Below are 112,847 nucleotides of genomic sequence, written 5' to 3'. Positions count from 1 at the left end.
AGGTTGCCTTCACTTCGGGAATTTCTTCCCGCATCCGCCACAGCGATTTGATCGTATGGACCATCGCCGCATTGTTGGAAGCTTCGGCAATGGTCAGGTGGAATTTCTCATCGGCTTCGTTGGCGGCATCTTCCCCGCCCGATGCCATCTGGTCGATCAGAGCGCCCAGCTTTTCAATATCCTCGTCGGTGATGTTGCGCGCGGCCAATGCCGCCGCTTCAGCCTCGACCAGCAGGCGCGCCTCGGTCACTTCGAAAGCGCTTGCGGCGGGAAGCCGCTCGTCACGCATCGGAGCGCTTTCGCTCACATACACGCCCGAACCGGTTTTGATTTCCAAGCGGCCGACCGCCTGCAAGGCAATTTCCGCTTCGCGTATCGTCACCCGGCTGACCCCCAGCTTTTCGGCCAGCTCGCGCTCGCCCGGCAGACGGGTTCCGGCAGGATAGGCACCGCTATCGATCAGCGCTGCGATCTGCTCGGCTACGGATTGGAAAAGTCGCTTCGCGGCCATGAATTCTCAAGCTCCGGATCAATTGCGTGTGTGTATACCAATTTTCCTAGACACGTTTTCGGGAAAAACCAATTCGGCAGTCCCGCCGTCTTCTCCTAGAGAGGGTGAGAGACGGCGGGACGCCTTGGGAGAGGAAGGCTGCGACCCGGTATCCGGCGCCTTCCTGTCGCTTACAGTTTCAGCGTCGCTCCGAAGGTGATCCGGCGATCAGGCAGACCCTGGAAGCACAGCAATGCACCGTTGTTGACGCAATACTGGTTGATCTTCGACTTGGTCAGATTGACGCCCTCGACCCCGACACTCAGATTGTCGCTGATGTCATAGTTGATGCTGGCGTTCAGCTGACCACGGGCATCGGTGACAACCGGATAGCCCAGCGTCGAGTTGAGGCTTGCGCCGCCAGCTGTATCCAGAGTCCGGAACTCGTCGCGCCATGTATAACGGGCGCGGGCCGAGAGGCCGTACTTCTCGTAATACAACGTGACGTTGTAGGCGTGGGGCGAGAAGTCCAGCAGACCTTGCACCGCCTCGACCGGCAAGGTCAGGTTCGGATTGATCGCCTGGAAAATCTGGCCGCCGCGCGACGAGTTCGCGTTGGTTGCTTCGCCGCCGCCAAAGTCCTGATAGGTGTAGTTGGCGATGATACCGAAGCCCGATGCGAAGCCCAGCGTATCTTCGAACTGCGACAGATCGTACTGGAAAGCCACTTCGATACCGGTCTGGGTCGTCGTGCCGGGATCGTTGATGGTTGTTTCAAGCGGGACACAAAGGCCGTTGCCGGGCACGTTGGACAGCACGTTGCGGTCGGGCAGCGGGTTGAACACGCCGCCGCCTTCACAGGGCGCGGTGATGTCGCGGAAGCCGTTTGCATCCAGCGCGACGTCTTCCACCTGCGTAACGAACAGGTTGGTGCGTTCCTTGTGGAATACGCCCACGCTCAGCACCGATGCCGGCGCAAAGTACCACGAAACCGACGCGTCGAACGACTGAACCGTTTCCGGAGCGAGGCCAGGATTGCCCTGCACAACCGTGTTGTTGGGGCCGGTCGGGAATTCGGTCGAAAGCGACAGGCGGTCGAAATCGGGACGGTTGATGTCCTCGGTGTAGCTGGCCCGGATCACGATGTCGGGCGTCACGTCTGCGACCAGGTTGATACGAGGCAGCAATTCGACATAGCTGCCACCCGAACTCACCGGCACGGCTACGCCGTTCAGGATCGAGTTACCGCGCGACGAGATGTCGGTGCTCACCCAGCGCAGACCCGCATTGCCGCGCACGACGCCGAATTCGAAATTGGCCTGACCGTAAACGGTGTGTGTCGTCTCGGAGATGTCGAACGAACCCTCCAGATTGCCCAGCGAAGTGGGATCGAGATCGGCCAGCAGCGGAGAATCGCCATTGGCCGCGCGCTCTATGCCGACAGGAGTCGCCGCAAGGGCAGCCTGCAGAGTGGCGAAGACCGCTTCACGGTCCGAGAATGCGCGATTGGGATCGATCAGCACGAAGTTGCGGAACGCCAGTTCCCGCCCGTCGAAATCACCGAAATTGTCCGGCCCCGGCACGATCAGATCGGCAATGGCAGAGCCCAGAACCGAACGACGCGGATCACCGGTGCCGAAGGTCGAACGGACGAGATCGAAATCGGTCGATTTCTTGCTGTAACGATAGCCTGCATCGAACGAGGTGAAGAAGCCCGTCAGGTCTTCCAGATCAAGCGATCCGTCCAGACGGAAGGCATCTTCCTTGTTCTCGGTCCGGTTGTTGCCAGCCGAAACCGCATCCAGAACCGTGTTGTTCGGGTTCAGCAAGTCGGCAACCGTGGGAGCAAACGGGGAGTCGAAATTCACCCCGAATGTCAGCGAATTCCCCGACAGATCGTAGATGAACGGCACCGGGTTGTCGTTGCTCGACAGATCATAGAGCGCGTTCGGGTTGATGAAGTTCAGCGTGGTGCTGAGGTTCGGATTGGTCGTATCGGAACGCGAAGTCGACGCCTCCACCCGGCCGGAGAACCGTCCGCGCTCGAAATCCGCGCCCAGACGGAAGATCTTGCTGTCGGTCAGACGCGCACCCGTATCGCTGGAGAAGCGCAGGTTGGGATCGTTGCTGTCATACTCCGGATCGGCAGGATCGAAGTTGAGATTGGGCTCGATCGTGCCGGCCAGCGCCGCTTCGATGCTGCCCAGCTCGGTCCCGCCGAGCGAACCGAAATTGATCGTTTCGAAAGCGGTCGGGACGTTGGTCAGGATAACGGCGCTCACGCCCGAACCCTGAACGCGCGAGCTGTCCTGACGGCGCTCCTGATCGTTGATGATCGTATCGAAGAAGATCTTCACATTGTTGCTGGGCGCCCACTCCAGGGTCCCGGCAAAGTTGATCGTCTCGTATTCGAAATTCTCCAGCTCCTGATTGAGGAACTGAATGCCGAGATACGGGAAGTCCGGCCCCGGAGCACCGGCCGATGTGCGAGCCGTGTTCGCCAGAACGCGGTTGTCGCGGTCGACACGCGGACGGAACGATGTCGCTTCCTGCTCCGAATAGCTGCCGGCGAGAACAATGCCGATCTCGCCCATCTCGGTATCCCAGGCCTTGCCGAAGCTGCCTGCAATACGCGGGGTCACGCTTTCCGAGAGCTCGCTGTATTCCCCCTGCGCACGCAGAACGAGAAGCGTCTCGGTCAGGTCGAGCGGGCGAATCGTCCGCAGATTGATCGTACCACCGACAGAGCCTTCGATCGTTTTCGCTTCGGGAGCCTTGATGACCTCGACCGAAGAAATGATCGCGGCGTTCACGTCTTCGAAATTGATGCCGCCGCGGCCCGTGCCCGAACCGACCGTCGACACGCCGTTGATTTCCGTGCGGTTGTCATTGGTACCGCGAATCTGGACCCCGGTGCCCACGCCGGCTGTACGGGTGATCTGGATGCCGGTGACGTTTTCGAGAACTTCTGCGAGGTTCTGGTCAGGCAGTTTGCCGATATCTTCAGCCTGGATGACTTCGACCAGGCTGTCTGCATTGCGCTTTTCAGAGAGAGCGCTCTGCAGCGAGCTGCGAATGCCGGTAACAACGATGACATCGCCATTATCGGTGGCCACGCCTTCATCGGCCTCCTGAGCATGCGCAACGCCCGGCAGCGCCAGCGCGGTCAGGGCCGTGCCGGTGAGAATCTTTGCAACAAAACGAGAATTGAACGCGGCCCCACGGCCGCCAAAAGCGGTCTTCGACATCTGAATTTCCCTCCCAGACTTTTATCTGTGGAAGGTGGGATACTGTCTAGACCACGCTTGTCAACCGGTTGTTGATACCTGTTGCTAAATTTCTGTCATACCAATTTGGGCTAGGGCTTTGCCAAGGTGCCGGGCGGCGTGGGCGAGGATTGGAATGCGTGACCCCGCTGAAGCGTTGGGGCGCAAAGCCGTTCAGTCCAGCGCACGGGCGCGCCAGATGCGGGTCCGGTGTTTATGAACTGATAGCGCTTGTGACTTTCGGCACTGCGCGGCGCAGCGAGTCGCATCCGATTCCCGAATAGGGTGGCTTCGTAGCCATGAATTGATGGCCAACCGGACGCCAACCAACGCATTGCGTCAGGACAATCGGAACAGCATCACCAATGACAATGCGCTGCCGCCGTCACGAGTGATTTTCGAGATGCTATGGAGTGTAAGAGTGGTGCCCAGAAGAGGACTCGAACCTCCACATCCTTGCGAATACATGCACCTGAAGCATGCGCGTCTACCAATTCCGCCATCTGGGCATACGGGCGAGGGCGGGTGCTCTTGCGCATCCGGTCGCCGGTAAGTGGGGGCCACTAGCCAACGGGCTGGCGGGATGTCAACAACACTTCTTGCATCGAAGGCGATTTGCCAGCGGTCCCATGCAAATGGCTGCCGCCCGCCTCGCGCTCCGCCCCCGGCCTACCCATCTCACGCCGCCCGAAACGCCCGCCTTTGGGAACGGTTGCCCGCGCGCGCCGGTTCGGGCAAAGCGCCCCACAGCACACAGACCCCTTTTCAAGGACCCTACCCATGCCCGCTCGCTCCTCTCTTCACGGCAAGCTTGTCACCGTTTTCGGTGGCAGCGGTTTCTTCGGGACGCATGTCGCGCAGGCCTTGCTGGAGCGCGGCGCGCGGCTGCGGATTGCCAGCCGCAATCCGGAAACCGCCTTCACGCTGAAGCCGCTCGCCAATCTGGGGCAGCTGCAATTTGCCCGCTGCGATATCCTGAACGAGGCCAGCGTGCAGGCCTGCGTGCAGGGGTCCGACGTGGTGATCAATCTGGTCGGATCCTTCGAAGGCAATCTACTGAAGCTGATGGGCGATGCGGCGGGCACGATTGCCGAGGCGGCGGCTTCCGAGGGTTGCTCTGCCATGGTGCAGGTGAGCGCGATCGGGGCGGATGAAGACAGCCCGACCGGCTATGCGCAAGGCAAGGCGCGCGGTGAACGGCTGGTGCTGGAAGCCTTCCCCAAGGCGACCGTGCTGCGCCCGTCGATCATCTTCGGGCAGGACGACAATTTCCTGAATATGTTCGCCGGGCTGATCCAGATGATGCCCGTGCTGCCGGTGTTCGGGCCGGATGCGAAGCTGCAACTGGTCCATGTCGATGACTGCGCCGAGGCGGTTGCGCTGGCGGCGGAGAACCCGGGCAAGCATGGCGGCAAGACCTACGAACTGGGCGGGCCGGAAGTGCTGACCATGATGGAGATCAACCAACGGATCGCCGATGGCCAGCGCCGCAGCCGCGCTTTCATCCCCATGCCCGATGCCATTTCAGGCGTGTTTGCCGCGCTGCCCGGCACGCCAATGGGGACCGACCAGTGGGCCCTGCTGAAGCAAGGCAGCACTGTCTCGGGCGATTTGCCGGGGTTCAAGGAGTTCGGGATCGAGCCTGCGCCGCTCGACCTGTTTCTCGATCGCTGGATGACCCATTACCGCAAGCATGGCCGGTTTTCCGACAAGCTGGCGAATGCGGGGAAGATGTAAGGAAGCGGCTGGCTACCCTTCGATAACCTGCTGAGCGGCCTGCAGCGGCTCTACCAGCAGGACAGAGCCGTCATTGCCGGTAATCCGCACCCGCTCGCCCACCGAGAGGTCCGGCCCGCGCGCGCTCCAGTCGCTATCACCGACATGGATGCGGCCTGACCCGTGGCTGATCGCGACGGTCACGGTGGCGGTTTCGCCCACCAGCCGCCCCATCCGGTTGTTCAGCAGCGGATCGGAGCTGACAATGGGCCGGTCGCGCAGGATGCGTTTGGCGCTGAACACGGTGATCAGCGCCACCGTCACGAACTGGACGACCTGCATCACCGGGCCGAGATCGAACATGAAGGTCAGGAGGCCTGTGGCCAGCGCGGCCATGGCCAGCCAGATCAGGAACACGCCGGGCACCAGCATTTCCGCCGCCGCCAGAATCAGCCCCAGCGCAACCCAGATCCAGTGCGGTTCGATACCGTCGAGCATCGCCAGCGCGCCCTAGCTCTTGTCGCCGGCGCGCGGAACGCTGGCCCGGGCGCGCCCCTTGGGCAGCGGCGTGCCATTGGTGTCGAGCGTGGTGTTGACCAGCCCTTCGCCCACAGCGTCTTTTACCAATTCGCCGATCCCGCCGAGCGATCCGATCAGCTGGGTCGCCTCGACCGGGAACAGGATGGTCTTGGCATTCGGGCTGTCGGCAAACTTGCCCACGGCCTTCGTATATTCCTGCGCGATGAAGTAATTGATCGCCTGACTGCCGGAACTGGCGATGGCGTCGGACACCAACTGCGTCGCTTTCGCTTCGGCTTCGGCTTCCCGTTCGCGCGCTTCAGCGTCACGGAAGGCGGCTTCGCGCTTGCCCTCTGCTGTCAGAATGGCGGACTGCTTGTCGCCCTCTGCGCGCAGGATGTTGGAAGCGCGGTCGCCCTCGGCCTCGAGGATTTCGGCACGCTTCAGGCGCTCGGCCTTCATCTGGCGCGCCATGGCCTCGCTGATGTCGAGCGGCGGGCGGATGTCCTTGATCTCCACGCGGGTGATCTTGATCCCCCAGGGCGAGGTCGCATGGTCGACCACGCTCAGCAGCCGGGCATTGATCTCGTCGCGCTTGGACAGCGTTTCATCCAGATCCATGCTGCCCATGACGGTGCGCAGATTGGTGGTGGTGAGCGCCATGATCGCATTTTGCAGTCCGCTGACTTCATAGGCCGCCTTGGCCGCATCCAGCACCTGAAAGAACACCACAGCATCCACGCCGACCATGGCGTTATCGGCGGTGATGATTTCCTGCCCGGGTATATCGAGCACCTGCTCCATCATGTTGATCTTGTGCCCGACGCGGTCGATGAACGGGATGATGAGATGCAGCCCCGGCTCGGCAGCGAGGGTGAATTTCCCCAAGCGCTCGATCGTATAGACGAAGCCCTGCCGCACGACCCGCACACCCAGCAGGATGAACACGATCAGGACGAAAATGACGAGGCCGAGCAGAAATTCCATTGCGTTTATCTCCTTGCGCGCAAGCTAGCCCAACAGGTCCGACGCGCCAAGGCTTTGACGCTTCTTGGTCCGCGCGGTGTGATTACAGATTGGCAGAATACAGCGCGAGCAACCGGCCCCATGCGCGCTCTGCCGCGTCCCTGTCGTAGGCCGGGCTGTCGAGCACGCACCAGCCGTGATCGCCGGCATAGACTTCCACTTCGGCGGCCACGCCCGCTGCATCGGCGGCTTCGCGCAGAGCGCCCTTGTCGCCCGGCGCCTTCTCGTCATCGTTTTTTGCGATGGCGAAGAGGTATCCTGTATCCGGCGTATCGGCGAGCAGGCGGTGCGGGCTCTGGTCGTCCTCGCGCACCAGCCCCCCGCCGTGGAAGCTGGCCGCAGCCTTGATCCGCGCAGGCACGGCGTGGGCGCTGTAGACGGTGAACGGCCCGCCCATGCAATAGCCCTGATTGCCGATCCCGCGCGCCGTATCGACCGCCTCCTGCCCGTCGAGCCAGCCGACCAATGCAGTGGCATCGCGCATCACCGCATAGCTGGAGAGATTGTCGCGCCACGGGCCGACTTTCTGGAAACCGCCCGCAGCGCGGAAGGCGGGGAAATCCTCGAACTGCTCGCCCGTCACGTCGCGGTAATAGGGGTTCACCACCAGCACGGCATAGCCCTCGCCCGCCAGCCGCCGGGCCATCATCCGCTTGGCCTCGCGCAGGCCGGCAATGTCGGGCCACAGGATCACCGCCGGGTGTTTGCCGCTGGCAGGGTGGACGAAGAATGCGTCCGCATCGCCATCGGGCGTATCGATCACCACGGTGTTTTCAACGAGGCCGCTGGCGGTGGGTGCATCCTCACCCTCGCTGACCATGCCGGTGCAGCCAGCCAGCGCCAGCGCGCCGGTGCCCGCCCCCAGCCCCGCGCCAAACTGCCGCCGTGTCAGTTGCCAACCGGTGTTGCCGTCTTCGGGCAGAGTGGTTTCATCGCACATGGTCGCTTGGTCCTTTTCATTTGCGGCGCAGCCTAGTCCCTCCCCGTCCTTGCACAAGGCCGATCAAATCCCGTGATGGACATGCGCGCCGGTTCGCGGCAGGAAGGGTTGCATATGGCGACCTAACAAGGCGCTAGCTCTACTTTAAGTGGAGCGGGGAGAGGGAAAACACATGAAGAAATTTGCCACCGCTGCGCTTGCCGCGTGTCTGCTGCCGCTGGCTCTGGGATCGTGCGAGGAAGCCTTCGACCCGGCGGCCAATGGCGGGATCGACGGCGCGCGCCTGCTGAATGCGCAGGCCGATGGCGCGAACTGGATCAGCTACGGCCGCAATTACGAGGAGCAGCGCTTCAGCCCGCTGGCCCAGATCAGCACCGAAAATGTCGGCGAACTGGGTCTGGAATGGTCCGCCGACATGGACACCGCGCGCGGTCAGGAAACCACGCCGCTGGTGATGGACGGCAAAATGTACATCACCACCGCGTGGAGCAAGGTGAAGGCCTATGACGCCGCCACCGGCGAACCGCTGTGGAGCTACGACCCCGAAGTGCCCGGCGAAACCGCCGTCAAAGCCTGCTGCGATGTGGTGAACCGGGGCCTCGCCGCATGGGGCGACCGGCTGTTCCTTGGCACGCTTGATGGCCGCCTGATCGCACTGGACCGCGATACGGGCGAGGTGGAATGGGAAACGGTCACAGTCGACCAGTCCAAGAGCTACACCGTCACGGGTGCGCCCCGCGTGATCGACGGCAAGGTCATCATCGGCAATGGCGGCGCGGAGTTCGGCGTGCGCGGCTACGTCGCGGCCTATGACGCGGCGAATGGCGAGGAAGTCTGGCGCTTCTACACCGTGCCCGATGGCACGGAGGACGAAAACTCCGACGCTTACTTGCAAGACGCGGCCAAGACGTGGAGCGGCGATACGTTGACCGGCGAGGACGGCATTGGCGGCGGCGGCACCGTGTGGGACGCGATGGCCTACGACGCAGAGCTCGACATGATGTATATCGGCGTCGGCAATGGTAGCCCATGGAACCGCGCCTATCGCAGCCCCGGCGAAGACGGCACCGGCGAAGGCGACAATCTGTATCTCTCCAGCATCGTCGCCATCCGGCCCTCCACCGGCGAATATGTCTGGCATTACCAGACCACGCCGGGCGAGACATGGGACTTCACCGCCACGCAGCACATCATGCTGGCGGACATGGAAATCGACGGGCGCGAACGTCAGGTGCTGATGCAGGCACCCAAGAACGGCTTCTTCTACGTGATCGACCGCGCGACTGGAGAATTCATCAGCGGCAATCCCTATGTCACCGTCAATTGGGCGACCGGTATCGATGAAAACGGCCGCCCGATCGAGAACCCCGAAACCCGCATCGACAAGACCGGCCAGCCCGCCATGGTCACGCCGGGCGCGCTGGGCGGGCACAACTGGCACCCGATGGCCTATCACCCGGGCGAAAACCTCGTCTACATCCCGGCTTTCGAGGCAGGCATGGTCTATGCGCCCGAAGCCGACTGGAAGCCCGACCGGGCGCGCGGTTTCAATGTAGGCTTCAATCTCGGCGCGGGCGATCTGCCGCCCGATCTGGGCTTCCGCAAGGAAGTGGCAGGCACGCTGCGCGGCATGCTGGTCGCATGGGATCCGGTGGCGAAGAAACCCCGCTGGACCGTCGAGCATCCCGGCCCGTGGAATGGCGGATTGCTGGCCACCGCGGGCGGCCTCGTGTTCCAGGGCACCGCCGGCAGCGACTTCAAGGCCTTCAACGCGGCCGACGGCAGCGAGCTGTGGAGCTTTGCCGCCCAGACCGGCATCGTCGCTCCGCCCGTCACCTACACCGTGGATGGCGAGCAATATGTCGCCGTGCTGGCCGGTTGGGGCGGCGCCTATGCGCTGAGCGTGGATGGCAGCCTGATCAAGGACAAGGCACCCGTGCGCAATGTATCGCGCCTGCTGGTGTTCAAACTGGGCGCAGAGGGCGAACTGCCCCCGCCGCCCGCGCTCGCCGACATCCCGCTCGACCCGCCGCCAAGCCGGGCCACTCCCGAAGTGATCGCGCTGGGCGCAGAGAAATACGCGCGCTACTGCGCCGTATGCCACGCCCCGGGCGCGGTGGGCAGCACCGTCCTGCCCGACCTGCGCCGCAGCGGCACGCTGGGCAACAAGGCCAGCTGGATGGCCGTGGTCCATGACGGCCTGCTGAAAGACAACGGCATGGCGAGCTTTGCGGAGTCGCTCAGCAAGGACGAAATGGACGCGATCCGCGAATATGTGATCAAGCGTGCCAATGAGGACAAGGCGATGGAGAATGACGGGAGTTGATGGCCCACTCCCCAGCGGTGGGAACGCCGAACCGTCCGACATCCGCGCATGGCAACGCTTGTCGGACGACGTAACGACATCGGGCAAGCTGGAAGCGGGCGACCCCGCCCGGCTTGCAGCCATCGGTGTGCGGAACGTCATCAACCTCGCGCTCGACAATCATCCGGAAGCCCTTGCGGACGAGGCGGCGCTGCTGGCCGAGCAAGGCATTGGATACACGCATATCCCTGTGCCCTTCGACGCCCCGTCGCCAGACGATTATGCCGCATTCTGTCAGGCAATCGAGACGGCAGAGGGTCCGGTCCACGTGCACTGCATTATGAATTACCGCGTATCGGCGTTCTTCTATCTGCTGCACCTAGAGCAAGGGATGGATGAAGCCGCTGCACACGCACTGATGGCAGAGCAATGGGACCCGGCGAGCGCTGATCACCCCGCTGCCAAACCTTGGGGCGATTTGATTGTGGCTTGCGCTAACCCGCCTCGAAAAAGTTCAGCTCCAGCAAAACGTTGTTCGGGTCGGCGGTAAATATCTGCTTCAGCCCCGCAGCGGGCACTTCGTTGACGGTGTAGTCCGCGCCGCGCTGGTCCAGCCGTCCCTTCACCGTGTCGAACTCGCCGCAGCGCAGGGCGACGTGGTGGATCGCTCCTGTGGCGCCGCCCTGCACCACTTCGCGGTCATAGGCGCGCGGGCAGTCGACCGAATTGAGATGCAGCACCGCGATGCCGTTCGCATCGAACATCCAGCGCACCTGTTCGGGCTTCAGCGGCGGCGGGCCGTCGCGCTCTTCCAGATCGAGCAGCTCGGCATAGAACCGCGCGGTCTCGGCCAGCCGGTCGGTGATGATGTTTACATGGTCCAGCCGCTCGACAATCATTCCCGCTCTCCCAAACGACGCGCATTCACCCCAGAAGCGACATTCCGAACACGCCCAGACCGGCGACGAAGAACCCCGGAGCAATCGGGATGTCCGTGCGGCCCGCAACCTTGCCATACAGCACGGTCGCAAGAAAACCGACGGTGAAAAAGATCAGGAAGGCAGACGGGTCGAAAAACCACGGCAGGAAGGCAATCAGAAACTTCACCACCCCGGCAGGCACCACCCGTGTCACGAACAGCGCCAGACCAACCACAACACCGGCGATCCAGAAGAGCCAGGGCACTTCGCCGCCCTGGACAAAGGCGAGGACAATCCCGGCGACCAGAATAAGACCCATGCTCCAGTTCGGCAGCTGCCCCGTCCGGATATTGTCAACCAGAGCCGGCACCATGACGCCAAGAAACGCGGCCAGCCGGACAAGCTCGAAATTGCCGTCAAACATCGCAGATTACCCCCTTCGTAACAGGAGGCTTGGTTAAACGGATTTGATAACCAAGGGGTAAAACTCTTCTATTTCAGTGCCATCCGCGCGCTTTGTCCGTCATCGACCTTGATCACTGCGCCGGTCACGCATTCGCTGGCGGGATCGACCAGATAGAGCAGGCTAGTGTCCAGCCCCTCCGGCTCGGGCACGCGCTGGCGGGCGAGGCCGGGGCGCGGGTCGCCGATGCGTTCAAACATTCCGTCGGTCATCTCGGTGACGAACATGCCGGGGGCAATCGCGTTGACGTTGATGTTCGCATAGGCCCACTCGACGCTCAGCGCCTCGGTCATGCGGGCAATGGCGGTCTTGGTCACTGCATACAGCGCCGCACCGCCGCCATCATAGCGGTAATGCGCAGTGCTGGAGATGTTGACGATGCGGCCCGGTTTCTTCGCCGCGATCAGTCGCCGGGCGACTTCGCAGCTAAGCACCCATGGCGCGCGCAGGTTTACGCCCAGCACGCGGTCGGTCAGCTCAAGGCTCATCTTGTGCGCCCGTTGGGCATCGGGAATGCCGGCATTGTTGACGAGGATGTCAATCGTGCCAAACGCCTGTTCGCCCGCCTCGACAGCCGCCACCAGCGCTTCTGCATCGGTGGCATCCATCGCCACGGGCAGCGCCTTATCGCGGCCTAATTCGTCTGCCAGCGCCTCCAGCCGGTCCAGCCGCCGCGCGGCCAGCACCACCTTCGCGCCATGCGCCGCCAACACGCGGGCGAACCGCTCGCCAAAGCCCGACGATGCGCCAGTTACCAGCGCCACGCGCCCGCTCAGATCAATCCCGCTCATACCGTCCCCTTAGAAAACTACTGTACGCCCGCCGCTCAGCACCACGCGCTCCTCGACATGCAGCCGCACCGCCTCGGCCAGCACGCGGCGTTCGATATCGCGGCCCTTGCGGACCAGCGCTTCGGGCGTGTCGGCATGGGTGATCGCCTCCACATCCTGATGGATGATCGGCCCTTCATCGAGATCGGTCGTCACGTAATGCGCCGTCGCGCCGATCATCTTTACCCCGCGCGCGTGGGCCTGATGATAAGGTTTCGCGCCCTTGAAGCCGGGCAGGAAAGAGTGGTGGATATTGATGCAGCGGCCTGCAAAATGCGCCGCCTGCTCGTCCGAGAGGATCTGCATATAGCGCGCCAGCACCACCAGTTCTGCGCCGGTTTCCTCCGCAATCCGGCGCACCTCCGCCTCCTGAGCGGGCTTGGTCTCGCGGGTCACGAGCAGGTGGTGGAAGGGGATGTCGCCGATCTGCGTATCGGTCACCGCCTCGCGCGGGTGGTTGGAGATGACCGCGACGGGTTCGATCCCCAGCTCCCCGATCCGCCAGCGATAGAGCAGGTCGGCGAGGCAGTGGTCGAACTTGCTGACCATCAGCAGTACGCGGCGCGGGCGGTCGCGGCTGACCAGCTTCCACTCCATCGCGAATTCATCTGCCAGCGGGGTGAAGTTTCGGCGCAGGGTTTCGGCCGCCGCGCCCCCCGGATCGAATTCCACCCGCATGAAAAAGCGGTCGCTCTCGCGGTCATTGAATTGCTGCGCTTCCAGCACATTGCCGCCGCGCTCATACAGGAAGGACGTCACCCGCGCCGTGATGCCGGGGCGATCCGCGCAGGCCAGCCGCAGGACGAGCGGCTCGCTCACCGCTTTGCGTGTCTCTGGCCCAGCGCCGCTTCGCACTGGTCCATCAGCGAAGCCATGATGTCGGCCACCGGCTCCTCGGCCTTGACCATGCCGACGCTCTGCCCGGCCATCAGGCTGCCATTTTCCACATCGCCATCGACCACCGCGCGGCGCAGCGCGCCTGCCCAGTAATGCTCGATCTGCAGCTGGGCTTCCATCATCTCCAGCCCTTCATTGTCCACCAGAGCGGCGACTTCGCGCTGCTTGGCGGTGAAGTCCTCGGTGCCCTTGTTCTTCAAGGCCCGCACCGGAATCACCGGCAGGCGCGGATCGACCTGCACGCTGGCCACCGCATCGCGGGCGTTGGCGCGGAAGAACGCCTTCTTGAAGTCGGGATGGGCGATGCTCTCGCTGGCGCAGGCAAAGCGCGTGCCCAGCTGCACGCCGACCGCGCCCATCTCCAGATAGCCGGCAATCGCCTCGCCCCGCCCGATGCCTCCGGCGACGAAGACCAGATGGTCCTGCGCCAAGGCAGGCAGGAATTCCTGCGCCAGCACGCTGGTGGAAACAGGCCCGATATGGCCGCCCGCCTCCATCCCCTCGATCACCAGCGCATCGCCGCCTGATCGCAGCAGCTTCTTCGCCAAAGCCAGCGTGGGGGCAAAGACGATGACCTTCGCCCCGCCTTCCTTGATCTTCTCCACACTGCCCTTGGGAGGGATACCGCCCGCCAGCACCACATGGGTGACGCCGTGCTTCGCGCACACATCGATCAGCTCCATCAGCTGCGGGTGCATGGTGATGAGGTTCACGCCAAAGGGCCTGTCCGTCAGCGCGCGGGTCGCGGCGATCTCGGTATCGAGCAGCTCCGGCGTCATCGCCCCGCAGGCAATCACGCCAAAGCCGCCCGCATTGGAAATGGCCGAGACGAGATTGCGCTCGCTCACCCAGGACATAGCGCCGCACAGCACCGCATGCTCGCAGCCAAGAAACTCAGCGCCACGCTGCATAAGAGCGTGGCTTTTGGGGTAAGTGGTCATGGGGGTGCGGTTAGGGGAGCGGGGAAGGAGGGGCAAGCGTCAGGCAGCTAGCAGCGTTTCAATCCGGTCTAGTTCCGCAGCGAACGCGAAACACAGCTGATCGGCTTCTGCACGGTCGATCAGGTGGTTCGACATCTGGGGATAAACCTTGCGCCAGTATCGCTGACGCCGCGTATCCCATGGCGCAGTATCGCGCGCCGCCCGCGCCCGATCGAGCAGCGCGATCATCTGGTCACGGATTTCTTCCGGATCGACGCGCTCCTGCCGGCGCTCTGCTGGAAACATGTTCAGTTGGTCAGCCATTGCACACAGGTGATGCAACACACCGGCGATGCCACGCAATATGTTTGAAGGAGGCGGCAGGGGAAAAGCTGTTGACGATGCAAAAGTGTCCGGGCTTGAACATCGGACCGAGCCACTACAGCGTCGGCGGCGGCTTGCGCTCCTCATCCGCAGGGTGTGGCAGATCCTCGGCAGGAATCAGCTCTCCGTCGCAGATGCGGGCGAGCAAATCGGCCAGCAAATCCTCCCGGTCCAGCGTAATGGTGAGGATGCGCAGCAGATCGAGCAATTCGTCATTCCATTCATCGGCCCATTGCGACGGGCGGATATAGTCGAGCGCACTGGTTGAGCTGGTCGCCCTGCCCGTCCCCTTGCGGGTGCGATACCCCAGCCATTTGGGCACGACCTGCATTCCGCTGACCGAAAATTTCCACACCTCCTCGCGCACACCGCCGACCTGGCCGTCGCCGATGGTGATCGTGCCTTCTTCCGTATCATAGGCGATATCGCCGTTATCGTGCGGCATACGTGTAACGGCGCGAGTCCAGCCTAGCCCTTCGACGGACGGCACATGCGCGCCGCGTCCTGCCGACGGATCGACGAAACGTTCGGCATAGGTGTGAAGCCACAAAAGCTCGCGCCCCGCTGCCACCGCCTCCGCCCACAGACCGGCGTCGGCTGTCAACGGCACCCGAAGGCCGGGAGTCTGCAGGGCTTCCGCGAATCGCTGCTGGTATGCGTGATTGGCAAGCAGGGCGTAGGTGTAGGCCGCAATGTCCTCCGGGTAAGGCGGTTCAAGTCCGAGAACTACAGCAAGCGTCGCAGGGAGGCCGGAGGTGATATTGGGTTCGCTGGCAGCGGCGTCGCGGTAGAGCGGGATGATGTCTTTCGCTCCATAAGAGCCGCGGAAGAAATGTTTGTCCGGAACGCCGGTCGTTGAGGTGAGAGCGGGACCTTGCCCGATTTTTCCGGTGAGAAGTGATGCAAAGAAAATTTGACGATTGGAAAGGCTTTGCCAAAGCGAAGGGCTATCTGTTTTTGCAAGTCGAGGATCATTGAATGACCATTGACGGTCAAAACTCCGCATGCCGAATTGCACCGTTGGCTCCGGATCGTCTGAAGGTTTGAGATCAATAAGCTTTTTCCGATCACCAACTTTGGTCTCGATGTTCCTACCATGTGTGGGCGTTACATAAAGCTCAGGACGTTCATCAATCGATGCATTGCGAAATTTTTCCCAACGCTCATTGAGGATTGAAACGCTCGGTGAAACTGGCCAAGTGCGGCTGTGCATGCATCCAGGCTGCTGCCAAGGAAACATGTCGGTAATCAGCGGCATCTCGGTCCATGCCGCATCACCGGTGGGCGGCACCATGGGCGCAAGCCAGCCGTCCGGGGCACGGTCCCATTCGCCATCGAACGGACTGTCGGCGTCAGCCACCGCGCGCAGCGCCGCCAGCTTGGCCTCGCTTGTCCCGCGAATGCGTCTGTAATTCACCGGTGCAGGAGTGTTCTTGTCTGTCGCATCGTCACGCACCAGCGTTACGATGGCAACGGGCGTTTCAATGGCAAAGATGTTGTCTTCCGGGTTGGCGCCCTTGTTATCGCCGCCCAGATCCAGCACCCAGATTTCGTCCGCCAGCTCGCGCGCATATTGCCGCAAGCCGACAAAGCCGGGCCCCGTGAGCCAGGAACTGCCGGTGATGAAAGTGACGATGCCAGGCCCGTCCTCGTGCGCTTCGAAAGCCTTCCACAGCGCCCAGCGCCAAAAATAGACGTAGAGGTTATACAGGCTGGCATGGTGGCTGAAGATCGTGTGCGCCTTCGCCACATCGAGAATGTCGTCGAACAGGCTGTTTTCACTATTGCGTCCTTCGACCTGCCCTTCCAGGACCCAGCCACCGGAGCCGCGCCCTCTCAGATCGCCTGACACACGGCGATAAGGCGGGTTGCCGATCACAACCGTCACCTTCTTCTCGCGCTTGATACGGTTCGCGCGCTCCTGCTCTTCCGCCAGTACCTGCTGGTCGCCGAAGAAATCGGCAGGCGAGACCGCGCTTTCGTCGGGTGCTTCCAACGTGTCGGTCAGCACGACATTGGCAAAGGTCGGTTCGCCAGCCAGTTCGGACAGCAGCTGCGACAGACGCAGATGTGCGACCGCGTAGGGTCCGGGCAGCAATTCGAACGCGTACATATTGGCCGCGAGGTTGCGCGCCGCCTGCTGCTCTCCGCCTGGTCCACGCACGTCCGGCGCGCGGAGCACCGCCCGCTCGATAGCGGCCAACGGGAAAGTGCCGGTGCCGGTCGCCGGATCAAGCGTGACCACGCTCGCATCGCCGAACCCCATACGCTTGCCAAACCGCTCGACCAGCAGGTGTCCGGTAATCGCCGTCATTGCGGCAACGGCGTCCACCGGGGTATAATAAACACCCGCCTCCTTGCGCTCCTGCGGGTCATAGACTGACAGGAAATCCTCGTAGAACCGCAGCCATGCGTCGCCGCGCCGGTCAGGCGTTGCGATCCTGTCAGGCTCGATGGCGCTTACCAGCGTCTCAAGCGCGCCGACCTCTACCGTCGTAGCGTCGCGCAGGACCGGCTTGTCCAGCAAGGGGGCAAAGGCCGCTGCCAGTACCGGGCTGATTGCGCGTATGGCATCGCGCGCTTCGCCGACTGTCAGGTGCCCGTCACCATCCGCATCCGCGTTTCCCGGAGTGAGTGCGGCGAGCACCATGCCGTAAGCGATAGTCTGCGCCACCCCGTCTGCAAAGTCTCGCTGCGACGCATCGGGAAACACATGACGGCGCCAAGCCGCATAGCTTCCCTGCGCCTCGCTGTTTGCCGGTCCGTCGGCCTCGTCCAGCAACCATTCGATCCGGTCGCGCAGGTCGCGTGTGCGGACGGCAAGCCGCTTTGTGAGATCGCCGATTGCCCGGATCGGAGATGGATTGAGTTCGAAGAAACGATTGAGCAGATCGATCAGAGGTTGTGCGTCCCACCCGTCAGCATGGTCGTAAGGCAGGCTCGCGGGCGGTCCTTGCTCCAATACACCGCGGTAAAGCTGCGCCTCGCGTCCATTGCAGACAATGAGGATTTCCGCCTCTTCGCTCATGCGCGTCCACTGCGTTGCGTTGCGTCCGCTCCAGGTCGCTGTATCGACGGAAATGGAGGGGGCTTTCAGTTCGACGAAGCCCTTCTGCATCGTTTTGCGATTGCGGGTAAGAAGGGCTGCGAAATCAGGCCGTGTCCTGCCGGTGCGCGTCTCACGAATAAGCTGCAGAGTGCCAAGATCGGCCTGCTCGCAAAGGCCCGTAAACAGCTTCTCGACAGGAGTAGTGAGCTGTGCCTCTTCTTCTGCATCGACCGAACCTCGTGCGGCAGCATGCACAGCTTCGAAGTAATCTTTGGCTAGCGACATCTGCCCCCCTGTTCGTCCGACTTTAACATCTCGAATAGACAAACCAACCAAACAATTTTCCTACACGCCCGCCTCCCGCTAGCGTTGCTTTGAACCCGTCCGACTCGTGGGGACAGCCCGCTGGCGCCTACGCACGCGCGGGGGCGGTTCTCGAAAAAACGCCAAGCAATGTGTCAAGCTGGAGATTTCCCGCAAGCGCCTGATTTACCCATATTTTCCCTGATTGGTTTGCTTGACACCCTGTCAAAAGCGTCAAGCCAATCCAACATCATTCTTCGGCTGCATCCAGCCCGTAGGCGGTGTGCAGGACGCGGACGGCGAGTTCGGTTTCGTCCTCGTCGATCATCACGCTGACCTTGATCTCGGAGGTGCTGATCGCCTGGATGTTGATGCCGCGGTCGGACAGGCTGCGGAACATCGTGCTGGCGACGCCGGCGTGGCTTTTCATGCCCACGCCCACAACGCTGATCTTGGCGATGTGGCTGTCGGTGATGATGCGGTTGAAGCCGATGGCGCCGCGCCGGTCCTCCAGCAGGGCCTGCGCACGGGGCAGGTCGGTCTGGGGGATGGTGAAGGTGACGTCCGTCTCGCCCTTGTCGCGGCCCACGTTCTGAATGATCATGTCGACATTGATCGACGCGGCGGCCAGCGGTTCGAAAATCTCGGCCACGGCGCCCGGTTCGTCGGGCACGCGGGTGAGGATGATCTTGGCCTCGTTCTTGTCATGCGCGATGCCGGTGACGTGCTGGCGTTCCATGTCGTTCCTTTCAAGGATGGCGTCCATTTCGCTGTCGGATACGATCAGCGTGCCGGGCAGATCGTCGGCGGCGGGGGAGTCTTCATCGGTGAAGCTGGAGAGGACCTGGACGCGGACCTGTTCCTTCATGGCGAGGCCGACGGAGCGGGTCTGGAGGACCTTCGCGCCGACGCTGGCGAGCTCCAGCATCTCCTCGTAGGTCACCGCCTTCAGCTTGCGGGCGCGGGCCACGATGCGGGGGTCGGTGGTGTAGACCCCGTCGACATCGGTGTAGATGTCGCAGCGGTCGGCCTTCACCGCGGCGGCGACGGCGACGGCGCTGGTGTCCGATCCACCGCGGCCCATGGTGGTGATGCGGCCCTCGTGGCTAAGGCCCTGAAAGCCGGGGATCACGGCGATGGAGCCTTCGGCAAGGGAGGCGAGCAGGGCGTCAGCGTCGATCGTCTCGACCCGGGCCTTGGCGTGCGCCTCCACCGTGCGGACCGGCAGCTGCCAGCCGAGCCAGCTGCGCGCCTTGCAGCCCATGGATTGCAGGGTCATGGCGAGCAGGCCGGACGTGACCTGCTCCCCGCTGGCGACCACCACGTCATACTCGGCGGGGTCATACAGCGCGTGGGCCTCGCGGGCGAAATTGACCAGCCGGTCGGTCTCCCCCGCCATGGCAGAGACGACGACGACGACCTCGTCGCGGGTGCCATCGGGTTTGGGGGCGGCCTGCCGGCGCACGATCTGCGCGACGCGGCGAATGCGCTCGGTCCCGGCCATCGACGTGCCGCCAAATTTCATCACGATGCGCGCCATGTGCCCGCCACTCTCCCGCTGGTCGGCTTACCCGCGTGCTGTTACGAAGGGCGCATGACTGATGCAACAATTGAAGCCCCAAGCAATTCTAAGGGCAGCCCAACAATCCGCCCCGACGAAGCGGCGCATTTCGGAGCGCTGGCGGCAGACTGGTGGGACCCACGCGGATCCTCGGCCATGCTGCACAAGCTCAATCCGGTGCGGCTGGGCTTTGTGCGCAAGGCGGTGGACACGCATTGGGGCGGCGATGTGCGCGAGCCGCAGCCGCTGGTGGGCAAGTCGGCGCTGGATGTCGGCTGCGGCGCCGGGCTGCTGTGCGAACCGTTGGCTAGATTGGGCGCGGCAGTGAGGGGGCTGGACGCCGCGCCGGAGAATATCGCCGCGGCCAAGGCGCATGCCGAAGGGGCTGGCCTCAGCATTGATTACCGGGCGGGCGAGTTGGGCGAAGCCAAGCTAGGGCAGTTCGATCTGGTAACTTCGCTCGAAGTGCTGGAGCATGTGGCCGACAAGCCAGCGTTTCTGGAGCAGCTGGCAGGCAGTCTGGCCGATGGCGGGCTGATGATCCTCTCCACCCCCAACCGCACCGCCGCCAGCCGCCTGCTGCTGGTCGGGGCTGCCGAGATGAGCGGAGCGATACCCCGCGGCACGCACCATTGGGACGATTTCGTGACGCCCGACGAGCTGGAGCCGATGCTGGCCGTTCTCGGGCTGCAAGTGTGCGAGACGCAAGGGATAGCGTGGCGCCCGGACAAGGGCCTGCATCTGTCGGACGATGTTTCGCTCAACTACATTATGAGCGTGCGCAAAATTTAGACCGCGCTAGCCGCCGCCCATGCAGACCGTGTTGTTCGTCGGATCGGGCGCGGCCATGCGGCCCGGATCGTCGGTAAACACCCCGTCGATGCCAGTGCTGGCAATGGTTGCGTAGAGCGACTCGTCGCAGCCGGTCTGCGCAGGGCCGCCGCTCCCCCGCAATTGCTCGGGCAGAAAGGCATTTTCCTTGCGGACCGTCCAGACATGGACCTGCAATCCGGCCTGCTTCGCCTGATCGATCAGAGGCAATGCGGTGCCAGCGGGACCAAGCAAAAGCGGAACGGGTGCCCCGATCCCGTCCGCATAGGCAGCGATGTCGGCCAGTCCGCTCGGCGACAGCATATTCGCATAAGTGACCCCGGGCAGATCCGCCGGACCGCCTGTGTCCTTCACCAGCTGGACCAGTTTCACATCCAGCATCCGGTCGAGCCGTTTGAGCACCTCCACTTCGAAGCTCTGGACGAAAATCGCATCGTCAGCGCCATCGAAGCCCGACCGGCGCAGTTCCGCAACCAGCAGATCGACCATGTCGATGCCCGCATCCTGCAGCAGGAAGGTCGGGTGTTTCAGCTCGGGATAGATGCCGATGGTCCGGCCCGTCTCGGCCTCTTTGGCACGGACCAGCGTCACGATATCTGCGAAGGTCGGCACGGAATACAGCCCGTCAAAGCGGGTGTTGGCCGGGCGAATACCGGGCAGGCGTTCTTTGGCCCGCAAAATGCGCAATTCGGCCAGCGTGAAATCCTCGGCAAACCAGCCCGATATCAGTTCGCCGTCCACCATCTTGCTGCGCCGCCGGTCGCGGAATTCGTCGCGGGTGGCCACATCGGTGGTGCCGCCGATTTCGTTCTCGTGCCGGGCAACCAGCACCAGGTCCTTCGTCACCACCAGATCAGGCTCGATATAGTCGGCCCCCTGATCGATGGCACGCTCATAGGCAGCAAGTGTGTGTTCGGGCCGCTCGCCGCTCGCGCCGCGATGTGCGATGATGAGCGGGCCGTCCTGCGCCGCTGCCACGACCGGCGAAAGCGCCAGCGCCAGAACTCCGATCAATTTCAGCAAAACGCATTCTCCCACTCGCTTGGCGTAAAGCCGACCAGTACCCGTGCGCCATCTTCGTGCTCGGCGACGGGGCGCTTGATCATGCTGGGGTGCCGAGCCATCAGCGCGATAGCTTTCTCGCGGGTCATGTCGGCCTTCTCCGCCTCGTCCAGCTTGCGGAACGTGGTGCCGCGCCGGTTAAGCAGAACTTCCCAGCCCACCGTGTCGGCCCAGCGCTCCAGATTGTCCGGGTCTGCGCCCTCCTTTTTGTAGTCGTGGAAGACGTATTCGATGTCGTTAGCATCGCACCATTTGCGGGCCTTCTTGACCGTGTCGCAATTGGGAATGCCGTAGAACTGAATGGTCATTGGGGAACCCTGAAAATGGAAGGTTTGGAAAGACTGATCACACATCAAGACAAGCAGCCGCTCATGACAGGGTCATTGCAAACCGGCAGATGAAGGAAGGCCGAACAGAGTGCTTTTGCGTGCACTCAGGGGAAGCTGTGGGTCCATGGATTGTCGCAAGTGATAACCGTGTAGCTCTCGTAATATTCCGCCCGCCCCCGCGCCTGAATTTCCGCGTGATGCGCCTCCGCCCGCCATGCCTTGGCCGCAGCGCGTGTTTCCCACTCCGAGATTGCGACGACCTCGCCGTCGTCGGCTACATAGGATTTGAAGGAGAGATAGCCGGGGCGCTGCGTTGCCATAGCCTCCATCCGCGCTGCGTCCTGCGCATAGGCATCCGCATCGATGTCGGCGCGTTTGCGATTGCGGAACACGACCAGATACATGGAGCGCGCTCAGCCCCTCACCAGATGGGCATCTGCAATGGCCACGGCGAGCGCGTCGGCAGCGTCGGCTCCGGCAATCTGCGCTCCGGGCAAAAGCACCTTCAGCATCGCCTGAACCTGATTTTTATCTGCCGCCCCGGTGCCGACAACCGCCTTCTTGACCAGCCGCGCAGCATGCTCGTTCACGGAGAGGCCTCGCGCCCCGCACGCTGCCAGCACAGCGCCGCGCGCCTGCGCCAGTTTCAGGGTCGACTGCGCGTTCTTGTTGGCGAAGACTTCCTCAGCTGCCGCACGGTCAGGGGCATGTGCAGCGATCACCGCCGCGATCCCGGCATAGATATGGTCCAGCCGCTCGGCCATCGGCGCTTTAGGCTTGGTCGGAACCTGGCCGTTGGCAATGTGCGCCAGGCGGCTGCCCTCGACCCGGATCACGCCCCAGCCCGTACAGCTAAGCGAGGGATCAAGGCCGAGGATCAGCACTCAGACACATGCACAGGCGTTTGAGATCGGAGCGAGAATGGTGCTGTTTGAGAACCGGCGCGCAGCGGACCTATGGTCCGTGAGCACCGGAAGCGCAAAAGAGTGCCATTCGCAGCCCGATATCAAGCGTCTGCGTCCAGCTTGGCCATCACCTCGTCGGAAATGTCGTAATTGCCCCACACGGTCTGGACATCGTCGTCATCGTCCAGTGCGTCGATCAGCTTCAGCAGCGTGCTCGCGCCCTTTTCGTCCATGTCGACCGTGATGTTCGGCTTCCAGGCAAGCTTCACCTCTTTGGCCTCGCCGAGCGACTTTTCCAGATCGCTGGACACCTGGTGCAGGTCTTCTGCGGCGGTCCAGATTTCGTGGCCGTCCGCGCTGGAGGAAATGTCCTCCGCGCCCGCTTCCATCGCTGCTTCGAGGACCTTGTCTTCGCTGCCCGCATCGGCGCCATATTCGATATAGCCCAGCCGTTCAAAGCCATGCGCCACGCTGCCTTCGGTGCCGAGATTGCCGCCGTTCTTGCTGAAGGCGGTGCGAACGGCGGTGGCGGTGCGGTTGCGGTTGTCGGTCAGCGCCTCGACGATGATCGCGCTGCCGCCGGGGCCATAGCCTTCGTAGCGGACTTCTTCGTAATTCTCGTCATCGCCTGCGCTCGCCTTGTCGATCGCGCGCTGGATATTGTCCTTCGGCATCGACTGCGCCTTGGCCGTGTTGACGGCCAGCCGCAGGCGCGGGTTCATGTCGGGATCGGGCGTGCCCATCTTGGCCGCAACGGTGATTTCGCGCGAAAGCTTGGAAAACAGGTTGGAGCGTTTCTTGTCCTGCGCACCCTTGCGGTGCATGATGTTCTTGAATTTGGAATGGCCTGCCATGGGTCACGTACACCAGTTCGTAAGAGGAAAACGTTTAGGCGACCGCCAATAGCCGCATGACCCCGTCTCCCTCAACCCTTGCCGCGCATGATGATCGCATGGCCGCCCCGGTGGACGCCCTGTCTGATGCGGGCCGCCAGCCGCTGCGCGCTTTCCTGCGGCGGCCGGTAGCTCCCGACCGCGCCACCGGCTTCGGGATGGACGGGCTGCGCGGCGTGCTGCGGTTATACGCAGTCGATTTCGCGGCGATGAGCGTGCTGGGAATCATCGCGCTGGCCGTGGTTGCGACGGGCTTTGAGTTTCCGACCAACACTCTGAACGAGATCGAGCTGACGCCCGGTTTCATCGCCATCATCGTTCTGGGTGCTCCGCTGGCTGAGGAGCTGGTTTTCCGCGGCTGGCTATCGGGCAGGCCTGGTCATGTGGCGGCGTGTCTGCTCGGCGCAGTCGCTTTCTATCTTCAGCCAGAAAACATTTTTGACGAGGCTGCGTTTGAATCCGCCATCGTTGTCGTCATGGTAATCTTGCTGCCGGCAGCCATCGGCGCATTGTGGCATTGGCGGAAGCGCAGTCCGATGCGCTGGTTCGCGCGGGGGTTTCCGGGCATTTTCTGGCTGGTGACACTGGCCTTCGCGCTCGTCCATCTGACCAATTATCAGGAGGGCGCGCTGTATGTCCTGCTTCCGCTGGTCCTCCCGCAGTTCATCGCAGGCACGCTGTTCGGCTATGCCCGCGTCCAATACGGGCTGTGGGCCGCGATTCTGCTCCATGCCATGCACAATGGCACCGCGGTTCTACTGGTGTTGATGATGGGTGAGGCGCTGCCCGCAGCGGGTTAGTCCGGCAGCTTGACTGCTGTGCCGCTGGCGCTGACCATCAGCATGGAACCGGTACCGCCGATCACTTCGTAATCCAGATCGACAGCAACCACAGCATTGCCGCCCAGCGCACCGCATTCCGCCTGCAGCTCCTCGATGGCTTGCTTGCGCGCATCGCTCAGGATCCGCTCGTAGCTCCCCGAACGCCCACCGACGATATCGCGGATATTGGCGAACATATCGCGCACCACATTGGCGCCCACGATTACTTCCCCTGTAACTATTCCGAGATAACCTTCGATTGGGCGCCCCTCGATAGTCGGGGTTGTCGTTACGATAATGCCGCGCGCGTCTTTCCAGGGTCCTGCCATGTTATTCTCCAATAGTGTGTCATCTGCCTAACACACCAATCGGGGTCAGACCATACCGAGCGCGTTCTTGTATGTATCGAGCACCATTTCCTGCTCGCTGCGATCATCCGGCTTCATTTTGCGCAAGCGCACGATCTGCCGCATGATCTTCGGATCATAACCCACGGCCTTTGCCTCGGCATAGACATCGCGGATATCGTCGGCGATGCCCTTCTTTTCTTCTTCCAGCCTCTCGATCCGCTCGATCAGCAGGCGCAGGCGGTCATCGGTGGAATTGGCGTCAGTATCGGCCATCATAGTGCTCCGGAAATGGGATTAAGAGAATCAGTTGCCTGCGCTTTAGCGAGGCAGCCGGAGCGGGTGAACCGACCCCCAAAATTAATCCTGTTGGTTCTTCGCCACGCTGGCTTTCATCCGCGCCAATTGCTCTTCGGTAGCCGGGGTCTGCCGGGTCGCTTTCCATTCATCCATCGGCATTCCGTGGATCACTTCGCGCGCCTGCGCCTTGTCGCCCGCGAACCCGGCATCCCTGATCCAGTCCGCCAGGCAATTGCGGCAAAAGCCCGACAGCCCCATCAGATCGATATTCTGCGCATCATGGCGATGCTGCAAATGGCGCACCAGCCGGCGGAATGCAGCGGCCGCCACTGCGTCATCGAGCTGGTCCAGCGGGTCGTTCGTATTCGTATCCATGCGCATTGGTCCTTGAGTTGAAATATGGCGGTGCCATAGCGTTTCCCCATGGAAAATCGCCAAGCGCCCGACAAAAGCCCTGTCAAACTCGACCCGCGTGGCCGCAAGGTCAAGATACTCGCGACCACCGGCCCGGCCAGCAACAGCCCGGAAATGCTCCGCCGCCTTTTCAGGGCGGGCGTCGATGCCTTCCGCGTCAATATGAGCCACGGCGAACACGCCCAGCATGCGAAGACCATTGCCGCGATCCGCAAGCTGGAAAAAGAGTTTCACCGCCCCATCGCGATTTTCTGCGATTTGCAGGGTCCCAAGCTGCGGGTCGGCAAGTTCAAGGATGGCAAGGCGGTGATCCGGCACTCCGGCCATTTCACGCTCGACCGCAAAGAAGAGCCGGGTGACGAAACCCGTGTCTGCCTGCCCCATCCCGAACTGTTCGGCCTGATGGAAAAGGGCCAGCGCCTGCTGATCAATGACGGCAAAATCCGTCTGCGGGTGATCGAGGCAAGCGACGATGCTATCCTGTGCTCGGCCGAAGTCGGCGGCGTGATTTCCGACCGCAAGGGCGTGAACGTGCCCGATGCGGAAATCCCGATCCCTGCGCTGACGGCAAAGGACCGCAAGGACCTTGCTTTCGCTGTCGAACAAGGGGCGGACTGGATCGGGCTATCCTTCGTCCAACGCCCGGAAGACCTGGCCGAGGCACGCCGCCTGATGGGCGGATACGGCGCGCTGTGTGCCAAGATCGAGAAGCCGATGGCGGTCCGGCGGCTGGATGAAATTATCGAACTGTCCGACGGGATCATGGTCGCACGCGGCGATCTGGGGGTTGAGTTGGACCCGGAAGACGTGCCCCCGCTGCAGAAGACGATCGTCAACAAGACGCGCACTGCGGGCAAGCCGGTGATTGTCGCCACCCAGATGCTGGAAAGCATGATTGAAAGCCCCAGCCCCACGCGGGCCGAAGTCAGCGACGTTGCCAATGCTGTCTATGACGGCGCGGACGCCGTGATGCTTAGCGCGGAGACGGCAGCGGGCGAATGGCCGGAAGAAGCCGTCACCATCATGCACCGGATCGCAACCAAGGTGGAAAACGACCCCGATTATATGGGCCGCGTACGCTTCCTTGATACGCCGCCCGACCCGACGACCGCCGACGCGCTGAGCCATGCCTGCATGACCATCGCCGATACGGTGAAGATCGGCGCGGTCACCGTCTTCACCGGCTCGGGCAGCACAGCCCGCCGTGTGGCCCGCGAACGGCCCAGCGTACCTATGCTGGTCCTCACCCCGTCGATGCGCACGGCCCGGCGGCTTGCCCTGCTATGGGGCGCGCACGCCGTGGCAACCAAGGATATCGGCAGCTTTGAAGAGATGATCGCCAAGGGCAAACGCATGGCCCTGCGCCACGGCTTCGGCGAGGCGGGGAGTAAGCTGATCGCACTGGCGGGTGTTCCTTTCGGCACACCGGGCAGCACCAATCTGCTGCATATCGTGACGCTGAGCGGCAATGAATTGGAGAAGCATCGGGGCTAGGAGCGACCGACCTCTTCCCAGACCTTCACACCTAAACTATTTCGTAATGGAACAAGTGATGTGGGCAGTTTCCCGCCGAGGACCAACTGAGCACTAACTTCTATCCCATTTTGTCGAAAAGTTTCTTGGGCTTCAGCCACGGCAGCATATTTTACGCATTGAAAAAGGCCTCGAACCACGTCGAGATCTGAAGCACCGATTGGTTTCACTTCAAAGCAGTCAAGCGAACCGTTTCTGACAAACACGACATCAACGCGGTCACCTGATGGGAGGAGATACTCAGCGTTCCCCTCTCCGCACTCAGACGGCAACCCAACCATGAGAGGGTGGGTGCGCACAAATTCCTTTAGAGCTTTGTGTTCCGGTCCTTCTCCGCCTCTTTGTGTGTTGCCAACCGCCTCCAACTTTTCATCAATATTAGAGACGACGCGGCCTATATTTAGCTCGGAAAGTACCCATCCCCAATGTGGGTAATTCCTAATCCTGTCCCAGTAGGTTTCAAGAATCGCCCAGCGATCTTCTTCCGTTTCCCAAGTTTCGCCGGCTTCTCGCAAGAACGCATCAAAGCCATCCCCAGGGGTATCTGATCCTTGGTTCACGACCAATGCCTGAATATGCGGAATTGATCTGCCGGTATCGCGCGCCAACGCCTCCAGTCCTGTTCCAACGCACCCGAGCACATAATTCAGATTCCGCGGATTGGGCATTCTAAGTTCTTCAGCTAGGTCGGCGTAATAAATCGTCGCTCTGGCTTCGGCCTGTCGAACGAGTAGGGGCAACGCTTGCCGTGCGCGGCTTTGATAAAGCTTGTCTCCAAAGAAATCTGAAGCCTTTCTATAAGTGTCGCTCATGAACATCCTCTCTGGTTAGCGGCTTCGCTCCAGCCGATTTTTGGCCTCGGCCTCGCCGATCAGCGACAGCAATTCCCCCATATCGGGGCCGTGGTTCATGCCGGTCAGTGCCTGGCGGAGTGGCAGGAACAGCGCCTTGCCTTTGCGCCCCGTTGCTTCTTTCAGCTTGCCCGTCAGCGTTCCCCACGGGTCCTCGTCCCATTTGAGCGCCTCGGCAGCCTGCGCCAGATAGGCCCGGTCTTCGTCGGAAAACTCAGGCTGCTCGATCGGGCCGGTCACCAGCTTCCACCAATCGCCAGCCTCGCCCACAGTCGCCAGATTGGGGCGCACCGTATGCCACCCGGCCTCGTCCATTCCGGCTGGCAGGCGATCCGATACGTGAGCATAATCCATCTGGTGAACGATGGCCGCATTCAGCCGGTCGAGCTCGCTGTCGTCGAATTTGGCCGGCGCGCGCCCGAAGGTCGAGAGATCGAAGCTCTCCACCAGCGTCTGCCTGTCGGCAATCGGCTCCACCGGCTGTGATGTGCCCAGCCGTGCGAGCAAGGCCACCAGAGCTTCCGGCTCCAGCCCGCGCTCCCGAAACGCATCGCAGCCCAGCGAGCCCAGGCGCTTGGACAGCTTGCCCTCCTTCCCCACCAGCAAAGCCTCGTGCGCGAAGCGAGGCGGGGCTGCCCCAAGTGCCTCGAACATCTGCACCTGCACGGCTGTGTTCGACACATGGTCTTCCCCGCGCAGCACGTCGGTGACACCCATCTCGATATCATCGACCGCGCTCGGCAGCATATAAAGCCAGCTCCCGTCGGCGCGCCGGATCACCGGGTCGGACAATTGCGCGGGGTCGAACTTCACGCTTCCCCGCACGCCATCGTCCCACGCAATCGGCGCGTCATGGTCCAGCTTAAAACGCCAATGCGGGGCGATGCCGTCGGCTTCCTTCGCTGCGCGCTCTTCATCGGTCAGAGCCAGCGCGCCGCGATCATAGATCGGCGGCAGCCCGCGCCCGAGCTGGACCTTGCGCTTCAGTTCCAGCTCCTGCGACGTTTCATAGGCCGGGTAGACGCGGCCCGTTGCCCTCAGCCGCTCGAACGCCGCTTCATACAGCGCCAGCCGCTCCGATTGTCGTTCCTCTCCGTCGGGCTCCATCCCGAGCCATGCGAGATCGGCACGGATCGCATCGACATATTCGTCACGGCTGCGCGCGGCATCGGTATCATCGATCCGCAGCATGAAACGCCCGCCACTTTTACGGGCGAGAAACCAGTTGTGCAGTGCCGTGCGGATATTGCCGACATGCAGGCGGCCTGTCGGTGAGGGAGCGAAGCGGGTGGTTGTGGTCATGCGATTCGGACTAGCTGATGCTGCCGCGCAGAGCGAGCCATAGCCGATGGTTTATAGGACTTGCTGCGAAGAATCTCCCCAATCCGGGGTCACGGCACGGAAGGCCGCAGGATCAGGGCAATCCCCTAGTTAAGATCCGTTCACGATTAACCCAAAACTTACCACGTGCGGAAATCGGGCATGAGCACCGAGGCGTTAAAGGGAGCATCACAACATAAAAAGAACAACATATGAAACGTCGTACATACTTTCGCAGAAAGATCGCATCGCTCCTCCGGCATACCGGAGGCAATACCCTTGCGCTGGTCGGCATGGCCATGATTCCCATGGTCGGCACGATCGGTCTGGGCGTGGATGTTGCACAATGGGTGGTCTGGAAACGGCAGCTTCACACGGCAGCCGATCTGGGCGCCTTGGCCGGTGCCCGCGCTCTCGCCGATGGCCATCCGGTCAAGATCAATGTCGAGCGCTCCCTGGCTCAGAACGATTTGCGCGCCTTCGATACCGACGCGATCGAAAACGCGCCAACGGTCGGCCCTTTCAAGGATGACGACGACAAGGTCCGCGTGGTCCTGAGCACTTCACAACCTCTGCCCTTCTCGGGGATGTTCCTGAAGGCCTCCCCGAAGATCACGGTGGAGGCCATTGCCGAGAACGCCAAGACCGTTCCCAATTGCGTCATCACGCTCGACAAATCGGGAACCGGTGTCAGCATCACGGGCAGCTCCACCGTGGACATGAATTGCGGCCTTGCCTCCAATTCCGACTTCGATGCGACCACCAGCGATTATCTGAAAGCAGGTGCTCTTTCTGCGGTGGGAACCGTCACCCAAGGTGCCAACATCACGGGTGATACGAAGGTCAACGATGGCATCAATGAGGTAAGCGATCCGTTCGCCTCCAAATTGCCAATGCCCAATGCCCAATCGAGTTGTTCGCCGAATAGCTACCCCTTGATCAAATCTTCAGTCACCATTGGTCCGACGGCCGGCGGAACGATTTGCTATCAGGGTCTGCAAATCAACGATGGCGTCGTTACGCTGCGCCCCGGAACATATCTGATCGGTGCGAGCGGTATCTCGGTATCGGCCAAGGCTACACTGCAGGGTACCGGCGTAACATTGATATTCACCAACACCCAGACGCCGTTTAATTCGGGCAAGATCGGCAGTTTCTGGGCGAACGGTAGCGCGACGATCAACCTGTCTGCACCTACAAGCGGCACATATGCCGGCGTTCTGATGTATCAGGACCCCCGGACGCCCGCGAAGAACAATGGCCTGAAAATTACCGGCAACTCGGATTCCAGTTTCGAGGGGGCAATTTACGCCCCGACCGTCGAAGTCACGATGATCGGCAACAGCGATATCAGCGGCGCGGCAGGCATCGAAACCCCGTGCTTCCAGATCGTTGCCCTGTTTGCGACATTCACCGGGAACACCAGCGTATCGAACAATTGCCCCGGCGGCGGCGGCGCTGCCGCTTTCGGTGGTGACGGCACGATCAGGTTGGTGAGCTGATGATGCGCTATATCTTCCGCAAACTGCGTCCCGATGCGCGCGGCACTGCCACAATCGAACTGGCCATGGCGCTGCCTGTGCTCACCGTGATGGCCTTGGCCTCGATCGATTTCGTTCTCGGCTTTGGCTACAAGATGAACCTGCAGCAATACGCGCAATCGGGTGCCGATTTCGTGATCGCCAATGGCGAGAATTTGCCGACCGATGCCGAGGTGTCGACCGAAGTCGCTGCGGTCAGCGGTCTCGATCCCGCGGCAATCAGCGTCACCAAATGGACCGAGTGCAATCAGGCGAAGCAATCGACCTATGGTTCGTGCCCCGGCGCATCGGACAACAAGGCGAATTACATGCAGATCGCCGTCACCGATACCTATCAGCCTATCCTGGCTATCGAGGGGATTGCCGACTTCGTGCCGAGCACGGCCCTGACCGGGACGGCAGTGGTGCGGATACCGGCACCATGACATTTTGCAAACGGATAGCCCGCAATACGCGCGGTGCGGCGATGGTGGAATTCGCGCTTGTGGCGCCGATTCTGATCACTCTGCTGGTCGGCGCTATGAATATCGGCATCTATTTCTTCGCGCAGAACTCCGTCAACAATGCGGTGGAGGTCGCAGCACGCGAAGCGGCGATCTACCCCACCCCCAGCGACACCCAGCTGCAGGCCCTGTTCGACGATGCGTTGTTGAAGGAAGAATCCACCGTCTCCGTCGTGCTGGGCGTCTCCCACGGAACGGCCGCGAACGGCACGAAATATGTAACGCTGAGCACCAGCTACAATGTGCCGGTGAACCTCATTCTGGGTAAGGTGAACGACATCCCGGTCCGTTCCGAACGGCGGGTCTACGTGCAGGACTGATGTCGCCCGTCCCGTAAACAAGCTCCATCCGAAAAAAGCCCCGCCGAATCGCTCCGGCGGGGCTTTTTATTGCTCGGTCGAAACCGGTTATTCGGCGTCGTCGGCTTTGGGCTCCTCGGCGGGAGCTTCCTCCACCGGTGTCTCCGCGCCGCCCATGGCTGCTGCCATTGCGGCTGCATCCATCACTTCGCCGGCGGGTTCTTCGTCCACGACCGGTTCGGCGGCTGGCGCGTCTGCCATGGCCGCTTCCTGCTTGGCAGCCTCGGCAGCGAGCAGGGCTTCCTGCTGCTTCTTCCACTGCGCCCGCAGCGCCGCATCGCGGCTGGAGGCGGTGACGCGCACGCGGTTCATCGCCGCACCGGTACCGGCAGGGATGAGACGTCCGACGATCACGTTTTCCTTCAGACCGATCAGCGTGTCCTTCTTCCCCTCGACCGAAGCTTGGGTCAGAACGCGCGTTGTTTCCTGGAACGAGGCGGCCGAGATGAAGGAACGCGTCTGGAGCGATGCCTTGGTGATGCCCAGCAGGATCGGCACGCCGGTGGCGGGCTTCTTGCTGCGCGTCAGCTTGGCATTGGCTTCCTGCATTTCCTCCAGATCGACCTGCTCACCCGGCAGCAGCGTGGTGTCGCCGCCGAATGTGATCTCGACCTTTTGCAGCATCTGGCGAACGATCACCTCGATGTGCTTGTCGTTGATCTTCACGCCCTGCAAACGATACACTTCCTGGATTTCGTCGACGAGGTATTCGGCCAGAGCCTCCACGCCCAGAACTTCCAGAATGTCGTGCGGGTTCGGGCTGCCCGAAACCAGCGTATCGCCCTTCTTCACGAAGTCGCCTTCCTGAACGTCGATGACCTTGGTCTTCGCGATCAGGTACTCCACCGGATCCCCTTCCTCGGGGACGATGGCGATCTTGCGCTTCGCCTTGTATTCGCGGACGAATTCGATCTTGCCGGAAATCTTGGCAATGACCGACACATCCTTAGGGATGCGCGCTTCGAACAGCTCGGCAACACGCGGCAGACCGCCGGTGATGTCGCGCGTCTTGGCGGCTTCACGCGATGCACGGGCGAGAATGTCGCCGGCCTCGACCGTCTGGCCATCCTCGACCGACAGCGACGTGCCCGGCGCCAGCATGTAGCGCTGTGCTTCGGTCTCGTCGGCATCGGCGCTCTGGCCTTCGCCCAGCAGGGTCAGGCGCGGACGCAGATCTTCTTTCTTCTTGCGCCCGGTTGCCCGGTTCTCGGTGACAACACGCTGAGCGATGCCCGTTGCGTCATCAACGCGCTCTTCCATGGTCGTGCCGTCGACGAGGTCCTGGAACTTCACGACGCCCGATTGCTCGGTGATGATCGGCAGGGTGAACGGATCCCATTCTGCCAGACGGTCGCCTTCCTTCACCTTCGCGCCATCCTTGTGCATCAGCACGGTACCGTAAGGCACTTTGTGGATTTCGCGCTCGCGGCCCTCGGCATCGATCACTGCCAGTTCGCCGTTACGGGCGAGCGACAGGATACGATCCTTCTTGTCCACGATGGTCGGCATGTCGCGGTACACGATCTTGCCGTCCGAAATCGCTTCCAGATGGCTCGTTTCGTTGAGCTGTGCGGCGCCGCCGATGTGGAAGGTCCGCATCGTCAGCTGGGTGCCCGGCTCACCGATGGACTGTGCAGCAATAACGCCGACAGCTTCACCGATGTTGACCGGAGTACCGCGCGCCAGATCACGGCCATAGCACGTGCCGCACACGCCCTGATCGGCTTCGCAAACCAGCGGCGAACGGATCTTGGCAACCTGCACTTCGGCTTCCTCGATGGCCTTCACCATCGGCTCGTCCACCAGAGTGCCCTTCTTCACGATCACTTCGCCCGACGCCGCGTTGACGATATCCTCGGCCACGGTGCGGCCCAGAATACGCTCACCCAGCGATGCGATGACCGAACCACCCTGAACGATGGCGCGCATTTCCAGCGCGTTCTCGGTCTTGCAGTTCTCGGTCACGATGACGCAGTCCTGCGACACGTCGACCAGACGGCGCGTCAGGTAACCCGAGTTTGCCGTCTTCAACGCCGTATCCGCGAGGCCCTTACGCGCGCCGTGGGTCGAGTTGAAGTATTCAAGAACGGTCAGGCCTTCCTTGAAGTTACTGATAATCGGCGTCTCGATGATCTCGCCCGAAGGCTTGGCCATCAGGCCGCGCATACCGGCGAGCTGCTTCATCTGCGCTGGCGAACCACGCGCACCCGAATGGCTCATCATGTAGATCGAGTTGATCTGCGCTTCCTTGCCGTCCTTGTCGATCGGCTGCGACTTGATCTCTTCCATCATGGCGTCGGCCACCTGATCGCCGGTCTTGCTCCAGGCGTCGATGACCTTGTTGTATTTTTCCTGCTGGGTGATCAGGCCGTCCTGATATTGCTGTTCGTAATCAGCAACTTCAGCCTTAGCCTTCTCGATCATGCCTTCCTTGCTGTCGGGAATGATCATGTCGTCCTTGCCGAACGAGATACCCGCCTTGAACGCGTTGCTGAAGCCCAGCGCCATGATGGCGTCAGCGAACAGCACCGTGTCCTTCTGGCCGGTGTGGCGATAGACTTCGTCGATCACGTCGCCGATGTCTTTCTTCGTCAGCAGGCGGTTGACGATGTCGAAGGGAACCTTGTGGTTCTTCGGCATGCATTCACCGATCAGCATCCGGCCCGGCGTCGTGATGAAGCGCTTCATCTCGATCTTGCCCTTCTCATCGGCCTGCGGAACGCGGGTGATGATGCGGGTGTGCAGGGTGACAGCCTTGGTTTCCAGCGCCTGATGCACTTCGGCCATATCGGCAAAGCGCGGCAGTTTCTCGACCTTGTTGCCGTTCTCGTCTTCGACGAATTCGGGCTTCTTCTCCTGCCGTTCCATCGACAGGTAATAGAGGCCCAGCACCATGTCCTGCGAAGGCACGATGATCGGCTTGCCGTTCGCAGGCGACAGGATGTTGTTGGTGGACATCATCAGCACGCGCGCTTCCAGCTGGGCTTCGAGGCTCAGCGGAACGTGGACGGCCATTTGGTCACCATCGAAGTCGGCGTTGAAGGCCGAACAGACGAGCGGGTGCAATTGGATGGCCTTACCCTCAATCAGAACAGGCTCGAACGCCTGAATGCCGAGACGGTGAAGCGTCGGAGCGCGGTTCAGCAGAACGGGGTGCTCACGGATGACTTCATCCAGAATGTCCCAGACTTCCTTGCGCTCCTTCTCGACCCATTTCTTGGCCTGCTTCAAGGTCATGGAAAGACCCTTCGCGTCCAGACGGGCGTAGATGAACGGCTTGAACAGCTCGAGCGCCATCTTCTTGGGCAGACCGCACTGATGCAGTTTCAGTTCCGGACCGGTCACGATGACCGAACGGCCGGAATAGTCGACGCGCTTACCCAGAAGGTTCTGGCGGAAGCGGCCCTGCTTGCCCTTGAGCATATCGCTGAGCGATTTCAGCGGACGCTTGTTGGCACCCGTGATCACGCGGCCACGGCGGCCGTTGTCGAACAGAGCGTCGACAGCTTCCTGCAGCATGCGCTTTTCGTTACGCACGATGATGTCGGGCGCGCGCAGTTCGATCAGGCGCTTCAAACGGTTGTTCCGGTTGATCACGCGGCGATAGAGATCGTTAAGATCGGACGTCGCGAAACGGCCACCATCGAGCGGCACCAGCGGGCGCAGTTCCGGCGGGATCACAGGGACGACTTCGAGGATCATCCATTCCGGGCGGTTGCCGGAATCGATGAAGCTTTCCACGACCTTCAGGCGCTTGATGATCTTGGCCGGCTTCAGCTTCGACTTGGTCGTCGCCAGCTCTTCCATGAGATCGTCACGCTCTTGCTCGAGGTCGAGCTCCATAAGCATGATCTTGACCGCCTCGGCACCGATGCCGGCGGAGAACGCGTCCTCGCCGTATTCATCCTGCGCTTCGAGCAGTTCGTCTTCGGTCATCAGCTGGAATTTTTCGAGCGGCGTCAGGCCCGGCTCGACCACGATGTAGCTCTCGAAATAGAGCACGCGCTCCAGCTGCTTGAGCTGCATGTCGAGCAGCAGGCCGATGCGCGAGGGCAGCGACTTCAGGAACCAGATATGCGCAACCGGCGCAGCCAGTTCGATGTGGCCCATCCGCTCGCGGCGGACCTTGGTCACGGTCACTTCGACGCCGCACTTCTCGCAGACGACGCCCTTGTATTTCATCCGCTTGTACTTGCCGCACAGGCACTCGTAATCCTTCACCGGGCCAAAGATGCGGGCGCAGAACAGTCCGTCGCGCTCCGGCTTGAAGGTCCGGTAGTTGATCGTTTCGGGCTTCTTGATCTCGCCGAAGGACCAGCTGCGAATACGCTCTGGCGACGCGATCCCGATCTGGATCTGGTCGAAGGTTTCCGGCTTGGCCAGCTGGTTGGTGAATTTGGTCAGTTCGTTCATTTTGTCGTTCCCTTGAGGGGGAGAAATTGGGTCAGCGAATGGTCAGGCCGGGCATGAGGCAAAGCCCCTGCGCCCGGCCAACCACTATTGCGCCGCGATCTGCATGCCGTCGTCATCGTCATCGCCGTCAGACAGCGAGGACAATTCGACGTTGAGGCCGAGGCTGCGCATTTCCTTCACGAGCACGTTGAAGCTTTCCGGAATGCCGGCTTCGAAGGTGTCGTCACCCTTGACGATGGCTTCGTAAACCTTGGTCCGGCCGATCACGTCATCGGACTTCACAGTGAGCATTTCCTGCAGCGTGTATGCCGCGCCGTAGGCCTGGAGTGCCCAGACCTCCATCTCACCGAAGCGCTGTCCGCCGAACTGCGCCTTACCGCCCAGCGGCTGCTGGGTGACGAGGCTGTAGGGTCCGATCGAACGGGCGTGGATCTTGTCGTCCACAAGGTGATGCAGCTTCAGCATATAGATGTAGCCGACGGTCACCTGACGGTCGAAGGCATCGCCCGTGCGGCCGTCGAACAGGGTGACCTGTCCGCTGCCCGGCAGGTCCGCCTTTTCGAGATAGGTGGTCACATCGCCTTCGCGTGCGCCATCGAAGACCGGCGTACCCATCGGGACACCGTCCTTCAGATAGCCTGCCAGCTCGACCACTTCTTCCGTGCTGCGCTTCTCGATTTCGGCGTGGTAATCCTCGCCGTAAGCTTCCTTCAGCCGCTCGACCACGGCGTCAGGCGGGGTCGCCTTGGCGTAGTCTTGCTTGGCATTCGGGTTGGCCAGTTTCCACTCTTCCAGAGCGTGGGTGATCTGCTGACCAAGCCCGCGAGCAGCCATGCCCAGGTGCGTTTCGAAAATCTGCCCCACGTTCATACGCGAAGGCACGCCCAGCGGGTTCAGCACGATATCGACCGGTGTGCCGTCTTCGAGGAACGGCATGTCTTCTTCCGGCAGGATGCGCGAGATTACACCCTTGTTGCCGTGACGGCCGGCCATCTTGTCGCCCGGCTGCAGCTTGCGCTTCACTGCGACGAAGACCTTGACCATCTTGAGGACGCCCGGAGCCAGCTCGTCGCCGCGCTCCAACTTTTCCTTCCGGTCTTCGAACTTGTCGTCGATCAGTTTGACGGCATCGTCATACTGGCTCTTGACCGCTTCGATCTGGGTCTGACGGCCATCATCGGCGACCGCGAATTTGAACCATTCGTGGCGCTCGACGGTGTCCAGCAGATCCTTGTCGATCACGACGCCCTTCTTGATGCCCTTGGGCGCCGCAGACGCGGTCTGGCCCAGCAGCATTTCGCCCAGACGGTTATAGGTCGCCCGGTTGAGAATGGCGCGTTCGTCGGCGCTGTCCTTCTTGAGGCGTTCGATTTCCTCGTTCTGGATGGCACGCGTACGGTCATCGATCTCGATACCATGACGGTTGAACACCCGCACTTCGACCACTGTCCCGGCAACACCCGGCGGCAGGCGGAGCGAGGTGTCGCGCACGTCGCTGGCTTTCTCGCCGAAGATGGCGCGGAGAAGTTTTTCCTCCGGCGTCATCGGGCTTTCACCCTTCGGCGTGATCTTACCGGCCAGAATATCGCCCGGATGCACTTCTGCGCCGATATAGACGATGCCCGCTTCGTCGAGGTTTCGCAGGGCTTCCTCGCCGACATTGGGAATGTCGCGGGTGATGTCCTCAGGCCCAAGCTTCGTATCGCGGGCCATGACTTCGAATTCCTCGATATGGATCGAGGTGAAGACATCGTCCTTCACGATGCGCTCGGAGATGAGGATGCTGTCCTCGTAGTTGTAGCCGTTCCACGGCATAAACGCGACGAGGCTGTTCTTGCCCAGCGCCAGCTCACCCAGATCGGTCGACGGACCATCGGCGATAATATCGCCCACTTCGATCACGTCGTTCACCTTCACCAGCGGACGCTGGTTGATGCAGGTGTTCTGGTTCGAACGCTGGAATTTCTGCAGCGTGTAGATATCGACGCCGGACTGGCCGGGTTCGACATCGCCCTGCGCACGGATCACGATACGGGTCGCATCGACCTGATCGACGATACCGCCGCGCGTAGCTGTAATCGCAGCGCCGCTGTCACGGGCCACGGTTTCTTCCATGCCGGTGCCGACGAAGGGCGCTTCCGCCTTCACCAGCGGCACGGCCTGACGCTGCATGTTCGAGCCCATCAGAGCGCGGTTGGCGTCATCGTTTTCCAGGAACGGAATGAGCGATGCGGCGACCGAGACCAGCTGCTTGGGCGAAACGTCCATCAGCGTGATGGTTTCGCGCGGAGCCATCAGGTTGTCACCGTTCTGACGAGCCGAGATCAGCTCTTCGACGAAGCTGCCGTCTTCGTTCAGCTCGGCAGACGCCTGCGCCACGGTGTGCTTCTGCTCTTCCATCGCGGAGAGGTAGATCACATCGGATGTGACCTTGCCGTCCTTCACCTGACGATAGGGCGTTTCGATGAAGCCATACTTGTTCACCCGGCTGAACGACGCCAGCGAGTTGATCAGACCGATATTCGGTCCTTCCGGCGTCTCAATCGGGCAGATGCGGCCATAATGGGTCGGGTGAACGTCGCGGACTTCGAAGCCAGCGCGCTCACGCGTCAAACCACCGGGGCCGAGTGCGGACACGCGGCGCTTGTGGGTGACTTCCGAGAGCGGGTTGGTCTGGTCCATGAACTGGGACAGCTGCGAAGAGCCGAAGAATTCACGCACGGCAGCCACTGCGGGCTTCGCGTTAATCAGATCGTTCGGCATGACGGTCGAAACATCGACCGAGCTCATACGCTCCTTCACCGCGCGCTCCATGCGCAGCAGGCCGACGCGGTACTGGTTTTCCAGCAGCTCGCCCACCGAACGCACGCGGCGGTTGCCGAGATTGTCGATGTCGTCGACTTCGCCCTTGCCGTCCTTCAGGTCGACCATTTCCTTGACCACAGCCAGGATGTCTTCCTTGCGCAGCGTGGTCACAGTGTCTTCCGCGTCCAGTTCCAGACGCATGTTCAGCTTTACGCGGCCAACTGCGGAAAGGTCATAGCGCTCGCCATCGAAGAACAGGCCTTCGAACAGCGCTTCGGCGGTTTCCTTGGTCGGCGGCTCGCCCGGACGCATCACCTTGTAGATGGCTTCCAGGCCCTCGTCGCGGTTCTCGGCCTTGTCGACGGCGAGAGTGTTGCGGATCCACGGGCCGGTATTGATCTCGTCGATGTCGAGCAGGTCGAGCTTGTCGATGCCTGCGCCGTCAAGCGCTTCAAGATGCTCGACAGAGATTTCATCGCCAGCCTCAACATAAATGCGGCCGGTGCTTTCATCGATCATGTCACGCGCGGCGTAGCGGCCGATTACTTCCTCGGTCGGCAGCAGCAACGTGGTCAGGCCGTCTTTCGCAGCCTTGTTGGCGGCACGGGGGCTGATCTTCTGGTTGGCGGCGAAGATTTCCTCGCCGGTCTTGGCGTCAACCAGAGCAAAGCTCGGCTTGGTGTTGCGCCAGCTTTCCGCGTCGAACGGGATCTTCCACCCGTCTTTCGCGCGTTCCCACGTCATGATATCGTAGAAGTGATGCAGGATGCCTTCGCTATCCAGACCTAGCGCAAACAGCAGGCTGGTGACCGGCAGCTTGCGCTTGCGGTCGATCCGGACGTTCACGACATCCTTGGCGTCGAATTCGAAGTCGAGCCAGCTGCCGCGATACGGAATGACGCGGGCGGCAAACAGAAGCTTTCCCGAGGAATGCGTTTTGCCGCGGTCATGGTCGAACAGCACACCGGGCGAACGGTGCATCTGGCTGACGATCACGCGCTCGGTGCCGTTGATGATGAAGGTGCCGTTGCCCGTCATGAGCGGCATGTCGCCCATATAGACTTCCTGCTCCTTGATATCGAGCACGGAGCGGGTTTCGGTTTCCTGATCCACCTCGAACACGATCAGGCGCAGCGTCACCCGCATCGGCGCGGCGTAGGTGATCCCGCGCTGGCGGCATTCGGTGGTGTCGTATTTCGGCGGTTCGAGTTCGTAGTCGACGAAGTCCAGCTCGGCGGTGCCGGCGAAATCGCGGATCGGAAACACGCTGCGCAGCGTCTTTTCGAGGCCGGAAACATAATCTTCCGCCTTGTTGGAGCGTAGGAACTGTTCGTAGCTCTCGCGCTGCACCTCGATCAGGTTCGGCATCTGCACGACTTCGTGGATGTCGCCGAAGATTTTCCGGATGCGCTTCTTCGCGGTACCCGTCTGTTTGCGGGTGGGCCGTTTCGCTTTAGTCGCCATGGAGGAGTTTCGCCTTCTCTCGTCCCGGACGGCAGGGGAAATCCCGCCGACCTTGGTAAAAATATGTCCGTCACGGGAAAAGCCATGATCGCCAGACGCAGCAAAAGGCCGCAGCGATTCGCATAGCCTTTCCAGGCCTGCGGGCTGCAGCTTTCGTCTCAAAACGTCGCGATTATGGCATTCGCGGCTTCCTTCCGTGGCCAATCCCCGCGTCTGGACAGGCCGTGCTCGAAGCGCGCGATGGGGTGCAGATAGGATCGGGCCGGCGATTTGTCAAACAGCGGAACGGTTTTGCTTATCGTTTTTCGATATTATTGATTGACGATAAGGAAAATCCCACTTATCGAAAAACGATAACTTACATTGAAAGGCATATCCCATGCTTCGCACCGCGCATATCGCGCTCGGCTTTCTCAACGCGCTTAACTGGGCGCTGGGAGTGATGTTCGTGCTCCTCTTCGCGTTCCTCGCGATCGAGCCTGACGCCCTGCCCGCCAAGATCGAAACCGAGTTCGATCCGCAGCAGACGGGCGCGCTTGTCACATGGCTCTGGGTGTCCTGCGCGGTCACGCTCGCCACCGTACCGCTGGCGCATGTCATCTTCACCCGGCTGCGCCGGATGATCCGCGAGCTTCAAACCGGCGACGTTTTCTCGCCCTCCAGCATTGCGACGCTCAGGACGATCGCGCTGTGCATGCTCGGCATCAGCGTGGGCGACCTCGTTTTCGGACTGACTTCGGTGAAGGTGAGTGAACAAACCGGCGAATATCTGGGGTGGTCGCCGTCTGTCTCGATCTGGCTCGTTTCCGGCCTGCTGTTCATCCTCGCCCGCATTTTCGAGGAAGGCCGGGCCATGCGCGAAGAGCTGGAGGGCACGGTTTGATGGCCGGTGGCAATTCCATCACCGTCCATCTTGACCGGCTGCTTGAGGAACGGGGCATGACCCAGACGGAGCTGGCCGAGCGGGTCGGGCTGACCCAGGCCAACCTGTCGATTCTCAAGACCGGCAAGGCCAAGGCCATTCGTTTCACCACGCTCGAAGCCATCTGCCGCGAACTCGGCTGCCAGCCGGGCGATCTGCTCGCATACGAACCGAAGGGCTTGTGATGAAATCCGACTTCAAGGCTCTCTACACCAGCGCATGGGCGTTCATGCTGGCGTGCCCGCTCTTGTTCCTCATTCCGGTGCTGGTCGAGTTCGCGCAGCATGTCGTCGAGATGCAGACGGGCATGTATACGGGCGAAGAAGGCGCCGCTGCCGCAGCCGATCATCCGCTGCGGATGCAGTTCGGGTTTGCAAAGACGCTGGCGCTGCTTTTGCCGGGATATTGGTTCGTTCGCTTCGTGATGTTCGGCAACGATGCAGTCGAGGCACGCAGGTTGGCGTGGCCGGCGATCGGCCTCTGGCTGGTTCTTGCCGCAATCAGCGCTGCGCAGCTTTACTGGCAGATGTTCGGAGGGAGCCTCCCGCAAATGGTGGGGCTCGACGGGAACGCAGCCGGTCTTGCAAGCGGTGGACTGTCGCTTTTTGCCACGATCCTCGGCATCTATTTCACCTGCTGGATGATCGCCTGGCCTCTCGGCAATGCGCGGATCGGCCCGATCCGCTCGTTCCGCATCATGACCGGTTCCTTCTGGTACGCCGTCGCATTGCTTCTGGCGGGCGTCTTGCCGCTCATGGCCCTGCATTATGGACTGGGCTACGCGGCGATCCTGTGGACGCCCCATTGGCTGGACTGGATCATCATGGCCTTCGATTCGGTCGTCACCGGCTTCCTCGCGCTCACGATGACGGGGAGCATGATATTCGCAGCGCGTCACGCTGCTGATCGAAAGGGTGCGAGCCTGCTCCCGGACGAAAGCGAGCCCGTAATCATTTCCACCCCGTCCGAGGAGGCCGGATAATGCGCCTGACACTTGCAAAAGCCGGAGGCCTCGCCTCGCTCACCATTGCCGCGACCTATCTGTTCGGGTTCGCGCTGTTTATCTTCGTCCTTGATTCGTCGGGCTATGAGGGTTTGGCGGGCAGACTGGCCTTCGCCACCGACAATTGGGCTGCGCTCACCTTGGCGATGATAGTGCTCTATCTGGTTTGCGGCTCCGCGCTCATCGTGCTGGTCTGCGCTCTGTATGAAAGGATGCGAGACACTATGCGCGGCGCCAGCTTGGTCGCGGCAGGCTTTGGTCTGGCGTGGGCCACGCTGCTGCTTGCCAGCGGCATGGTCAGCATCACCGGGATACAATCCGTGATGCAGATTGCAGCGGACGACGCCGAGAGCGCGGCCACCATCTGGGCGGCGGTCGGCACGGTCCAGAACGGCCTTGGCGGAGGAATCGAGTTCGTCGGCGGCGCATGGTCGATCCTCGTCAGCATCATAGCGCTGAAGACGGGCACATTCTCGCGGCCTCTCGCATGGCTTGGCATTGCACTGGGACTAGTCGGGCTGGCGACGGCTTGGCCGCTATCGGAAGAACTCACTTCGATCTTCGGTCTGGGGCAGATCGTCTGGTTTATCTGGCTGGGTGTGGCCCTGATACGACCTTCCAAAGCTTGACATAGCGCTTGACTCAGCGGCCCAATTCCTTAGTGGCCCGCATCGACCAATGCGCCTCGGCGTGAAGGTCATCCGTCCGAGACAGTTGGTGAGGGATATTCGCCCTTCTTAATTTCCAGCCGAGATGGGAAAAGAGATTTTCGCGCGCGGTGTCATGCCGCACGCTTCCGGTGCCAGTTCGCACCACCTCCTTCCCTTCGACAAGCGGACTCGCCCTCGGCGCGGCTCAGGCTGTGCCTTGGACAAACGTAGCCGGTCGTTCGGGAGCCATCCCGGATGGCCATAGTGAAGGAGTATGGCATGGATCGTTCGCAAAAAGCCGATGCGGTTGCCCAGCTCAATGCAATCTTCAACGAGGTTGGTGTGGTCGTCGTGACCCGCAATCTCGGCCTGACGGTGGAGCAATCCACCGATCTGCGCGGGAAGATGCGTGAAGCCGGTGCATCCTACAAGGTTGCGAAGAACCGCCTCGCCAAGCTCGCCCTGAAAGACACCCCGTATGCCGGCATGGAAGACATGCTGACGGGGCCGACCGCCCTCGGTTATTCCGAAGACCCGGTCGCAGCCGCCAAGGCTGCCGTCGAATTTGCCAAGACGAACGACAAGCTCGAAATCGTCGGTGGCAGCATGGGCGGACAGGTGCTCGACGAAGCAGGGATCAAGGCGCTCGCCTCGATGCCGAGCCTTGACGAGCTGCGTGGCACGATTGTCGGTCTCGTCAACGCCCCGGCGACGAAAATCGCCCAGGTCGTCAACGCGCCCGCCAACAAGCTTGCCCGTGTCTTCGGTGCCTATGGCGCCAAGGAAGCGGCATAAGCGGTTCAACGCGAATAGCAGACATTCAATGGGGTTCGATTGCAGCATGACGCTGCGCCCCGCCGATTATTTTGGAGTGATACAACATGGCCGATATTGCCAAGCTGGTTGAAGAACTGAGCAAACTGACTGTCCTGGAAGCTGCAGAGCTGGCCAAGGCACTGGAAGAAGAGTGGGGCGTGAGCGCCGCAGCAGCCGTCGCCGTCGCAGGCCCGGCCGCTGGTGGTGGCGATGCAGCCGCTGCTGAAGAAAAGGACGAATTCGACGTGGTTCTCACCGGCGACGGTGGCAAGAAGATCCAGGTCATCAAGGAAGTCCGTGCGATCACCGGTCTGGGTCTGGGCGAAGCCAAGGCTCTCGTCGAAGGCGCACCGAAGCCGATCAAGGAAGGCGTTGCGAAAGCAGAAGCCGAAGAGATCAAGGGCAAGATCGAAGCAGCCGGCGGTACTGTTGAACTCAAGTAATTGAGTTCACGAGGTTGCTTGGGCTCGCTCAAGTAAGCTTCGTTTCAAGTTTTGTGGGTGTCTTGAAGCGCCCGCAAAAGGAAGGGGTGGTGCCGCAAGGTGCCGCCCCTTTTCTTTGGGCCAAGCCGCGCCGCCTAAGTCGAAAGCACCTGCAAGTTTTCAGCCAGCAGTGTCCATCACGTCGAAAACCGCTGCAGCTCGATCGGTCAATACAGGTGGATGGTCGCTCGACAAAGCGAGAGATTCCATTCGCTCTCTAAGCGTCGTAGAGGTGTAGAATTGATGGACAATTTGTTTGTCGGACTTCTCCCAAAATGCCGATTGCCAGATTGATCCGAAAGTCTCGCAGCACCAATGTCTGTGCAGCCGCGTGGCAATGCCCTCGAGTGGCATCGACATGATCTGATCGAAAAGCGGCTCCAGTGTCCAACCTCCCAGTCGGAACATGCATAAAACGTCATCCAAATTTTGATGATCGCCCCACACATTTTCAGCAATAAATCCGCCAGCTAAGAAAGTACGCTGGAAGGAGTCCAGAGCCGACCATTGTGCTTCTGACCATTCTCTTCGGTTTCCTGTGTCAAACCGGCGCAGACTAAGTTCAAGGCCGAGTGAGTTAGGCTCTTTTCCCGATGCCAAACTCTCCAGAGTACGCGGCAAAAGATAGGTCCAAATATCCTTCGCAACGCCTTCACTGGAATATGCAGCAGAATGCCATTGCCTGAGATAATCGAATGGCAAGTCTCTGATTTGATGCTTGAAAAAATCAGCGGCAACTTCCGCTTCCATGCAGCACTTTTGCGTGCAAACGTCTAGGTCTGCAGGAGTGTTGCAGTCGAAGACGCCGTACGCAGCTTCTATGAGCTCGAACATTGGATGGGAGGGATTGATCTTGCCAGCATCAGGTAACGATTGCGGCATGCTGCTGTCCGTCCTCATCAAAGCACAAAATTCACCCGCACCCCGATCGTATCGATCCCCGGGTTCTGGTCGCTGTCGAAGATCTGCGCGTTGCTGATATGGACCCAGCTGGCCTCAACAGAAACCCGCTCTGAAACCTGCGCGCCAATCGCAATCTCGGGCGCGAACAGGATGCGGCTGCCCAGATCGGTGCGGATGCGCGTGGCGGGATCGACGCGCAGGTCGGGCGCATCGTGAATGACCAGACCTACGCCGGGGCGGAGATAGAATGTGCCGATTTCCGCTTTCCAGCCGATACCGGCGCCCGCGAAATTGGTGTCGCCATCCAGATTGACCGAGGCAAAGACATAGGGCTCCGGCGATCCGATGGCAGACAGGCTTTCAATCGGGGCGAAGCGGTATCCGGCCTGCAGATCGACCCCGCCCTCGCCCGTATCGAAAGTGAAGGGCGTGTCCACGGCGTGGGCATAGACCCCGCCATAGACTTCCTGTGCGTGCGCCGGAGCCGGTAAAGCCAGCGCCGCCAATGCTGCGGTTCCCGCAATGCCGAAAAGCGCCGTAGCGCCGGTGCGACCCGTCATACCCGGTTACTCCAAATCGATGCCGTAAAATTCTTCGCTATAGGTTTCTTCCAGCGTGTCGCAGCGGGTCAGGTGATCGATCAGGAAGGCCTCTGCCTCGGCTTCGCCCAATTCCTCGACCTTGCTCACCAGTGCCTCGGCTACCGGCTCCAGTTCCGCGATTGCGCGGGTGCCGTCTTCACCGTCGCGCTCCATGGCCATGATCAACCAGCGCTGGCCGAATTCGTCCATCGCGGCGATGGTCTCCGCGTCCTGTTCGTCCTCACCCATCGCTGACATGAAGGCGTACACGGCGCTGCACCGCATCGCGCTCTGATAATCGAGCACCTCGTCCTCGGCCTGTGCCTGGGCCTGAGCAGGGACGGCAGAAAGAAGTGCGGCGGAAAGTACGGGAAGGATCAAACGCATGGCGATGGCTTTCTAAATCAAAAAGAGACGCGACACCCTGACGGTGCAGCCATCCCCTGAATAACACAAGCGCAGTATGGCAGCCTGGGCCAACCCAAGCTGAACAGCCTGCGTGACGCTGAAGAGTTCGGGCGGATTGGGCAGCGCTGTCATGCAGGATGTGGGAAAAGGTTTGCCCCCGCCCCGACTGCGGGCCTAGTTGCGCGCCTTCATGTCGGACGCCCCCGCTTCCCTGCCCCCGCTCACCAGCGGCGATGGCGCCCTGCCGGAGCTGCCGGAAATGCCCGCCAACGGCTGGCGAGACGAGTTCATCGCGACCTTCCGGCTGAGCTGGCCGCTGGCGCTCGCCAATTTGTTGCAAATGCTAATCTGGGCCATCGACGTGTTCTTCGTCGCGCGCCTGGGCGAGTTCGAACTGGCGGCCTCCAGTCTCGCGGTATCGCTGTTCAGTATTCTGGTGTGGGGCACGATCACGCTGGTCAGCATGGTCGCTGCGCTGATCTCGGCCGAGCTTGGCCGGTCGCGCTACGCCATCGCCGAGGTGCGCCGCAGCGTGCGCATGGGCGTGTGGCTAAGCGTTATCTGCGGAGCGCTGGTGATGCTGGTGCTCAGCCAGACCGAAGCGATCCTGCTTGCAGCGGGACAGCGGCCGGATCTGGCGGCGCGCGCCTTCGATTACATGGCCATTGTTTTATGGTCGACCGTGCCGCTGCTGATGGCCAGCGTGCTGCGCAATTTCGTCTCCGCGCTCGGCCGCCCGATTTTCGCCACCGCGATCACCGCGCTGGCCATCGGCGTGAATGCGCTGGGCAATTATGCGCTGGTGTTCGGCAATTTAGGGGCACCCGCGCTCGGGCTGGAGGGCTCGGCCATCGCGACGATCTTCACGTCGATCTTCATTCTGCTGGCCTATTGCGTCGCCATTGAAAGCGACCGCAGGCTCCGCCGCTATGTCATCTGGGGCCGGTTCTGGCGCCCCGAATGGGACCGGCTGCGCGAGCTGGTCGTGCTGGGCACGCCAGTGTTCTTCACCACCATTGCCGAGGCAGGATTATTTGGCGGTGCGGCTCTGCTGATGGGGCTGATCGGAGATTCGGAGCTGGCCGGCCACACCATAGCGCTGCAGATCGCGGCCTTTGCTTTTCAGGTTCCGTTCGGCGTCAGCCAGGCGGCAACGATCCGGGTGGGCTATTTCTATGGAGCCCGCGACCACGAAGCGATCAAGCGCGCGGGCGCTGTGGCGCTATTGATGGCAGTCGCCTTCATGGCGTTCACTGCGTCGCTGATGGTGTTGATGCCCGAAGCCATTCTCGGCCTCTATATCGACACGTCGAAGTCCGCGAATGCCGCAATGACCGCCTTCGCGCTGCAATATATCGTGATCGCGGCCCTGTTCCAGCTGGTCGACGGGCTGCAAGTGGTGGCCGCCGGGGCATTGCGCGGCCTGCAGGATACGCGCGTGCCGATGTGGATGGCGATTTTCAGCTATTGGGTGCCGGGCTTTGGCACGTCCTATTATCTCGGCTTTTACACCCCGCTGGAGGGTACGGGCATCTGGATCGGGTTTGCCGTCGGGCTGACCTTTGCCACTTTGCTGCTGACCGGCCGCTGGCTGATGCGCGAAAGGCTGGAATTGACCGGGCGGGACGCGCAGCCGGTGCAGGCTGGCTGACCGCAGGCACAGGCCAGCGAATGCGCCCCGCCCCGGCGCAACTTTTTTCGCCAGACAGCCGTTGACTCCCTGACCGCGCATCACCATTTGCGCGCTGCTGGCACTCACCAACCAAGAGTGCCAACGCTTATTCTTTCACTCTAATTCAAGAGGTCATATTATGGCATTTCGTCCGCTGCACGACCGCGTTCTGGTACGTCGCATCGAAGCCGACGCCAAGACCGCCGGCGGCATCATCATTCCCGACAGCGCACAGGAAAAGCCGAGCGAAGGCGAAATCGTCTCCGTCGGTACCGGTTCCAAAGCTGAAGACGGCACGGTTACCCCGCTCGACGTCAAAGCAGGCGACCGCGTCCTGTTCGGCAAATGGTCCGGCACCGAGGTCAAGCTCGACGGCGAAGACCTGCTGATCATGAAGGAAAGCGACATCATGGGTGTGATGGGCTGATAGCCCGCATCCGACTTTCCTTTCCCAATTTTAGAATTTCTCAGGAGAAACCAACATGGCAGCCAAGGACGTAAAGTTCGGCCGCGATGCCCGCGAAGGCATCCTCAAGGGCGTGGATACGCTCGCTAACGCCGTTAAAGTGACGCTGGGGCCGAAGGGCCGCAACGTCGTGATCGACAAGAGCTTCGGCGCACCGCGCATCACCAAGGACGGCGTGACCGTCGCCAAGGAAATCGAGCTCAAAGACAAGTACGAGAACATGGGCGCGCAGATGCTGCGCGAAGTGGCCTCCAAGACCAACGATCTCGCTGGTGACGGCACGACCACCGCGACCGTTCTGGGCCAGGCAATTGCCCGCGAAGGCATGACCGCCGTCGCAGCCGGGATGAACCCGATGGACCTGAAGCGCGGCATCGACATGGCCACTGCCAAGGTCGTGGAAAACCTGAAGGGCCGTTCCAAGGACGTGTCGGGCAGTCAGGAAATCGCCCAGGTCGGCATCATTTCCGCCAATGGCGACAAGGAAGTCGGCGAGAAGATCGCCGAAGCCATGGAGAAGGTCGGCAAGGAAGGCGTGATCACCGTCGAGGAAGCCAAGGGCCTCGAGTTTGAACTCGACGTCGTCGAAGGCATGCAGTTCGACCGTGGTTACCTGTCGCCCTACTTCATCACCAACCCCGACAAGATGACTGTCGAGCTGGACAATCCCTACATCCTGATCTTCGAAAAGAAGCTCAGCAACCTGCAGGCGATGCTCCCGATCCTCGAGGCAGCTGTCCAGTCGGGCCGTCCGCTGCTGATCATTGCGGAAGACATCGAAGGCGAAGCGCTGGCGACCCTCGTGGTCAACAAGCTGCGCGGCGGCCTGAAGGTTGCTGCGGTCAAGGCACCGGGCTTCGGCGATCGCCGCAAGGCCATGCTGCAGGACATCGCGATCCTGACCAAGGGCGAGATGATTTCCGAAGACCTCGGCATCAAGCTTGAGAACGTAACGCTCGGCATGCTCGGCGAAGCAAAGCGCGTCACCATCGACAAGGACAACACCACGATTGTCGACGGTGCGGGTAGCGAAGACGACATCAAGGCCCGCGTCGGTGAAATCCGCACGCAGATCGACAACACGACGTCCGACTACGACAAAGAAAAGCTGCAGGAACGTCTGGCCAAACTGGCTGGCGGTGTTGCCGTGATCAAGGTCGGCGGCGCGTCGGAAGTCGAAGTGAAAGAACGCAAGGACCGCGTCGACGATGCGCTGCACGCAACCCGTGCTGCCGTCGAAGAAGGCATTGTTCCCGGCGGCGGTACGGCGTTGCTCTACGCTTCCAAGGCTCTCGACGGCCTGAAGGGCGAGAACGACGACCAGACGCGCGGCATCGATATTGTGCGCAAGGCGATCATCGCTCCGGTGCGCCAGATTGCCACCAATGCCGGACATGACGGCGCTGTGGTATCGGGCAATCTCCTGCGCGAAGGCGACGAAACGCAGGGCTTCAACGCTGCGACCGACACTTACGAGAACCTCGTAAACGCCGGCGTGATCGACCCGACCAAGGTTGTCCGTGTGGCTCTGCAGGATGCGGCGTCCGTGGCCGGTCTGCTGATCACCACTGAAGCGGCGATTTCGGAAATTCCGGAAGACAAGCCCGCCGGTGGCGGCATGCCCGATATGGGCGGAATGGGCGGAATGGGCGGAATGGGCGGCTTCTAAGCCACTCACTACCTGTCCAACCGGATGCACAACAAGACAGGCCCGGCGGGAGCGATCCTGCCGGGCCTTTTTTCGCGGGTGCGAGAAATTTGACCCTGTTTACGTAGGTGTACAATCTGGCTATCACACTCAATTAAAGGGCTTTTTCCCTTGAATGAGGTCTATCGCTCCGTTGAATCTAAACAAAATTCTGGATGCCGAACACGACAGAAGGCCAGCGGCGGGCACCCAAAAATCAGCGCGATTTGCGATGCGGGAGCGCACAGCCGACTGCCATCTGGAGACCGAAGAAGCTTTTTCGCGCTTCGATCTGACCTTTGCCGATCATTACACTGCGTTCCTGCGGGCCCATCTCGCCGCGCTGGATAGTCTGGAAAAGGCGGTCGCCGGTCAGGGGTGGTCTGAATGGCAGCCTCGGGCTCCGCTGCTCAGAGCCGATCTGAATGGCCTGGGCGAGGCGGCCCGCGCTTCCGAGCGCTGCGCCATGCAGCCCCTATCGAACGCCGAGGCATGGGGCGCCCAATATGTGATCGAGGGATCGGCGCTGGGCGGACAGGTTCTCGGTGCGCGCATCGAACCCGGCTTGCCCCGATCATACCTTACACGTGGTAAATCAGCAGGCCGTTCATGGCGCTGCTTTTGCGATGCGCTCGACAATGAGGCGCTTGCCGCCTCGAAACTTAATGGCCGCACCAGTTGGATAGCCCAGGCGGAGCGCGGCGCGCGCCATGCTTTTGCTGCTTTTCAGAAGAGTGCTCGGCAAATGGAACCCCAAAACCGATGAATGATCTGACGCCGCTCAACCAACCGCTGAGCCTGACCAATTGCGACCGCGAACCGATCCATATTCCCGGCGGTATCCAGCCGCTGGGTTTCCTGCTCGCGCTGAGTGCCGACTGGCTGATTGCCCGTGCCGCCAACACGGCGCCTTTTCTGGGCGAAGACCCCCTCGCATTGCTGGGCAGACCGCTGTCGGACGTGTTCAGCGAGGACGCCTTCGCTACCCTACGCAGCAAAATTGCCAACCTGCGCGGCGATGACTCCATCGAACGGGTTTTTGCCCTGTCGCTGTTCGGAGACGGCAGCCTTTACGACATGGCCGTCCATTTTTCCGGCAAGAGCGTGATCGTCGAGTGCGAGCCCGCGAAGGAAGACCAGACCGAAGTCTCGTCGGCCACGCGCGGCGTCCTGGGCAAGCTGGGAGATGCGAAATCGGTGCAGACTCTGCTCAACGAAGGCGCGCGTCAGTTTCGCGCTCTGGTCGGCTACGACCGCGTGATGCTGTATCGCTTTGCCCCCGATGGCAGCGGCGAAGTAGTGGCCCAATCCAAGGCAGACGGGCAGGACAGTTTCCTTGGTCTGCACTTCCCTGCCACCGACATTCCCGAGCAGGCGCGCAAGCTCTATGTGCGCAATACTTTCCGTATCATCGCCGATGCGCATGCAGAGCCTATCCCGGTCGAGAAAGTCGGCGAAGGGCAGCCGCTTGACCTTTCCATGGCACTGTACCGGGCAGTGTCGCCGGTCCATCTGGAATATCTGCGCAATATGGGCGTGCGGGCGTCGCTGTCCGTGTCGATCATTGTCGATGGCAAATTCTGGGGCCTGATCGCCTGCCACCATGCGAGCCCGCGCGTACCCTCCTTCGCAGCACGCAGCGCTGCCGAGCTATTCGGCCAGATATTCTCGCTGCAACTGGAAAGCCGGCTTCGCGCAGAAGCCTCGGCCAAGGAAGATACCGCAAGGCACGTTTCCAACCGGCTGATGACGTCCGCTGCCAAGGACTCGTCGAAATTGCTCGATGCCGACTGGCTGCTCGAACTGATGCCCCGCGCGATTGGCTGCGACGGTGTGGGCGTGATGGTCGAAGGCGTCACGTCGCTGGCCGGGCTCACCCCGTCGGAGGACGAGTTTCTCGAGCTGGTGAAAGCGCTCAATCGTGAGGACGCGCAGACGATCCATCATTCGGCCAAGATTTCCGGGTTCGTGCCCGCCATCGATCCCGACAGGAGCGCGGTTGCGGGATTTTTGGCCATCCCCATCTCCCGGCGCCCGCGTGACCACATGATCCTGTTCCGGAAAGAACAGGTGGAATCGATCCGTTGGGCTGGCGATCAGGAAAAGACCACCGAGCATGGCGAGTTCGGGACCCGCCTGACCCCCCGCGAAAGCTTCGCCGAATTTCGCGAGCTGGTGCGCGGGCAATCGGCCCCCTTCACCGAAGCCGAAGTGCGGGTGGCCGAAGCTCTGCGCACGACTCTGCTCGAAGTAGTGCTTCATCTGACCGATGCGGCCAGCGAGGAGCAGCGCAAGGCCGGCGATCAGCAGAAACTGCTGATTGCCGAGCTCAACCACCGTGTCCGCAACATTCTGGCCCTGATCCGCGCACTTATGTCGCAGTCGCGCAGGGAAGGTGGCAATCTGGATGCAGTCATCGATACGCTGGAAAGCCGGGTGAAGGCTCTGGCCAATGCGCATGACCTGCTCACCGCCGACAATTGGGGCCCGATTGCGTTCACCAAGCTGATGAAGACAGAATTGGAAGCCTATCTCGATAATGAGCAGAGGCGGGTTGTGCTGGAGGGGCCGGAGGTGTCGATCCTGCCCGAAGCGATCCCTATCCTTGCGCTGGTCATGCACGAGATGGCAACCAATGCAGCGAAATACGGCGCGCTCAGCGACAGTGGCAAATTGCGGATCGAATGGTCCTTGCTGATGAACAATGACCTGTCCTTCACCTGGAAGGAGCAGGGCGGGCCGGCTGTAAAGGCGCCCACACGCAAGGGTTTCGGCACCACGATCATCGGCACCTCCATCCCCCATGAATTGGGCGGGGAGGCCGAAATTTCCTACAAAGCAGGCGGGGTAGAGGCGACCTTTGTCGTCCCGGCCAAATTTGTCGAGGAACAAGCGGCAGCGCACAATCCAGCTGCCAAAGACAAGGCCCATCCGACGCCGCAGCAGGTCGCGCTCAATGATTGTCACATGCTTCTGGTCGAAGACAGCATGCTGATCGCTATCGATGCAGAGGACAAAATCCGCGATCTCGGCGTGGCCGAAGTCAGCCTTGCAGCGAGCACACGATCGGCGTTGGCGGCCATCGAGGAAGGCGATATTTCCGTAGCCATGCTCGACTACAATCTGGGCCAGGAAACCAGCCTGCCGATCGCCGAACGACTGGCCGAGCGCGGTATCCCGTTCTTCTTCGCCTCCGGCTATGGCAGCCGCGACATAATTCCGCCGGAGTTCGGCAATCTGCCCCTCGTAGTGAAGCCCTATACGGCGGAGCAGATCGAGCAGGCTCTGACGACCGTTCTGAGTTGATCCCAGCCTGCGAAGGTTCGGCGACCCGGCCGGTCTTTGAAAATCAGACGCGTTTGCGCTATTATCGCCGGCGATATGGCGGTTGGAAACGACCAGAGGGTCGCCACATCAACGGGTGAGGCTGTAGAGGCCCCGCCCACTTTCGTGCGCCCGAAGCAATCGGCCATTATCCGGTATGGCAAGCGCCTGCGCGATCCGGTCAATCGCTGGTTCCAACGCCAGTCCTTAATCGACACCAGCGCTATTGTGCCGCCAGCGCAAGTGCCCGGCCTTGCGCAGATGCACCCCCATTGGCGCACCATCCGGAGCGAAGCCGAAGCTCTGCTTTCCTCGCGCGAAAAGATTCCGCCATTCGGCAAAATATCGCCCGACCACCGGCGCATTGCGAGCGGTCCGCAATGGAAGAGCTTCTTCTTCGAAGGCTATGGATTCCGCTCCGAAACCAACCGGCAGACCTGTCCGCAGACCGCAGCGCTGATCGACCAAGTGGCGGGCCTCGTCGTCGCATTCTATTCTATCATGGCGGGCGACGCGCATGTGCCGCGCCATCGCGGGCTGACCAAGGCGTGGCTCAATTGCCATCTGCCGCTGATCGTCCCGCGGGCAGCGGGCCGCTGCGAGATGCAGGTCGGGGGCGAAACCGTGCGCTGGAAGGAAGGCGAATGGCTGGTCTTCGACGAGACCCATCCCCACGAGGTCTGGAACGACACGGGCGAGCCGCGCGTGGTCCTGATGCTGCAGGTGCGCAGGCCTCTGAAGCCAGCCGGCAACCTCGCCGCCAGCGCGCTGTATCACGGGATCAAACGCACCAGCTTTGTCCAGGATGTGAGGCAAGCATTAGGGGCCTGAGAGCGGACCGATTGGCAAGACCCGTCAGGCATGCCACACCGCGCGCACAACTTCGCTTGGCCAAGGACCCACCATTATGACGAAACGCATTTTCGCCCTGCCCCTGATTGCACTGGTCGGGGCCTGCGCCACTGTCCCCGCAGCCGAACCGGTGGCCACAGCTCCAGTGGTTCCCGTCGCTGCAACAGAAACGGCCGAGCAGACCACCCAGCGGCTGAACACTTGGTTCGATGCCAAATTCGAAGAAGGGCTTGCGTTCAGCCCGATCCAGCAGACCTATCTCGGCCGCAAGACCGATTACGACAAAATCGACGATGCCAGCCTTGCGGCGGAAGACCGCTATCTGGCGTGGATGCGGGCTGCGACGGCGGAGATGCAGACGAATTTCAACCGCGACGACCTCACACCCGAAGGCCAAATTTCGTGGGATATGTGGGAATGGAACCTCGCCACGGCAGAGGCCGGCGTCCCGTTCCGCAGCAATCGCTATGTGCTCCACCAATTCAACGGCACGCAGTCCTTCTATCCGACCTTTCTGATCAATCAGCACCGGGTGGAGAGCGAGAGCGACATGGTCGCCTTTATCTCCCGCCTGAGGGAAAGCGCCCGCGCGCTGGACCAGTCGCTTGCCCAGTCGCAGGCCAATGCTGCGGCCGGTGTGCGTCCGCCCCGCTTCGCCTATGAAGGCGTCATCGACCAGTCGCGCAAAATCACCACCGGCGCGCCCTTCACCGATGGCGAAGCAAGCGCGCTCTGGTCCGCGACCGACACCAAGCTGGCCTCACTGGTCGAGGCAGGCACGATCGACCAAACCCGGTCCGACGCCTTGCGGGCCGAAGCGCGCGCAGCGCTGACAGAAGCGCTGCAGCCTGCCTATGCGCGGATCATCGCATGGTTTGAAAGCGACATCGCCAATACCAGCGAAGTGGCGCAGGGTGTCTCTGCTCAGCCCAATGGCGAGGCGTTCTACAATTACCGCCTTGGCCAAATGACCACCACCGACCTGACGGCAAACGCAATCCATGACATCGGCCTCAGCGAAGTCGCGCGCATCCGCAGCGAGATGGAGGCGATCAAGGAAAGCGTCGGCTTCGAGGGCGATCTGCAGGCCTTCTTCACCTTTCTGCGCGAGGACGACCAATTCTACTTCTCGCAGGACGACAAGGGCGCGCAGGATTACATCGACGCCGCCGAAGGGCATCTGGAGGAGCTGAACAAGCGCCTGCCGGAGTTTTTCGGCACGCTGCCCAAGGCCGATCTGGTGGTGAAGCGGGTCGAACCGTTCCGCGAACAGCCCGGCGCAGCGCAGCATTATCGCCCCGGCACGCCCGATGGCAGCCGTCCGGGCACCTATTACGCCCACCTGTCCGATATGCGCGCCATGCCGATCACAACGCTGGAAGTGATTGCCTATCACGAAGGCAATCCGGGCCACCACATGCAGGTGTCGATCTCGCAGGAGCTGGAGAGCCTGCCCAAATTCCGCAGTCAGGGCAATTTCATCTCCGCCTTTGGCGAAGGCTGGGCGCTGTATTCGGAGCTGCTGGCCAAGGAAATGGGCGCGTATGACGATCCCTATTCCGACTTCGGCCGCTTGACGACCGAGATGTGGCGCGCAATCCGGCTGGTGGTGGACACCGGCCTGCATGCGAAGGGCTGGGATCAGGAGCAGGCCGTGGCCTATTTCCTTGCCAATTCACCGATCCCCGAAACCGCAGTGCGGTCGGAAGTGATGCGCTATCTGGTGATGCCCGGTCAGGCGACCAGCTACAAAATCGGGATGATCAAAATACAGGAATTGCGCGCCAAAGCGGAGGCCGAGCTGGGCGATGATTTCGACATTCGCGGCTTCCATGACACCGTGTTGGGCGGCGGCAGCGTGCCGCTGACCATTCTGGAAACGCAAGTCGACAACTGGATCGCCAGCCAGAAGGGCGGCTGAACCGTCAAAGGTCGGGGAGCGGCACTTTCATGCCGCTCCCACCTCTACTCATCCACCCTTGCGGCTCGCCTCAGCAGCGGCCTTTACTTCGTCGTCCCACGTCACCCGTGTCTGGGTTTGCGGGTTGAAGGTGGTGCCCATGCTGGCGGCTTCGGCCGCGGCGATTTCCTCGGCGGTCAGAAACTCGCTGGGCTCCAGCGCGAAGACGTCCAGCCCGCGCACGATTTCTGTGCCGTAGATGCGGCCATTGTACCAATAGGCCGACCAGTATCCGCCGGTGACCAGCTGTTCCTCGTCAATCGGGCCACGGTCGAAATAGGCGATCTCCACCGGATTGGCTGCATCGGTGAAGTCGATCACGCTGATGCCGCCCTGATACCATGCCTGCACAAAGATATCGCGTCCCGGAACGGGAATGATCGAACCGTTATGCGCGACGCAGTTTTCCTTGTCGCTCTGCGGCGCAGGCAGTTTGTAGAGGCTACGGAATTCCAGCTTGCCGTCGACCACTTCGTAGATTGCATTCGCGCCCCAGTTGAGCGGGTCGCTGGCCTGACAGCGGGGCCGACCGCCGCCGCCCCACTCATCGGTGAACAGCACCTTGGTGCCATCGTTGGAGAATGTCGCGGAGTGCCAATAGGCAAACCCCTTATCCGTCACCGCGTCGATGCGCTTGGGTGCGCTGGGGTCCGAGATATCGAGCAGGATGCCATTGCCCGAGCATGCGCCCGCTGCCAGCCCGAGAGCGGGGTAGGCGGTGATGTCGTGGCACTGGTTCGTCTCACGCGTGTCCTGCGTCCCCTCGCCATGATCACCGCCGCGCCATAGCCCTGCGATCTGGCCGGTTTCGGGATCGGCAAAGACGCGCGGACTGTCGATGATGCGGGCCGAGGCGGGGTCCGCCACAGGGATCTCGATCACGTCGATGCTGAACAGTGCCGTGCGGTCATCGCCTGCGACATTGCCGATGCAGCCCGCGAGCTCTTCCTCGTCCCGCACACCCGAAGTGCCGGAATTGTAGACCAGCAATGTCTCGGCCGTTTCGGACACAATCGAATGGGTGTGGCTGCCCCGGCAGGTCTGCACCTGCCCGACCTGACGCGGCGATGTCCGGTCGGAAATGTCGAAAATGCGCAGGCCGCGGAAGCGGTCTTCACTGACCTTCTCGGCAACGCCCTGACGGCCACAATCGACCCGCCCGCGCGTCTGCTCGACCGACATGACCAGAAGATCGCCCGCAATCGAGATGTCGCCCTGCCCGCCCGGACACACGACCGAGCTCAGCAGGCTGGGCACGCCCTCTGCATCCAGCGTGTAAATATTGAAGCCGTGATAATTGCCCGCGACCAGCATATCGCCGCTGAACGCAAGATCGGTGTTGGCAAAGTTCAGAAGCGGGGAACGCTCGGAGAACTCCGTCTTGCCTTCCTCTCCCTCGGCTGTCTCGTCGGCGCCCTCTTCGTCGCCATCCTTATCCTTCTTAGGCTTGGGCGGAGCGAGACCGGCGGGGTTGGCGGGGTCGAAAAAGCCAGCCGGTTTCTCCAGCGAGACCAGTTTGCGAAGGCCCGAAATCGCTTCGCCTGCGTCGCGGAAGCCCGCCGCCAGATTGGCGCGCGGGTCGCCGGACAGGCCAGCCAGCAACCCATTCATCCGCTCGATTTCCGCCTTCTGGTCGGTCACCACGTCATTGGTAAAATCGAACAGCACCGGATCATAGGCAGAGCCCGGCTGTTCGAGCAGGTCCTCGACCATCGTCAGCGCGCCATCATGATGGGCGACCATCAGGGTCAGGAACTGGCGGTCGAATTCCGTGCCGCTGGCATTAGCAAGCGCTGCCATCTGGGCAGGTGTCGCCATTCCGGCCATTTTCATGCCGCTCATGCCCGGCATGGAATGCCCCATAGCAGCATGGCGCGCATGCTCCGCAGGATCGGGCGCATTCTCGCCGCGCTCGGTCAGCCAGCCGCGCATAAAAGTGATTTCGTCTTCCTGCGAGGCGCGGATCTTCTTCGCCAAGGCGACGATGTCAGGCGTGTTCGTCCGGTCCTCTACCAGCGCCACCATTTGTACCGCCTGATAGTGGTGATGGATCATGCCTTGCATAAAGGCGAGATCCGCTGGGGAATACCGGTTGTCGGCCAGCCTGGTCGCTTCGTCGCTGGTCAGGGTTTTGGGCGCAGCACCGGGCGCGCCGGGCTGCACAATCGGAGCGGACTGGGCGGCTGCGATGGCGGAGGTGCCAAGAAGCAAAGCGGTGGTGGACACGCGAAGGATGGTAAGCGGCATGATATAAGGTCCCTTGAATTCTCTTGACCGCACAAAGCCTCTTTCTGTTCGCGCGGTCAAGGCAGCATTGGGCAGGTATCGGTACGAATGGCTCTCACGCTTCGATCAGCCACCTGGCCCGGGCGACGGCCAGTGCGGGGTATTTGGGCATGTCTGTCGAGACTGTATCGAGCGCGCGGCGGCGCAGGCTCGCCAGCAGCCCCTTATCGCGCAGACCCGCGCTGCCATCGAGCAATCGCTGCGCCAGCGCCCGATCGGACCCCACCGCGCCAGCCTCGGCCTCCCGCGCGATCAGGCCCAGCGCGTTGCGGGCCACCGCGTGCTGGAACCGGTCATGCCCCTCCATGCGCGGTTTGACCGTGGCGAGCCATTCCGAGATGGCCGTAGCCAGTTCGCCGATAGAGGCCTGCCCTGCCAAAGTTTCGGTGCCGGGCGAACGCGGTAGCGCATGTGCTTTCTCCGCATCCGGTGCCTCGCCCTCCAACAGCAGGAGCAGATCAAGCTCCTGCTCTCCGGTCCGGCGGGAAATCAGGGCCCGCTCCAGACTGCGGTCCGCTCCGCTGCGCCATTGTCCGCCCATCCTGAGGCATCCCAGCGCCCACCACACGGTCCGGTAGACCAGCCAGAAATGGAACCGCGCGGGATCGACTTTTCGCCCGCCCGCAGCTTCGTAAGCGGAAAAATACTGCTCTAATGTGCCCAGCCCCAGCGCAGGCCGATCAATGCGCGAGAAGCGCCAGACGGTCATGCAGCCAAAGGCCAAATCTTCGTGCCAGTCGCTCAAATGGGCCAGTTCCCAGTCGAGCACGCCGGTGAGCCTACCGTCTCCGACCAGCAGATTGCCGACGCGGTAGTCGCCGTGATTGAGCACGGGGTCCACGGGCTTAGGAATGTTGTCCAGTAACCAGCGAAGACCCAACGCGATGATCGGCCGATCGCCGCCCGCTTCCTCGAACTGCGCGGTGAAATCTGCCACGCCTTCTGCGGGATCGAGCGCCGGTAAGTCGGGCGGGAGATCGGCAATCGATAGCGCATGGATTTGCGCCAGCTGGTTCGCGCATTCGGATAGGAGCCGGTCTGGCCCGTCCATCGCCAGGATGGCTTTGGGATCTGGGGTGCCGGGCAAGGCCTTCATCACGAAGCCGCTACCTATCCCGTCGCCGGGCTCCAGTTCGGCCACCACCTCGGGTGCGGCGATGCCCGCCCCATGAGCCGCGCGAATGATCGCGGCCTCTGTATCATGGCCGAAAGGGCGCTGCGCGAGAAACTCCAGCGTCGGCGCACGGCGCAGGACATAGTCGAGCCCGCCCGCCGTGAACCGCCAGCTTTCCATCGTTGCCCCACCTGTAAGGCGAATGATGTTCTCGGGCGGCCCTATGTCGGCGCGGGCCAGCGCCCGGGTTAAGCCAGCGGTCAGATCGGTCAGTTGAATCGACATTGCGGTCTCTGCTCGCAGCACCTGCGGAGCAATACAACGCAACATTTTGGCAGTTCGATCATTGCAGCCGGGCAAAGTGGAGACAAATTGTCGAGGCTGTGCGTCATGCGCGCAGGAGAATCATCCAGATACGCGCCAATTGATGCAGCTGTGCGCCGGAGCGGGTCGATAGGAATACTCGGCCCGTCGCGCATCAGGAGTCGTTCGTCGTGTCCTTTGTGCCCCTCACGAGGTTGAGGCCTTGCTTCGCGAACACAAAGGGCCGTTAAGTGTTTGCCAACCATACGATTGCTACATCTGGACCCCATGAAACGCGCAATTTTCACATTCTTCGCTGCTGCTGCCGCTCTTACGGGCTTCTCGGCTTCCCCCGCCATCGCCCAGACAACCAATCTGGAGTCTGCATTCGACCGGACATTCGGCACGCAGGTGCGGGCCCCGCAAAGCTTTCAGGCTGTCTATGATACCGCGCTTGAGCGTAGAATTGCCCAATTGGCCGATGGTTCGGACGGACGGATCGGCGTTGCCGCAATTGATCTGAGCACCGGCGAAGAGGTCATGGTCCTTGCCGACCAGCGTTTCCCCATGGCTTCGACCAGCAAGATCGCCGTGGCCGCTGCGTTTCTCGAAGGCGTGGAGCAGGGCCGGTGGAGCCTTTCCAGCGAATTCCCTCTGCTGATCCCCATGCGTTCCAAGAAATACAGCTCGCCCACCGCTCCGGTACGGCGCGGCAATTATATGGCTGCGCGCGACCTCATTGAAATCATGATCACGCGCTCGTCCAATTCGGCGACCGACGCCTTGCTGGATGTGGTTGGTGGCCCGCGTGCGGTGAACAACTGGGCATGGCGCAATGGCTTCCGCAATTTCAGCATCGACCGCGATATCGCGACGCTAGTGCGCGATGACGGGGAATACGACCCGGCAAGCTATATCGATCTGCGCGACAGCGCCACGCCGCGCGACATTGTCCGCATGCTTGCGGCGCTCAATAACGGTCGGGTCTTGTCGGCAGGCAGCCGGCAGGTGATCCTGTCTTCCATGAGCCGGACCCGTACTGGCACGCGCCGCATCCCTGCTCTGATGCCGGCCGAAGCACAGGTGCTGCACAAGACCGGTTCGCTGAACAACACCTCCAGCGATGTCGGAATTATTCGCGGGCCGAATGGGCGTTCGATTGCAGTCGCAATTTACGTGACCGGCCAGGGGGCAAAACTGAACCGCGAACGCAAGATCGCCTCGATTGCCCGGGCCCTGTATGACGGGATGATCGCCAATCGTGGCCGCAATTACGCGGGCGCTACCTATTCGGGTGGGTGAGTCGGTCGGTCCGACCAGCGGCTAGCGAAAAGCAGCGCACATAAAGAAAGGGCGGCACCTCACGGTACCGCCCTTCTTTGTTCGTAAGCAGAAGAGCTTAGGAAGCAGCTTCTTCCATGGCTTCTTCAGCGTCGGAAGCAGCTTCTTCAGCGCCTTCGACCATTGCGTCGGCACCTTCAGCAACGGCGTCCGCGCCGTCTTCCATGGCGCCTTCGGCACCTTCAGCCATCGCGTCAACGTTGGCTTCTGCGTCGGCCATTGCGCCGTCGACAGCGCCTTCAGCGGCGTCGGTGGTGCCTTCCGAGCAAGCAGCCAGGGTCAGAGCAGCAGCTGCAGCAGCGGAGATCATAGCGATTTTACGCATAATATTAGTTCCTTAACTCAATCGAGTGGGTGGTCGTCCTGCCCTTCTGAGCTGGCCGACGAAACCTCCCCCACATGGGTGGCTTCGACACTCTAAATAGTGGCGGCTTTGTGGCAACGCAAGCCTTTTTGCCACATTTTGCCTAATTTCTGCCACATTTGGCACAATTTCGCCGGATTTCCGCCATTTTTCAGACGATTGTCCCGCTGCCCTCGCGGTGCAAATCCCGGCTGACCTGCACGGCCTGCGCTGCTAGCAGGCGCTATGACTGACAAACAGCATCTCTATCTGGTCGACGGCTCCGCCTATATTTTCCGCGCCTACCACCGTCTCCCGCCACTGACGAATCCCGAAGGGACGCCGGTCGGCGCGGTCTATGGGTACACCACTATGTTGTGGAAATTGGCCGAAGATTTGGACAAGGCCGACGGCCCGACGCACCTTGCGGTCATCCTCGACAAGTCGAGTCATTCCTTCCGCAACGAGATTTACGACCAGTACAAAGCCAACCGTCCCGATCCGCCGGAAGATCTGGTCCCCCAATTCCCGCTGATTCGCGATGCGACTCGGGCATTCTCCCTGCCCTGCATCGAGGAGCCCGACGTGGAGGCGGACGATGTTATCGCGAGCTACGCCCGCAAAGCGGCAGCCGAGGGATTCGATGTCACCATCGTCTCATCCGACAAGGACCTGATGCAATTGGTCGGTACGGGCGGCGATGGTGTCGGTGCAATCGATATGCTCGACACGATGAAGAGCGCGCGGATCGGGGTCGAGGAAGTGACCGAGAAGTTCGGAGTCGGGCCGGAACTGGTCGGCGATGTGCTCGCGCTGATGGGCGATACAGCGGATAACATTCCCGGCATCTTCGGCGTCGGGCCGAAAACCGCGACCAAGCTTATTCAGGAGCACGGATCGCTGACCGGCGCGCTGGATGCTGCGAAGGACATGAAGAAGAGCAAGCTGAAAGAGCGCCTGCTGGAACACCGCGCCGATGCAGAGCTCAGCCGGGTGCTGGTTACTTTGAAAGAGGATTGCGAGCTCCCCATTCCGCTGAGCGATATGAAGCTCGACGGCGTGCCGCCTGAACCGCTGGCCGAATTTCTCACCACGCATGGCTTCACCAGTCTGCTGCGACGGCTGGATGCCGGATCGGGCAGCCCTGACCGCAAGAACGATCTGAACCCGGCCAAAGCCGACAAGCCGGGGGCCGATGCTGCACCCGCCGGAGCCAGCCAGGCTCTGCCCGACTTCCCGGCCATCGACCGCTCGACTTACGAAACGGTCCAGACCCGCGAACGGCTCGACCACTGGATTGCGCAGTGTTTGGCGGCCCGCACTATTGCGGTGGACACCGAAACCAGCGCGCTCGACGCGATGCAGGCCGATCTGGTCGGCATCAGCCTTGCGACCGGGCCGAACGAAGCCTGCTATATCCCGCTGGCGCATCTCAACGAAGGCGGCGGCGGCAGCGACATGTTCGCCGAGAAGCCGGAGCAGGTGCCCTTGGAGGAAGCTCTCGCCGCGCTCAAACCGCTGCTGGAAAGCGATGCGGTTCTGAAAATCGGCCAGAACATCAAATACGATCTCAACGTTCTGGCCCGCCACGATATTCACGTCGCGCCGATCGACGATACTATGGTCATCAGCTTTGCGCTGGATGCAGGCCGGGGCGAAGGCGGCATTGGCGGCGGGCACGGCATGGACGAATTGAGCGTGCGGCATCTCGGCCATAGCCCGATGAGCTTCAAGGATGTGTGCGGCACGGGCAAGAAGCAGATCCCGTTCGGCGAAGTCCCGCTGGATAAAGCGACCGAGTACGCAGCCGAGGATGCCGACGTTACTTGGCGGCTCCACCAGCATTTGAAGCCCCGCCTCGCTATCGAAGGCGGCACGAGCATCTATCAGCGGGTCGACCGTCCGCTGATCCCGACCGTTGCCGGAATGGAGCGCGAAGGGATCAAAGTCGATCGTGCGCGTCTGGCTAAGCTGTCGGAAGAATTCGCCACCGAAACCGCCAAGCTGGAGAAGGAAATCCACACCGTTGCCGGCGAGGAATTCTCTGTCGGCAGCCCCAAGCAATTGGGCGAAATCCTGTTCGACAAGATGGGATATAAAGGCGGCAAGAAGGGCAAGAGCGGGCAGTACTCCACCGATCAGAGCGTTCTGGAGAAGCTCGACGCGAGCGGCGCCGACATTGCCAGCAAAGTGCTCGAATGGCGCCAGCTGTCCAAGCTGCGCTCGACCTATACCGAGGCCCTGCAGGCCGCAATCAATCCCGATACGCAGCGCGTCCATACCAGTTACAGTCTGGTCGGCGCGCAGACCGGGCGGCTGTCGAGCACCGATCCGAACCTGCAGAACATTCCCATCCGCACGCCTATCGGGCGCCAGATCCGCGAGGCTTTCGTGCCCGAGGATGGCAACGTGCTGCTGGCGGCCGACTATAGCCAGATCGAATTGCGACTGGCGGCGCATATGGCCGATGTCGATGCGCTAAAGGATGCGTTTGCCAAGGGCGAAGACATCCACAATCGCACCGCACAGGAAATGTACGGCGAGGTCAGCCGCGATACGCGGGCGCAGGCCAAGACGATCAACTTCGCCATTCTATATGGCATCAGCCGTTGGGGTCTGGCGGGCCGTCTGGGCGTGGAAGCGGACGAAGCGCAGGCGATGATCGACCGCTATTTCGAACGTTTTCCCGGTATCCAGCGCTATATTGCCGAGACCTTGGAGACGGTGCGCGAGCGCGGCTATTCCGAAACGCTGTTTGGCCGCAAGACGTGGTTCCCGCGGATCAAATCCAAGAACCAGGCCGAACGGCAAGGCAGTGAGCGTGCAGCCATCAACGCCCCCATTCAGGGGACCAGCGCCGACATCATCAAGCGCGCCATGGTGCGCATGCTCCCGGCGCTGCGCGATGCAGGCCTGTCCGATGTGCGGATGCTTCTGCAGGTCCACGATGAACTGGTGTTCGAACTGCCGGAAGGCGACATTGCCGCTGCCTCCCCGGTGATCGAACGGGTCATGGCAGAGGCTGCGCTTCCATCTGTGGACCTCAGCGTGCCGCTGGGAATAGAGATCGGCACGGGAGCAAGTTGGGACGCCGCGCATTAGACGCAGGATAACCCCGCAGCGCTTGTGCTGAGGGGCGGCGAACCATAGGGCGCGCGCATGTTCGAGAATTTCGATATCCGAAGCTGGCAAGTCGACTGGAGCGCGGTTCTAATCGCCTCTGCCGTTCTGGTTGCGGCATTGCTGGTTGCTTATCTGCTGTACCGCGCCCTGTTTGCGCTGGTGGGCAAGCTGACGGCTCTGTCCGCCAGCGAAACCGATCACATTGTGGTCGACCGGATGCGGGCGCCGGTCAAATGGTCGGTTCTCGCCATTGCGGTAACGATTGCAGCGGAGCAGAATGCGCTTCTCGGTTCTCTTTGGGAGCCCTTTGCGCGGTTCCTTCGGCCCGCTCTGCTCGGCTGGATCGCCTATACTCTGGTGAAGGGCTTCTCCACCGCACTGGAACTGCGGCTGGAGCATACCGAGGATCCCGTCGCGATGCGCAGTCGGCGGACCCGGATTGCGATCCTGTCGCGCACCGCAACCATAGCGATTGTCGTAATCACTGTCGGCCTGATGATGCTCGGCATACCTGGCGTGCGCGATATCGGGACCACGCTGCTGGCCTCTGCCGGTTTCGCAGCCCTCGCCATTGGTGCGGCGGCCCAGCCTGCGCTCAAATCGCTGATTGCGGGCCTGCAAATGGCCATTACCGAGCCCGTCCGGATCGGCGATCTGGTGGTGATCGATGGACACACGGGGCGGGTCGAAGAGATCAAGATGAGCTTCGTAATTGTGCGGACGTGGGACGAACGGGCAGTGATCATTCCGACCGACCAGTTCCTTGATGACGGGTTCGAGAACTGGACCCGGCGCGCCGAATCGCTCTCCGGGCCGGTTTTCCTGCATCTCGATCCGATTGCCGATATCGGGCCCATCCGGCAGGAATTCACCCGCTTCATCGAGGCCCATCCGCTGTGGGACAAACGCACGGTCAGCGTGCTTGTCACGGAAGCCTATCCCGAGTCAGTCGAAGTCCGCATGGCGGTGAGCGCCAATACGGTGGCCGATCTGTTCAACCTGCGCTGCGCAGCACGGGAACATATGATTGCATGGCTCAACGAGCACCAGCCCGAAGCCCTGATCCGACACCGGCTCGAAGTGCCCGGCGGAACCGACAAGGCCCCCGAACCGGGCGAACCCTAGGGGACGGGACCGAATAATGCGCTGTCCGCCCCCGCAGGTTTAGCTCTTGTCGGTGACTTCTCCGTGCTTCTTGGCGCGGGTGCTTTCCACCATGCCTTCATGCACGAAGCCGATGGGCAGCGCTTCGGCGGCGCGCTTCTTCAGTTCGCCGCGCATTTTCTTGTACTCCGCCTCCATCTTGCTGGTGACGGTCGCGCGGCTGTCTTTGAGCGCTTCGGCAAAGTCGGCCGCAGTCACATGCGTGACGTCCGCCCCTTCACGGTGCAGCGCATTCAGACCCGCACGGCGGACCACATCTTCCAGATCGGCGCCGGTGAAGCGGTCGGTCTTGGCAGCGACATCCGCCAGCTTCACGTCGTCTGCGAGCGGCATGGCCGAGGTGTGGATGCCGAGAATTTGCTCGCGGCCTTTCTTGTCTGGCGTGCCAACATAGACGAGCTCGTCAAACCGGCCGGGGCGCAGCAAAGCGGGATCGACCAGTGTGGGACGGTTTGTCGCCCCGATCACAACGACCGACTGAAGCTCTTCCAGCCCGTCCATCTCGGCCAGCACAGTGTTCACCACGCGGCCCGTTACCTGCGGCTCCATTCCGGATGATCCGCGCGCGGGGACCAGAGAATCGATCTCGTCGATAAAAATAACGCACGGGGCCACAGCGCGGGCGCGCTGGAACATTTTAGCGATTTGCTGCTCGCTCTCGCCATACCATTTGCTCAACAAGTCGCTGCTCTTCATCGAGATAAAATTGGCCTCGGCCTCTTTCGCGACAGCCTTCGCCAGCAGGGTCTTGCCGGTGCCGGGCGGGCCATAGAGCAGGAAGCCCTTCGCCGGGCGAATGCCCAAACGCCGGAATGCTTCCTGATTTTTCAGCGGAAGTTCGATGCCTTCCTTCAGTTTCTCGATCGACTCGTCGACGCCGCCGATATCGTCCCAGCCGACTTGCGGCACTTGCACCATCACTTCGCGCATGGCGCTGGGCTGAATGCGCTTAAGGGCGGAGAGGAAGTCTTCGCGGGTCACGCACAGGTCCTCGAGAACCTCCTGCGGAACCGTGCGCTCGTCCAGATCGAGCCGCGGCATGATCCGGCGGACCGCATCGATGGCGGCTTCACGCGCCAGAGCAGCGATATCTGCCCCGACAAAGCCATAAGTCATGCGCGACAGCTCGTTCAGATCGACCTTCTCACCCAGCGGCATACCGCGCGTGTGAATGGCGAGGATTTCGCGGCGGCCTTTCTCGTCCGGCACACCGATGATGATCTCGCGGTCGAACCGGCCGGGACGGCGCAGCGCTTCGTCGATGGCGTCAGGTCGGTTCGTGGCCGCAATCACCACCACATTGGCCCGCGATTCCAGACCGTCCATCAGGGTCAGCAGCTGCGCAACCAAACGCTTCTCTGCCTCACCGGCGACTTGGTCGCGCTTTGGCGCAATCGAATCGATCTCGTCGATAAAGATGATCGCGGGGGCGTTTTTGGAAGCCTTTTCAAACACCTCGCGCAGGCGCTTTTCGCTCTCGCCATACCCGGAACCCATAATCTCCGGGCCATTGATAATCGAGAAGTCGGCATCCGATTCGTTGGCGACGGCCTGGGCCAGCCGGGTCTTGCCGGTCCCGGGCGGGCCATGCAGCAACACACCCTTTGGCGGATCGACGCCCAGCCGGGTGAACAATTCGGGATAGCGCAGCGGCAATTCCACCATCTCGCGCAATTGCTGGATCGTATCGTCGATCCCGCCGACATCGTCGTAGTTCACCACCGCGCGCGCATCGCGCGGAGCTTCAAACTCGGCGCGCAGCTCGACCTCGGTGTTCTCGTCGATATGGACGATGCCCTTGGGCACCGTGCTGACCACTGACAGGCGGATCTGGGTGAGGGCGTAGGCGGGCGCATTGAACATCCGGCGCACTTCGGGCGGCATGTTCTGGACCGGCTGCTGGCCGGTTGTGGCGACCAGATCGCCTGCCAGCAAAGGCTTGCGGAAGAAATTGCGCTGCAGTGCCTGAGTTGGCCCCTGCAAGCGCATTTCGCGGTTGGCGGGGGCGAAGACGACGCGGGTTGCGGGGCGCGATTCGGCGGCGCGAATAATCACATGCTCGCCCGATCCGGCCTCGGCATTGCCGCGCTGCAATCCGTCCAGCCGGACAACCTCCAGCGACTGGTCCTCGTCATAGGCCGGCATGGCGATGGCAACCGTGGTCCGCTTGCCTTGGATCTCCACCACATCGCCCTCGGTAACGCCGAGCGTCTGGAATGCACTGCGCGGCATCCGGGCAATCCCCTGTCCGCTTTCTTCCTGCCGCGCGGCGGCGACCTGCAGCCTTGCCTGCTTCTCTTGTGTCGCGCTGTCGCCGTCGGCCATGGGGTATCCTCTGGTATCGTGTCCGTGTGTCTGAACGCCTAGCTAGGGGGCCTTCCCCGTGCTTTCAAATGGGTAGGCATACCAAAGGGCCGATTAACCGCAGGGGTCGCGGCGAATACGGGCAAGAAAAAAGCCCGGCAGGAGAACCCGCCGGGCTGGAAAAGTTTGGGAGAGGATGCCTGTAAAGGCCCGCCCTATGTGCGGTGCAGCATGGTTTTGTGCAAGTGCGAAAGGCACAATGTGTGTTGCATAAATCGCAATTATGATGCGCGTTCCTTGCCTGGCGATGCGCCCCGCTAGGGGTGACAGGAACGGGCGCGCATCGTATTACGTCGCCTTCGCAATGGAGCCCCAATGAACAAAATCTATCCCGATGCCGCCGCTGCCCTCGACGGCATTCTTCGCAACGATATGCTGATCGCCAGTGGCGGCTTTGGCCTGTGCGGTATTCCCGAACGGCTGCTGGACGCAATCCGCGACAGCGGTGTGACCGGGCTGACCTTTGCCAGCAACAATGCCGGGATCGACAATGAAGGCATCGGCAAGCTGTTGCGCACCAAGCAGGTGAGCAAGATGATCGCCAGCTATGTCGGCGAAAACAAGGAATTCGAGCGCCAGTTTCTCGCAGGCGAACTGGAAGTCGAGTTCTGCCCGCAAGGGACACTGGCCGAGCGCATGCGGGCAGCAGGGGCAGGCATTCCGGGCTTCTACACCAAGACCGGCGTGGGCACGCAGGTTGCCGAGGGCAAGGAAGTGAAGAGCTTCGGCGGGGAAGATTATCTGCTCGAAGAGGGCATCTTCGCCGATCTTGCCATTGTGAAAGCGTGGAAGGCGGACGAAACGGGCAATGTTGTGTTCCGCAAAACCGCGCGCAATTTCAACCAGCCCGCCGCGACTTGCGGGAAGGTCTGCGTGGTCGAGGTGGAGGAAATTGTCCCCACCGGTTCGCTCGATCCCGATTGCATCCATCTGCCCGGCGTCTTCGTCCAGCGGATGATCGTCGGCGCACCCTACGACAAGAAGATCGAATTCCGGACCGTGCGCGAACGCGAGTCTGCCTGAGGGTCATATGCTGCGTCCTTCGCCACTTTTGCGCATGATGCTGCTGGGCGCAGCCGCCCTAGCGCTTCAGGGCTGCGCGGCAGCGGCGATCCCTGTTTTGGCGGGAGGCCTGTTGGTGACCAAGCAGGCCAATCCCGGCTTTATCTCCGACACCCGCGGTGCCGAGGTTCGCTCTGCACAAAACCGGCCGATTGAAAGCGTTGCTGTTGCGACCGCAGCTACGCCTGCACCGGCTGGCGAGCCCGCACCGACATTGCTTCCCGCCAGCCGCGCCCTGCTGGAGAGCCTCAACGCGCCAGCCGAAGCGCCCGAAGTCGAGCTGATCGCCTCGACAACGCTTCCAAGGCCCGGCGATGCCAGCGCAGGCGGGCTTGCGGCGCGGCTTTTGGCAGGCAATCGCGCTTACGATCCGTTCTTCGGCTACGTGCTGTCGCAAGTCTCGCAAGATCCGCTGTCGGGAGAAGAACGGCAATCGGCGTTGCTCAGCAATCCCGGCAAGCTCGATGCCGACACCTTGCCCTGCGGCTTTCGCCCGCCGGCAGTCATGATCGATATCGATCCGGCGGACGGGCTGGTACCGCTGACCGGCGAACCCTCGCTGAACGCGCCGCTGGCACGAGTTGTCTCGGCTCTGCGGGCGCGCGGGGTGACAATTTTCTGGGTCACAGGGCGCACTGCCGATCATGCCGGAGAGGTCCGCACGCGCCTGATCCTGTCGGACCTCGACCCCGCTGCCGAAGATCGCCTTATCGTGATGCGCTACCCTCAGGATCGCAAACAGACCCGTCGCCGCGCTTTTGCTGACGAGCATTGCATCGTGGCTCTGCTCGGCGACGAAAAATCCGATTTCGACGAACTCTACGATTACCTGCGCACACCCGACGATGCGGTCACGCTCGAACGGCTGGTCGGCAATCGCTGGTTCCTCGCCCCGACACCCCTCGACTGAGACTGGAAAACCTATGTCCGAAACCCAAGGCTGGACCCGCGATCAAATGGCCGCCCGCGCCGCGCAGGAATTGCGCGATGGCTATTACGTCAATCTCGGGATCGGCATTCCCACGCTGGTAGCCAACCATATTCCGGACGGCATGACGGTCACGCTGCAAAGCGAGAACGGGATGCTGGGGATCGGGCCCTTCCCTTACGACGACGAGGTCGATCCCGACCTGATCAATGCCGGCAAGCAGACCATCAGCGAGCTGCCGCAGAGCGCCTATTTCGACAGCGCGACCAGCTTCTCCATGATCCGGGGCGGCCATATCGATTTGACCGTGCTCGGCGCGATGGAAGTGGCCCAGAATGGCGATATCGCCAACTGGATGATCCCAGGCAAGATGATCAAGGGGATGGGCGGCGCGATGGATCTGGTCGCCGGGGTGAAGAAGATCATCGTGGTGATGGACCACAACGCCAAAGACGGCAGCGCGAAGTTCATTCCCGAATGCACCCTGCCGCTGACCGGCACCAATGTGGTCGATATGATCATCACCAATCTCGGCGTGTTCCACCGGCCCGATCATGACAGCGCGTTCAAACTGATCGAGATCGCCCCAGGCGTGACAGCGGACGAGATCGCGGCAAAGACCACCGCGCATTACGAGAGCTGATCAGGAGGCACTGCCATGGCGATGAACCGCGTTTGCGAAATGACCGGCGCGGAGTTTCCGCTGTTTGCATTCTCTCACTGCCGCGATGTGGTTGCCGCTGTCAGCAAGGCGGGCGGTTTCGGAGTGCTGGGCGCGACCCGCTTTAGTCCCGAAGCCCTCGAAGAAGAGCTGGCGTGGATCGACGCGCATGTCGATGGTGCACCCTATGGGGTCGACGTGCTGGTGCCCGAGGTTATCGACCCGGCAGTGGCGGGTCTGGCGGATAACAAGAGCCGCGCGCAGGCGATCGATCCTTCTTACCAGAGCTTCGCCAATCAGGTGCTCGGCCAATATGGCATCGCTCCGGAAGCCGAAATGCCGATTCTGCGCGAGAGGATGGGTATTACGCCGGAAAACGGGCTGGCGCTGATGGAAGTCGCCTTTCGCCATCCCATCCGGCTGATTGCCAATGCGCTGGGCATCGCGCCTGCCGCCATGATCGAAGAGGGCAAAAAGCGCGGCGTGCCGGTCGCGGCCTTGGTGGGCGCGAAGGAACACGCCATCCGTCAGGCCGAAGCCGGGGTCGATATCATCGTGGCGCAGGGCGGCGAGGCGGGCGGCCATTGCGGCGAGGTCTCCACGCTGGTGCTGATCCCTGAAGTCGTCCGCGCCCTCACCCGTGCCGGGCACGACATTCCGGTGCTGGCCGCTGGCGGGATCATGGGCGGTGCGCAGATGGCCGGAATGATGGCGGCCGGCGCGCAGGGCGCATGGACCGGTTCGGTCTGGCTCGCCACGCCGGAAGCGGAAACATCCGAAGCCTTTCGCGAGAAAATGGTCGCCGCGCGCAGCCGCGACACGGTGCGCAGCCGCAGCCGGACCGGCAAACCGGCGCGTCAGTTAAAGACCGCTTGGCACGATGCGTGGGAAGCCGGGGATGGTCCGGGCACGCTGCCGATGCCGCTGATGGGCATGGTTTCCGAACCCGCTTTTGCCCGCGTCGAACGCGCAGCAGCGGCGGGCAATGCAGAGGCCCGCGAACTGGTCAGCTATTTTGTCGGTCAGGGCGTCGGGCTGGTCGAAGATGTCCGCTCCAGCCGTCAGGTGGTGATGGATTTCCGCGAAGAGTTTCTCGCCGCGGTCGAGGGGCTCTCTAGCCTGCTCCAGCAGGAATAGCGCGACTATGTGGCTGGATGAACCGCGCAACGCGAACGCGCCTCTGGCGGGGCTGAAAGTGCTCGAACTGGCCCGCGTTCTGGCCGGGCCATGGGTGGGGCAGACGCTGGCCGATCTGGGCGCGGATGTCATCAAGATCGAGAGCCCCGAAGGCGATGGCACTCGTCTCTGGGGCCCGCCATGGATCGAGCGCGAGGGACCGGACGGAGAGACCGTACGCGAGGCGGCCTATTACCACGCCTGCAATCGCGGCAAACGGAGCGTGGTGGCCGATTTCAAGAGCGCTGAGGACCTGGCGCGGGTCAAAGCACTGGCTGCTGAAGCCGATGTCGTGATCGAGAACTTCAAGACCGGAGCGCTGGCGAAATTCGCTCTCGATTATCCGTCGCTGCGTGCTGCGAACGAGGGCCTTGTCTATTGCTCGATCACCGGCTTCGGTCAGACCGGGCCGCGTGCGAAGGAGGCCGGCTACGATTTCGTCATTCAGGGAATGAGCGGGTTCATGGCGCTGACCGGCGAGCCGGATGGGCAGCCGATGAAGATGGGGGTCTCCATCTCAGACCTCACCTGCGGGCTTTATTCGGTCATTGCGATCCAGTCCGCGCTGGCGATGCGGGAGCGGACCGGAAAGGGACAGCATGTCGATATGGCGCTACTCGACTGCTCGGTCGGGCTGCTCGCCAGTCAGGCAATGCATCTGTTTGCAACCGGCGAGAACCCGCCGCGCATGGGCAACGAGCACGCGCAGGTCAGCGCTTACGGAGTGTTCCCGACGAGCGATGGCGAGATCGTGCTGGCGCCCGCCAATGACGGCCTGTTCCGGCGTTTGCTGGGCGTGCTGGGGCGCGATGACCTGCTGGAGGATCCCCGCTTCGTCACCAATGAGGGGAGGCTGGCGAACCGTACCGCGCTGGACGCCATTATCGCCGAGGCAACAGCGCATAGAACCCGTGCGGACCTGCTGGACGCCTGCGCTGCGGCAGGCATCCCCGCCGGACCGATCAACGCGATCGATCAGGTTTTCGCCGACCCGCAGGTCAAGGCGCGCGGCATGCAGATAGAGCTGGATGGCATTGCCGGAGTGCGCAGCCCCTTCACGTTCTCCGATGCGGAACTGGCGCTGGACACGCCCTCGCCCCCGAAGGGAGCGCATACTCCGGCAAACTAGGTAGCAGCCCAGCTTACCCCACAGCCGCCTTCAGATCGTCGACCAGATCGGTCCGCTCCCATGGGAAGTGATCACCATCGGCTGTCCGGCCGAAATGGCCGTAGGCGGCGCTTTTGCGGTAGATCGCCTTGTTGAGACCCAGATGCGTGCGAATGCCGCGCGGAGTCAGACCGCCCAGCTTCTCGATACCCGCTAAAGCGGTTTCGAGCTGCTCGTCGGAGACCGTGCCGGTGCCGTGGGTATCGACATAGAGCGACAGCGGTTTGGACACGCCGATCGCATAGGCGAGCTGGATGGTGCAGCGGCTGGCGAGGCCTGCCGCCACGATATTCTTCGCCATGTAGCGCGTAATGTACGCAGCCGAGCGGTCGACCTTGGTCGGGTCCTTGCCAGAGAATGCGCCGCCGCCATGCGGGGCCGCGCCGCCGTAGGTGTCGACGATGATCTTGCGTCCGGTTAGGCCGGCGTCCCCGTCAGGCCCCCCAATCTCGAAAGCGCCGGTGGGGTTGATGTGCCATTCGGTTGCATCGCTCAGCCAGCCTTCGGGCAGGATCGCGGTGACGACTTCTTTCACATAGGCCTTGAGCTCGGCTTCCTTCTCGCCCTCGTCATAGCCTTTGCCATGCTGGGTCGAGACGACGACCGCCGTGCAGGCAACCGGCTTGCCGTCTTCATAACGCAGCGACAGCTGGCTCTTCGCATCGGGCTCGAGGAACGGGGCCTTTCCGCTCTTGCGGTCTTCGGCGAGCTGTTCGAGGATCTTGTGGCTGTAATCGAGCGGCGCCGGCATCAGGTCGGGCGTTTCATCGCAGGCGAAGCCGAACATGATGCCCTGGTCGCCGGCACCTTCATCCTTATTGCCGCTGGCATCGACGCCCTGCGCGATTTCCGAGGACTGGCCGTGCAGGTGATTCTCGAAGGTCAGCGTCTTCCAGTGGAAGCCATCCTGTTCATAGCCGATATCGCGCACAGTGGAGCGAACCGCCTTCTCGATCTCTTCCTTCGCGCCCGGTGCCCAGCCGCCATTCACGGCCCAAGCTTCGTTGGCTTCATCATACATCGGGGCGCAGCGGATTTCGCCTGAAAGAATAACACGTTGCGTGGTGGTCATCGTCTCGCACGCGACGCGGGATTCGGGATCCTTGGCCAGCATCAGATCGACAATCGCATCGGAAATCTGGTCGGAAACCTTATCCGGATGGCCTTCGGAAACGCTTTCGGACGTGAAGAGATAATTGCTGCGCATGATGCCTGTGAACCTCACATATAAAGATAGCTTTATGTCTTGATATGTCGACTTAGCGAGCCGCGCGGCGCGTGGCAATAACAGAGGCGATGAGAGCTCCGAACATAAGCAAAAAGGCCCAACCCAGCGGCAGCCAGTTTCCTGCGCGGGCAAACCATGTGGGCGCGTGGGCGGGCGGCACGAACCCGTCCAGCTTGTCGCGTTCCTGCGCCCCGAGCGATCGCCGCACGACGCCGCGCGCATCGATAACCGCGCTGATACCCGTAGTGGTGGAGCGCAAGACCGGCAGCCCCTCCTCGATGGCGCGCAGCCGGGCCTGCGCCAGATGCTGCGGCGGACCCCACGCGCCAAACCAGCCATCATTGGACGGGTTAAAGATGTAATCGGGGCGATTGCGGCGATCCGTCACCTGCCCCGAGAACACGATCTCGTAACAGATCTGGATACCGGCATCGCCATACTCGCCAAGCTCCAGCGTGCGGGGACCGGGGCCGGGAATGAAGTCGATCGTGCCCGCCACCAGCCTGCTCGCCCCGAGAGGTTCAAGCAGCCATCGCAATGCCAGATACTCGCCATAGGGCACCAGATGCGCCTTGCTGTAGCTGCCAGCAAAATCGCCCTGATCGTCGAGCGCGGTGACGACATTATACGCGCCCAGCGCCCGCTCCCGCCCGGTCTCGTCGGTGCCGATTTCCAGATCGGTCGCGCCGGTCAGCAGCAGGCTGTTCTCACCGATGACATCGGCAACCCGCTGCCGCGCGAATTCCGGATCGGCGCGCGCCGTGGTGGCGACGTAATAGCGCAGCGGATAGCCGGGGCGCAGATAGTCGGGCAGTGCGGATTCGGGCCATAGGACCAGCCTTGGCTCGTCTGTCTGCTCGCGGACACTGAACGCTGCGATGGTCAGGAAGGAGGGCTCATACTGGCGCGGGTCGTTCAGTGTTGCCTGATCGAAATTCGGCTGCACAAGAGTGTAACGCAAGGTGCCCTCGCGCTCTTCCCCGGCGGGCCAGAAGCTTCCTGCGATGACCACAGCCGCAGTGCCCGCAAGCGCCAGCCAACGCCTCCCCCCCAGCGCCCACAGGATAGCCCCGGCAAACAGCACGGCCAGTCCGGACAGCGCATAGGTGCCGGTAAAGGGCAAAACCGCAGCCCAGCCGGGGCGGTCGAACGGGCCAAGCAGCGCAAGGCCGAGCGGTGGCCAGGGATAGCCGGTAAACACCCAGCTACGCAGCCATTCGGTAACGATCCACAGCGCTGCAAAGACGGCAACAAACACCGGCACAGCCTTGCTCGCCGCCAGCCGGTGGGTGAGGGCACTGGCGAGCGCGGGGTAGATGGCGAGGTAAAGACACAGCAGCGGCACGGCGATCCAGCCGAGAAAGGCCGGCATTTCGCTTTGGTGCGTGAACGCAGTGGCGATCCAGTTGTTGGCGATGGTCAGGTGGGCGACGCCAAACAGCCAGCCCCGCATCGCGGCCGCTTTCCAGCGTGGCGCATCGCGCACGAGCCAGATGAGCACGGCAATACTGGCGAGTGTGGCGGGCCACAGCCCAAGGGGCGGATAACCGACCGCCCCGATCGCGCCCGCGACCAAAGCTGTAAGCCGGCGCCAGCCGAGCACCTTATCAAGCCACGAACTGGCTGGCGTCTCCGCCCCGCTGTCCGATTGCCCGACCATTGCTCAGCAGCACCCGGAACTTTGCCGGATCAGCTGGCGACGCTCAACGTGTCATTGCCATCCGCATCGTCGGCCTTGGGCTTGCGGCGGCGCGGTGCCCGCTTGGGCTTTTCCTCAGACGGTTCGGCCGAAATAGAGGGCGGCAAGACTGCTGCATCGATTTCGCCATCGGCCTCTGCCGGTTTGGCGCGCGGTTTGCGCGGGCGACGGGCCGGCTTCTCGGCTTCCGCCTCCGTGTGCTCCGCCGCATCGTCGTCGTGGCCATTGCCACGGCGCGAGTCTCCGCGATCTTCATTCCGGCTATCGCCGCGGTCGTCACGATTGCTATCCTGAGCATCACCGCGTGAACGCGAATTGCGGCGCGGGCGACGGCCATTCTCGCGATTGTCGTCACCGCTCTCGTCGCCGTCATTGTCTTGCGAGCGCTCACCGGCCCGATCATTGACCCGATCATTGCCTTTGTCATTGCCGCGCTCGGCATCCCGCTTGGCGCGCTGCTCTTCCTGACGGGCCTTGTTGTCGGCAATCACACGGAAATAGTGGTCTGCAAATTGCAGATAGTATTCCTGCTGCACCCGGTCACCGTGATGATGCGCGTCCTGGGCAAGCTTCTTGTACTTATCCAGCAGCTGGGGCGCATTGCCCCGCGCGCGGCTGTCGATGCGATTCATCGCATTGGGATTGCCGCCACCGCCCTGGTTGCGATTATTGTTACGACTGCGGCGGCGATTGTTATTACGTTGGTTGTTCAAGGAATGCTCTTCCTTATTATCGGGCGCTACCGTTCGGGGCGCACCCGCAAAGCCCCTCGCCGCGCCCGCCATGCTGGCCTCAGAACGCGGCTCCGCATCTGCTTTGCATAGACCAGCACCGTGGGTGCCGAGGAATCCGCCGCAAATGTTGGATCAAGACCGAGGGAGCAAATACGCGCTCGTCACCAGTCTTGGTTCTGATCTAGCCCGTCCCTTGGGCTTTGCCAACCCCCCTTAACCTTCACCCCCCTGAACTCGGCCAAACCGCAAAACCATGCCGCGTGGCCGCTGCGCCAGATCCCGCACCAGTTCGCAGTGTGCCCCGATATCGTTCGACAGCGCGCGCACGGCAGCCTCCTGACGATAGCCGATTTCAAGCACCGCCACGCCCCCGGCGCGCAGCAGTGCTGGCACTTGCGGGACCAGAATGCGGTAATCATCCAGCCCGTCTTCACCGGCAAACAGAGCGCTGTGCGGTTCGTAATCACGCACGCCCGCATCCAGCTCGGCATCCGTTTCCACATAAGGCGGGTTGGCGATGACCAGATCGAATTGCCCGAGTGGCTGTGCCCAGCCGTGCTGTGTCCAGTCCGCACGCTGCAGGTCAGCCCGGTCCTCGACGCCCAATTTCTGTGCATTGGCGCGGGCAATGGCGAGCGCAGCAGGGGAGCTGTCGATACCGATTCCAGTCACGTCTTCGCGCTCGGCCAGCAGCGTGAGCAGCAAGGCCCCGGACCCCGTGCCGCAGTCGAGAATGCGCGCACCTTCATGGAGCAATTCGAGCGCAGTCGCCACCACCGCCTCGCTGTCGGCGCGGGGGATCAGCACGTCGGGCGAGACCGAGAAATCCCGTCCGAAAAAGGACTGGGTGCCGATTACATAGGCCAATGGCTCGCCCGACGCGCGGCGCTCGATCAATGCCTCGAAAGCCTCTGGCGCTTGTGTCTGCATATGCGAGACCAGCAATTGGCTCCGTTCGCAGTTCAGAGCCGCAGCCATCAGCCACTCGGCATCCATGCGCGGCATATCGGAAGCGGCCGTCAGCCGGTCTGCGCCTGCTCTGATCGCCTCGGCCACGGTCATCGGGTCACGCGGCCCAAACTACTCGGCCAGAGCCGCGAGCCGCTTGGCCTCGTCCTCGGCAATCAACGCATCGACCAGCTCTCCCAAACCCGGCCCAGCAATAATCTCCGGCAGCTTGTGCAAAGTCAGCCCGATCCGGTGGTCGGTGACCCGCCCTTGCGGGAAATTGTAAGTGCGGATGCGTTCGGACCGATCGCCGCTGCCGACCATCGCCTTGCGCGCTTCGGCCTCGGCCCCCTGCGCCGCGTCGCGCTGTTGCTCGTAGAGGCGCGCGCGCAGCACCTGCATCGCCTTTTCCTTGTTCTTGTGCTGACTGCGACCATCCTGACAGGTGACCACCAGCCCGGTCGGCTCATGCGTGATGCGGATCGCGCTGTCGGTGGTGTTGACGTGCTGACCACCCGCCCCGCTGGCGCGGTAGGTGTCGATTTTCAGATCGCCCGGCTCGATATGGACATCCACCGCATCGGGTTCGGGCAGTACCGCCACAGTCGCCGCGCTGGTGTGAATGCGCCCGCCGCTCTCGGTCACCGGCACGCGCTGCACGCGGTGGACCCCGCTTTCGAATTTCAGTTTCGCAAATACGCCGGTGCCACGGACATTGGCGACGATCTCCTTGAAGCCACCGACTTCGCTCGCGCTCATGCTGACAGGCTCGACCTTCCAACCCTGCTCGCCGGCATATTTCTCGTACATCCGGTACAGATCGCCTGCGAATAGAGCCGCCTCATCGCCGCCGGTGCCCGCGCGGATTTCCAGCATGGCGGGCCGCGCATCGGCGGAATCGCGCGGCAGCATGGCGATGGAAAGCGTGCGCTCTGCCTCCGGCAGTTGCGCTCGCAGCGAGGCCAGCTCCTCCTCCGCCATCGCCTTCATTTCCGGATCGGCCAGCATCTCTTCTAGCTCGGCAATCTCGGCGCGCATGGACTGCACCTGCGCCGCCGTCTGTGCGACCGGCTCCAACTCGGCATAATCGCGGCTCGCAGCTACGAACTCATCGCCCTCCAGCTGACCCGAAGCCATGCGCGCTTCCAGCTCTGCAAAGCGGTCGGCGATCTGCCGCAGGCGGTCGTCGGGGATGGTCACGCGATCAGGGCCTCGATCTCGGCAATCCGGTCTCCACGCACGCGAACTTCATCCGGCGAGATAAACGAGACAATATTCTCTGCGCCCATCTTCTGGGCTTTGTCGAACCGTTTACGCACACTGCCGGACGCGAGCATTTCAGCGTTGAACCCGGCACGGCGAAGCTTGCCCGTAGCAGCGATCGCTTCACCAAGCAGATCGTCATTTTCAACCACCACGATGGCGTCGGCAGCTGCTTCGCCAGTCTCCCCCACCAACATCGCCAGCCGCTCGATCCCCGCTGCCCAGCCGACCGCAGGCGTGGCGGGGCCGCCGAGGCTTTCCATCAGGCCGTCATAGCGTCCGCCGCCCAGAATGGTGCTTTGGCTGCCCAAAGCCTCGGCGGCGGCGCTGCCTTTGTCGGGAATGAATTCGAAGGCGGTGTGGCGGTAATAGTCGAGCCCGCGCACGAGATTTTCCGCGCGGACCCATTGGACACCGGCCGCGTCGAGCCCGCTGGTGACCGCCTCAAAAAACGCCTTTGCCTCGTCGCTCAAAAACGCGTCGATCTTCGGAGCATCGGCGAGGAAGCGCTGGTCGCGCCGGTCCTTGCTGTCGAGAATCCGCAAGGGGTTCTTCTCCAGCCGCTCCTGCGAATCTTCGCTCAGCTCGTCCTTCACCGCGCTGAAATAGTCGATCAACGCCGCACGCCACGCCTCGCGGCTGTCGCCATCGCCCAGCGTGTTGAGATGCAGCGTCACGCCTTCGATCCCCAGCTCTTTCAAAAGCTGGTCGGCCATGGCCAGCAATTCCACGTCCGCCTGCGGCTCGGCTGCGCCGATAATCTCCGCATCGAGCTGGTGGAATTGCCGGTAGCGGCCCTTTTGCGGCCGCTCGTAGCGGAACAGCGGGCCGTGCGTGCCGACCTTGAGCGGGGCGTGCTGCTGCCAGCCATTGGTCAGAAATCCGCGGGCAATCCCTGCGGTGAATTCCGGGCGCAGGGTCAGCGATTCACCGCCGCGATCATCGAACGAATACATTTCCTTCGAAACGACATCGGTGGTCTCGCCCAGAGAGCGTGCAAACACCTCGGTCTTCTCGAACACCGGCATCTCGATCCGGCGGAAGCGGTAGAGCTTGCGAACGCGCTCGAACGTATCGACGACGAAGGCGAAGGCCTCTGCATCGGGGCCGAAAATGTCCTGCGTCCCGCGAATGGCCTGAGGCGTCTTGGGCTGGCTGTTCTTGCTCATAGCCGCGCAGTTAGGCGACGCGCTGGCCAGATTAAAGAAGAAAGAAGGCGGTTCGCGCAGAGGACGCGGGGAGCAGAGAGCGCAGAGGCACTGTGCCTGCGGCGGAGCCGCATCTATTTAGCAACGCCGAGGCAATGATGATTGCTTCATTCCAATACCTGCGGCGCTCACTCGCGCCACTTCTCTGCGAGATTTGCTCCTCTGCGTTCTCTGCGCGAACCAAAAGCCGAGAATTCCCTTTCGCACCTGCACAATGCCGACTAAAGCGCGCACCATTATGCGCATCGACAAGATCCCGACCGGAACCAATCCGCCCCATGACCTGAATGTCATCATCGAAGTGCCCACTGGCGGCGAGCCGGTGAAGTACGAGTTCGACAAGGAATCGGGCGCCTTGTTCGTCGACCGCATCCTGCACACACCGATGCGCTATCCCGCCAATTACGGCTTTGTCCCCCACACGCTGAGCCCGGATGGCGATCCGCTGGATGCGCTGGTCATCGCGCGCAGCCCGTTCATGGCCGGCTGCGTCGTGCGCGCCCGGCCCATCGGCGTGCTCAACCTCGAAGACGAGCATGGCGGCGACGAGAAGCTGATCTGCGTGCCGGTCGACACGACCTTCCCGTATTATTCGGATGTCGGCGAGACCAAGGATCTACCCTCGATCATCTTCCAGCAGATCGAGCACTTCTTCACCCACTACAAGGATCTGGAAGCCGAAAAATGGGTCCGGATCGGCAAATGGGGTGATGCAGAGGAAGCGCGACAGGTCGTGCTCGATGCGATCAAGTTGGCGAAGAGCAAAGGCTAGCTATTCGGTCGGGCGCTCGGCATCGAGCAGATCGGCTTCCTGCGACGGACCGGCTCGTTCAGCCTCGACCATCTCGGCAATCTCGTCGCTTGGGCGCACATCGTCATCCGCAGGATCGCTGGAAGTAGCGGGCCGGGTTGACGGTTTTGACGGTGCGTCCGGTTTCTGGCTTCCGTCACTTTTGATATTGCTGAAAGGCAGGGGCGTGGTGCGCGGGTCGAAGCGCAGGCGGTAGATCGGTTCAGGCAGGCCAAAGCCAGCATCTTCCAGTGCCACCTTCACCGCCGGGATGGCGCGGCTCTGGGCTTTGATAAAATCGGCTTCACGCTGATCGACCCAGCCCATGAAGCGGATCAGCACGTTGGAATCGCCCACTTCGACAATCCGCGCCTCGGCTGGCGGGTGGTCCAGGACGAAGGGCAATGCCTGCAAGGTTTCGCGCCCCAGACGGCGGGCCGCCTGCGCGTCGTCATCCGCATCGACGCCCAGATCGAATTCGAACCGGCGCTGCGGATTGGTCGTGAAGTTGAGGATGATCGCGCGGAACACCTGCCCGTTGGGAATGCGCAAATGATTGCCGTCCAGCGTCATCATGATGGTGGCGCGGCTGGTCAGGCGGATAATCCGCCCTTCCTTGTCGTCGATCATCACATGGTCGTTCGCCCGGAACGGCTGGCGCAGGCTGAGCATCAGCGAGGCGACATAATTCTCGATCGTATCACGCATGGCAAAGCCCAGCGCGATGCCGACCACGCCGGCACCGCCGAGCACCGCGCCCAGTAATGCGCCCGCTCCGATGATATCGAGCGCCACCACGATGCCGAGAACCGCAAAGATAAACCGGATGGCGCTGGCAATCAGCTCCGCAAGAAAGCCGTTGGGCGCGATCCGGTTCCAGAGCGGGCGGAACCCGGCGATGGCGTATCCTGCCAGCGCAATCAGCAGCCCGACCAGTGCGGCCAGTCCGATCAGCGGGAGCATCTCCATCCAGCGCTTCGCCTTGTCGGCCAGCCCGTCGAGCACGCCGATCCCGTCAGTGACGGTGGCGGATCGCTCGATTTCGTTGCGAACCGTCACCACACCGTCGATGCGCATGGCGAGATTTTCGGCCCGCTGGATAGCCTCGGCATCGGGGGCCTGGCCCGACAGGGTGACGACCCCTGCCTGCACGTCATATCCCACGCCCGCCAGGCTGGGCAGCTCATCGAAAATATTGGCTATGCGGTTTTTGACCGCAATGTCTGTGCCCTCCTCGGGCGGCGCAGCGATGTCTCCGGCCACGGCAGACGCGGCTTCCCCGGCGGCCTCCTCCGGTGCGCCCATAGGCAGGGCAGCCAACGGCGCGCTGACGAGAAGCAGAAACGCAGCCGCGACATGCTTCAAAAAGCTGGAAAAATTATCTCTCATCCCGCTCAAAGCGAGCGGGACGGGCAGTCAGTTCCCGAAACCGTCAGCCGACCGCAAGAAACGCCTTGAACAGACCGGTCAGGAGGAAGGGCAGCCCGATGGCCAGAACCCACAGAAACAACTGGTCGCGGCGGAACTCGCCGGAAAGGGCAGGGTCCGCCGCTTCGGCATCGCTGCGGTATTTCCACCGTGCCTCGAACGCGCGGCAGGCCGGGATAATCGCGGCCACCAGAACAACCAATGCAAGATAGGGCAGGATCGTCGATGTGCCTTCTTTCAAGGCACCAACAGTCACGAAAATCTGCAGGCCGGTGTACATCAGCAATGCGTAGGCGACATTATCGCTCATCGATTTGCGCCAGTCACGGCCACCGGCCTGTGCCGAAACGCCGGAATCCGCCGCGGCGGTGCGACCATTATCGTCGATAGCCTTTGCCATTCGACTCTCTCCCCATGTTCTCTCTCGGACCAACCTATCCCAAAGGCGGGGGTTTAGATCAAGAGCGGGTAAGGATTTCGCAAGATAGTTGCGGCCATGCGCAATTGTCACAGCGGCTTTGAGGATGCACCATGCACAAAGCCTGCCAATTTTCGACAAACGGGGGTTTTGCGACAGCCCAGCGCTGCTAAACGACGTAACCATGAGCACGACCGAAACAGGCCCCGCAGTTAACGAAAGCGCCATGCAGGACGACGCCCGGCTGGAACGCGGGGCTGCTCCGCCGATCCCGCAGGGCGGGCTGGAAGTCGTCTCGATTGCCAAGGCTTACGACAAGCGTGCGGTGCTCAGCGATATCTCGCTCTCGGTCGGTAAGGGCGAGGTGCTCGGCCTGCTCGGCCCCAATGGCGCGGGCAAGACGACGTGTTTCTATTCGATCATGGGTCTGGTCCGCCCCGATGCCGGGCGCATCCTGATGGACGGGGAGGATGTGACCAACCTGCCGATGTATCGCCGCGCGATCCTGGGTCTGGGCTATCTGCCGCAGGAAACCAGCATCTTTCGCGGGATGACGGTGGAGCAGAACATCAATTCGGTGCTCGAAATGGCGGAGCCCGACAAACAGACACGTGCCGCCGAGCTTGAGCGCCTGCTCGACGAGTTTGGCCTTACACGGCTGCGCTCATCGCCCGCCATGGCACTGTCAGGCGGGGAACGCCGCCGCTGCGAGATCGCCCGCGCGCTGGCGGCAAAGCCTTCGATCATGCTGCTGGACGAGCCGTTCGCTGGCATTGATCCGCTCTCGATCAGCGATATCCGCGATCTGGTCGCCGATCTGAAAACGCGCGGCATCGGCGTGCTGATCACCGATCACAATGTCCGCGAGACGCTGGAAATCGTCGACCGCGCTTGCATCATCTATGGCGGACAGGTGCTGTTCGCCGGAACGCCGCAGGAACTGGTCGCCGATGAAAATGTGAAGCGCCTGTATCTCGGCGAGAATTTCGAATTGTGATGGATTTCTTCTCCAGCCTGAAGGCTGGTGCCCGGTGCCAGCCCGCTCCCCCACCCAGCCACCCGATACCGTATCGGACCATGATCGGGTGGCTGGGTGGGGGAGCGGGCTGGACCCGTCCGAGCGTTAGCGAGCAAGCATAATGGCACTCGGCCCCCGCCTCGATCTCAGGCAATCGCAATCGCTGGTGATGACGCCGCAATTGCAGCAGGCGATCCGTCTGCTGGCCGCGTCCAATCTGGAAATCGAAACCTTCGTTGCCGAGGCGCTGGAAGAGAACCCGCTGCTGGAAGCGGGCGAGGTTACGCGGGAGAAGGGCGACGACACTCCCGATGCGCCGGAACCGGTCGAAACATCTTCCGATGCCAGCTCCGGCGATGAAGCGCTCGACATCAACACCAATGCGCTGGACCGGGACCGCGATACCGGTGACGGCGAGTGGGGCAGCGGCGGAGCGGCATCGGTGGCCGATGATGCAGCCCCGTTCGAGGAACGGGCCAGCGCCGATCTATCGCTGGCCGACCACTTGCTGGAGCAGGTCGGCAGCATCGCCGCCAATCCGCGCGAGGAGCTGATCGCCCGCCATCTGATCGGGCAGATGGACGACGCCGGTTATCTGCCTGCCGATCTGCGCACAGTGGCGCATGAACTGGGCGCGAGTATCGATGATCTGGAGGACGCGCTGTATGTCGTCCAGTCGCTTGACCCCACAGGCGTGGGCGCGAGGAGCCTCGCCGAATGCCTTGCCTTGCAGGCCAAGGAAGCGGACCGGTATGACCCCTGCATGGCCAAGCTGATCGACAATCTCGATCTTCTGGCCAAGGGCGAACTGCCCCGCCTGCGCCGCATGTGCGATGTCGATGACGAAGATTTCGCCGATATGCTCAACGAGCTGCGGCAATATGATCCCAAGCCCGGCCTCGCTTTCGGCAGCAGCACGGCCAGCGCGGTTGTCCCCGATATATTGCTGGAGGAAGGCGGCGCGGAAGGCAGCGGGGATGGAGGCTGGAAGATCACCCTTAACCCCGCCACGCTGCCGCGTCTGGTGGTCAACCGCGAATACGCTTTGGAACTGGAAGGCGGCTGCACCGACAAGGCCAGCCAGTCGTGGCTCAAGGAGAAACTGGCCGACGCCCGCTGGCTGATCAATGCGCTCGATCAGCGGCAGAAGACCATTCTCGCCGTCTCCGCCGAAATCGTTAAGCAGCAGGCAGGCTTTTTTAAAGAGGGTGTTTCGAAACTCAAACCGCTCACCTTGCGCGAAGTGGCCGAAGAGATCGAAATGCACGAAAGCACGGTTAGCCGGGTGACCAGCAACAAATATATCAGCACCGCGCGCGGCACGTTCGAGCTGAAATATTTCTTCACCAGCGGCGTTACCAATAGCGAGGGCGAAGGCGCCTCGAGCGAGGCGGTGAAGGCCCGCATCAAGGCGCTGACCGATGCCGAGGAGCCAAAGAAGATCCTGTCGGACGACAAGCTGGTCGAGCTGCTGAAAGGCGAAGGTTTCGACATCGCACGGCGCACAGTGGCGAAATATCGCGAAGCGATGGGCATCGGGAGCAGCGTGCAGCGGCGGCGGGCGAAGAAGCTGGCTTCTTTGTCTTAGGCCCTGCGGGCGGGGTGCATCCGCACCCCTTGCTACGCCGCAGGGGCGGCGGCGCGCGGTCGCGCGCTGTCGTCGCCTAGGGCGACGAAAACATCGCCGACCACCATAGGCTGGGAATTATCTCGGTCGCGACCAGCGACCGACAAAGGCCGACCGGCCGCCCGCAGGGGCCCGTAGCGCAGCGAAGGAACAGCCCCGAGGACGCACCCGCGGATGCGGGTGCATGAGACAAAAACCTCAACAGCCGACGCACGTCACGCGCGTTCTCTAACCGGCACAACACCCCGCGACTCGTGGAGTCAGGCGGGTTTACGCTATATTAACCTTTTTCATTCAGACCTTTTGTGGTTAATCCATGGCAACACCTCTTGACGGGGGGTTACCGGCCTCTCGGGGCACAAGACACATGTTACCAGGTTTCAGGGGGAATACCCGATGCGCGTACTGTTGATCGAAGACGAGCCGACTACGGCAAAAGCAATCGAGCTGATGCTGACGACGGAAGGCTTCAATGTCTATTCGACCGATCTCGGCGAAGAGGGTTTGGACCTCGGCAAGCTGTATGATTACGATATCATCCTGCTGGACCTGAATCTGCCGGACATGCACGGCTATGACGTGCTCAAGAAACTGCGCGTCGCCAAGGTGCAGACGCCGGTCCTGATCCTCTCCGGTATTGCCGAGATGGATTCCAAGATCCGTTCGTTCGGCTTCGGTGCCGACGATTACGTGACCAAGCCCTTCCACCGCGAAGAGCTGGTCGCCCGCATCCACGCTGTGGTGCGCCGTTCGAAGGGCCACAGCCAGTCGATCATCCGCACCGGCAAGCTGGCCGTGAACCTCGATGCGAAAACCGTCGAAGTCGACGGCGCCCGCGTCCATCTGACCGGCAAGGAATATGCGATGCTCGAGCTGCTCAGCTTGCGCAAAGGCACCACGCTGACCAAGGAAATGTTCCTCAACCACCTGTATGGCGGGATGGACGAGCCGGAACTGAAAATCATCGACGTCTTCATCTGCAAGCTGCGCAAGAAACTCAGCCACGCATGCGGCGGCGAGAACTACATCGAGACAGTCTGGGGCCGCGGCTATGTGCTGCGCGATCCGGAAGCAGAAGCCGAGGCTGCGTGATATTCGCTCGCGGCTGAAGGCCTCTGCGGGGGCGAGCTATCGCCCTCTGGCATCGTAAGCGATGCAATAGAGATAAAAACATTCGTTACCCGAATGACGGGGAAAACCCTTCGGCCTTGCGGTCGGAGGGTTTTTTCTTATGCGCTTGCCAGCATGACAGCGCACAAACCCGGCGACCCCACCACGCTTAACCGTCTCTATGGCCGGTCCATCGGCAAACCCTTGCGCGCGCATCAGGCGCAGCTGGTCGAAAACCTGCTGCCCAAGATCGCTGTGCCGCAAGAAGGCCCCGTGACCGCCGAGCGATTGTTCGGCGAAGACTGCCCGCTTCATTTCGAAATCGGTTTCGGCGCGGGCGAGCATCTCGCCTACCGCGCCGATCTGCTGCCCAATCACGGCCTGATCGGTGCCGAGCCCTATCTCAACGGCGTCGCAGCGGCTCTGGGCCATATCGAAGCGCAGGCGCTCGCCAATATCCGCTTGCATCACGGGGACGCACTGCAAGTGCTTGCCCGCATACCCGACGGCGCGCTGACCATGGCCTATCTGCTTCATCCCGACCCATGGCCCAAGGCGCGCCATGCCAAGCGGCGGATGATGAATGACGGCCCGGTACAGATGATCGCCGACAAGCTGAAACCCGGCGGCGAGTTCCGCTTCGGCACCGATCATGACATCTATCTGCGCCATGCGCTGATGGTAATGCGGCGCTTCACTGACCAGTTCGAATGGGTCGCCGAGAACCGCGAAAGCTTCGAAAAGCGCCCCTCAGGCTGGTGCGAAACCCGCTACGAACACAAGGCCCGCAACACCTTCGGGCACGAGGTCTGGTATTTCCGCTTCCGCAAGAAAAGCTGACCTATCAACGCGCTTCCCGACGCTCGCGCTGTGCTTCTCTGAACTCTCTGGGCGTCAAACCCACTTGGTTTTTGAAGGCTCGGTTGAATGGCGAGAGTGAGCTAAATCCATTGTCCAACGCAATCTGCAACACAGATTTATGCTGGTGATCTGGATCGGATAGGGCGCTTTTGACGGCTTCAATGCGGTAGCTGTTAATGAAATCACTAAAATTCTTGAAGCCCAAGCGGGAATTGATGAATTCACGCAAACTGTGCTGGGTTACCGCTAATCTTTTGGCCAGGGTCAGTATCGTAATATCAGGTTCTTGATAGGCTTTGTTGATCTGCATCTCGGTGATCAATTGGTCATGCAGTCTTGATACAATTTCCGGATCATGCAGCCGCTTTCGGGCTGGGGGATCGAAGGCGAAAGCAGCGGGTCTTAGCTCGACCAGCCACACCATTGTCCAAACGATCGCAGGCCAGATTGTCAGCACTTTCGCCGTCCGGAGGTAGACGGCCCACTCTCCCACAAGAATCAACTCTATTGCGGCTGCGGCGACAATTACAAAGGCAATCATCGCCGAGAAATAGACCCTGCTTGCTCGGCGCTGAGACGACATGTCATCTGTTCGCCCCAGCAACACAGTGACAATCATGTGCAAGGCAATACCAAACGACAACACGCCCGACAAAGCCGTAGCCCACAAGGGGAAGGGCCCCAGTTCGGTGAATTGAAAAATGCGAGCTATTATAATCGGCAAGCAGAACACCGTTCCAACCAGCCAGTGCCATGGGCGCACCCTGAAATCCTTTTCGAAAAGGGACAGAGCGAACAGCCAGATGAAGACCAGGTGCGGCACATCCAAAAGTCTGGCGGGCACCAGAAAAACGTCCGGCAAGGTCAGTGCTTCAGGCGTGTAGCCCATGAACAAGCCTGCCAGGCTGATGCTGGACAGGCACAGAAACAGGTGCGGAAGAGAATTCTGGGCACGTCTAAAGGCCAAAAGCGCCAAGATGATGAGCAGTGCAGTACCCGAATACCGGAATATCGCATCAAACAGGATCATGTGTCTGACACCCAAGACAATCGGGCGGCCATCGGGTCAAATCCATATCTCCTCGAGGGGGCTACGCGAAATCGACAGGTTTAAGCGCGAAATCGATAAGACTTCGCAGGCGGGGTCGCATAGCAGGACCATGCGATTTTCTAAACGGAGATACCCCGGTGAAATCAAGAATTCTCGCCTCTATGCTGGCTGCCACTGCATCCTTGTCGTGCCTGACATTGCCGATTTTCCAAGCTGAGGCGAAGGAGGAGGCGACGCCGGTCCTGAAGATGAGTCCCGCCCTGATGCGCGAGGATCTTACCGAACTGGCAAGCAACATCAAACTTCACCACCCACGGCCTTTCCGCGTGATTTCCGAAGAGCGCTTCGATGAGTTGGTCGCAGAAGGGACCGCATCTTTAGATGAGAACGCAAATCGGGCCGACCTGCTGTGGGCGATGAGTGGAATACTCGCCAGCATAGGCTGCGCGCATTCCAGCATGCCGCATTTCAATCAAGAAGACGCTCTGATCGAGGTGGGCCAACGTTTCCCGGTTGAAGTCCGCATGTATGGCGGACGCCTGTTTATCATGGACCCGCTATCCAACGCCGACCAGCTTTCGATTGGTCAGGAAATCGTGTCAATCAACGGCATCTCCGTGGCCGATTTGAGAAACGAGATATTCGCGCATATCGGCGCCGATACCAATATCCCGAATTTCAAGGAGCCCGCGTTCAACTTCTACGCAACATCCTACCTCACTTATGCTTTGAATTTCGCCGAATCCTACGAGCTTACTGTGCGTGGGGACACGAAGCCCATCACGCTCGCCCCGCTTGAGGATTTCAGTCCAAAGCCAATCATTAGTCCTCAGGCGGAGTGTCAGGAGTCCCTTTGCTACTCGATCGACGAACAGCGCAATATTGGGATTATGACCATCCGTTCGTTCGACTATTACGGCAGTGATGGGCAGATATTTGCAGATTTCACCGCAGCAGCATTTGATGATCTGGCAGCAAGCAACAGGGCAGGCCTCCTGATCGATGTGCGCGGTGTATTGGGTGGATCGGGTCTGGTTGGCAGCTATCTGTTGCGGCACTTGGCCAAAGAGCCATTCGCTTACTTCGACAACGAAATTTCGGATCCGCGGGGCAACGAAGGTCTGCAGGAATTGCAGCGTCCGATCAGCACAGGTTTCGAGGGGCCAACCTATATATTGATGGACGGGCCAACCGTGTCATCAGTGTCGCATTTCCTCGCGCTCGCCAAAGAAAACAATATTGCGACGCTGATCGGAGAGCCGTCAGGAGGTGGCAAATCAACGTCGGACGGAAAAATCCGTCTGGCGGCAAGTCATTCCGGCATTACTTACACCGTGGCCAGAATGCGCTTCGATGTCGCTGCGCCCAGCCTGTCAATTGATGAAGCTGTACGGCCGGACATTCGTCTGGCCTACAGCTTGGACGATGTACTCAAGCGTAGCGACACCATGCGTGACAATGCTCTTGATCTGCTTGCCTTGCACGCGGGAAGTTAGGATCCTGGGCGATCAAAAATTGGCTTCAATTGTCTGATGGAGCCACGCCCCCGTGCATGCTCCATCGTTGTCGAAGGAAATTAGAGACCCTACCCCACAACGCCCGCCGCCGCGAGCACGGCCAGCGTCAAGACATCAGGCGCGAGCGCTGTCATCGGGGCGATCTGCACCGGCTTCTCCATCCCGATCAGCATCGGGCCGATGGTGGCATCGCCGCCCAGTTCGCGCAGCAGCTTGGCTGACAGATTGGCCGATTGCAGGCCCGGCATGATCAGCACATTGGCCTGCGCGGACAGACGGCTGAACGGATAGAGCTCCATCACCTTGGGATTGAGCGCAGCGTCGGGCGCCATTTCGCCTTCATATTCGAAGCCCGGGTCCTCTGCGTCCAGAATGGCCACGGCCTCGCGGATGTTCTCCAGCCATTTGCCCGACGGATTGCCGAAGGTGGAATAGGAGAGGAACGCGACCCGCGGCTCGTGCCCCATGCGGCGGGCCACCGCAGCGGTTTCCTTTGCAATGAACGCCAGATCCTCGGCCGAAGGTCGTTCGTTGATAGTTGTATCCGCCATGAAGGTGGTGTGATGCTTGCCGATCATCATATGGATGCCGAAAGACAGCGCATCAGGCTTGGGATCGAGCACCAGATTCACTTCGCGCGCCGTTTGCGCAAAGGTCCGCGTCATGCCGGAAATCATCGCGTCGCCGTGGCCCAGCGCGACCAGCAGCGCAGAAAAGACATTCCGCTCCTGATTGACCATCCGGCCCACATCGCGCTCGGTAAACCCGCGCCGTTGCAGGCGTTTATAGAGATAGTCCGCCATGGCCGGTACTTTGTCCGACGTCTTGGAGTTCTCGATAATATAGCTGTCAGGATCGTCGACTGCCAGTTCGCGCAGCTTGGCCTTCACCTTCTCGGTCCGCCCGACCAGCACCGGCTCGCCATAGCCGAAATCGCGGAACTGGATGGCCGCGCGCAGCATCACCTCTTCTTCCGCCTCGGCAAACACCACCCGCTTCGGGTTGGCCTTCGCGTCTTCATACACCCGCGTCAGGACAGAGGTGGTGGGATTGAGACGCGCCTTCAGGCTGGTGCGGTAGGCATCGAAATCCTCGATGCTGTCCTGGGCCACGCCGCTGTCCATTGCGGCCTTGGCCACGGCGCTGGAGACGACCTCCATCAAACGCGGATCGAACGGGGCGGGGATGATGTAATCCTGCCCGAACTGGTGGTTGATCCCGTAAGCCGCGGCGACTTCCTCGGGCACCCGCTCGCGGGCCAGCTCGGCAATCGCATTGGCGGCGGCGATCTTCATTTCCTCATTGATGGCGGTGGCCCGCACATCCAGCGCGCCGCGGAAAATGAAGGGGAAGCCCAGCACATTGTTGACCTGGTTGGGATAATCACTGCGCCCGGTGGCGATGATCGCATCGGGGCGCACGGCCTTGGCCTCGTCCGGCATGATTTCCGGCACGGGATTGGCCATGGCGAAAATGATCGGATTGTCCGCCATTTTCTCCACCCATTCCGGCTTCAAGGCACCGGCGGCTGACAGGCCGAGGAAAATATCTGCGCCCTCCAGCGCTTCCTCCAGACTGCGCGCCTCGGTCGGGACGGCATGCGCGCTCTTCCACTGGTCGACATTCTCGCGGCCCGGATAAATCGGCCCCTTCCGGTCGCAGACGATGACGTTTTCGTGGCGGATCCCCAGCGCCTTGATCAGCGCGGTACAGGCCAGCGCACTGGCCCCCGCCCCGTTCACGACCATGCGGCAATCCTTCAGATCGCGGCCCGTCAGGTGAGCAGCATTGATCAGGCCCGCCGCCGCAATAATCGCGGTGCCGTGCTGATCGTCATGCATCACCGGAATGTTCATCCGCTCGCGCAAAGCCTGCTCGATAATGAAGCATTCGGGCGCGGCGATATCCTCCAGATTGATACCGCCAAAGCTCGGTTCCATCAGCGCGACCGCTTCGATGAACTTGTCCGGATCTTCCGTGTCGAGCTCGATATCGATCGAGTCCACATCGGCGAAGCGTTTGAACAGCACCGCCTTGCCTTCCATCACCGGCTTCGACGCCAGCGCGCCCAGATTGCCGAGGCCGAGGATCGCGGTTCCGTTGGAAATCACCGCCACCAGATTGGAGCGCGCGGTGTATTTCGCGGCGTCTGCAGGGTTCGCGGCAATCGCCTCCACCGGAGCCGCAACACCGGGCGAATAGGCGAGCGACAAGTCCCGCTGCGTCGCCATCGGCTTGCTGGCGATAATCTCGATCTTACCGGGCCGGATCGTCTCGTGGTAAAACAGCGCCTCGCGCGCGGTGAAGCCTGCCTGCTTCTCGTTGGGACTAGTCTCGTCGGCCATGCGGCAACCCTTTTGCTTGATTTGGTGCGGCACTTAACGCGGGCGCGGGTGCGGCGATAGGGGAAAGCGTGAGCGCCGCGACTCCCGAATCGCCGGAGGTGCCGCTACGCCCGATATGTGGCAGGCAAGTTAACCCCGATGATGGCGCAATATGGCGCGCTGAAGGAAGAGGCCGGCGATTGCCTGCTGTTCTACCGGATGGGCGATTTCTTCGAGCTGTTTTTCGATGATGCGAAGGTCGCTGCCGGGATTCTCGACATTGCGCTGACGGCACGCGGAGAAAAGAACGGAGAGCCGGTGCCGATGTGCGGTGTGCCCGTGCATTCGGCAGAGGGCTATCTCGCCCGGCTGATTAAGGCCGGATGCCGGGTGGCAATTGCCGAACAGACTGAGACGCCTGAAGAAGCCAAGGCCCGCGCCAAGGCCGATGGCAAGCCCGCGTCCAAAGTGCTGGTCGCCCGCAATATTGTGCGCTTCGTGACGGCGGGCACCTTGACCGAGGATGCTCTGCTGGAACCGCGCGCAGCCAATGTTCTGGCAGCGGCGTGCGAAGTGCGTGGCAGTGTAGGGCTGGCCTCGGTCGATATTTCCACCGGGCGCATGGTGCTGGAGGAAATCGAGCCGCATGCACTGGATGCTGCCTTGGCGCGATTGGGTCCGAGCGAGACGGTTGTACCGGAGGATTGGGCGCAGGCCCCGGCGGACGCGTTCGAGCGCGCCAAAACCGAATTTTCGAGCGAGGACGGGGAGCGGCGGCTGAAGACCATCCACTCGGTCGCAGCGCTGGACGGATTCGGGCAGTTCACGCGGGCCATGTTGGCGGCGGCAGGCGGACTGATTGCCTATCTCGACCATGCGGGGCGCGGGAAACTGCCTCTGCTGTTGCCGCCTGTGGCGCGGGGCCGCTCTGCGCATATGGCGATGGACGGTGCCACCCGCTCCAGCCTCGAAATCCTCAGCGCCCAGAACGGCGGGCGCGAAGGGAGCCTGCTGGCCGCGATCGACCGCTGTGTGACCGGCGCGGGCGCGCGCCAGCTGGCGGAGGATCTGGGCGCGCCTTTGTGTGAGCGGCAGGCCATCGAAGACCGGCTCGCACTGGTCCGGTTCTTCCATGATGACCCGATCCTGCGCGCCGATCTGCGCGAGGTTTTGCGCGGCGTGCCCGATATCGGGCGGGCACTGGGCCGCATCGTGGCGGGCCGAGGCAGCCCGCGCGATATCGGGCAAGTGCGCGACGGCCTGTCCGAAGCGCGGCGGCTGCGTGACTACCTTTCCGGCCAGCAGGACCGGCCTACCCTGTTCGACACGCTGCTGCCCGCACTCGGCGGACACGGGGCACTGGTGGATCATTTGCAGCGCGCGCTGGTGCCTGCCCCGCCCACCTCGCGCGACCAAGGCGGCTATATCGCTTCAGGCTTCGATGCAGCGCTGGACGAGTTGCGCGATGTCTCTGGCAACGCCCGCCGCGCGATTGCTTCGTTGGAGGCCCGCTATCGCGGCGAGACGGGGATCGACCGGCTGAAGATCAAGCACAATGGCGTGCTGGGCTACTTCATCGAGGTTCCGGCAAAGAGCGCCGACGCCCTGATGGCGCCCGATAGCGGTTTCACCCACCGCCAGACCATGGCCGGGGCGGTGCGGTTCAATTCGCTGCAATTGCACGAGGAAGCTGGGCGGATCAGCGAAGCGGGCGGGCGGGCACTGGCGGCCGAGGAAGCGCATTTCGAGGAACTGGTGGAGCATGTCACCGCCAGCCGCGAAGCCATTGCCAGAACCGCCGATGCCCTCGCCCGGATCGATGTTGCCGCCGGACAGGCGGAGCGCGCAGCAGAGGGCGACTGGGCGCGGCCCGAGATACTTGAGGAGCCCTGCCTCCGCATCGAGGCAGGCCGCCACCCGGTGGTGGAAAGCGCGCTGGCAAAGTCTGGCGAGCGGTTTGTCCCGAATGATTGCACGCTGGCCTCCGATGATCGCCTGTGGCTGATTGGCGGCCCGAATATGGGCGGTAAATCGACCTTCCTGCGTCAGAACGCGCTGATCGTGCTGCTCGCGCAAGCTGGGGGATACGTACCCGCCAGCGCTGCGCGGATCGGACTGGTCGACCGGCTGTTCAGCCGCGTTGGCGCATCGGACAATCTGGCGCGGGGCCGCTCCACCTTCATGGTCGAAATGGTCGAGACCGCCGCGATCCTGAGCCAGGCAACGGAACGCAGTTTCGTTATTCTGGACGAAGTGGGGCGCGGCACCTCCACCTATGACGGGCTGGCGCTGGCATGGGCCGTGGTGGAGGCGGTGCACGAGACCAACCGCAGCCGCTGCCTGTTTGCTACGCATTATCACGAGCTGTCGCGTCTGGCTGAAAGCTGCGACGCGCTCAGCCTGCACCATGTTCGCGCCCGCGAATGGAAGGGCGATCTGGTGCTGCTGCACGAACTCGCCACCGGCCCGGCAGACCGCAGCTATGGCCTCGCCGTGGCGAAACTGGCAGGCGTGCCGCCACCGGTGGTCGCGCGGGCAAAGTCGGTGCTGGAGAAGCTGGAAAAGGGCCGCGAGGAAACGGGCGGTCTGGCCGCGGGCCTGGGCGATCTGCCGCTGTTTGCCGCCGCTCTGCCCGATGATCCGGGCGAGCAGGGCGATCCGCTGGCCGAGGCATTTGCAGCGCTCGATGTGGATGCGCTCAGCCCGCGCGAGGCGCTGGAGAAACTTTACGAGCTCAAAAGGCTGTCGGACGAGAGCTGAGCGGGCCTGACCTGCCAGCCCAAGCAACCGCAACCAAAGCTTAACGCGTTACCGGTTAGCGTGCCGCTCATGTCAAGCCAGATTCTTTCTCCGCGCGTTGCAGCGCTTGCCATTGTCGGGCTGGTCCTGGCCGGTGTTGCAGGCCTGGTCGGCACGGACGAGAATGAAGGCGCGCTGACGGGCGCGACACAGGCATGGGCAGAGAAGGCCCGCGGTGCCTCGTCCGAAGAACGGGCGCCTGCCTCAAAAATGGCCCCGCAGCCCGCTTCGTCGCCCGCGTCATCACAAGCGCCCTCGGCGCAAGCCGCTCCGCCCGCTCCGCCATCCGCCGCCGGATTTGCCGAAGACGAAAGCCTGATTGACGACGCGTCGGGCTTCGACCCCTCACCAGCCTTCGACAATCCCGCCGAGGGTGAGGTCGTCGCGGTCGTGGCCGAAGAAGTAGGAGCCAGCGCTTCCGATGCCGATCCGGTGGTAGTCGAGGTTCAGGAACCCTGATTGCTGTCTCATGCGTTGAAGCTGCATGAGCACTCCAGACAAAGCCCCGTCCAAGCATGATGGCGAGGACAGCAACGATCTCGCATCCGAACGCACCGATCTGGCTGAAGACCGCAATATCATGGCGATGGAGCGGACTTTTGCAGGTTGGATGCGGACGGCCTTCGCCGCCATCGGCATCGGCCTCGCTTTCCGCGCCGTGTTCGGCGAATTCGACCCGCCGTGGCTCGCCCGGGCCATTGCAACGGCGTTTATCCTGCTCGGCGCAGTGGTGGCCTATACTGCCGAGCGCCGGGCCTGCCGCACTTTCGAGCGCCTGACCGCGCATGAAATGAACGCCCCCCAGATACCCAGCATTCGCTGGATAGGCTGGGGCGTGTCGGCAGGCGCTGTCCTGCTCGCGATGGCTTTATGGGTCCTGCACGATGCAGGGCCGCTAAGCGGCGGCTGATTACGTGCCGTCGCCGCGCAAGCCATCAAGCTTTGCGGATTGGCCGAATTTATCGACATTGTCGTCATGGTTCGGCTCGCCCGCATAAGCATCCATATCCACGCGGCCCGAGCTTTCCATGTCGCGCATATGGTCGATGGTATCCTGCTCCGATGAGCCGATCGGGTCCGAGCTGTCGGCCTTTTTGGTGCTCTCGGTCGGGCTGACCGTCTCGGTCGTCACCGCCTGCGCCTGCTGCGCCACTTCCTGAGCCTGACTGCGGTGATCGTCCTGCTCGTCATTATGGGTTTCGGGCGCGAGGCCGGCTTGGCGCTGTTCCTGGCTTTCGGGTCGGGTATCGGACATTGTTGTTCTCCTTTGCCCGACCAACGGACAGGGAACCTCGGACGTTCCAAATTATAGCCGAGCGCGAGCCGCAAGGCTCGCCAAAGGCCGACCGGCCACCCGCAGATGCTCGATTGCAGGGAGGAACAGCACCGAGGACGTCCGCCCGGATGGGCGGACGCAGAACCTAACGGGTCGCGACCGGCATTTCGCCCGAATAATCGTAAAAGCCCTTGCCGGTCTTGCGGCCAAGCCAGCCCGCTTCGACATATTTCTGCAACAGCGGCGCGGGGCGATATTTGCTGTCGCCTGTAGTGTTGTAGAGCACCATGATGATGTCGAGACAGGTATCCAGTCCGACGAAATCGGCCAGTTGCAGCGGGCCCATCGGGTGATTGAGGCCCAGCCGCGCGCCCTTGTCGATATCCTCGATGCTGGCAGTCGACTGGCCCAGCACGAACACCGCTTCATTGATCATCGGCAGCAGAATGCGGTTGACCACGAAGCCGGGCTCGTCCTGCGAGAGGACGACCTGCTTGCCCAGACCCTCGGCAAAGGCGACAGTCCGTTCGGTAACCTGCGGATCGGTAGCGAGTCCGGGGATCACTTCGATCAGGCCCATCACAGGCACTGGATTGAAGAAGTGCAGGCCGATAAACCGCTCCGGATCGGGGGAGTAATTGGCCATCCGGGTGATCGGGATGGAGCTGGTGTTGGAAGCGAGGATCGCGCCCTGCGACAGGATCTCTCCGGCCTTCTCGAAAATGGCTTGCTTGATCGGCTCTTTCTCGGTCGCCGCTTCAATGATCAGGTCGGCATCGGCCATCGGCGTGTAATCGGCGACTGCGCTGATCCGGCCCATCAGGCTTTCCGCCTCGGCCACTTCCATCTTGCCGCGTCCGACCAGCTTGGCCAGCCCGCGGTCAATCACATCCAAGGACGCCTGCGCGGTCGCCAGATCGATATCGGCGAGCAACACCTTCATCCCGTGCGCGGCAACCGTCTGCGCAATGCCGCGGCCCATTTGTCCGGCCCCGATGACCCCGATTGTTTGCATGATGTTTTCCCGTCTCTTCGCAAGTGCAGCAAAACGGCGCTGTTAGCGGGGCGAGGACGGGAAGGCTAGCCGTTCCGGCTCACCTATTCTGGGTTACCGGTTCTGGCTCACCTGTTTTGTCCGGGCACCCATTTCACATCCGCCTTGCCATCATCGTTGAGCACGCGGGCGAGCACAAACAAAAGGTCCGACAGGCGATTGATGTATGCCAGCGCTGCTGGATTGACCGGCTCAGCCTCCGCCAGAGCTGTCACGCCGCGCTCCGCCGCGCGGGTGCCGGCGCGCGCGACATGGGTGCGGGCCGCCGCCTCGCTGCCACCGGGCAGGACGAAACTGGCGAGCGGCTCCAGCCGGTCATTCAGCGCGTCGATGGTCGTTTCCAGCCAATAGGTCTGGGCAGGCACCATGCGCAGCGTCATCTCGCCCGGCTCAAAATCTTCGCCGGGGGTGGCGATATCCGCGCCGAGATCGAACATATCGTTCTGGATGCGGAACAGAATATCGGCATGATGGCCATTGCCCAAAGAGGCTGCTGCCAGCCCGATCGCGCTGTTCGCCTCATCCACCAAGCCGATGGCGACCATCCGTGCATCGTGTTTGGCCCGGCGCGATCCATCCACAAGGCCGGTAGAGCCATCATCGCCGGTGCGGGTGTAAATTTTGTTGAGCTTGACCATCGCCCCGCCCTAGCGGTCCTACTGCGTCAGTGCGAGCAGGATTGCCACCGCGACAACAGCCAGCGCCTGATACTTGATCCGGTTGAACATCATCTTGTTCTGCAGGACCTGCATCTCGGTCACGTTCTCGGTCTCACCCGATTCCAGATCGACCTTGGTTGTCTTCAGGAAGGCGACGATCCCGCGCACCAGCGATACGACGACCAGTATGGCGAGAACGACAATTGCGATGACGAGTATGGTTTGCATGCGCAGTATCTAGGCGCTTTCGAGCCGATTTCCACATGGCCATTCGCCCATACGGACCTTTTGCGCCCAGTCGCGCCCGTCCTGGCCCGCTTTGCGGTGGTCGGACAGGGCCTTCGATCCGCGCCGTTTTGCGAGTTTCCGGCCTTCCGGGTCGAGCAGCAACGGGTGATGGTGCCAGCGCGGAACCGGCAGTTCGAGCAGCGCCTGCAGCAGGCGGTGGATATGCGTTGCGGCAAACAGATCGCGGCCCCGTGTGACCAGTGTCACGCCGTCGGCGGCATCATCCAGCGTGGCGGCAAGGTGATAGCTGGCCGGCAGGTCCTTGCGCACCAGCACCGGATCGCCCAGCGCCAGCGGGTCGGCCTGTTGCTCGCCCGTCAGCGCATCGTGCCATGTGAGCGGACCGGTGATGGCAAGCGCTTTGGCGATATCCATCCTGAGCGCTGCCGGGCCATCGGGCGATACCCCGCGGTGACGGCAGGTGCCGGGATAGACCGGACCCTCTGGCCCCACTGCTTTGGCCGCAGAAGCAATCTCCGCGCGCGTGCACGTGCATGCGTAGAGCAAGCCCATCTCCCCCAACCGCTGCGCCCCCAATTGATACTGCGCCCCCCGCGTCGATTGCGGCGGCACTTCGTCCCATTCCAGCCCCAGCCATTCCAGATCGCGGCGAAACTCGTCCGCCATTTCCGGGCGGCTGCGCGGGCCGTCAATGTCCTCGATCCGCAGCAGGAATTTTCCCCGCGCATCGCGCGCCAGATCATGCGCGGCAATCGCACTATAGGCGTGCCCCCAATGGAGCGGCCCGTTCGGGCTGGGGGCAAAGCGGGTGACAATCATAGCGCACCCTTAGCGCGTTCGCTCTGAGCCTGTCGAAGGGCCATCGCGAAATCGTCACTTAAAAAGCGGGGGATACCCCATTTGTAACAGGGTTGACGCTTTCATCCGTAAATGGTGCTTTCGGTCCAGATCGGAAGAGGAAACACCCACGTGTTCAAAGCCGAATTGATCGAAAGCAAGGCGCGCCTGCGCAGTGCAGCGGATGATCCGACCCGCAATCTCAGCGCCTGTCCGGCGCTGGTGCTCAATGCGGATTACACCCCGCTCAGCTATTACCCGCTCAGCCTGTGGCCGTGGCAAACGGCGATCAAGGCGGTGTTTCTGGACCGCGTGACCATCGTCGAAAGCTACGAGCGCGAGGTGCATTCGCCCAACCTCGACATGGCCGTTCCCAGCGTGATTGCGCTGAAGCAATATGTGAAGCACTCCGAATTCCCGGCCTTCACCCGCTTCAACCTGTTCCTGCGCGACCGCTTCCAGTGCCAATATTGCGGCAGCCCCGACACGCTGACATTCGACCACGTCACGCCCCGCAGGCTGGGCGGCAAAACGACGTGGGAAAACATCGCCACCGCCTGCGCGCCGTGCAACATGAAGAAGGGCGGCCGTACGCCGAAGCAGGCGCACATGACCCTGCAAAGCGCCCCGATCCGCCCGACCAGCTGGCAGCTTCAGCAATACGGCAAGAGCTTCCCGCCAAACCACCTGCACGAAACGTGGCGGGACTGGCTCTACTGGGACATCGAGCTGGAGGCTTAAGCTAGACCCTTAATTCGTCATTGCGAGCCGCAGGCGAAGCAATCCACGGCCTAACGGTTCAAATCAAAGAACAAGTCGCGCCATTCCGGGTTGTCGCTCTCGATCAGCGCTATCTTTCTGGCCCTCGAACCACCCTTGATCTGCTTCTCGCGCGAAATGGCATGGTCCATTGTAGCGTGCAGCTGGAACCAGACCAGCCGTTTGCAACCATAACGCTTGGTAAAGCCCTCGACTTCGCCTTCGCGATGCTGACAAGCCCGTTTGGGGAGATCGGATGTTACGCCCACATAAACGGTGCCGCGCTTGTGATTGGCGACTATGTAAACGGCAGGCTGAAAGTTGGGGTGCATGGTCCATGGATTGCTTTGTCGCTGCGCTCCTCGCAATGACGAATTGAAGTTTTCTCGTCATTGCGAGCGAAGCGCGGCAATCCATGGAGCTACGTCACGTCACCGCTGCTCGTTCGCTGAACTCGGCTTGCCGCCACTCCCCGCTCTCCAGCACTTCGGCCAGATGCCGCGCTGTTTCGGCCATGTCTTCGAAGCGCAAGTAAGCGGGCGCGAAGCCTAGGCGCAGGACGTCGGGCGCGCGGAAGTCTCCGATCACGCCGCGGGCGATCAGGGCCTGACACAGGGCGTAGGCATCCTCGTGGCGGAAGCTTAGCTGGCTGCCGCGATGGTATGCATCTTCCGGGCTAACGAGGTCGAGCTTCACGCCTGCTTCGGACAGGCACTCGCGGAAGAATTCGGAAAGCGCCCGGCTTTTCTCCCACAACCGGTCGACGCCGATTTCGGCAACGAGGTCCACGCCTTCCTCCAGCGCCGCGACGCTCAGGATCGGGGCGGTGCCGCAGAGCAGGCGGTCGACACCGGGGGCAGGCTGGTAATCATCGTCAAAGGCGAAGGGCTGCGCGTGCCCCATCCAGCCGCTGAGGGGCTGCTCCAGCGCCTCGTGATGCCGCTCGGCCACAAACGCATAGGCCGGTGCACCGGGGCCGCCATTCAGATATTTATACCCGCATCCGACCGCGAAATCGGCGGCGCATTCGTTCAGCTCCACAGGCATCGCGCCGCCGGTATGCGAGAGATCCCACAGCACCAGCGCGCCCGCCTCATGCGCGGCTTTGGTCAGCGAGGCCATATCGTGTTTCTCGCCGGTCTTGTAATGCACGTGGGTCAGCAGCAGCAGCGCCACGTCCTCGTCCAGCGCATCGACAAGCGCATCGCGTGCCGCCAATCGCTGCGTGGCGAGGCCCTGCTTCTCCAGCCCCTGAATCATATACAGATCGGTCGGGAAATTGCCCGGTTCGCTCAGAATCACCTTCCGACCCGGATTCATCGCCAAAGCCGCCGAAATCAGCTTGAACAGGTTAACCGAGACGCTGTCGGCAACAATCACCTCATGTGATTGCGCACCGATCAGCGGTGCAATCTTTCCGCCAACACGCTGGGGCAGCGAAATCCAGTCTGCGGTGTTCCAACTCTTGATGAGGTCGTGGCCCCATTCCTCGCCTATCACCTGAGCCAGCCGGTCGGGCGTCGTCTTCGGCAGAGCGCCCAGCGAATTGCCGTCGAGATAAATCACGCCCTCGGGCAGATCGAACCGGTCGCGATAGTCCGCGAGCGGGTCCGCCGTATCCAGTTCGCGCGCGCGTTCCAGCATAGTCATGGCAGTTCCCTCAAGATCGCACGGCACAGCCCGGCATCGCCGCCGCCGACCTTCAGCGGCAGGGCAATCAGCTCGTATCGCCCCTCCGGCACATCATCGAGAACCAGCCCCTCCAATATGCGCATATCGTGCTTCGCGACCATCCGGTGCGCGTCCATCGTCTTGCTGTCCTGAGGGTCCACGCTGGGCGCATCGGTACCAACTAGCTTCACGCCTTGCAGCGCCAGCCACTCCACCGTTTCCGGCGCTATTGGCAGCCAGTCGCTGCGCCATTCGTCATGCGGGAAAGCATCCCACTGGCGGAACAGCACGCGGTCAGCGCTTTCGATATGCGGCAGGTCGGCGACGTCGATCTCGCCCGAGACACCGCGCGCATCAACCACCAGACAGGTCCCGATAAACGGAGCCAAATCCATGCTGGCTGCATCCAGCCCGTCCGCGTCGTAATGCAGCGGAGCATCGGCGTGGGTGCCCGAATGCGTGCTCATCGCCATCTTGCCGACATTGACCGGCGAGCCTTCGTCCATCCGCCATGTCCGGTCGAACGCGAAGTCCGTATCGCCCGGCCACACGGGCAAGCCGGGGCGGAGAACCTGCGAGATGTCCCAGATGCGCCGGCTCATAGCGCCGTCCTGACACTCAGCAATTCAGGGAAGAACGCCTTCTTCAGTACGCCGGCCAGATAGGGCACGCCGGGGGTGCCGCCAGTGCCGGTCTTGAAGCCGATAATCCGCTCGACCGTCTTCAAATGCCCGAACCGCCAGCGCTGGAAATGATATTCCAGATCGACCAGCTTTTCGGCCAATTCATAGAGGTCCCAATGCTGGTCGGGATTGCGGTAGATCTCCGCCCAGGCCGCCTCCACGGCCTCGCTGCGCTCCCACGTGGCATCCAGCGGGCGCGCCAGAACCTCGGCAGGAATATCAAAACCCCGATCCGCAAGCAGCTTCACCGCCACCGCGTAAATGCTCGGCCGCGCCAGTTCCGCCTCCAGCCGCGCCGCCACATCGGGCGTGAACTGGTGCAGCTTCACCATGTCGATTTTTCGCCCGCCGAGGAGGAATTCCATCATCCGGTACTGCGCGCTCTGGAAGCCGCTGGAATTGCCCAGATGCGGGCGCACGGTCGAATAGTCATGCGGGGTCATCGTGCTCAGCACGTCCCAGCTCTGGATCAACTGCCCTTGCGCCCGGGCGACACGGGACAGCATCTTGAAGGCGGGCCGCAAATCATCCTTCGCGATATGCTCGCGCGCCAGCTCCAGCTCGTGCAGGCACAGTTTCAGCCACAGCTCGCTGGCCTGATGGACGATGATGAACAGCATCTCGTCATGCGCATCGGAGGCCGGGTGCTGGGCCGACAGGATGCGGTCGAGATCGAGGTAGCTAGCGTAGGATACGTCGTTGGGCATGGCGACTGCCTAGCGCAGGCAGCGCGCAAGGTCAGCCATCTATCGTGCGCTGCGCCGGATGATGGGTGTCGAGATGCTTCTTGATGATGCGCAGGTTTCGCGTGTTGGAACGGAACACCAGATCGAACGCATCGCCCGCCAACGGCACCGCGCCCAGCAAGCTGTCGAATGCAATGTTCCCGCCCATGCGCCACAGCTTCCACTTGGGCAGACCCAGATTGCGGGCCTCCCACACGATATAGGCGCCCATCGCCGCAGTGATGAAATCACCCACCACCGGGACCAGCCCGATTATCGAATCCAGCCCGACCGGATAATTGACGCCAGGAATGCGGAAGCTGCGTTCGAGCACCTGCTCCATCGCCTCGATCCGGCGGCGGATAGAGGCCGGGTCATTGCCTGTCGGCAGATCGAGCCCCATGGCTTCGGGGCGCACCGTGTCGCGTGTGCCATTCATTTCTGGGCGGTCCATCGGCATCTCCTGCCCTAGAATATGGGGTCGACAGCGAGCGGCAACAAGGGATGGCTGGCCCAGCGGTTCTCGTTGAACCCGTTCAAACCCCCGCGAACCAGGGACCAGCGCACCGGCGCGCCCAGCGGGATGTAGTGGTTTGTTTCGATGAGCAGCGCATCCGCCCGGACCAACAGCGAAGGATTTTGCGGTGTTTCCTCGCTGCCGAGCGCTTCACTGGACAGCGTATCGGCTTCCTCCACGCACACAGCGCGCTGGATGGCGCAGTGGAACTGGTTCAGGAACCATCGCGGCGCGGCATAGCGGGCCAGCCGGTCGACCAGCACCAGATCGGCCTCCGCCCTCTCGGGTGCGCGGGTGGAGGCAACGCCGATGGTGGCAAAATCAGCCGCCAGCCGATTAAACAGCCGATCGGAGCCGGGACCGGCAGGAAGGAAAATCGCGACGCTCGCCTCGCTGCCGGACGAGGCTTGCCATTCCGCAACCCGGCGGGCGGCGCGCGACCGGCGGGTTTCCAGCTCCAGCCCGGCCCAGCGTTCTTCCCGGACATTCTCCACGTCACCGCCGACACTTTCCGCCAGCATGGTCACCGGAACGATACGCGTGGTGGACGGCCAGTCGGTAAGGTTGAAGGGATCGAGCAGCGTCGACCGGTCGATGGCCATGGCCAGCGCCTCGCGCCGCTCGGGCGTTTCCAGAAATCCGCGTGGATTGGTGACTTGCAGACCGAAAAGACCCAGTGCGCTGTCGAGCCGCAAATTGCCGCGCGATAGCGGGCCCGTTTCGGCGAGCGGCAGGCTGGCCAATGTCCCGCCGACGACCAGATCGGCATCCCCTTCATTAAACGCTTCGACCGCCTGCGGCGCGGCCAGCGCCACCAGCCGCAGCGGGCGCGAACGCTCCGCGAAATCACGCTCTCCGGGCAGGCCCCGTTCTTCAGGGAGCATCGGGGTCAGCAACACGCCGTCGTCGCCGGAGGATGCGCGCATCGGCCCAGTGCCCGCATCGCCCCGGCGCAGTCCGAACTCCGGCTGGGAGAGCAATTGCAGGAATGATGGCATAGCCCGGCTTAGACGAATCTCGATCACCCGGTCGGTCATCGCCCGGATATCGTCGATCATCGCCAGATCGAGGCCAAGCGAGGTGCCTTCCAGTGCAGTGATCTGGCGCAGCATTTCGGCCCGCACACTCTGCGCATCGACTGCGCTGCCATCGCTCCAGTTTGCCTCACGCAGGCGAAAGATGAAACTGCGGCCATCGTCGGTAACGATCCAGCGCTCGGCGAGAGCCGGCACCGTGTCGCCATTGGCATCGAGCGTGACGAGCCCCTCGGAGCTCGCTCCGCGCACCAATTGCTGGCCGTAAGACAAGCGCATTCCGTCGACCGACAAAGTCTCGGTCGTCTCGACCACCGCGATATCGACCAGTGCGCCGGTGCTTTCAGAGCAAGCGGCAAGCGCAGCTGAGCCGGCCACTATGCCAATTATTGCCAGAAAGCGCTTGTGTGTCATGGAGCCGGGTTAGCACCCCGGCAGGCCCGCGTCAGGTTCAGATTTTCCGCAGGGAGTTGCCATTGCCCGCCGCAGAAGGGTGCAGGCTGGAGGGGCGAACATAGCGCGGTGTGTCGCTGTCGTTCGCATTGTTCGGTTTGGCACGCGCCTCGGCCGCGTCGATCTCGCGGGCAAAGGCGATGCCGAAGCGGTTTTCCTGAACCCATGCGACCGTGCCTTCTACCTGGCCGATATTGCGCAGATTGACGGACAGCTTGGTGCCGCCTTGCACAGGCGTTTGCCCGGTCCGGTCGCATTCGGCCATCATGCCGCCGTTCGACAGATTGCGCACTTTCACACGGAACGGCGAACTCTCGCCCTCAATCCGGACTTCGGCCATCAGGAACAGGCTGTCGCGTGCAATATGACGGGTATCAACACCGGACATCGTTAAGACGCGCTCCTTGCATTCGCCCGGCGCACTCGGCCCAGGCAGGTTCAACCTGTGAGCAAGCGTTTTACATCGGCAAAGCCTAACGAAGGTTTAAGAATGAAAACCCGCCGATTCCGGTGGATTGGGCGCCGTTAACAGCCTTTGAAATGCCACGATTTTCGCTCAATCCTTCGAGCCTCAATCGTCGCGGGAGATCTTCTCGCGGCGTTCATGCGCTTCCTGCGCCTCGACCGTCATGGTCGCGACCGGACGGGCGATAAGGCGGCGCAGACCAATGGGTTCGCCAGTCTTGTCGCAATAGCCGTATTCGCCCTCTTCGATCCGGCGCAGGGCCGCATCGATCTTGCCGATCAGCTTACGCTGGCGGTCCCGGGTGCGCAGCTCAAGTCCCCAATCGCTCTCGCTGGAGGCGCGGTCATTGGGATCGGGTTCGCGGATCGGCCCGTCTTGCAATGATTGCAGGGTGGCCCCGGCCGCGTCCTGAATGGAGCGTTTCCACTGCAGCAGCAGCTCCTTGAAATAGGCCTGCTGCTTCGCGTTCATATAGGGTTCGTCGTCCGACGGAACGTAAACGGCATCAAGCGAACGCTTGGCCTCTTCCAGGATATCGCTTTCTTTAGGCGCAGATGCAGCCATGGCGTCCTCTCGAAATAAACCCCTTGCGCGCGAGACCCGTTCGTAAAGCTGCCGTCCGGTATTCCGGCTCTGTCCGGCAGCCTTCGATGCGCGCCCTATACGTATGGCCCCAATGTCCCGCAAGCGGCGTTTGTTCCATTTGTGCGCCCCCTTGCAAATCACGGATTAAGCGTTGCCGAACGGATGCAGAAAGAGACCAAATTCCTGGCTGGAAAGCGGGGCGAGAACGTTACATCGTTTTACACCGTTAACCATTTGTTGACTATGATCGGTAAGAACCCTGCTGGCCGGACACGCTAGAAAGTCCGCCACAACAACAGGGAATTCGGGACATGCAATTTACCACAATCGAAAGCGCTCAAAACGCCACTTCCGAGAACGCGCCAAATCTGGCCGTCGCGCGCAGTCTGGCCGAAGCAGCAGCTGGCGATCTCGCCGCATTGTATAATCTGGGCGTGATGTATTCGACCGGCAGCCATGATTGCCCTTGCGATCTGGTTGAAGCGCACAAGTGGTTCAATCTGGCCGCATCCAAAGGCCACGAAGAAGCCGGCTGGTGCCGCGCGGATATCGCAGAAGAAATGACCGCCCGCGAAATTGCCGAGGCCCAGCGTCAGGCCCGCGAATGGCTGAGCGCCGAACGCCGAGCCGCCTGAACCCTCGTCAGTCGCCTTTCCTGAAGGGCGTCCTGCGGTTCAAATATATCTTGTCGGTCGCGACGCCTTGCCGCTCGCGCTCCAGAAAATCGGCCACCGCCTCGCGGAAGCCGGCATCGACCATCCAGTGGGCCGACCAGGTCTCCACCGGAGCATATCCCCGGGCCAGCTTGTGCCCGCCCTGCGCGCCCGCTTCCACGCGCGCCAGACCGCGCGCTATCGCCGCGTCGATGGCCTGATAATAGCAAATCTCGAAATGCAGGAACGGGACCGTTTCCGTGCACCCCCAATACCGGCCATACAGCGCATCGCGCCCGATGACGTTGAGCGCGCCTGCAATCGGCACGCCGTCGCGGTATCCCATGATCAGGAGCAGCTTGTCCGGCATCCGCTCGCTCATCAGCGTGAAGGCTTCGCGCGTCAGATAGGGCGTACCCCATTTGCGCGCGCCTGTGTCTTGATAAAACACCCAGAACGCGTCCCAGTCGGCCTCGGTGATATCGCTGCCTGACAGGTGCCGGATTTCTACTGCCGCTTGCGCCTTTGCCCGCTCTTTACGCAAATCCTTGCGCTTGCGGCTCGCCAGATCGGCCAGAAAGCCATCGAAATTGTCATAGTCCCGGTTGTGCCAGTGGAACTGGATATCGCTGCGCAGTAGCCAGCCATTATCCTCGAACAGCGGCAATTGTTCCGGCTCGATAAAAGTCGCGTGGGCGCTGGAGAGGCTGTTCTGGGCGCAAATCTGCGCCGCCGCGCTCAGCAGCGCCGGGGCCAAAGCATCATCGGCCAGCAGCAGGCGCGGGCCGGTGGCGGGCGTGAACGGCGCGGCGATTTGCAGCTTGGGGTAATAGCTTCCCCCGGCCCGCTCATAAGCATCGGCCCAGCTGTGATCGAAGACATATTCGCCCTGGCTATGGCCCTTCAGGAAGGCCGGCATCGCGCCGAGCAGAGCGCCGCTATCGCTTTCCAGAACGATGGGCGCGGCTTGCCAGCCGGTACCCGGACCGACCGAACCGGAATCTTCACAAGCCGACAGGAAAGCATGGCTTACAAACGGATTGTCCGAAGTGTTGAGGGCATCCCAATCGCGCGCATCGACATCATTGATCGAACCCAGCAGGCGGGCTGACAGCTCCAGCTCGCTCATAGCGGGACGGCACCTTCGAAAATGGGCGCATCGGCGTGCGCTTTGGCGCGCGCGCGTTCGTCCTCGCTTTGCACGGTCCAGGTGGTGACAGGCATGCCCCGCGCACGGAGCCCGGCGACCCACGCGCTGGGCAAGGCATCGATGTGGTAGGCCAGAAAATCGGGCTTTGCGGTCCACAGGGCGAGCCGCCGCTGCCACGCCTTTTGCGTATGGCCCTTCTCGTCCTCGCGGATCACCAGCCCGCGTACCGTTTGGGGCGAATGGCGGCGCAGCCAGCGCGAGACACGGGGATCGAAGCTCATGACAGCGTGATGGCCGGAATATCCTGCCAGCGCATCGCAGACTTTCAGGCAGGTGGTCTCTACATTATAGCCCGCCTTGGACTTGATCTCGATCAGCAGCGGCACCTGACCGACAACCATGTCGAGCAGGTCGGAGAACGTGATCGGCGCATCTTCGTGCTCGAGATAGCTCAAGCGTTTCCATTCCGCCGCAGTGAGCGCCTCGGCCCGGTCCGGGCGGCCGATCAGGCGTTTGAAATCCCAGTCGTGGAACACCATCGGGACAGAATCGGCGCTGCGCTGGATATCGCATTCGATACCCACTCCCGCAGCAATGGCAGCAGCGAAGGCGGCAGGGGCATTCTCGACCCGCGACACGCCATCCGGTCCCACGCCGTGCAAGCCGCGATGAGCATAGGCCCACTCGCCCAGCCAGCGCGTCCGTTCCGGGTCGGCAGAGCCAGCCAAGGCCCTATTTGTCGGCGTAGAGGGCAATGACCGCATCGACTTCGACAGCAGCGCCCAGCGGCAGCACCGGCACGCCGACCGCTGCGCGCGCATGGCGGCCCTGATTGCCGAACACGTCGAACATCAGATCCGACGCCCCGTTGATGACCTTGGGCTGGTCGGTGAAATCGGCAGTCGAGCTGACGAAGCCGCCCAGCTTCACCACCCGCTTCACCCGGTCCAGCGGGATCATCGCGGTTTTCAGCTGCGCAAGGATCATTAGACCACAGGCCCGCGCGGCAGCCTGTCCCTGTTCGAGCGACACATCTTCGCCCAGCCGCCCGGTCACCAGCTCTCCGTCGACAAACGGCAGCTGGCCGGACACATACGCGACGTCGTTTTCCACCACGACGGGCAGATAACTGGCCACCGGCGCTGCTGCTTCGGGCAGGACAATGCCGAGTTCGGCAAGGCGGGCTTCGATATTCATGCTGCTTCCTCCAACCGGCTCATAATCCATGGCAAGGCTTCGTCCCAGCTGTCGATCCGCGCATGGGCATGGCCTGCCTTTTCGCCGCAAGTGATATGCGGGGCAAGGCTGGGCTCGCCGCACAGATGCAGACGGGTGACATGCGGCACCTCTTCTTTCGCTGAACCGTGATGCTGGGCCAGATCGTCGATAAAAATGGCGTGGCTGGGTTTGTATTCTTCCAGAATGGCGGCAATCGCGGGGCCTTTGGGACCCTGATTGGTGTAGACTTTCGCCTCGATGCCGACCGCCTGCAACTGGGCCGCGCGGGTTTCGCGCCGCTCGTCGAGCAAATTGGTCAAGATCACCACATCGGCGTGGTCCATAAGGGCGGTCAGCGCCTCGACTGCGCCCGGGATCGGTTCCTGACGGCCCATTTCCGTATCGAAGAACCCGTTAAGCAGGCGCCAGATTTCTTTCTGCTCCACCGGCTCGCCAGTCGCCTTGTCGCGCAGCGCGTTGGAAAAATCATTGCCCTCCAGATGGAAGGCAATGTCCTGTGTTTCGTCCAGCCATTGCTTGAACGGCTCCACCATGAACAGCAGCACCTCGTCGCAATCGGAAATGATGAGCGGGCGGCCATCCGGATTGTAGGTCATCGAAGATATCTCATTAGCTGTGCATCGCGCCGCCAAGCTTGCGGTGGGCGTCGATCAGGGTTTCCGGCGATACATCCAGCGCTTCGGCAGCGCCCAGAAGATCGGGTTCATAATTGGTCAGAAATTCCAGTACTGCAGCCTGAACCGACCGGTCGGTCAGCCGTTCCCGCAGAATATCCGGCGTCAGGCCGGTGAGCGAGAGCAGGCGATCTGCGCGTTTTTCGTCCGTCAGCAGCCAACCCAGCGCGCCCAGAGCCAGCGCTTCGGGTTCTTGCGGGCTTTGCATGATTGTCACACCCCTTGGCGGTCGCGTAATGGACGGTAAGTTTTGAAGGAGCCGATCAGTGGCAAAGCGTATCCTCGTTGTCGAGGACAACGATCTCAACCGGAAGCTGTTTTGCGACGTGCTGCGGGCGGGCGGGCACGAAGTGGAAGGCTGCGCCGATGGCGAGGCAGTGCTGCGCACAGCGCTGAAGTTCGCGCCCGATCTGGTGATCATGGATATCCAGCTGCCGAACATCTCCGGCCTGGACCTGATCCTTACTTTGCGGAAGAACCCGGCGCTTCAAGACGTGCCCATTTTGGCAGTCACTGCCTATGCCGGGAAGGGCGACGAGGAACAGATTCGCGGGGCAGGCGCTAACGAATATCTTTCCAAGCCCGTTTCTATTGGTCCGTTCCGTATGGCGGTGGATCGTTTGCTCAGCCCCGCTTCATCGCCCACCGGCTAGGGCGTACGCAATCCACGGTAAGGCGCTGTCAATGGCGTGGACATTCGCCCAGCTTTACCCATTTCCCAAAGCACGCTAGCGCCCTGCGCTAAACCGGCAGGGCAATCTCCCGCCCGAAAAAAGGACCCGTCATGGACCGAGCAGACACCGACACCCGCATCCGCGCTCAGATCGAGCCGTTCAACAAGAAGGGCGTCGACATCAAGGAAGAGACGACCTTTCAGGGCGATCTGGAATTCGACAGCCTGACGGTGATGGATTTCGTCGCCGCGATCGAAGATGAATTCGACATCATCATCTCAATGAACCAGCAGGCGGAAATCGAAACCTACGGCCAGCTGGTCGACGCCGTGCACAAGCAGCGGGACTGATCACGATGAGCGAAGGCATTGCCCAGTCGGAAAAGCCGCAGAACCTGAAGGGCGGCGAGAGCGACCTGTTCAGCAAGTTCGATCCTTTGATCCAGATGCGGGAAGGGTTGCTCTCCACCGGACAGCAGGACCCCTATGCGCTGGTGATGGAGAAGGTGCTCTCTCCGACCCGCGCGATCTGCAATGGGCGCGACACCATCCTTCTCGGCACGTATAACTATATGGGGATGACGTTTGACCCGCAGGTGATCGAGGCGGGAAATCAGGCTCTGCGCGATTATGGCACCGGCACGACTGGCAGCCGCGTCCTTAACGGAACCTATCAGGGCCACAAGGAATGCGAAGACGCGCTGAAGGATTTTTACGGGATGGACCATGCGATGGTCTTTTCCACCGGCTACCTTGCCAATCTCGGCATCATTTCGACCATTGCGGGCAAGGGCGATTACATCATCCTCGATATCGACAGCCATGCGTCGATTTATGACGGGTGCAAGCTGGGCGATGCGGAGATAGTGCCGTTCAAGCACAACGATATCGAGGCGATGGAAAAGCGCCTGAAGCGGGTTCCCGAGGGGGCGGGGAAACTGGTCATTCTGGAAGGCGTCTACTCGATGCTGGGCGATGTTGCCCCGCTGAAGGAAATGGTCCGCATCGCTAAAGAGCACGGCGCGATGGTTCTGGTCGACGAGGCGCATTCGATGGGCTTCATCGGCGAAAATGGCCGGGGTGTCGTGGAGGCGCAGGGCGTGATGGAGGATGTCGATTTCATCATTGGCACCTTCTCCAAAAGCGTCGGTACAGTCGGCGGCTTTTGCGTTTCCAACCACCCGAAATTCGAGATCATGCGTCTGGTGTGCCGGCCCTATGTGTTCACCGCATCGCTGCCACCCAGCGTGGTCGCCACTGCCGCGACGAGCATTCGCAAGCTGCAGGTCGAGGGCCACAACAAGCGCGCGCATTTGTGGGAAAACTCCAAGCGTCTGCACAAGGGGCTGAAGGAACTCGGTTTCACCATTGGCACCGACGAGCCTGAGAGCGCGATCATCGCGGTGATCATGCCCGATCTGGTGCAAGGCGCGGCGATGTGGGAAGCGCTGCTGACCGAAGGGCTCTACGTCAATCTGGCGCGGCCGCCGGCTACCCCTGCCAATATGACCCTGCTGCGCTGCTCGCTCTGCGCCGAGCATAGCGACGAAGAAGTCGGCACGATCCTGAGCATGTTCGAAGCGGCGGGCAAGAAGACCGGGATCATCTGACGGGGCAAGTGTAACCTGGTCGCCTTACCCGGCGAAACTCCTGTCACATTCACAGGAGAAACGACCATGACTGCCCTCGCACTTTCCGCCGACCGTAGCGCCCTCACCACCCTGGGCGGTACCGCGCTCAGCCTCGTCTCGATGCTGTTTCTGGTGGCCGCCATGGCGCCCGCCGCAATGCATGCGATGATGGGCTGAGTCCTACAGCGCCGCTCCGTTCAAGGTGAGTCTTTCGGCAGCGGGACTTTGCGTGGCAGCGCAGGGGTCGGCCTCGTCCTCGTCCCCGCCCAGCTGGGTGATGGCGAGGATGCCTCCGACGACCAACACGACGAAGACAGTCGTGACGGTGCCGAGATATTTGTCGATGATCCGTTTAATCGGCGCACCGAAGGCGCGGAACAGGATGCCCACCGTCAGGAAGATCAGCGCGCGGCCCGCCACGCTGGCGAGGATGAACGGTATCAGCGACATGCCCAGAAAACCGGCGGTGATCGTCAGTAGCTTGAACGGCACCGGCGTTGCTGCGGCGATAATTACCGCGGCCACACCGTATTCGTCGAAGGTGCAGCGGGCAGCTGGCAGGCTATCCGCCAGACCGATCGCCGCCATCAGCGGCACGCCCACCGCGTCGAACAGAAAATAACCGATGCCGTAGCCGAACAGACCGCCCAGCACCGAAGCAAAGGTCGCAACCAGACCGAAGCGGATCGCCTTTTTCGGCTCGGCCAGACACATCAGCCCCAGCAGCGGATGCGGCGGAATGGGGAAGAAGCTCGCTTCGATGAAGCAGAAAAAGGCCAGCCACCACACCGCGTGTG

The 112,847-nt window shown here is 61.9% G+C and carries 106 protein-coding genes and 1 tRNA gene (2 of these 107 running past the window's edge); 45 read left to right on the top strand and 62 right to left on the bottom strand.

Annotated features, from left to right (window positions below; translation table 11 throughout):
• The 3 genes from ACFCW2_RS06825 to ACFCW2_RS06815 all read right to left on the bottom strand — a co-directional run.
• Positions 1-511 carry the 5' portion of a FadR/GntR family transcriptional regulator gene (locus ACFCW2_RS06825; protein ID WP_379548875.1) on the bottom strand. It extends 230 nt beyond the left edge of the window, so only the first 511 of its 741 coding nucleotides appear in the window; it begins with the start codon at positions 509-511; its stop codon lies beyond the left edge, outside the window.
• A gap of 170 nt (positions 512-681) precedes the next feature.
• Positions 682-3,738, bottom strand: coding sequence for a TonB-dependent receptor (locus tag ACFCW2_RS06820; RefSeq protein ID WP_379548874.1), 3,057 nt, complete (start codon positions 3,736-3,738; stop codon positions 682-684).
• Positions 3,739-4,178: 440 nt separating this feature from the next.
• Positions 4,179-4,265: transfer RNA gene (locus ACFCW2_RS06815), tRNA-Leu, on the bottom strand.
• A 271-nt stretch (positions 4,266-4,536) separates the two neighbouring features.
• Between ACFCW2_RS06815 and ACFCW2_RS06810 the strand changes: the two genes are divergently transcribed.
• Positions 4,537-5,493 (top strand): complex I NDUFA9 subunit family protein, encoded by a 957-nt coding sequence (locus ACFCW2_RS06810; RefSeq protein WP_379548873.1) that lies wholly within the window; start codon positions 4,537-4,539, stop codon positions 5,491-5,493.
• A 12-nt stretch (positions 5,494-5,505) separates the two neighbouring features.
• Here the strand turns inward: ACFCW2_RS06810 and ACFCW2_RS06805 are convergent, their stop codons facing one another.
• From ACFCW2_RS06805 to ACFCW2_RS06795, 3 genes are all read right to left on the bottom strand, one after another.
• A complete protein-coding gene (locus ACFCW2_RS06805; protein ID WP_379548872.1) occupies positions 5,506-5,970 on the bottom strand; it encodes an NfeD family protein in 465 nt (154 codons plus the stop codon).
• Between the two features lie 12 nt (positions 5,971-5,982).
• Entirely contained in the window at positions 5,983-6,978 is a 996-nt protein-coding gene (locus tag ACFCW2_RS06800) for an SPFH domain-containing protein (protein WP_379548871.1), read from the bottom strand.
• Positions 6,979-7,060: 82 nt separating this feature from the next.
• Complete coding sequence (locus tag ACFCW2_RS06795; protein WP_379548870.1) at positions 7,061-7,957, bottom strand: dienelactone hydrolase family protein; 897 nt, start codon at positions 7,955-7,957, stop codon at positions 7,061-7,063.
• A gap of 172 nt (positions 7,958-8,129) precedes the next feature.
• On the opposite strand from ACFCW2_RS06795, the gene ACFCW2_RS06790 reads away from it, so the two are divergent.
• Positions 8,130-10,283 carry a PQQ-dependent dehydrogenase, methanol/ethanol family gene (locus ACFCW2_RS06790; RefSeq protein ID WP_379548869.1) on the top strand — a complete coding sequence of 718 codons (2,154 nt, stop codon included), beginning with the start codon at positions 8,130-8,132 and terminating at the stop codon, positions 10,281-10,283.
• Positions 10,270-10,812 carry a protein tyrosine phosphatase family protein gene (locus ACFCW2_RS06785; RefSeq protein ID WP_379548868.1) on the top strand — a complete coding sequence of 181 codons (543 nt, stop codon included), beginning with the start codon at positions 10,270-10,272 and terminating at the stop codon, positions 10,810-10,812. Before ACFCW2_RS06790 ends, ACFCW2_RS06785 begins: the two co-directional genes overlap by 14 nt.
• On the opposite strand, the gene ACFCW2_RS06780 is transcribed toward ACFCW2_RS06785, so the two are convergent.
• From ACFCW2_RS06780 to ACFCW2_RS06745, 8 genes are all read right to left on the bottom strand, one after another.
• Positions 10,757-11,161, bottom strand: coding sequence for a VOC family protein (locus ACFCW2_RS06780; protein WP_379548867.1), 405 nt, complete (start codon positions 11,159-11,161; stop codon positions 10,757-10,759). The genes ACFCW2_RS06785 and ACFCW2_RS06780 overlap by 56 nt on opposite strands.
• A gap of 25 nt (positions 11,162-11,186) precedes the next feature.
• Positions 11,187-11,606 (bottom strand): hypothetical protein, encoded by a 420-nt coding sequence (locus ACFCW2_RS06775; protein ID WP_379548866.1) that lies wholly within the window; start codon positions 11,604-11,606, stop codon positions 11,187-11,189.
• Positions 11,607-11,674: 68 nt separating this feature from the next.
• Positions 11,675-12,436: an SDR family NAD(P)-dependent oxidoreductase gene (locus ACFCW2_RS06770; RefSeq protein WP_379548865.1), complete on the bottom strand. Its 762-nt coding sequence runs from the start codon at positions 12,434-12,436 to the stop codon at positions 11,675-11,677.
• A gap of 9 nt (positions 12,437-12,445) precedes the next feature.
• Complete coding sequence (purU, locus tag ACFCW2_RS06765) at positions 12,446-13,294, bottom strand: formyltetrahydrofolate deformylase (RefSeq protein ID WP_379548864.1); 849 nt, start codon at positions 13,292-13,294, stop codon at positions 12,446-12,448.
• On the bottom strand, positions 13,291-14,283 hold the full coding sequence (locus tag ACFCW2_RS06760; protein ID WP_379548863.1) for an NAD(P)H-dependent flavin oxidoreductase: 993 nt from the start codon (positions 14,281-14,283) through the stop codon (positions 13,291-13,293). The genes purU and ACFCW2_RS06760 overlap by 4 nt, the downstream gene beginning before the upstream one ends.
• 69 nt (positions 14,284-14,352) lie before the next feature.
• Complete coding sequence (locus ACFCW2_RS06755; RefSeq protein ID WP_379548862.1) at positions 14,353-14,616, bottom strand: hypothetical protein; 264 nt, start codon at positions 14,614-14,616, stop codon at positions 14,353-14,355.
• A gap of 115 nt (positions 14,617-14,731) precedes the next feature.
• Entirely contained in the window at positions 14,732-18,010 is a 3,279-nt protein-coding gene (locus ACFCW2_RS06750; protein WP_379548861.1) for a type ISP restriction/modification enzyme, read from the bottom strand.
• Positions 18,011-18,278: 268 nt separating this feature from the next.
• Positions 18,279-19,568, bottom strand: a complete 1,290-nt coding sequence (locus ACFCW2_RS06745) for an aspartate kinase (RefSeq protein ID WP_379548860.1) — start codon at positions 19,566-19,568, stop codon at positions 18,279-18,281.
• A gap of 54 nt (positions 19,569-19,622) precedes the next feature.
• Between ACFCW2_RS06745 and ubiG the strand changes: the two genes are divergently transcribed.
• The gene (ubiG, locus tag ACFCW2_RS06740) at positions 19,623-20,381 is read left to right on the top strand and encodes a bifunctional 2-polyprenyl-6-hydroxyphenol methylase/3-demethylubiquinol 3-O-methyltransferase UbiG (RefSeq protein ID WP_379548859.1); all 759 of its coding nucleotides are present in this window, start codon (positions 19,623-19,625) and stop codon (positions 20,379-20,381) included.
• A 6-nt stretch (positions 20,382-20,387) separates the two neighbouring features.
• Here ubiG and ACFCW2_RS06735 read toward each other — a convergent pair whose 3' ends face one another.
• The 5 genes from ACFCW2_RS06735 to ACFCW2_RS06715 all read right to left on the bottom strand — a co-directional run bounded on the left by ACFCW2_RS06735 (position 20,388) and on the right by ACFCW2_RS06715 (position 23,570).
• Entirely contained in the window at positions 20,388-21,443 is a 1,056-nt protein-coding gene (locus ACFCW2_RS06735; protein ID WP_379548858.1) for a glycerophosphodiester phosphodiesterase family protein, read from the bottom strand.
• The gene (locus ACFCW2_RS06730; RefSeq protein ID WP_379548857.1) at positions 21,437-21,790 is read right to left on the bottom strand and encodes an ArsC family reductase; all 354 of its coding nucleotides are present in this window, start codon (positions 21,788-21,790) and stop codon (positions 21,437-21,439) included. The genes ACFCW2_RS06735 and ACFCW2_RS06730 overlap by 7 nt, the downstream gene beginning before the upstream one ends.
• 125 nt (positions 21,791-21,915) lie before the next feature.
• Complete coding sequence (locus tag ACFCW2_RS06725; protein WP_379548856.1) at positions 21,916-22,215, bottom strand: antibiotic biosynthesis monooxygenase family protein; 300 nt, start codon at positions 22,213-22,215, stop codon at positions 21,916-21,918.
• A gap of 9 nt (positions 22,216-22,224) precedes the next feature.
• Positions 22,225-22,695, bottom strand: coding sequence for a crossover junction endodeoxyribonuclease RuvC (gene ruvC, locus ACFCW2_RS06720; RefSeq protein ID WP_379548855.1), 471 nt, complete (start codon positions 22,693-22,695; stop codon positions 22,225-22,227).
• Between the two features lie 122 nt (positions 22,696-22,817).
• Positions 22,818-23,570 (bottom strand): YebC/PmpR family DNA-binding transcriptional regulator, encoded by a 753-nt coding sequence (locus tag ACFCW2_RS06715; protein ID WP_379548854.1) that lies wholly within the window; start codon positions 23,568-23,570, stop codon positions 22,818-22,820.
• 56 nt (positions 23,571-23,626) lie between these two features.
• Here ACFCW2_RS06715 and ACFCW2_RS06710 point away from each other — a divergent pair, with 56 nt between their 5' ends.
• Positions 23,627-24,409 carry a CPBP family glutamic-type intramembrane protease gene (locus tag ACFCW2_RS06710; protein ID WP_379548853.1) on the top strand — a complete coding sequence of 261 codons (783 nt, stop codon included), beginning with the start codon at positions 23,627-23,629 and terminating at the stop codon, positions 24,407-24,409.
• Here ACFCW2_RS06710 and ACFCW2_RS06705 read toward each other — a convergent pair.
• The 3 genes from ACFCW2_RS06705 to ACFCW2_RS06695 all read right to left on the bottom strand — a co-directional run bounded on the left by ACFCW2_RS06705 (position 24,406) and on the right by ACFCW2_RS06695 (position 25,452).
• Complete coding sequence (locus ACFCW2_RS06705; RefSeq protein ID WP_379548852.1) at positions 24,406-24,759, bottom strand: heavy metal-binding domain-containing protein; 354 nt, start codon at positions 24,757-24,759, stop codon at positions 24,406-24,408. The genes ACFCW2_RS06710 and ACFCW2_RS06705 overlap by 4 nt on opposite strands.
• A 45-nt stretch (positions 24,760-24,804) precedes the next feature.
• Positions 24,805-25,053 carry a DUF2312 domain-containing protein gene (locus tag ACFCW2_RS06700; RefSeq protein WP_379548941.1) on the bottom strand — a complete coding sequence of 83 codons (249 nt, stop codon included), beginning with the start codon at positions 25,051-25,053 and terminating at the stop codon, positions 24,805-24,807.
• 84 nt (positions 25,054-25,137) lie between these two features.
• The gene (locus ACFCW2_RS06695) at positions 25,138-25,452 is read right to left on the bottom strand and encodes a DUF1244 domain-containing protein (RefSeq protein WP_379548851.1); all 315 of its coding nucleotides are present in this window, start codon (positions 25,450-25,452) and stop codon (positions 25,138-25,140) included.
• A gap of 48 nt (positions 25,453-25,500) precedes the next feature.
• On the opposite strand from ACFCW2_RS06695, the gene pyk reads away from it, so the two are divergent.
• On the top strand, positions 25,501-26,985 hold the full coding sequence (gene pyk, locus ACFCW2_RS06690; protein WP_379548850.1) for a pyruvate kinase: 1,485 nt from the start codon (positions 25,501-25,503) through the stop codon (positions 26,983-26,985).
• Here the strand turns inward: pyk and ACFCW2_RS06685 are convergent.
• Positions 26,982-27,836 carry a hypothetical protein gene (locus ACFCW2_RS06685; RefSeq protein WP_379548849.1) on the bottom strand — a complete coding sequence of 285 codons (855 nt, stop codon included), beginning with the start codon at positions 27,834-27,836 and terminating at the stop codon, positions 26,982-26,984. The genes pyk and ACFCW2_RS06685 overlap by 4 nt on opposite strands.
• Before the next feature lie 15 nt (positions 27,837-27,851).
• Positions 27,852-29,177 carry a glutamate--tRNA ligase gene (gene gltX / locus ACFCW2_RS06680; protein ID WP_379548848.1) on the bottom strand — a complete coding sequence of 442 codons (1,326 nt, stop codon included), beginning with the start codon at positions 29,175-29,177 and terminating at the stop codon, positions 27,852-27,854.
• 230 nt (positions 29,178-29,407) lie between these two features.
• On the opposite strand from gltX, the gene ACFCW2_RS06675 reads away from it, so the two are divergent.
• From ACFCW2_RS06675 to ACFCW2_RS06665, 3 genes are read left to right on the top strand one after another with little or no spacing between them, the layout of a single operon-like run.
• Positions 29,408-30,697, top strand: a complete 1,290-nt coding sequence (locus tag ACFCW2_RS06675; RefSeq protein WP_379548847.1) for a pilus assembly protein TadG-related protein — start codon at positions 29,408-29,410, stop codon at positions 30,695-30,697.
• Entirely contained in the window at positions 30,697-31,161 is a 465-nt protein-coding gene (locus ACFCW2_RS06670; protein ID WP_379548846.1) for a TadE/TadG family type IV pilus assembly protein, read from the top strand. The genes ACFCW2_RS06675 and ACFCW2_RS06670 overlap by 1 nt, the downstream gene beginning before the upstream one ends.
• Positions 31,158-31,559, top strand: a complete 402-nt coding sequence (locus tag ACFCW2_RS06665) for a TadE/TadG family type IV pilus assembly protein (RefSeq protein WP_379548845.1) — start codon at positions 31,158-31,160, stop codon at positions 31,557-31,559. The genes ACFCW2_RS06670 and ACFCW2_RS06665 overlap by 4 nt, the downstream gene beginning before the upstream one ends.
• Before the next feature lie 87 nt (positions 31,560-31,646).
• On the opposite strand, the gene rpoC is transcribed toward ACFCW2_RS06665, so the two are convergent.
• Positions 31,647-36,011 (bottom strand): DNA-directed RNA polymerase subunit beta', encoded by a 4,365-nt coding sequence (gene rpoC, locus ACFCW2_RS06660; protein ID WP_379548844.1) that lies wholly within the window; start codon positions 36,009-36,011, stop codon positions 31,647-31,649.
• A gap of 84 nt (positions 36,012-36,095) precedes the next feature.
• Entirely contained in the window at positions 36,096-40,280 is a 4,185-nt protein-coding gene (gene rpoB, locus ACFCW2_RS06655; RefSeq protein ID WP_379548843.1) for a DNA-directed RNA polymerase subunit beta, read from the bottom strand.
• Between the two features lie 379 nt (positions 40,281-40,659).
• Here rpoB and ACFCW2_RS06650 point away from each other — a divergent pair, with 379 nt between their 5' ends.
• The 6 genes from ACFCW2_RS06650 to rplL all read left to right on the top strand — a co-directional run bounded on the left by ACFCW2_RS06650 (position 40,660) and on the right by rplL (position 44,114).
• Positions 40,660-41,163 (top strand): DUF2975 domain-containing protein, encoded by a 504-nt coding sequence (locus ACFCW2_RS06650; RefSeq protein ID WP_379548842.1) that lies wholly within the window; start codon positions 40,660-40,662, stop codon positions 41,161-41,163.
• On the top strand, positions 41,163-41,387 hold the full coding sequence (locus ACFCW2_RS06645) for a helix-turn-helix domain-containing protein (RefSeq protein WP_379548841.1): 225 nt from the start codon (positions 41,163-41,165) through the stop codon (positions 41,385-41,387). The genes ACFCW2_RS06650 and ACFCW2_RS06645 overlap by 1 nt, the downstream gene beginning before the upstream one ends.
• A complete protein-coding gene (locus ACFCW2_RS06640; protein WP_379548840.1) occupies positions 41,387-42,184 on the top strand; it encodes a hypothetical protein in 798 nt (265 codons plus the stop codon). The genes ACFCW2_RS06645 and ACFCW2_RS06640 overlap by 1 nt, the downstream gene beginning before the upstream one ends.
• Complete coding sequence (locus tag ACFCW2_RS06635; RefSeq protein WP_379548839.1) at positions 42,184-42,834, top strand: DUF4386 family protein; 651 nt, start codon at positions 42,184-42,186, stop codon at positions 42,832-42,834. Before ACFCW2_RS06640 ends, ACFCW2_RS06635 begins: the two co-directional genes overlap by 1 nt.
• A 300-nt stretch (positions 42,835-43,134) precedes the next feature.
• Positions 43,135-43,650 carry a 50S ribosomal protein L10 gene (gene rplJ, locus ACFCW2_RS06630; protein ID WP_379548838.1) on the top strand — a complete coding sequence of 172 codons (516 nt, stop codon included), beginning with the start codon at positions 43,135-43,137 and terminating at the stop codon, positions 43,648-43,650.
• An 86-nt stretch (positions 43,651-43,736) separates the two neighbouring features.
• The gene (rplL, locus tag ACFCW2_RS06625; protein ID WP_379548837.1) at positions 43,737-44,114 is read left to right on the top strand and encodes a 50S ribosomal protein L7/L12; all 378 of its coding nucleotides are present in this window, start codon (positions 43,737-43,739) and stop codon (positions 44,112-44,114) included.
• Between the two features lie 159 nt (positions 44,115-44,273).
• On the opposite strand, the gene ACFCW2_RS06620 is transcribed toward rplL, so the two are convergent.
• From ACFCW2_RS06620 to ACFCW2_RS06610, 3 genes are read right to left on the bottom strand one after another with little or no spacing between them, the layout of a single operon-like run.
• Positions 44,274-45,035, bottom strand: a complete 762-nt coding sequence (locus tag ACFCW2_RS06620; RefSeq protein WP_379548836.1) for a hypothetical protein — start codon at positions 45,033-45,035, stop codon at positions 44,274-44,276.
• Between the two features lie 17 nt (positions 45,036-45,052).
• Positions 45,053-45,616, bottom strand: coding sequence for an acyloxyacyl hydrolase (locus tag ACFCW2_RS06615; protein ID WP_379548835.1), 564 nt, complete (start codon positions 45,614-45,616; stop codon positions 45,053-45,055).
• 6 nt (positions 45,617-45,622) lie between these two features.
• A complete protein-coding gene (locus ACFCW2_RS06610) occupies positions 45,623-46,024 on the bottom strand; it encodes a hypothetical protein (protein WP_379548834.1) in 402 nt (133 codons plus the stop codon).
• Positions 46,025-46,304: 280 nt separating this feature from the next.
• Between ACFCW2_RS06610 and ACFCW2_RS06605 the strand changes: the two genes are divergently transcribed.
• The 7 genes from ACFCW2_RS06605 (at position 46,305) to ACFCW2_RS06575 (ending at position 55,967) form a co-directional block, all read left to right on the top strand.
• Positions 46,305-47,696, top strand: coding sequence for an MATE family efflux transporter (locus tag ACFCW2_RS06605; protein ID WP_379548940.1), 1,392 nt, complete (start codon positions 46,305-46,307; stop codon positions 47,694-47,696).
• Between the two features lie 160 nt (positions 47,697-47,856).
• A complete protein-coding gene (locus ACFCW2_RS06600; RefSeq protein WP_379548833.1) occupies positions 47,857-48,144 on the top strand; it encodes a co-chaperone GroES in 288 nt (95 codons plus the stop codon).
• 55 nt (positions 48,145-48,199) lie between these two features.
• Positions 48,200-49,852 (top strand): chaperonin GroEL, encoded by a 1,653-nt coding sequence (groL, locus tag ACFCW2_RS06595; RefSeq protein ID WP_379548832.1) that lies wholly within the window; start codon positions 48,200-48,202, stop codon positions 49,850-49,852.
• A 154-nt stretch (positions 49,853-50,006) separates the two neighbouring features.
• A complete protein-coding gene (locus tag ACFCW2_RS06590) occupies positions 50,007-50,636 on the top strand; it encodes a biliverdin-producing heme oxygenase (RefSeq protein ID WP_379548831.1) in 630 nt (209 codons plus the stop codon).
• A complete protein-coding gene (locus tag ACFCW2_RS06585; protein ID WP_379548830.1) occupies positions 50,633-53,176 on the top strand; it encodes an HWE histidine kinase domain-containing protein in 2,544 nt (847 codons plus the stop codon). The genes ACFCW2_RS06590 and ACFCW2_RS06585 overlap by 4 nt, the downstream gene beginning before the upstream one ends.
• 75 nt (positions 53,177-53,251) lie before the next feature.
• Positions 53,252-54,025, top strand: coding sequence for an aspartyl/asparaginyl beta-hydroxylase domain-containing protein (locus tag ACFCW2_RS06580; protein ID WP_379548829.1), 774 nt, complete (start codon positions 53,252-53,254; stop codon positions 54,023-54,025).
• 76 nt (positions 54,026-54,101) lie between these two features.
• On the top strand, positions 54,102-55,967 hold the full coding sequence (locus tag ACFCW2_RS06575) for a DUF885 domain-containing protein (RefSeq protein WP_379548828.1): 1,866 nt from the start codon (positions 54,102-54,104) through the stop codon (positions 55,965-55,967).
• Between the two features lie 48 nt (positions 55,968-56,015).
• On the opposite strand, the gene ACFCW2_RS06570 is transcribed toward ACFCW2_RS06575, so the two are convergent.
• Both ACFCW2_RS06570 and ACFCW2_RS06565 read right to left on the bottom strand, forming a co-directional pair.
• Positions 56,016-58,253, bottom strand: coding sequence for a DUF305 domain-containing protein (locus ACFCW2_RS06570; RefSeq protein ID WP_379548827.1), 2,238 nt, complete (start codon positions 58,251-58,253; stop codon positions 56,016-56,018).
• Positions 58,254-58,347: 94 nt separating this feature from the next.
• Positions 58,348-59,691: a phosphotransferase gene (locus ACFCW2_RS06565; protein ID WP_379548826.1), complete on the bottom strand. Its 1,344-nt coding sequence runs from the start codon at positions 59,689-59,691 to the stop codon at positions 58,348-58,350.
• 306 nt (positions 59,692-59,997) lie between these two features.
• Here ACFCW2_RS06565 and ACFCW2_RS06560 point away from each other — a divergent pair, with 306 nt between their 5' ends.
• Positions 59,998-61,011, top strand: coding sequence for a serine hydrolase (locus ACFCW2_RS06560; protein ID WP_379548825.1), 1,014 nt, complete (start codon positions 59,998-60,000; stop codon positions 61,009-61,011).
• Positions 61,012-61,108: 97 nt separating this feature from the next.
• Here ACFCW2_RS06560 and ACFCW2_RS06555 read toward each other — a convergent pair whose 3' ends face one another.
• The gene (locus ACFCW2_RS06555) at positions 61,109-61,375 is read right to left on the bottom strand and encodes a hypothetical protein (RefSeq protein WP_379548824.1); all 267 of its coding nucleotides are present in this window, start codon (positions 61,373-61,375) and stop codon (positions 61,109-61,111) included.
• A 264-nt stretch (positions 61,376-61,639) separates the two neighbouring features.
• On the opposite strand from ACFCW2_RS06555, the gene polA reads away from it, so the two are divergent.
• Together polA and ACFCW2_RS06545 are read left to right on the top strand one after the other, a co-directional pair.
• Positions 61,640-64,495, top strand: a complete 2,856-nt coding sequence (gene polA / locus ACFCW2_RS06550; protein ID WP_379548823.1) for a DNA polymerase I — start codon at positions 61,640-61,642, stop codon at positions 64,493-64,495.
• Positions 64,496-64,552: 57 nt separating this feature from the next.
• Positions 64,553-65,641, top strand: coding sequence for a mechanosensitive ion channel family protein (locus ACFCW2_RS06545; RefSeq protein ID WP_379548822.1), 1,089 nt, complete (start codon positions 64,553-64,555; stop codon positions 65,639-65,641).
• A gap of 39 nt (positions 65,642-65,680) precedes the next feature.
• On the opposite strand, the gene ACFCW2_RS06540 is transcribed toward ACFCW2_RS06545, so the two are convergent.
• On the bottom strand, positions 65,681-68,005 hold the full coding sequence (locus ACFCW2_RS06540; RefSeq protein ID WP_379548821.1) for a CDC48 family AAA ATPase: 2,325 nt from the start codon (positions 68,003-68,005) through the stop codon (positions 65,681-65,683).
• A gap of 354 nt (positions 68,006-68,359) precedes the next feature.
• Between ACFCW2_RS06540 and ACFCW2_RS06535 the strand changes: the two genes are divergently transcribed.
• The 5 genes from ACFCW2_RS06535 to ACFCW2_RS06515 are packed head-to-tail and all read left to right on the top strand — an operon-like array spanning position 68,360 to position 73,000.
• Positions 68,360-69,067 carry a CoA transferase subunit A gene (locus ACFCW2_RS06535; protein ID WP_379548820.1) on the top strand — a complete coding sequence of 236 codons (708 nt, stop codon included), beginning with the start codon at positions 68,360-68,362 and terminating at the stop codon, positions 69,065-69,067.
• 7 nt (positions 69,068-69,074) lie between these two features.
• Complete coding sequence (locus ACFCW2_RS06530; protein WP_379548819.1) at positions 69,075-70,016, top strand: hypothetical protein; 942 nt, start codon at positions 69,075-69,077, stop codon at positions 70,014-70,016.
• 13 nt (positions 70,017-70,029) lie between these two features.
• Complete coding sequence (locus ACFCW2_RS06525) at positions 70,030-70,677, top strand: CoA transferase subunit B (protein ID WP_379548818.1); 648 nt, start codon at positions 70,030-70,032, stop codon at positions 70,675-70,677.
• Positions 70,678-70,692: 15 nt separating this feature from the next.
• Complete coding sequence (locus ACFCW2_RS06520) at positions 70,693-71,832, top strand: nitronate monooxygenase (RefSeq protein ID WP_379548817.1); 1,140 nt, start codon at positions 70,693-70,695, stop codon at positions 71,830-71,832.
• Positions 71,833-71,839: 7 nt separating this feature from the next.
• On the top strand, positions 71,840-73,000 hold the full coding sequence (locus ACFCW2_RS06515) for a CaiB/BaiF CoA transferase family protein (RefSeq protein WP_379548816.1): 1,161 nt from the start codon (positions 71,840-71,842) through the stop codon (positions 72,998-73,000).
• A gap of 13 nt (positions 73,001-73,013) precedes the next feature.
• On the opposite strand, the gene metK is transcribed toward ACFCW2_RS06515, so the two are convergent.
• From metK to hisS, 6 genes are all read right to left on the bottom strand, one after another.
• Positions 73,014-74,246, bottom strand: coding sequence for a methionine adenosyltransferase (metK, locus tag ACFCW2_RS06510; protein ID WP_379548939.1), 1,233 nt, complete (start codon positions 74,244-74,246; stop codon positions 73,014-73,016).
• A 52-nt stretch (positions 74,247-74,298) separates the two neighbouring features.
• Positions 74,299-75,927 carry an apolipoprotein N-acyltransferase gene (gene lnt, locus ACFCW2_RS06505; protein ID WP_379548815.1) on the bottom strand — a complete coding sequence of 543 codons (1,629 nt, stop codon included), beginning with the start codon at positions 75,925-75,927 and terminating at the stop codon, positions 74,299-74,301.
• Positions 75,928-75,956: 29 nt separating this feature from the next.
• Positions 75,957-76,679 carry a DUF4167 domain-containing protein gene (locus ACFCW2_RS06500; protein WP_379548814.1) on the bottom strand — a complete coding sequence of 241 codons (723 nt, stop codon included), beginning with the start codon at positions 76,677-76,679 and terminating at the stop codon, positions 75,957-75,959.
• A 234-nt stretch (positions 76,680-76,913) separates the two neighbouring features.
• Entirely contained in the window at positions 76,914-77,762 is an 849-nt protein-coding gene (gene prmC, locus ACFCW2_RS06495) for a peptide chain release factor N(5)-glutamine methyltransferase (protein ID WP_379548813.1), read from the bottom strand.
• Positions 77,763-77,780: 18 nt separating this feature from the next.
• Positions 77,781-78,848 carry a peptide chain release factor 1 gene (gene prfA / locus ACFCW2_RS06490; protein WP_379548812.1) on the bottom strand — a complete coding sequence of 356 codons (1,068 nt, stop codon included), beginning with the start codon at positions 78,846-78,848 and terminating at the stop codon, positions 77,781-77,783.
• Entirely contained in the window at positions 78,845-80,080 is a 1,236-nt protein-coding gene (gene hisS / locus ACFCW2_RS06485) for a histidine--tRNA ligase (protein ID WP_379548811.1), read from the bottom strand. The genes prfA and hisS overlap by 4 nt, the downstream gene beginning before the upstream one ends.
• A gap of 277 nt (positions 80,081-80,357) precedes the next feature.
• Between hisS and ppa the strand changes: the two genes are divergently transcribed.
• Complete coding sequence (gene ppa, locus ACFCW2_RS06480) at positions 80,358-80,891, top strand: inorganic diphosphatase (protein ID WP_379548810.1); 534 nt, start codon at positions 80,358-80,360, stop codon at positions 80,889-80,891.
• On the opposite strand, the gene ACFCW2_RS06475 is transcribed toward ppa, so the two are convergent.
• On the bottom strand, positions 80,892-82,298 hold the full coding sequence (locus ACFCW2_RS06475) for a mechanosensitive ion channel domain-containing protein (protein WP_379548809.1): 1,407 nt from the start codon (positions 82,296-82,298) through the stop codon (positions 80,892-80,894).
• Positions 82,299-82,341: 43 nt separating this feature from the next.
• Entirely contained in the window at positions 82,342-82,737 is a 396-nt protein-coding gene (locus tag ACFCW2_RS06470) for a hypothetical protein (protein WP_379548808.1), read from the bottom strand.
• A gap of 244 nt (positions 82,738-82,981) precedes the next feature.
• Here ACFCW2_RS06470 and lptB point away from each other — a divergent pair, with 244 nt between their 5' ends.
• From lptB to trmB, 4 genes are all read left to right on the top strand, one after another.
• Positions 82,982-83,752: an LPS export ABC transporter ATP-binding protein gene (gene lptB, locus ACFCW2_RS06465; RefSeq protein WP_379548938.1), complete on the top strand. Its 771-nt coding sequence runs from the start codon at positions 82,982-82,984 to the stop codon at positions 83,750-83,752.
• Between the two features lie 142 nt (positions 83,753-83,894).
• On the top strand, positions 83,895-85,361 hold the full coding sequence (gene rpoN / locus ACFCW2_RS06460) for an RNA polymerase factor sigma-54 (protein ID WP_379548807.1): 1,467 nt from the start codon (positions 83,895-83,897) through the stop codon (positions 85,359-85,361).
• Positions 85,362-85,796: 435 nt separating this feature from the next.
• Positions 85,797-86,492 (top strand): response regulator transcription factor CtrA, encoded by a 696-nt coding sequence (gene ctrA, locus ACFCW2_RS06455; RefSeq protein ID WP_379548806.1) that lies wholly within the window; start codon positions 85,797-85,799, stop codon positions 86,490-86,492.
• A 153-nt stretch (positions 86,493-86,645) separates the two neighbouring features.
• Entirely contained in the window at positions 86,646-87,350 is a 705-nt protein-coding gene (trmB, locus tag ACFCW2_RS06450) for a tRNA (guanine(46)-N(7))-methyltransferase TrmB (RefSeq protein ID WP_379548805.1), read from the top strand.
• Positions 87,351-87,354: 4 nt separating this feature from the next.
• Here the strand turns inward: trmB and ACFCW2_RS06445 are convergent, their stop codons facing one another.
• On the bottom strand, positions 87,355-88,401 hold the full coding sequence (locus ACFCW2_RS06445) for an AraC family transcriptional regulator (RefSeq protein ID WP_379548804.1): 1,047 nt from the start codon (positions 88,399-88,401) through the stop codon (positions 87,355-87,357).
• Between the two features lie 182 nt (positions 88,402-88,583).
• On the opposite strand from ACFCW2_RS06445, the gene ACFCW2_RS06440 reads away from it, so the two are divergent.
• Entirely contained in the window at positions 88,584-89,918 is a 1,335-nt protein-coding gene (locus ACFCW2_RS06440) for a S41 family peptidase (RefSeq protein ID WP_379548803.1), read from the top strand.
• A gap of 89 nt (positions 89,919-90,007) precedes the next feature.
• Here the strand turns inward: ACFCW2_RS06440 and ACFCW2_RS06435 are convergent, their stop codons facing one another.
• Complete coding sequence (locus ACFCW2_RS06435) at positions 90,008-92,284, bottom strand: NADP-dependent malic enzyme (RefSeq protein WP_379548802.1); 2,277 nt, start codon at positions 92,282-92,284, stop codon at positions 90,008-90,010.
• 138 nt (positions 92,285-92,422) lie between these two features.
• On the opposite strand from ACFCW2_RS06435, the gene mutS reads away from it, so the two are divergent.
• The 3 genes from mutS to ACFCW2_RS06420 all read left to right on the top strand — a co-directional run bounded on the left by mutS (position 92,423) and on the right by ACFCW2_RS06420 (position 95,972).
• Complete coding sequence (mutS, locus tag ACFCW2_RS06430; protein ID WP_379548937.1) at positions 92,423-95,023, top strand: DNA mismatch repair protein MutS; 2,601 nt, start codon at positions 92,423-92,425, stop codon at positions 95,021-95,023.
• Positions 95,024-95,092: 69 nt separating this feature from the next.
• Positions 95,093-95,521 carry a hypothetical protein gene (locus ACFCW2_RS06425; protein WP_379548801.1) on the top strand — a complete coding sequence of 143 codons (429 nt, stop codon included), beginning with the start codon at positions 95,093-95,095 and terminating at the stop codon, positions 95,519-95,521.
• 25 nt (positions 95,522-95,546) lie between these two features.
• Positions 95,547-95,972 carry a YidH family protein gene (locus ACFCW2_RS06420; RefSeq protein WP_379548800.1) on the top strand — a complete coding sequence of 142 codons (426 nt, stop codon included), beginning with the start codon at positions 95,547-95,549 and terminating at the stop codon, positions 95,970-95,972.
• On the opposite strand, the gene ACFCW2_RS06415 is transcribed toward ACFCW2_RS06420, so the two are convergent.
• The 5 genes from ACFCW2_RS06415 to gluQRS all read right to left on the bottom strand — a co-directional run bounded on the left by ACFCW2_RS06415 (position 95,973) and on the right by gluQRS (position 99,119).
• On the bottom strand, positions 95,973-96,317 hold the full coding sequence (locus ACFCW2_RS06415) for a hypothetical protein (protein WP_379548799.1): 345 nt from the start codon (positions 96,315-96,317) through the stop codon (positions 95,973-95,975). It lies immediately after the preceding gene.
• A gap of 166 nt (positions 96,318-96,483) precedes the next feature.
• A complete protein-coding gene (locus ACFCW2_RS06410; protein WP_379548798.1) occupies positions 96,484-97,353 on the bottom strand; it encodes a 3-hydroxyacyl-CoA dehydrogenase family protein in 870 nt (289 codons plus the stop codon).
• 107 nt (positions 97,354-97,460) lie between these two features.
• Positions 97,461-98,030: a cob(I)yrinic acid a,c-diamide adenosyltransferase gene (locus ACFCW2_RS06405; protein ID WP_379548797.1), complete on the bottom strand. Its 570-nt coding sequence runs from the start codon at positions 98,028-98,030 to the stop codon at positions 97,461-97,463.
• Positions 98,031-98,048: 18 nt separating this feature from the next.
• Positions 98,049-98,279, bottom strand: a complete 231-nt coding sequence (locus ACFCW2_RS06400) for a hypothetical protein (protein WP_379548796.1) — start codon at positions 98,277-98,279, stop codon at positions 98,049-98,051.
• Between the two features lie 9 nt (positions 98,280-98,288).
• The gene (gene gluQRS, locus ACFCW2_RS06395; RefSeq protein WP_379548795.1) at positions 98,289-99,119 is read right to left on the bottom strand and encodes a tRNA glutamyl-Q(34) synthetase GluQRS; all 831 of its coding nucleotides are present in this window, start codon (positions 99,117-99,119) and stop codon (positions 98,289-98,291) included.
• Between the two features lie 150 nt (positions 99,120-99,269).
• Between gluQRS and ACFCW2_RS06390 the strand changes: the two genes are divergently transcribed.
• Entirely contained in the window at positions 99,270-99,878 is a 609-nt protein-coding gene (locus ACFCW2_RS06390) for an HNH endonuclease (RefSeq protein WP_379548794.1), read from the top strand.
• A 50-nt stretch (positions 99,879-99,928) separates the two neighbouring features.
• On the opposite strand, the gene ACFCW2_RS06385 is transcribed toward ACFCW2_RS06390, so the two are convergent.
• From ACFCW2_RS06385 to dksA, 8 genes are all read right to left on the bottom strand, one after another.
• Complete coding sequence (locus tag ACFCW2_RS06385; protein WP_379548793.1) at positions 99,929-100,228, bottom strand: GIY-YIG nuclease family protein; 300 nt, start codon at positions 100,226-100,228, stop codon at positions 99,929-99,931.
• Positions 100,229-100,322: 94 nt separating this feature from the next.
• Positions 100,323-101,540: a kynureninase gene (gene kynU / locus ACFCW2_RS06380; protein ID WP_379548936.1), complete on the bottom strand. Its 1,218-nt coding sequence runs from the start codon at positions 101,538-101,540 to the stop codon at positions 100,323-100,325.
• Between the two features lie 2 nt (positions 101,541-101,542).
• Positions 101,543-102,169 carry an arylformamidase gene (kynB, locus tag ACFCW2_RS06375; protein ID WP_379548792.1) on the bottom strand — a complete coding sequence of 209 codons (627 nt, stop codon included), beginning with the start codon at positions 102,167-102,169 and terminating at the stop codon, positions 101,543-101,545.
• Positions 102,166-102,957: a tryptophan 2,3-dioxygenase gene (locus tag ACFCW2_RS06370; RefSeq protein WP_379548791.1), complete on the bottom strand. Its 792-nt coding sequence runs from the start codon at positions 102,955-102,957 to the stop codon at positions 102,166-102,168. Before ACFCW2_RS06370 ends, kynB begins: the two co-directional genes overlap by 4 nt.
• Positions 102,958-102,988: 31 nt before the next feature.
• Complete coding sequence (locus tag ACFCW2_RS06365) at positions 102,989-103,435, bottom strand: DUF4112 domain-containing protein (protein ID WP_379548790.1); 447 nt, start codon at positions 103,433-103,435, stop codon at positions 102,989-102,991.
• An 8-nt stretch (positions 103,436-103,443) separates the two neighbouring features.
• Positions 103,444-104,904, bottom strand: a complete 1,461-nt coding sequence (locus tag ACFCW2_RS06360; RefSeq protein WP_379548789.1) for an ABC transporter substrate-binding protein — start codon at positions 104,902-104,904, stop codon at positions 103,444-103,446.
• Positions 104,905-104,977: 73 nt separating this feature from the next.
• Entirely contained in the window at positions 104,978-105,367 is a 390-nt protein-coding gene (locus tag ACFCW2_RS06355; RefSeq protein ID WP_379548788.1) for a PilZ domain-containing protein, read from the bottom strand.
• A gap of 183 nt (positions 105,368-105,550) precedes the next feature.
• Positions 105,551-106,009 (bottom strand): RNA polymerase-binding protein DksA, encoded by a 459-nt coding sequence (gene dksA, locus ACFCW2_RS06350; protein WP_379548787.1) that lies wholly within the window; start codon positions 106,007-106,009, stop codon positions 105,551-105,553.
• Between the two features lie 332 nt (positions 106,010-106,341).
• Between dksA and ACFCW2_RS06345 the strand changes: the two genes are divergently transcribed.
• Positions 106,342-106,665, top strand: a complete 324-nt coding sequence (locus ACFCW2_RS06345; RefSeq protein WP_379548786.1) for an SEL1-like repeat protein — start codon at positions 106,342-106,344, stop codon at positions 106,663-106,665.
• Positions 106,666-106,672: 7 nt separating this feature from the next.
• On the opposite strand, the gene ACFCW2_RS06340 is transcribed toward ACFCW2_RS06345, so the two are convergent.
• The 5 genes from ACFCW2_RS06340 to ACFCW2_RS06320 are packed head-to-tail and all read right to left on the bottom strand — an operon-like array spanning position 106,673 to position 109,954.
• Positions 106,673-107,812 carry a GNAT family N-acetyltransferase gene (locus ACFCW2_RS06340; RefSeq protein WP_379548785.1) on the bottom strand — a complete coding sequence of 380 codons (1,140 nt, stop codon included), beginning with the start codon at positions 107,810-107,812 and terminating at the stop codon, positions 106,673-106,675.
• The gene (locus tag ACFCW2_RS06335) at positions 107,809-108,561 is read right to left on the bottom strand and encodes a glycerophosphodiester phosphodiesterase family protein (protein WP_379548784.1); all 753 of its coding nucleotides are present in this window, start codon (positions 108,559-108,561) and stop codon (positions 107,809-107,811) included. The genes ACFCW2_RS06340 and ACFCW2_RS06335 overlap by 4 nt, the downstream gene beginning before the upstream one ends.
• Positions 108,562-108,565: 4 nt before the next feature.
• The gene (locus ACFCW2_RS06330) at positions 108,566-109,030 is read right to left on the bottom strand and encodes a RidA family protein (RefSeq protein WP_379548783.1); all 465 of its coding nucleotides are present in this window, start codon (positions 109,028-109,030) and stop codon (positions 108,566-108,568) included.
• Entirely contained in the window at positions 109,027-109,668 is a 642-nt protein-coding gene (locus ACFCW2_RS06325) for an HAD family hydrolase (RefSeq protein WP_379548782.1), read from the bottom strand. The genes ACFCW2_RS06330 and ACFCW2_RS06325 overlap by 4 nt, the downstream gene beginning before the upstream one ends.
• A gap of 13 nt (positions 109,669-109,681) precedes the next feature.
• On the bottom strand, positions 109,682-109,954 hold the full coding sequence (locus tag ACFCW2_RS06320; protein WP_379548781.1) for a DUF3572 family protein: 273 nt from the start codon (positions 109,952-109,954) through the stop codon (positions 109,682-109,684).
• Positions 109,955-110,012: 58 nt separating this feature from the next.
• Here ACFCW2_RS06320 and ACFCW2_RS06315 point away from each other — a divergent pair, with 58 nt between their 5' ends.
• From ACFCW2_RS06315 to ACFCW2_RS06300, 4 genes are all read left to right on the top strand, one after another.
• The gene (locus tag ACFCW2_RS06315; protein WP_379548780.1) at positions 110,013-110,399 is read left to right on the top strand and encodes a response regulator; all 387 of its coding nucleotides are present in this window, start codon (positions 110,013-110,015) and stop codon (positions 110,397-110,399) included.
• 131 nt (positions 110,400-110,530) lie between these two features.
• Positions 110,531-110,770: an acyl carrier protein gene (locus tag ACFCW2_RS06310; RefSeq protein ID WP_379548779.1), complete on the top strand. Its 240-nt coding sequence runs from the start codon at positions 110,531-110,533 to the stop codon at positions 110,768-110,770.
• Between the two features lie 5 nt (positions 110,771-110,775).
• Positions 110,776-112,029 (top strand): serine palmitoyltransferase, encoded by a 1,254-nt coding sequence (gene spt / locus ACFCW2_RS06305; protein WP_379548778.1) that lies wholly within the window; start codon positions 110,776-110,778, stop codon positions 112,027-112,029.
• Between the two features lie 66 nt (positions 112,030-112,095).
• Positions 112,096-112,227 carry a hypothetical protein gene (locus tag ACFCW2_RS06300; RefSeq protein ID WP_379548777.1) on the top strand — a complete coding sequence of 44 codons (132 nt, stop codon included), beginning with the start codon at positions 112,096-112,098 and terminating at the stop codon, positions 112,225-112,227.
• A gap of 3 nt (positions 112,228-112,230) precedes the next feature.
• On the opposite strand, the gene ACFCW2_RS06295 is transcribed toward ACFCW2_RS06300, so the two are convergent.
• On the bottom strand, positions 112,231-112,847 hold the 3' portion of the coding sequence (locus ACFCW2_RS06295) for a YqaA family protein (protein WP_379548776.1). Its footprint extends 46 nt past the window's final position; only the last 617 of its 663 coding nucleotides appear in the window; the start codon falls outside the window, past its right edge; it ends in the stop codon at positions 112,231-112,233.

It is taken from the genome of Qipengyuania algicola, assembly GCF_042492175.1.
GTDB lineage: Bacteria > Pseudomonadota > Alphaproteobacteria > Sphingomonadales > Sphingomonadaceae > CAJXSN01.
This window is presented reverse-complemented; position numbering and strand designations above follow the sequence as displayed.

Excerpts from the sequence above, each read along its gene's own strand:
- ACFCW2_RS06820 (WP_379548874.1), bottom strand. The coding sequence starts at position 3,738 with ATGTCGAAGACCGCTTTTGGCGGCCGTGGGGCCGCGTTCAATTCTCGT.
- ACFCW2_RS06810 (WP_379548873.1), top strand. The coding sequence starts at position 4,537 with ATGCCCGCTCGCTCCTCTCTTCACGGCAAGCTTGTCACCGTTTTCGGT.
- ACFCW2_RS06805 (WP_379548872.1), bottom strand. The coding sequence starts at position 5,970 with ATGCTCGACGGTATCGAACCGCACTGGATCTGGGTTGCGCTGGGGCTG.
- ACFCW2_RS06800 (WP_379548871.1), bottom strand. The coding sequence starts at position 6,978 with ATGGAATTTCTGCTCGGCCTCGTCATTTTCGTCCTGATCGTGTTCATC.
- ACFCW2_RS06795 (WP_379548870.1), bottom strand. The coding sequence starts at position 7,957 with ATGTGCGATGAAACCACTCTGCCCGAAGACGGCAACACCGGTTGGCAA.
- ACFCW2_RS06790 (WP_379548869.1), top strand. The coding sequence starts at position 8,130 with ATGAAGAAATTTGCCACCGCTGCGCTTGCCGCGTGTCTGCTGCCGCTG.
- ACFCW2_RS06785 (WP_379548868.1), top strand. The coding sequence starts at position 10,270 with ATGACGGGAGTTGATGGCCCACTCCCCAGCGGTGGGAACGCCGAACCG.
- ACFCW2_RS06780 (WP_379548867.1), bottom strand. The coding sequence starts at position 11,161 with ATGATTGTCGAGCGGCTGGACCATGTAAACATCATCACCGACCGGCTG.
- ACFCW2_RS06775 (WP_379548866.1), bottom strand. The coding sequence starts at position 11,606 with ATGTTTGACGGCAATTTCGAGCTTGTCCGGCTGGCCGCGTTTCTTGGC.
- ACFCW2_RS06770 (WP_379548865.1), bottom strand. The coding sequence starts at position 12,436 with ATGAGCGGGATTGATCTGAGCGGGCGCGTGGCGCTGGTAACTGGCGCA.
- ACFCW2_RS06760 (WP_379548863.1), bottom strand. The coding sequence starts at position 14,283 with ATGCAGCGTGGCGCTGAGTTTCTTGGCTGCGAGCATGCGGTGCTGTGC.
- ACFCW2_RS06755 (WP_379548862.1), bottom strand. The coding sequence starts at position 14,616 with ATGGCTGACCAACTGAACATGTTTCCAGCAGAGCGCCGGCAGGAGCGC.
- ACFCW2_RS06750 (WP_379548861.1), bottom strand. The coding sequence starts at position 18,010 with ATGTCGCTAGCCAAAGATTACTTCGAAGCTGTGCATGCTGCCGCACGA.
- ACFCW2_RS06745 (WP_379548860.1), bottom strand. The coding sequence starts at position 19,568 with ATGGCGCGCATCGTGATGAAATTTGGCGGCACGTCGATGGCCGGGACC.
- ubiG (WP_379548859.1), top strand. The coding sequence starts at position 19,623 with ATGACTGATGCAACAATTGAAGCCCCAAGCAATTCTAAGGGCAGCCCA.
- ACFCW2_RS06730 (WP_379548857.1), bottom strand. The coding sequence starts at position 21,790 with ATGACCATTCAGTTCTACGGCATTCCCAATTGCGACACGGTCAAGAAG.
- ACFCW2_RS06725 (WP_379548856.1), bottom strand. The coding sequence starts at position 22,215 with ATGTATCTGGTCGTGTTCCGCAATCGCAAACGCGCCGACATCGATGCG.
- ACFCW2_RS06715 (WP_379548854.1), bottom strand. The coding sequence starts at position 23,570 with ATGGCAGGCCATTCCAAATTCAAGAACATCATGCACCGCAAGGGTGCG.
- ACFCW2_RS06710 (WP_379548853.1), top strand. The coding sequence starts at position 23,627 with ATGACCCCGTCTCCCTCAACCCTTGCCGCGCATGATGATCGCATGGCC.
- ACFCW2_RS06705 (WP_379548852.1), bottom strand. The coding sequence starts at position 24,759 with ATGGCAGGACCCTGGAAAGACGCGCGCGGCATTATCGTAACGACAACC.
- ACFCW2_RS06700 (WP_379548941.1), bottom strand. The coding sequence starts at position 25,053 with ATGGCCGATACTGACGCCAATTCCACCGATGACCGCCTGCGCCTGCTG.
- ACFCW2_RS06695 (WP_379548851.1), bottom strand. The coding sequence starts at position 25,452 with ATGGATACGAATACGAACGACCCGCTGGACCAGCTCGATGACGCAGTG.
- pyk (WP_379548850.1), top strand. The coding sequence starts at position 25,501 with ATGGAAAATCGCCAAGCGCCCGACAAAAGCCCTGTCAAACTCGACCCG.
- ACFCW2_RS06685 (WP_379548849.1), bottom strand. The coding sequence starts at position 27,836 with ATGAGCGACACTTATAGAAAGGCTTCAGATTTCTTTGGAGACAAGCTT.
- gltX (WP_379548848.1), bottom strand. The coding sequence starts at position 29,177 with ATGACCACAACCACCCGCTTCGCTCCCTCACCGACAGGCCGCCTGCAT.
- ACFCW2_RS06675 (WP_379548847.1), top strand. The coding sequence starts at position 29,408 with ATGAAACGTCGTACATACTTTCGCAGAAAGATCGCATCGCTCCTCCGG.
- ACFCW2_RS06670 (WP_379548846.1), top strand. The coding sequence starts at position 30,697 with ATGATGCGCTATATCTTCCGCAAACTGCGTCCCGATGCGCGCGGCACT.
- ACFCW2_RS06665 (WP_379548845.1), top strand. The coding sequence starts at position 31,158 with ATGACATTTTGCAAACGGATAGCCCGCAATACGCGCGGTGCGGCGATG.
- rpoC (WP_379548844.1), bottom strand. The coding sequence starts at position 36,011 with ATGAACGAACTGACCAAATTCACCAACCAGCTGGCCAAGCCGGAAACC.
- rpoB (WP_379548843.1), bottom strand. The coding sequence starts at position 40,280 with ATGGCGACTAAAGCGAAACGGCCCACCCGCAAACAGACGGGTACCGCG.
- ACFCW2_RS06650 (WP_379548842.1), top strand. The coding sequence starts at position 40,660 with ATGCTTCGCACCGCGCATATCGCGCTCGGCTTTCTCAACGCGCTTAAC.
- ACFCW2_RS06645 (WP_379548841.1), top strand. The coding sequence starts at position 41,163 with ATGGCCGGTGGCAATTCCATCACCGTCCATCTTGACCGGCTGCTTGAG.
- ACFCW2_RS06640 (WP_379548840.1), top strand. The coding sequence starts at position 41,387 with ATGAAATCCGACTTCAAGGCTCTCTACACCAGCGCATGGGCGTTCATG.
- ACFCW2_RS06635 (WP_379548839.1), top strand. The coding sequence starts at position 42,184 with ATGCGCCTGACACTTGCAAAAGCCGGAGGCCTCGCCTCGCTCACCATT.
- rplJ (WP_379548838.1), top strand. The coding sequence starts at position 43,135 with ATGGATCGTTCGCAAAAAGCCGATGCGGTTGCCCAGCTCAATGCAATC.
- rplL (WP_379548837.1), top strand. The coding sequence starts at position 43,737 with ATGGCCGATATTGCCAAGCTGGTTGAAGAACTGAGCAAACTGACTGTC.
- ACFCW2_RS06620 (WP_379548836.1), bottom strand. The coding sequence starts at position 45,035 with ATGCCGCAATCGTTACCTGATGCTGGCAAGATCAATCCCTCCCATCCA.
- ACFCW2_RS06615 (WP_379548835.1), bottom strand. The coding sequence starts at position 45,616 with ATGACGGGTCGCACCGGCGCTACGGCGCTTTTCGGCATTGCGGGAACC.
- ACFCW2_RS06610 (WP_379548834.1), bottom strand. The coding sequence starts at position 46,024 with ATGCGTTTGATCCTTCCCGTACTTTCCGCCGCACTTCTTTCTGCCGTC.
- ACFCW2_RS06605 (WP_379548940.1), top strand. The coding sequence starts at position 46,305 with ATGCCCGCCAACGGCTGGCGAGACGAGTTCATCGCGACCTTCCGGCTG.
- ACFCW2_RS06600 (WP_379548833.1), top strand. The coding sequence starts at position 47,857 with ATGGCATTTCGTCCGCTGCACGACCGCGTTCTGGTACGTCGCATCGAA.
- groL (WP_379548832.1), top strand. The coding sequence starts at position 48,200 with ATGGCAGCCAAGGACGTAAAGTTCGGCCGCGATGCCCGCGAAGGCATC.
- ACFCW2_RS06590 (WP_379548831.1), top strand. The coding sequence starts at position 50,007 with ATGAGGTCTATCGCTCCGTTGAATCTAAACAAAATTCTGGATGCCGAA.
- ACFCW2_RS06585 (WP_379548830.1), top strand. The coding sequence starts at position 50,633 with ATGAATGATCTGACGCCGCTCAACCAACCGCTGAGCCTGACCAATTGC.
- ACFCW2_RS06580 (WP_379548829.1), top strand. The coding sequence starts at position 53,252 with ATGGCGGTTGGAAACGACCAGAGGGTCGCCACATCAACGGGTGAGGCT.
- ACFCW2_RS06575 (WP_379548828.1), top strand. The coding sequence starts at position 54,102 with ATGACGAAACGCATTTTCGCCCTGCCCCTGATTGCACTGGTCGGGGCC.
- ACFCW2_RS06570 (WP_379548827.1), bottom strand. The coding sequence starts at position 58,253 with ATGCCGCTTACCATCCTTCGCGTGTCCACCACCGCTTTGCTTCTTGGC.
- ACFCW2_RS06565 (WP_379548826.1), bottom strand. The coding sequence starts at position 59,691 with ATGTCGATTCAACTGACCGATCTGACCGCTGGCTTAACCCGGGCGCTG.
- ACFCW2_RS06560 (WP_379548825.1), top strand. The coding sequence starts at position 59,998 with ATGAAACGCGCAATTTTCACATTCTTCGCTGCTGCTGCCGCTCTTACG.
- ACFCW2_RS06555 (WP_379548824.1), bottom strand. The coding sequence starts at position 61,375 with ATGCGTAAAATCGCTATGATCTCCGCTGCTGCAGCTGCTGCTCTGACC.
- polA (WP_379548823.1), top strand. The coding sequence starts at position 61,640 with ATGACTGACAAACAGCATCTCTATCTGGTCGACGGCTCCGCCTATATT.
- ACFCW2_RS06545 (WP_379548822.1), top strand. The coding sequence starts at position 64,553 with ATGTTCGAGAATTTCGATATCCGAAGCTGGCAAGTCGACTGGAGCGCG.
- ACFCW2_RS06540 (WP_379548821.1), bottom strand. The coding sequence starts at position 68,005 with ATGGCCGACGGCGACAGCGCGACACAAGAGAAGCAGGCAAGGCTGCAG.
- ACFCW2_RS06535 (WP_379548820.1), top strand. The coding sequence starts at position 68,360 with ATGAACAAAATCTATCCCGATGCCGCCGCTGCCCTCGACGGCATTCTT.
- ACFCW2_RS06530 (WP_379548819.1), top strand. The coding sequence starts at position 69,075 with ATGCTGCGTCCTTCGCCACTTTTGCGCATGATGCTGCTGGGCGCAGCC.
- ACFCW2_RS06525 (WP_379548818.1), top strand. The coding sequence starts at position 70,030 with ATGTCCGAAACCCAAGGCTGGACCCGCGATCAAATGGCCGCCCGCGCC.
- ACFCW2_RS06520 (WP_379548817.1), top strand. The coding sequence starts at position 70,693 with ATGGCGATGAACCGCGTTTGCGAAATGACCGGCGCGGAGTTTCCGCTG.
- ACFCW2_RS06515 (WP_379548816.1), top strand. The coding sequence starts at position 71,840 with ATGTGGCTGGATGAACCGCGCAACGCGAACGCGCCTCTGGCGGGGCTG.
- metK (WP_379548939.1), bottom strand. The coding sequence starts at position 74,246 with ATGCGCAGCAATTATCTCTTCACGTCCGAAAGCGTTTCCGAAGGCCAT.
- lnt (WP_379548815.1), bottom strand. The coding sequence starts at position 75,927 with ATGGTCGGGCAATCGGACAGCGGGGCGGAGACGCCAGCCAGTTCGTGG.
- prmC (WP_379548813.1), bottom strand. The coding sequence starts at position 77,762 with ATGACCGTGGCCGAGGCGATCAGAGCAGGCGCAGACCGGCTGACGGCC.
- hisS (WP_379548811.1), bottom strand. The coding sequence starts at position 80,080 with ATGAGCAAGAACAGCCAGCCCAAGACGCCTCAGGCCATTCGCGGGACG.
- ppa (WP_379548810.1), top strand. The coding sequence starts at position 80,358 with ATGCGCATCGACAAGATCCCGACCGGAACCAATCCGCCCCATGACCTG.
- ACFCW2_RS06475 (WP_379548809.1), bottom strand. The coding sequence starts at position 82,298 with ATGAGAGATAATTTTTCCAGCTTTTTGAAGCATGTCGCGGCTGCGTTT.
- ACFCW2_RS06470 (WP_379548808.1), bottom strand. The coding sequence starts at position 82,737 with ATGGCAAAGGCTATCGACGATAATGGTCGCACCGCCGCGGCGGATTCC.
- lptB (WP_379548938.1), top strand. The coding sequence starts at position 82,982 with ATGCAGGACGACGCCCGGCTGGAACGCGGGGCTGCTCCGCCGATCCCG.
- rpoN (WP_379548807.1), top strand. The coding sequence starts at position 83,895 with ATGGCACTCGGCCCCCGCCTCGATCTCAGGCAATCGCAATCGCTGGTG.
- ctrA (WP_379548806.1), top strand. The coding sequence starts at position 85,797 with ATGCGCGTACTGTTGATCGAAGACGAGCCGACTACGGCAAAAGCAATC.
- trmB (WP_379548805.1), top strand. The coding sequence starts at position 86,646 with ATGACAGCGCACAAACCCGGCGACCCCACCACGCTTAACCGTCTCTAT.
- ACFCW2_RS06445 (WP_379548804.1), bottom strand. The coding sequence starts at position 88,401 with ATGATCCTGTTTGATGCGATATTCCGGTATTCGGGTACTGCACTGCTC.
- ACFCW2_RS06440 (WP_379548803.1), top strand. The coding sequence starts at position 88,584 with ATGCTGGCTGCCACTGCATCCTTGTCGTGCCTGACATTGCCGATTTTC.
- ACFCW2_RS06435 (WP_379548802.1), bottom strand. The coding sequence starts at position 92,284 with ATGGCCGACGAGACTAGTCCCAACGAGAAGCAGGCAGGCTTCACCGCG.
- mutS (WP_379548937.1), top strand. The coding sequence starts at position 92,423 with ATGATGGCGCAATATGGCGCGCTGAAGGAAGAGGCCGGCGATTGCCTG.
- ACFCW2_RS06425 (WP_379548801.1), top strand. The coding sequence starts at position 95,093 with ATGTCAAGCCAGATTCTTTCTCCGCGCGTTGCAGCGCTTGCCATTGTC.
- ACFCW2_RS06420 (WP_379548800.1), top strand. The coding sequence starts at position 95,547 with ATGAGCACTCCAGACAAAGCCCCGTCCAAGCATGATGGCGAGGACAGC.
- ACFCW2_RS06415 (WP_379548799.1), bottom strand. The coding sequence starts at position 96,317 with ATGTCCGATACCCGACCCGAAAGCCAGGAACAGCGCCAAGCCGGCCTC.
- ACFCW2_RS06410 (WP_379548798.1), bottom strand. The coding sequence starts at position 97,353 with ATGCAAACAATCGGGGTCATCGGGGCCGGACAAATGGGCCGCGGCATT.
- ACFCW2_RS06405 (WP_379548797.1), bottom strand. The coding sequence starts at position 98,030 with ATGGTCAAGCTCAACAAAATTTACACCCGCACCGGCGATGATGGCTCT.
- ACFCW2_RS06400 (WP_379548796.1), bottom strand. The coding sequence starts at position 98,279 with ATGCAAACCATACTCGTCATCGCAATTGTCGTTCTCGCCATACTGGTC.
- gluQRS (WP_379548795.1), bottom strand. The coding sequence starts at position 99,119 with ATGATTGTCACCCGCTTTGCCCCCAGCCCGAACGGGCCGCTCCATTGG.
- ACFCW2_RS06385 (WP_379548793.1), bottom strand. The coding sequence starts at position 100,228 with ATGCACCCCAACTTTCAGCCTGCCGTTTACATAGTCGCCAATCACAAG.
- kynU (WP_379548936.1), bottom strand. The coding sequence starts at position 101,540 with ATGCTGGAACGCGCGCGCGAACTGGATACGGCGGACCCGCTCGCGGAC.
- kynB (WP_379548792.1), bottom strand. The coding sequence starts at position 102,169 with ATGAGCCGGCGCATCTGGGACATCTCGCAGGTTCTCCGCCCCGGCTTG.
- ACFCW2_RS06370 (WP_379548791.1), bottom strand. The coding sequence starts at position 102,957 with ATGCCCAACGACGTATCCTACGCTAGCTACCTCGATCTCGACCGCATC.
- ACFCW2_RS06365 (WP_379548790.1), bottom strand. The coding sequence starts at position 103,435 with ATGCCGATGGACCGCCCAGAAATGAATGGCACACGCGACACGGTGCGC.
- ACFCW2_RS06355 (WP_379548788.1), bottom strand. The coding sequence starts at position 105,367 with ATGTCCGGTGTTGATACCCGTCATATTGCACGCGACAGCCTGTTCCTG.
- dksA (WP_379548787.1), bottom strand. The coding sequence starts at position 106,009 with ATGGCTGCATCTGCGCCTAAAGAAAGCGATATCCTGGAAGAGGCCAAG.
- ACFCW2_RS06345 (WP_379548786.1), top strand. The coding sequence starts at position 106,342 with ATGCAATTTACCACAATCGAAAGCGCTCAAAACGCCACTTCCGAGAAC.
- ACFCW2_RS06340 (WP_379548785.1), bottom strand. The coding sequence starts at position 107,812 with ATGAGCGAGCTGGAGCTGTCAGCCCGCCTGCTGGGTTCGATCAATGAT.
- ACFCW2_RS06330 (WP_379548783.1), bottom strand. The coding sequence starts at position 109,030 with ATGAATATCGAAGCCCGCCTTGCCGAACTCGGCATTGTCCTGCCCGAA.
- ACFCW2_RS06325 (WP_379548782.1), bottom strand. The coding sequence starts at position 109,668 with ATGACCTACAATCCGGATGGCCGCCCGCTCATCATTTCCGATTGCGAC.
- ACFCW2_RS06320 (WP_379548781.1), bottom strand. The coding sequence starts at position 109,954 with ATGCAAAGCCCGCAAGAACCCGAAGCGCTGGCTCTGGGCGCGCTGGGT.
- ACFCW2_RS06310 (WP_379548779.1), top strand. The coding sequence starts at position 110,531 with ATGGACCGAGCAGACACCGACACCCGCATCCGCGCTCAGATCGAGCCG.
- spt (WP_379548778.1), top strand. The coding sequence starts at position 110,776 with ATGAGCGAAGGCATTGCCCAGTCGGAAAAGCCGCAGAACCTGAAGGGC.
- ACFCW2_RS06300 (WP_379548777.1), top strand. The coding sequence starts at position 112,096 with ATGACTGCCCTCGCACTTTCCGCCGACCGTAGCGCCCTCACCACCCTG.